Source organism: Paenibacillus rhizoplanae (assembly GCF_042684125.1).
GTDB lineage: Bacteria > Bacillota > Bacilli > Paenibacillales > Paenibacillaceae > Paenibacillus_AQ > Paenibacillus_AQ rhizoplanae.
Genome location: NZ_JBHUKY010000077.1, coordinates 57,672 through 173,014 on the forward strand (window position 1 = coordinate 57,672; position 115,343 = coordinate 173,014).

Consider the following 115,343-nt stretch of genomic DNA (forward strand, 5'->3'; position numbering starts at 1 on the left):
CGAAGCCGCCGTCCGCTGCCACCGGATTCGTTACGGAATCCAGCCAGCTGTAGCTGTCCCATATCCGCGTTACCGAGCCTGTGGCCACATTCCCGGACGTCCCGCCGCCATGCTTGTAGTCACACAGGAGGTTGTCTGTGCCCATAGGCGGAATCATGCCGCTCCGTCCATCCCCGAACATGATCATTCCGGTGCTTCTGTCCAGCATATAGTGCCTTGAATCTGAACCGGATACGGAGAATGTGTTGACTTCCTCCCACGGTATCCATGCCCCCTGACCGGTGGCTTCTCGGACCTTGAGAAGCTGACCGGGCAGCACGGGTATTTTGGACAACTGAACGATCTGATTCTCTTCACCGTTACTGGAGCCCAGAAGCTCTCCCGCAGCGGTATTGGAATTGCGGGCCCAGACCGCGTTAGCGAGAATGGCATCCACCTGCGGAACAATCTCGAACCGGCCTTCATCCAGCCGGGCACGTATCCAGTACTGCTCCGTGCCGAACAGCGGCCGCTTCGCAATATCTCCCGGCACGGCAAACTGTAGTATCTCCCTGCGGGTGAAGCCTCTGATCTCATCACTCACGCTGAGCGTCAGCCATCTTCTGCCGTCCCAATACTCCCACGCCACCACCGGACGTCCCAGCTGTTCACCGGTTAGCGGGAAGAAGAGCGACACGGGCAAATCGCTGATATCACGGTCAAAGCCCAGATAGAAGGTCGGCTCCGTCTCAGCGCACGGATAGAAGGGCTTGAAATACTCGCCTTCGTTCCGGCAGGCCGCCGACCTGTCGGCGAAGCTGAAGTTATTCTCTGTGAGTACGGTCTGCGGGTGCGCCTCCAGCGTGTAGCAGTAGGCAATACTGAGCTTACGGATGGAGGGCGGTGCGTAAGTCGCCTGGGTTACCTTGAGCTTGGCTACATTGATGCTTCCCTCTCCCAGCTTGACCTCTTCATCCTGATATTCGTATTTCGCATCCTCGCCGTAATTCCCGCCGGTGATGCGGGCCCGGACCCAGTACTGCTCTTCACCGCCCAGCGTCAGCTTCTGGATACCCGGACAGACGAAGCTCAGCGTTCCGCTGGCAGTAAGGCTGCTGACCGCACGGAGGGCAGCGCCACCATCAGCTGCACCGCCTTCGTCCGTTCTCTCCTCAAGACCGGTGATCGCAAGCCATTCCTGCCCGTTCCAATATTCCCAGCCAAGTCTCACATACGGTGTGTCCGGCAGCTTGCTGATCTCCGGCTCTGACAGCTCCACCCTCAGCGTAATCCGGGCACCCGGCTTCGAGAAGGCCTCGCCGCAGGCGATATAGAACGTATCGTTGATTCTGGGCTTGTCCCCCAGCGGATAATAATCCTTGCCCATATCCAGCAGGTTCCCGTTATTCACCGTCACATCCGGCGGGAGCGGCTGCGGACTCACCACGTTAAGCTCCAGGCGGATATCTTCGATATCTGGCATTAGCACTCCGGTGGTTATAGGCTTCTTCAGCTCGGCGAAGATCCATTTGCCCGGCCATTCCCGTAGCGTCCCGGACGATCCGTACCCCGCCAGCGTCTTCGTATGCACGCCAGTCAGCCGGTCAAACCGGACCACTGCCCTCCACAGAGCATTCTCTTCCTCTTCCGCTTCAGCTATCGAGGAAGGATACAGCTGCACAGAATTCCCTTCTTCATCGAAACAGAACCAGTCAATATGGTTCAGCAGATCCCCGGTTCTGTCCTGCCCCGGCGCGGCCTTGCTCAGAGCGGCTTCATCCGGTTTGTTGAAATAGACCGATAAGCTGCTGCCCGCTTCCTGGAATCCTAACAGCTCTGTATGTCCAAGATACAATCTGTGGACTACTGTCGAATCGCCCCTGAACAGCCGGGCAGGTCTGCCGGCAGGTCCCCCGGCAACCAGATCATCCTGATTGCTCCACTGGTCCTCCTCCGGCTCGAGACTCACCGCCCGGACGGGCTGCGCCATAATGACGGTCAAATCCTTGTCTGTCTCAAAAACCACCTCCGCCCCCTTCTCCGGCTGGGCGGATACCCGGGTTCCGGCCGGAACCGTGTTATAGCTGTCCGCATCCGGCTTCAGCCGGAAGAGCAGCGGAACTTTGGCAGCACGGGGCGGAGTAGGATGAATGCCGATCAGATTCAGGAAGGAGGTGAAGTTCTTCGCAGGCGCCTGATTCAGCCGGCTGATCACTTTGCCCATCATCCCGGTGAAGATATGGACCAGCGCATCTGCCTTCTTGTCTGCCTCAAGCTCCGGCACATCCGTCCATTCCCGGCTGCAGTATTGGTAGATTAAACGTCGTAGCTCGGGAACCAGCTGTTCCTGATCCCGTTTATCAATAATAGGCATTTGGTTTGGCATTATTTCCCCACGCTTTCAAGGAAGAATGGATAGACCAGATTATATTTGCTGTTGCTGGCCCTGATCGAATAGTCAATGGACACCTCAAGCTCGGAGCGGTCCGAACGCGGGGTGACCGTAATGTCGTCCACTTCAATGCGCGGCTCCCAGTTCTGCAAGGCTTCTTCAATGAAGCTTCGCAGCAAGGTTGCGGTGCTCATGGTATTGGGTGAGAACACCAGCTCGTTCAGTCTGCAGCCGAAATCCGGCCGCATGACCCGCTCGCCGCGGGCCGTTGACAGAATCAGAATGATCGATTCCCGGATGGAGTCTTCTCCACCGGAGGATCGGAGACTGCCCCGCTGGACAGCGAGCGGATACGTCCAGCCCCGTCCCAAAAAATCTACAACTTCCATCTCTCAGCCTCCTATTAAGACCGTCCCCGCCGCAGACACTTTCCCTGCCGGAAGGTCGGCCGGATCATTGCATGTCAGCGCCGGATCACCGTTTCTGGCAGCCTTTTTCCCGTTGATAAATACAGTTGTGCTTCCGGCGCTGATGGTCCCCTTATTGGTCGGAGGCTTCTGAAACGGGCCTCCCTGCGGAACATGGGCCGGCGTATTCGTAGCCGTAGAATCCATGGTGGCTGCCGGCTGCCCCATAATCTTGACATTCGTGCTCAGCGCACCGTCCAGAATCCCCGTGAAGGGATGCGGCAACGGGGTGGGAACCAGCCCCCCGCCGGCCGGAAGCATGACGATATGCGTATCGGTTGCCAGAATCCGGTCCCCTTGCTTCGCTGCTGGCTGTCCCATCGAGGCACCCCCTCTCTAATTAATGTTGACCGTAGCCCCTTTGATCGTCATACTGGCGGCGGCTTTGACCTCCATCCCGGCTGAGGCTTCGATGGCAGTGCCCGCCGATGATTTCATTTCAATGGATTTGGCGGACAGGGCCAGCTTGCCTCCCGCCGAGATTTCAATATCCGCACCGGCGGATACCGACACCTTATTCGCCTTGGTATCCAGGATGATCCGGTTCTTGCCTGATTTGTCGCTAATCCGGATCTGCTCCGCACCGCCCTTGTCATCCAGCTTGATTACGTGGCCCTTGGCGGAGGTAAGCGTGATGCTCTCTTCCCCCTTGGTGTCGGCGAACTGCAGAACATGCCCGCTGCGGGATTTGAACAGGCGGATATTATTCTTGCCGTCCTTGTTGGTCTCCGGCGGCAGGTCTTGTCCATTCCACAAGGAGCCAATGATATAAGGGCGGTTGACATCCCCGTTCTCAAAGGCTACCAGTACCTCATCCTCCACCTCCGGCAGGCAAAAGGCTCCCCGCTCCTTCCCGGCCATCCAGGACGCCATTCGCGCCCAGTTGGATTCCGGCATCCCCATCAGCGGGATCTTCACCTTCACCCGTCCGGGCCCAGGCTTATCCGCATGGTTCGCCGAGTCATTATTGATGACAATCCCCACCATTACACCGAAAATCCGTCCCTCATTCATGATGCTGTCCATAAAATTGCTAATTCCGGGTCCTTCACTCATAGGCCAGTCCTCTTCACCTTGAACGTCGTGGTATAGCCCTTGCTGTCGATCTTGTGAACTGTAGCTACAATGTAATAAATGCCGCTGAAGCGCTCGCCCAGACCCATCAGCTTCACAGTCTGCCCGGCCCGGAGCTTCGGGTTCCCCCAGCACATGCCTTCACCGGCAATGAACTCGCGCAGACGGCTGTTGTAAGCGGCGGCGGCCAGCACCTTGGCTTCGTTCATATCCAGCAGATTCTCGGCCATAATGACAATCGGTGATTCCCCGACCGCTGCGGTGCTGATGGAGAAGCCGCCTTCCTTCCCGCCCATCCTGGTCGTCTCTTCTCCGCTCTTAGCGATAGCCTCAAGCTCCTTCTTCTCCTTCACATCCCAGCCCTTAAGCGTCACCTTACTCCCCCGGGTAAGAGCCCTCAGCTCCAGATTCAGCCGTTCAAAATCCTTCTTGAAGCTCATCTCCGGCAGCACCGGGGCCTTCACGGACCGCGACTTGACGAAATGCAGCTTCTTGTCTGCCGCGAACAGCTCATAATCGAGCAGGGCTGCCCGCTCCAGCAGAAATTCGTAGTTGCTCTGATTATTCTGGAAGAGGTAGGGATAGACTGTTCCGGTATCCTCCACCACAGGGGTCAATCCATGCTCCTTGGCGATTTCCGCAGCAATATCACTGTCCTTCTTCTTCAAAAATGCCTTGCTCCTCGTCCCCATACGCAGCCTGTGCAGCAGATCATATCCGCGTATATCCAGCACCGAGTGCTCCGCAAAGTTCAGATCCAGCGCGGTAATCTCCCCGCTGATCATCGGCACCGGCTGGTCGAGTCCAAGGGAGAGCTTCAACTGGTCGCCCGGCTTGATGCTGCTCAGATCGGTTCCCCGCCACATGCCGCTTCCGGCATTCACCATATTCATCTGGATGGAAAATACCGCCGGCAGATTAAGCTCATCCTCCAGCGTGACGCCTTCCACCGCCGCTGTCAGTTCAGCGGACAGCTTGCTTCCGTTCAGCTCAATTTTGTAATTTGCTACACTGGTGCCCATGCAATCCCCGCCTTAATCCGGGATAACCAGAGTTCTCCCGATATCGTTTTTGCCAGGAAAGCCAACCGGATTGACAATCCTGTTCAGCTCGGCAATTCTGCGCCAGGCCAGCGGCTCCTTCAGCGCCTCATTCGCAATGAGGTCCAGCCGGTCCCCGCTTTTGACCACCCACAGCTTCCGGCAGGCATTCAGGCCCTGGCTGTCCTCCACCGACTTGTCCGGCTCATCCGTAATAAAGGTCACATCCAACAGCGAGCGGACAGGCGTGCCGTTATCCATGAACATCGTGAACTTCTGCTCAATCTTGCTCAGCAGGCCGCGGTACGTGAAGCCGCCCCAGACGAACATGCACACCGGCGGTTTTTTCGTGCTTTTGCCGCTGACCTTGGGATCAAGCAGCGAGGTCAGCTGCCGGGTCTTCTTGCGGACATCCTTGCGCTGCTCATAGGTATCGTAGAACAAGGAGACCTTGAACTCCGGTGTCTCTGTAATCTGGAACTGCTTGTTGTTCTTCTCCCCGGTATATTTGCCTTCAAAAGAAACGGTGTACTCATTGGGGTTGAACATCACCTCAATGGCACCCACGGGCAAATCCAGAGGAATGATCTTCGCTTTCTCCGCCATTATCTTAGCCCCCTCCGATCCTTGCGTATTGCCATTCTCTTCTCCAGCACCTGATAGACCCGCTCAGCCAGCTGATTCAGCTCCGCTGCATTTATGGCCGGCGGTGGAGCGGCCTTGGCGAAGGTCTGTGCATGAGGCTGGGCCGCGTGTTCCTGCAGCACCCGCTCCAGCTGCTGCTGCACGGGCTCCGGCAGAGCCGCGCGGGGCGCTTCAGGCTTCCGCAGCACCAGGCGGCTATGGCTGGCGGCAGGCTGAAGGTCCGCTTCATAACCAGGGCTTGTTCCCCTAAGCGGACTGCCCGGTCTTCTTCGCTGCGGGGCGGACGGAAGCTCTGCCCTGTCTGCAGCGTAGATCAGGCCATCCTCCACCGGAGCCGCAGGCCCCGGCCCTCTTAGAGCTGCCCGGCCTCCGGCTGCGGCCATTCGCGCGGAAGCCGCCTGCCTGGCCGCAGCTGGTGCACCTGACGCGCCCCCAAGCGGCAGCAAGATATGCGGCTGCGCCAGCTGCAATGACTTCATCGGCTGCCTCTGATGAACCGTACTAACGGCTGCGAGCAGCGGGCTCAGAAGCTCCTGCCTGCTCTCTAACTGCTCAAGGGTTGCCGTCAGCTGCTGACCTAAGCCGAGTTGAAGACTTGCATTTACGCTTGAATCGGGAAGCCGCGGGTTACCGGGCTTGAAGCTTAGGGTTAGAGTCTTAAGCTGTGCTTCCACAGCGGTCCCGGCTGAGCCTGAGACGGCCTCCCGTATATGCTTCAATGCTTGTGCCGGTAGCGGATGCCCGGACTTCTGCCTCAAGGGCTGCGCGTCCGCTCCGCTCTCCACTTCTTGCTTAAGGCCATAGGTCCGCAACAGCTGCATCACCTGCACCATCTGCTGCGGATGATGGACTGCATAGGCCAGTCTGCCTGTAATCCTGTCTTGCTTCCCTGGAAGGACAGATGCATCCAGCAGTTCGCCTCTGCTTTGCCGGTCTCCACCGCTTCTTTCGGCTGTAACGCCTAAAGGCTGCGGCTTCAGAATAGACGACCCGGACGGCGCAGATACTTGCACCGTTCTTGATACGGCAGGCTGAGCAGTTACAGGTTCAACCGTATAAACCGCTGCATTTTTGATACGATAATCCGTTGTTACCTGATGTTGATTACTTCTATGCTTCCAGACTCTCTCTTGCAGCACCTGTACCGAATCAAGTCTTCCGACTGCTGTATGAAGCCCGCTTGACATATCTGCTGCTTGTCCAGGGGGAGAGGACGGGGCGCTTAGTCCAGCCCTGCTCCCGCTTTGAGTAATCAGCAGGATGCGGCTTGCCGGTCCCGCCTGTACCTTCTCTGGTACTGCCGGATAATAGAATGTCTGATGGATATGGTTGGTCACCATGTCCGTACGCGGCAATGTTTCCGGTCCCGCAGCATATAGCGGATTGTGCCGCAGGATCAGGCTATTCAGCTTGCTCCGCCAACGGGTCAGGCCGTATTTTGCCAGAATCGACTGAATGAACTCGGTCTGCTTCTGATTCGCAGGAGCCGCCGTGCTCCGAATGCTCCGGCTCATTACCGGTACCTATGCAGACCGTTATGAGTTAGAACCAGACTCTCGACGGCTACCGCGCTGCTGCTGGCGTTGAACGCCGGCCCTTCCCATTTGATGGGGCAGGCTTCGATGAAGTTCCACCACACCTTGGGTGTGCCGGAATGATCCAAGAGACAGATGGACCCGCTGCGCCGCCGGATGACCCCATTCACCACATTCTGATACCAGTTCCACAGATATTCATCATTCGTAACCCCGTTTTTCAGCGTCAGATCCGAGTATTTGGTCGGTCCCAGGAACACAAACTCCTTATGATTCTCGCCGCCGAAGGTTTTGCGCTCCACCTGTGTCTCCACGCTAAGGCCTGAGACCTCAGAGAATCCGGCCACGGAGATCCCGTCAATTTCCACGATGAAGTTAAAAGCAAGAAAGGGATCTTCCCGGTACCCGGGCACCCAGCTACTTTTCGCGCCGATATTTAGCATATTTGCCTTCATGTTATCCTCTCCTAAGCCTCAAAGAAGTTCTTCTGCTCTTCCCCGCCACTCAGCTTCTGGTTGATCCGGCTGACTTCACTGCACCAGCGGTCCCGTTCAGCGTGCTCCAGGTTCAGCACCGCCGTATAGTCCCAGTGCAGATAGTAGGTCAGAAAGGCTACCTCCTCGTAGAGGCGGTCAAGGGGGTAGCCGACTATTCCCCCGGCGGTTCCAGTTCAAGCTCAAAGCGCTGCTCGCACTTGGGGCACTGCGCATGAACCGCATTACTTCCGTTCTGGTTAATCCGGTTATACAGATCCTGCAGATAAGCGAAATCCGAGGTATACAACTCTTCGATGACTCTCGGTGTAATCATGCCCAGTCCGCCCAGTCCGGTGACCACTCTGGAGAGCAGAATGACTGCCAGATACGCAGGGTTCTGCTGAACCCGGGAATCCCGTAGCGGTGTAATCTCATCGGCTGCGGTAGCCAGACGCATGATCCCCTGCTTATGCAGCGTGCCCGCTTCATCCACGTACCCTTTGGGCAGGGTGAAGCTGAATTCAGTTTGTAATAGTTCCATGATCTCCCTCACTTCCTCCTCTAGACCATCCTCATGTCTTCGCTTCCTTACGGCATCCCCGGCCATGAATATGATGTCCATACCGGCCATCTCATGTTTTGGCGTAACGCATCACATCCACAGTGACGATGACGAAGAACGGGAAGCTATTTCACTCTGCGAACCCCTTCATGCACCAGCTCCATCGACTCGACAGAGACCTCGTTGCCTTTGGCGCTAAGAGCACTGACATCATACTTGATCGGCCAGGCTTCGAGGATATCCCACTGCGCCTTGTCATTGCCTTCTTCATCCACCAGGATGATAGACAAGCTCTTGCGGTTCTTCAGCGCGCCTTTATCCTCAATCGACTTGCGCCAGTTGTAGAGCTCCAGGGAGTCAGTCAGACCTTTTTTCAAAGTGATATTCCCGAATTTGGTCAAGCCCGACAGCTTGCGTGCATGCGGAGCATCGATGCCCTCCCGGTAGTCCACAGCCTCTGTGGATGTATCCGGTATCGTTGCGTCTGCGAAGGCTGCGGTCTGAATGCCGTCAATTACAACGCGGAAGCGGTAATTGCGGTAAGGGTCTAATCTTTTGCCGGTTGCCATAGGATAAATCTCCTCTCATTCTCTTATTTGGATAAGGTCTTCTGGCTGACCCGGATGACTACGAATTCAGCAGGTTTGACCGGGGCTACACCCACTTCGATAATCAGCTGGCCGGCATCCCGCACGGCAGGCGGGTTGTTCTCCTCGTCCACTTTGACGAAGAAGGCCTCTTCCTGCGTAGTTCCGTAGAGCGCACCGTCTCTCCATACCCGGGTCAGGAAGGCAGTAAGATTGCGTTTGACCTTGCCCCACAGGCTCGGATCATTCGGTTCAAACACGACCCACTGGCTGCCCTCATCCAGCGATTCTTCAATGTACATCATCAGCCGCCGGACGTTGACGTAACTCCATTCCGAATCGGCGGACAGCGTTCTGGCTCCCCAGACACAGATGCCTTCCGGCAAGGAGCGGATCACGTTGATGCCGCCTGGATTCAGCAGCTCCTGCTCCGCCTTGGTAATGATCTTCTCAATCCCGACTACGGAATCCAGATAGCCGTCGGTGGTGCCTGCCGGTGCTTTGTGGACACCACGAACGGCATCGACATAGGCATACGTGCCGGCAATCGCCCCGGACGGCGGCACAAGCTTCTGCTTCCCGGTCAGCGGATCGTTGATATAGACCCAAGGATAGTACAGGGCGCCGTAGGACGTATTGAATGAATTGCCCGAATAATCGCCCGCCCCCTCCTTGAAATCCTTGACCTCCAGCGGGCTTAAGCCATGCGGAGGATCTACGATGAAGATGCAGTCTTTTCTCAGCTTGCAGTAGTTCAGCATATCCAGGATGGTGCCTCGGCTGTACGCCATATCTGCAAGGTCTGGAGCTGCTACAATGTTGATGCCGTCAATCGTATCGAACGCGTGGATACCGGCCCGCTTGACCGCATCCCCCAGGAAGTCAATCGGGGACATCCCGTTCACACCGCCGCTGAGAGACAGGGCTGTTTCATTGAACGCCGGCGTTTTCTCCATATTCTCCAGAATGGTCAGGTCCACCAGGGGCTTCACACTGACGAAGGCGGATACCTGATTCACCTTCTCTTCAAAATTGATCAGCAGCATGTTGTCGAAGATTTCTACGATCTTGCCCTCTTCGTCTTCTCCGCTGTATTCATCATTGAAATCACTGTCCAGCAAATACTGCACAATCATCTTGAAGCCAAATTGCTGCTTGTTGGAGGACGGGCTGATCTTGACCGAGATCCGGTTGCCCCACTCCCCTTCCGAACGTGCAACTACTTTGAATAAATCCAGATTATCGGTATCGCGAACCGCAAGTGAAGCCGGCCGGATATCGGTGGATGCCGCTCTCACTACGTAGCAGGAGGTGCCTCCTTCCGCAAAAAAGTTATACACGGCATAAGCCAGATAGCCATTCGGAATAAACTGGCCGAACTCATTGACGAACTGGCTCCAGTTGGTGACCAGTACCGCTTTGCCGATGACCCCTTTTTCTGCGATTCCGACGAAGGCCCCGACTGAGGTGCCCACACCGGCAATCGGCTTGACCCCGCTTGAGACTTCCTCCACATACACGCCTGGCGATAAATAATTTGCCATCTCTTACCCTCCTAAAAAAGTTTAATTAGCTTCTGCTTCTGAGAGAAACCTTCGGCAAAACTGGCTAAGGAAGCATAAACATAGGTTGGTCAGCTTACACAATCCGGTTAGGCACAGCTGCCTTTGTCTGCGGAATATCCGCTTGAACGGGTGCCTTGCATGTCATTCCCTCCATGAATCACTCCCTTCACAGAAGCAGTCTCTCCCAGCCTGACTACAGGGGATGAACGCCCAGCTCTTTCACCTCAACCCGCGGGATCAGGATCGTCTTATCCGCAGGCAGCCGTACCGGCGACACCAGATAGGACAGGCTCACCTTAGCCGGCTTCCCGGGGAACACTTCCCACAGCTGCTTAATATCCTGAATCGTCAGGTTGTTATAGGAGATTCGGATTTTCTCATTGCCGCATTCAGCCAGGTTGCCCCGCAGATCGCTGCCGCTAAGCACCGGATGCTCATGGAACAGCTGAAAGATCCGGCCCAGGATCAGCTGCTCGGTCTCCCTGTCTTTGGCATAAGGCGTGAGCAGATAGTACAGATCCAGATAAGCCGGCGGATACATGAACTCGTTCGTGCCGCCGATCCCTTCCTTCTCACTGTTGCGCATACTTGGGCTATGGCTCAAATAATACAAACACATTGAGAGCTTCATCGTTGAGCTGTCAATGTCACTCGGAGAGCCGAAGCTGATGAAGCTGTCATCGTTCAGCTCAGGCACATGCGCCTTCAGTAGCGCCTTCAGGCTGGTGCTGACATCTCTTATTACCGTACCTGTATCCACGGCCATGCTTATTTCACCTCGATCAGTGTGTGATAGGGCGCATAATCCGATTGCAAAAAGGTTCTGCCCAGCTTCAGATACTCCCGCTTGGCCGCCAGCATGATCTGCTTCATCCCGATGGAACAGCCCTCATGCGCCGCATAAAAGGCCGCATTCAAGGCAATGTTCTTGATGTTGCCTCCGGCAAGAATGAACTTCTCCGCCATGAAGCCATAATCCAGGCCAGGATCAAGGGGCGCTCCCGCCGGGAACATTCCCCGCCAGATCCGGCCGCGCTGCTGCTGCTCCGGGAACGGGAATTCCAGCTTGAAGTGCAGCCTGCGGGCAAAGGCATCGTCCAGATTCTGATTCAGGTTGGTCGCCAGAATCACAATTCCCGTGTACTCCTCCATCTTCTGCAGCAGGTAGCTGATCTCCACATTCGCATACCGGTCATGCGCATCCTTGACCTCGGAGCGCTTGCCGAACAAGGCATCCGCTTCGTCGAAGAAGAGAATGGCGTTCGAGGTCTCCGCTTCATCAAAAATCCGTGAAAGATTCTTCTCGGTCTCCCCGATATACTTGCTCACGATCTGCGAGACATCAATCTTGTAGATTTCCAGGCTCAGCTCTGTCGCAATCACCTCGGCCGCCATCGTCTTCCCGGAGCCTGGCGGCCCCGAGAAGAGGATGTTCAGCCCTCTTCCGAGTGACAGCCGCCCTGCAAATCCCCACTCTCCATACACGAGTGCACGGTATTTCACCTGACGGCAGATTTCCTTCAGCTGATTCAGCTGCTCTTCGGGAAGCACCAGCATGTCCCAGGTATACATGGCCTGGACCTTCGAGGCCAGTGCCTGAATTCTGCGGCTGGACTGGAAGTAACAGGCTTGGTAGAGATCCTTCATGCTGATCCCGCTCTCCCTGGAGCCATTCCAGACGGCGATGTTCTCACCGCCGTTCAGCGCGGCCCGGATCTGGCTTGCCGTAAAGCGGAAGCTGCCGCTGACTTCATCCAGTTCCATCTGCGGAGACAGCTTATACTCCTTACCGAAGGCAGTCCAAGCGGCCTTGCGGGCCGCCGCATCCGGAAAGAGCAAGTCCATCTGCATGAAATTCAGCGGAATTCCGGTTAAGCTGATCCCCCACTGCGCTTCTCCAAGGATGAATGTCAGCGGTGCGCAGGCGGCCAGCATCTCCATGAGGAGCCGGATCTGCAGGCTGTAACGGTCATCCTCTGTCACCAGGCTGTCGAAGCCGGTGAAGCAGAGGGCCGTCTTCATCAGCAGCGCATGCCGTCCAAGCAGCTTCAGCATTTCGCTGAAATCAGCCTCAGGGCGCAGCAGCTTCTCCAGGTCGGCAACCAGCACAGAGAGTCCCAGTGTGCCGCAGACCTCGCGGATACCTCCGAGCTTCACGGCCTCGTCCGGCCCGCTGACGTATAGCAGGCTGCGAGAGCTGCCGGAGCTGCCGGCCCCGCTGCTGCTGTAATGCTTCACGAACCGCAGCAGCTTCTGCTCCAGCTCAGCAGGGAAACGGGACTGCTGCGGAAGGGGCACCGTGCTAAGCTTCGCTGCCTTCGTCAGGCGCTCATCCAGCACCTCATAGCCGAGCAGCAGATTCACCGCCCAATCCTCCAGCTTCAGCGGCCGGGCGATTAGCGGAATGCGGCTGTCGCCGTACTCCCCTCTTCGCTCCAGCAGCAGCTTCATCAGCGGCGCATTCGCATCGAACAGCAGACGGGCCGCCTGCTGCTCCTCCTCTACCCCGGCGAATACTTCCAGGACCCAACCCACCGAAGGGCGCTTATCCGACATATCATTCTGCAGGTAGGCATAGATTCGCCCGTACTTGCCGTCCAGCTCAGGCGCCAGACAAGCCACCAGGATGCTTACCTCCAGCCCTGACAGGTTAAGTACAGAAGCCACCTCCGGCAGCATGAGCCTGGGAGCGGGACTGGATAGCTGCCCTGCGGATGGGTGGAAGCTTGCCTTCAGTCTGGCAGCGATCTGCCGTTCCAGATGAGCGATTTCCGCTGTTAAGAGATTGATGTAACGTTCATCTTCCGGCTGGACATCCAGCAGACTGCGGATCTCCTCGTCCACAAGCTCCAGCTCTGCGTGCGGCTGCGGTCCCTCAAGGTACCTGAGCTTAAGCCGGAGCTCCAGCAGTTGCAGCTCTTCTGTGAGATGCTCTTGGTTGGAGTTGTAGGGCGGAGCGGGTTCGCCGCTCTCCTGTCGGGGGGCTGCTGATCTGGAAATTGCTTCAGAAGCTGCTGCTTCGTGAGCGGAAGCGGAAGGAGTTGCAACGCCTGTGTCAATCTCGGCTGCTTCGACCCGTTCCACACTGTCAGCACCTTCCGCTGATTCCTTTCGATAGCTTCTAGCCAATTTTTTGAATTTCATCGGCAATTCTGTCCTCACTCTATATTTTCTTGTTCATATATAAAGTAAGTTTTGGGAGGGGGATTACAACTGGGGAGTGGGGGAAATGGTTGAGTTTTTTTATCAGCTTGGATTTTTCAGTTATATTAAAAAAGCTAAGAAAATGAAGATAACAAAAAACAGGTCAATCATGGTAGTATCTGACCATAATTGACCTGATTGATTTAACGGTTGAAAAAATGATGGGGTCATTCGGCACTTGGTAGCCCCTTCACGTTATTAATATACACTTAAAAAACATTACCACAAAAAGATTATATTATTAAACTTCATCGTCCTCTTTTAGCAATATTGCATCCAATCGTTCTCTCTCCTGTGCAATTTGGCGTGATAGTTCAAAGCTATTCATGAACATTTCAAGTGGTAACTCTTCTACCCCGTCTTCAGTTTGTTTAAGAATCCTAAATTTTGATTGATGTGTTGATAATACCTGGACTAAATTTTTCATTAACTCCAGTTCCTCTTTGTTTCTACGATTAACAATCATTATCGGTATATGATTCATGCTGTTAAATTTAATTTCATGAAGGGATAAGTTCACATGTTTTTTTGTTGTCATTAACAATTTACCGCTTATATTTGAATCCAGTAATAAAGAATATGTGGACAAAATACCTCACCTCAAATATATATTTTATTCTAAAATTCCTCTGGGAATTGCGGATTCATTGGTTTACCAGGTAAACTCTTACGATATGAATTTCCATGCCAACGTTTTAAATGTTCTTTAAACGTTGCCGGATATATAATCTCTCCTTTGTCTGCTAGATGGGGATTCTTAGAAACTGAATAAGCATGATGTCCTGTAATAGTTTTCCCATTAAAAGTGGGTGCTTTATCATTTAAAATATCATTTATTTGTTCTTGCGACCATTCACGAGTTGTTTGCTCACCATTCCTAATTCTTGCTCTTTCCTGATCCCAGAATTTTTGCACCCCTTCATCCCTTCTTGAATCGAGTCTTTTATTCCATTGAAGTCTTTTCCACTCTTCTTTAGTTATTGTTCTATTATCAACCTTTTTATTGAATTTTTTCTTTGTCCTATATCCCAATTGCTTATAAGGGCTAGACTTCGGTGATAAATCAAGTCCTGCTTTCTTCGCCCTTTGGTTAATAACTCAACTTTCGCAGAGTCAAAATTGAGTTGACCCCAAGCTAGTGTTAAGGTGAAGCTGGTTTAAGTAACGATCTTGCCAACATAGAAAAACACCGCTTCATTTGGTAAAGTGAGATTGTCGAGATCCACTAAACCACAGAAGAGGTGTCCCTTCCATGATAAAACAAAAGTCGTCCCTAGATCAACTCCCACCTGAAATGAGACCTGCTTTTCAGGAACTCGGTGTCTTGAAGCACCTGAGAAAAGCAGGATTCAAAAAGACGTTTGGTTATACCTGTTCCCATCTATTCATGCTCGTTTTTGTCTTGCTTTTTCATCAGAAGAACTGGTTTCGTCTGCTCGAAAGTTCCAAAGGTGAAGCGTTTCCTGGCAAAGATGCCGTCTACCGGTTTCTGAATCACAGCCAATTTGCTTGGCGGCGTTTCTTGACTTCACTCAGCAGCGACACCGTTCAGCGAGTCGAAACCTTGACCTCCGTCACGCGAACTTCCGTGTTCATCGTCGACGATTCCATGTTTGAACGAAATCGCAGCAAAGCCGTAGAACTTCTGGCTCGGTTCAAGGATCACGCCACCGGTGCTTATTATAAGGGATTTCGTATGCTGACTTTAGGCTGGTCGGACGGCCATACGTTTCTTCCTTTGGACTTCGCCCTGCTGAGTTCCGTGAAGGCTGGACTGACCGGTATTCATCCGGAAATCGATAAGCGATCCTCTGGGTACAAACGCCGGAAAGAAGCTCTACTTTCGGCCCCACATCTGGTTTCTGAACTGCTGGATCGGGCCATCGCCTCGGGTGTTTCTGCGACTTACGTACTCATGGATAGCTGGTTCACTCATGCGCCCTTAATCGGGCGAGTGGTGGAACGAGGTCTTCATGTCATTGGCATGGTGAAAAACGACAACAAGCGATATCTCGTTCATGGCAAGCGGGTCGACCTCAAAGGTCTATACCGATCCGCTACACAAGTGCAAGGGAAGCAGCGGAATATTTTGCCTCAGATTCATACGGAACTGGTTCCTGGTATTCCGGTCGTCGTGGTCTTTGTTCGCCATCGCTCCAAGAAAAACGAGTGGCTCGCGATTCTATCGACGGATCTCACACTGACGGCACCGGAAATCATTCAAATCTACGCTTTACGCTGGGACATCGAAGTCTTTTTTAAATGCACGAAATCCTTGCTACGCCTGCAAAAAGAGTTCCAAGGTCGTTCGTACGATCTGCTCATTAGCCATACCACCATTGTCTTTTCCCGTTATATACTGCTGGCTTGGCAGCATCGGCAAAGTACCGACCAACGGACGCTCGGTGGACTGTTTTATTTGCTTTGCGATGAAGTGGGTACCTTGGATTGGGCAGTAGCTTTACAACAACTGGTGGAATTGATGAACGAGATCGCCAATCAAGTCGGCAAAAAGCTATCCGCTATGATTAAAAGTCAACTCCAGCACTGGATCGCCGCTCTGCCCAATTACATCAAGGCGTACTTGCCGATTTCAGGCTGCGAAAGTTGAGTTAATAACATCACTCGGGTCCTCAAAGCTATTAAAATCAATCTTATCTTTATCCCCATCTGCATTCATAGAGATTTTTTTTAGCTCTGTATCTTCTAGCTTACTGAGTTTGCTATATTCCGCATCACTAAGCTTAACCGGCTTCTTACCCTCTTGCTTTAATTTCAGGATCTTTTGATTGAAATCCTGCTCCTCTATCTCCTGCATAGTTCCGTCAGCCAGCAACACCCAAGGATTAACCTCTCCATACAGACGAATATGCTTACCCTTGCGCACCAGCTTAAACTTCTTGAACTTGAACTTTTGCAGAATCCGGTCCAGCAGGCCCCGGAGATTTTTGGCCCCCTTCATAAGCCCTTTTTGCAGGCTCTTGATCACGACTTTACCATTACGTATAATCATGCTGCCGCTCCTGGAGGCCAGCTTGGCTCCGGATTTCAGCAGGCTCTTGATGCCTTTGGCTCCTGCGCCTACAACGTTCTTCACCCCGCTGGCTGCCGCTCCGACGCCCTTCTTGACAGCTTGTCCGGCTTTCTTGAGGTTGGCTCCGACAGCTTTGAAGCCACCCGCCATCGCCAGCTCAACCAGTCCCATCGCCAGTGCAGTAGCGAGCGCAATCGCGGCAGGTTCGATCATCTTCTGCCAGCCCTGGCTCAGGTAGGTGCCGATGTAGCCGGCGGCTTGGACAATGGTCTGTGCTACGGATTTAATGGCATCTGCCTGCAGGTATACGGTGATGATGTTGATAATCATCGGAAGTGCAGCCGTAATCGCTCCGCCTGTTACAATCTCTGCGACGACCAAACCGGCCAATATCACAATGACTGGCGAGGAATTTTCAAATTTCGAGATAAAGCAGAAGAATTTAATAGAAAAAAAAGAGTGCATTATGGATTATCCATCATAATGCACCATTTTTACATATTACGAGATATTTACTTCAGCTTAGTAATTTATTTCTTATGAAACAGAAAATAGGGTAGTTAAATTGCCACATCCTGATAACCGACTTTTAAAACTTGTTCATTAACTATACGAAGACCTAAACCATTCTCGTTATCCCAAGTGCAGTCAAACGTAATCCCTATATCTCTGCCTTCATTAATATCTGGAAACGGAATAGTTATTCCTGACAATGATATATGGTTTAATAATTGATCTGTCGTTGTAATTGACGGATAACTTTCATTAACTTCCACATCATAACCAAGCTCATGTCTCTTCTGAATATAATATTTCAAAATTGCATCTATGAAACTATGCTGCAACTCCCCCCAATGTTGCAGCAATGAAGTATATGATTCATGTTGCTCTTCATCAATTTCTTCATCTTCTTCACCATCAATCATTATTGATATCTCATATTCCTTTCCAAAAAAATTAATAGTGGTATCCTTTGTCCAACCAAATTCATAGTTTAGTTCACCAAAAATCTCATCGTTTATAATCATTTCACAGCCTCCTCTTTATTTTTGAGCAAATCCACCAAACTCAAACGCTCCTGCATTTATTTCTCCTACTCCACCTAGGTGTCCAAATGTATCATTGATCTCAGTGGGAACGAGCTGTAGAGTTTTTACATCATTTAGCTCATGCCAAGTTAAACCGTTTCTATTTCGATATTTTGCTACATCTGCTCTTTTAATTGATCCTGCTTTCATTCCAAACTGACGTGCCAATTCAGGGGAGGTATTAAGCTGATCAACTAATTTCAAATCTGCTTGGGCAAAATTAATTCGTCGAGCTTTTTTCCCCATATCCCCTAATCCCCCTAGCATATGATCGACTTCCACCTGAGCTTTAGCAACAGGTGAGAAGTCAGGAACTGAGTTCTTGTATTTGATTCCCTTGACTCCAGCATCATCTAGTATTTGTTTTAATTTTGGATCTGCGGGTTGCTTGAGAGTAGCCAGTGATTCACCTCTAGTTGCCTCAAAGCTAACCTTAACATTCTTTTTACCAGGTGTTTGATGTAATCTATCTTGATAAGAACTAGCAAAATCTGTCTGTTTGAATGCCGGAGGAACATTGGTATCAGGCAACTTAATATTATCAAAATCAATCTTACCATCTGGTTTGGTAACCGCATTATTATAAACATCAATTCTCTCAGATGGTTTCAGGCTCTTAATCTTATCGAGCTCTGCCTGAGTACTAATCCCTGCTTTTCTACCATCCAAGCTGTCAACTTCTTGAATCGTTCCATCAGCCAGCAACACCCAAGGATTAACCTCGCCGTACAGACGAATATGCTTACCCTTGCGCACCAGCTTAAACTTCTTGAACTTGAACTTTTGCAGAATCCGGTCCAGCAGGCCCCGGAGATTTTTGGCCCCCTTCATAAGCCCTTTTTGCAGGCTCTTGATCACGATTTTACCATTACGTATAATCATGCTGCCGCTCCTGGAGGCCAGCTTGGCTCCGGATTTCAGCAGGCCCTTGATGCCTTTGGCTCCTGCGCCTACAACGTTCTTCACCCCGCTGGCTGCCGCTCCGACGCCCTTCTTGACAGCTTGTCCGGCTTTCTTGAGGTTGGCTCCGACAGCTTTGAAGCCACCCGCCATCGCCAGCTCAACCAGTCCCATCGCCAGTGCAGTAGCGAGCGCAATCGCGGCAGGTTCGATCATCTTCTGCCAGCCCTGGCTCAGGTAGGTGCCGATGTAGCCGGCGGCTTGCGCTAAGGCTTGCGCAATAGAAACAATTGCCTGAGCCTGCATCGCAACAGTGATAATATTAATAATAGGGGGAATAAGAACAGTAATGGCACCGCCACTGATGGCAAAAGCAGCGCCCACAACAACTAATACTCCAGCTATGCCCGCAAGCAGCTGTAATCCATGGGCCTTCATCCATTTTATTACAAATGATTTAATTTGGTCAAACAACATTTTCGCATTGCCTGCGCGCAGCTTCGCACCGTCTGCGATTTTGCCGCCAAGGCTCTGATTGGCAGCTCCAGTGTCGAATTCCGCCATAATGCTGTCCATTGTAGCCGGGTCGCGGCTGCCAGACATCTCTTTAGTTTCTCCGTCCTTCAGGTTCGCCTCCTGCACCAGTGCAGGGTCCATTTCACCCTGCTCCACCGATTCCATCTCAATATCTTCGGCGGTCAGCTTCTCATCCGCTGCCGGACCCGCACCTTCCGTCTGCTCTACAGCTCCGCCTTCTGCTGCTCCAGCCCCCATTGGCTTGGAGATATCTACTCCAAGCAGGTACTCCCACATCTTCCCTTCCAGATGGCTGAATGAACGCTTCGCCGCCTTCCCGAGCGCTCCTATACGGACGAGCACATCCAGGAAAGTCGCAATCAGCAGATTGCCGAGCGTTGAGATCAGCTTGGAATAGAAGTTCTGTACTGCTGCCAGCGCCTGATCCACCTTAGCGGCCAGGAAGTCCATGACCTGAGTGACCTTCGTCTTGAGCTTCTGGGCCAGCTGGTTGACCGCTTTAATAGCCTTATTGACAACCCCGTCAATCTTGCTGCATAGCTTGGCTGCAATGCCGGGGAACTTGGCAAATACCACGGACACCAGCTTTTTAAGCAGCACACCCAGTCCTTTGATCAGGGTGGTGATCAGCTTGCGGCCCAGTTCAATGATGCCCAGCACGGCCTGCTTCGCTTTGTCAAAAATAAACTTAACCGCTTTGCGGAGACCCTCAAAGATGAAGTTGACCGCTTTCTTGACGAGTTCGACAACAGCTTCCAGCTTGCCCTTCACCCAGCCGAGGAAGCCGCCCTTCTTCTCTTCCTTGGCCTTCTCCTGTTCATGCTTGCCGTCTGCTTCCTTCTTGGCTTTACTGTAGGCCTGCGTCGCTTCCCGCTCTGCTTCAGACTGCTTCTTCTGAGCTTCCCGCTCTTTGTCTGTGCGGACGCTGTTGATCTCCTGCTTCTTCTGCTGGGCGGCTGACCCGGCCTGCTTGGTATAGTCCGTCTCGGCAGCATCCAGCTCCTTTTTCCACTCGCCCTGCAATTGGGTTACTTCTGCTTTGGCTCCAGTCTGCTGGCTGATCTGCTTGTTCTTCGCCTCAGTCTCGGCCTGCCGGATTTGCGCCTGGCTGTCGGCTTTGGAGCCCAGCACTTTACTATCGAATTTCGCTTGCTCCTTCTTATATTCCGCCTGCTTGGCACCAAGCTGCTTCTTCATCTCTGGAGCCAGACTGCGGTTCAGTCCGGCAGTCATATCTGCAGGCAGCGCCAGCGCAGGCAGTTTTTTGGCCCCGGGCGCCTGACCGCCTTTCAGCCCAGCAGCAGCCTTCACCACGGTGCCATCCGGCTCAGGATAGATCTCATTCTCCCCGAACGGCTGCTTGATCTGGCCCATCTCCGCCTGCTTGGCTACGCTCACCTGCTGGGAGGCCTCCTGATGAAAACCCTCCATCTGGGAGGGATCTGCCTCCCCGGTCATGCTGATTCCCGGCGGCTGGGCGGCTGCGGAGCGGATCTCGCTCAACATCGCCTCTGGGTTCCCCCCTGTACCGGAAGAACTAATGTTCATTTTATCCAGCTTTCCCGCACTAACAGCCCCGCCGGTACGCTCGCTTTTGAAGCCTTCCTTCACAGCGTGCTTCAGCGCTGCCGGTTTCTTCCGGGCCTGCAGGACCTTTCCTTTCAAGCCGGTCGGCACTGGAACAGCAGGCAGCCCTTGCTTGGTCTTCTGCGTCTGCTTCGAGAAGGCACCGGAGGATACATTCACAGCCTGGGCATAGGCATCCCCCAGCTCTGTGGGCTGAACCTGTGTTAGCTGATCCAGAATCTGCCCCGGATCTTCACCGCTGATCTTCACCGCCTTGCCCTTCGCCGGCTTCTCCTTCCCATCTCCCGCCAAGGCACCTAGTGCTGCTCCGAGCGATGGCTCCTTGGCTGCTTTCTTCGGTGCATCTGCTCCTTTGGAGGCGGCGGCCTTCTTAGCTGGCTCCGGCGCATCCCCTCCCTGAGCTGCTGCGGGCTCCTCAGCCTTTCCGGCATTCACCGCTTCCGCAGACGGCTCTTCCCTGGCCTCTTCTGCAGCCGGAGCGCCTTCCTCTGGTTCTGCCGCTTCAGCTTGCACCTCTACAGCGGCCTCCACTCTCCCCTTTGGCCGGGCAGGCGCTGACGTCTTTTTGACGGCTACGGGACCTGAAGAACTGCCCCCACTAGCAGGCTTAGTTTGTGTGACAGACGCAGCAGCGGCTGCTGCCTGCCCCTCCGGCTCCTCCTTACTCTGCATCTTGGCTTCAGCTGGAGCGCTGGCTTGCTCTGCTTCTGCTTGCACCGGTTCCGGTGAATCCGTATGCTCTTCCATCTGGGTTTCTGCGGCCACGCTCTTACTTGGTCCAGCCGCCTGGGTTCCATGATCTGCCTGCTCTTTTTTCTTCCCATCCTCCTTCAGACTCGATAACAATTGAACCACGGCCCGGTTGCCGAGTGTGCGCTGGAGCGCCAGCTTGTCTTCACGGCTTAAGGAAGCCGGATTCTGGCGGACACGCCGGATAATCTCTACCGGGTCCGGTTGTTTCGCGGCTGCCGGACGAATGAATACCTGTGGATTGCTGAATGGTTTATGGCCGCCGGATGCTTTATCTTTCTCCTTACTTACGGTTGCTTGGGTCTGCAATGGAGTCCCCCCTCTGTAAAAAATCGATCCTATAGATAAAGTAAAATCCATAGCGCTTTTTACAGCCGGAGTTATAAATAAATCCATTTATTCAATTATTTATGTATATCCACATGTCAAAAAGGCCGCCTGAAGGCAGCCTGTAAACTATGCAGCGGATTAACGATTATTCGGGTCTGCCGCTTGACCCGAGGCTTTGCGCAGCTCATTCGCCAGACGGTGAAATTCTTTTCCAGACTCTGCATTACCCGCTGCCATATAAGCCGCTTGAAGAAAAGCAATGATCTTGCCCGCATCCTCTTTCTTCATCATATAGTCTTTCCCCTCTCCGTTTGCACTGCCTGGTGCAGGAACCGCAGCAGACTGCGTGCTCCACCAGCCGGCTTCTCCGCTGGACTGGTTGAGGTCCACATTCACCCCGTGAACCGGTTGACCTAGTCCCTTGGGGCCGTTGTCGTATTGATAAAGATGGATACCTTCCGCTTTCCGGCCTTTACTCCAGGCATACGTCTGCCAAAAGCCGGTGCAGGCCTTAGCGGCCATTGCAGCTTCAATAACGGTCACGCTCCCGTAGACACCCGACTGGTAGTTCCGGGCGGCCTCTCCTGCTGCCGTAATATACCCGATCACCGTATCCATCTGTTTCGCAGAAGCGTCGAAATCAACGGCGAAGTAGATCCGGCTCCCGGCAGGTTGTCCAACCGCAAGGGCCGTCTGTGCGGCAATCGCCCCGTCTGTCAGACCGGCTGCACGGCCTCCCAGCGCACGGCTGGCGGTCGTTTCATACACAGAGACAATTTGCAGCCCCGCAGCGCTGATCGCAACCGCCTCCGCCTGGGTTAACCTTTTCCAGCCGGAGGGCACGAGGTAACGGCATACGAATTCGTAACCATCCTCCTTGAATTTCTTAGCCAGTGTACGTGTTAGCGGTGCTGCGCAATCAAAGCCTTTGGCCATTCCCCCATCTCCTTCTTCCTGTCTGCTACCCGATTAATATTTTCATCAAAAGTCCCGCTGCGGCAATACACATCCCCACGCTGCTAATGATCGTGCCCACCAGCCAGCGCTGATTCTCCCCTTGCCTGAGCTTCAATCTGGACAGCTCATCCCGCATCTCATCCATCCGTAAATGCGCCGATTTGCTGCTCTGCATGGCCTCAAGCGCAATATCCCTTGCACTGTTCATGATGTCGAGCTTGGTCTCTACCCGGGTCAACCGTTGAAGGATTTCATTCATGTCGTCTGGCATATCGTACCCCCGCTAATGGAGCTGGCTGATCTCCCGTTAATGAATAGCTCCAAGCTGCAGCCACTGATCCGGCAACAGCCTGGAAGCCGTGCATTGCTTACTTAGCCGCTTACGGTTCCATCCCAGCAATCAGATTGCCGGAGGAGTAGGCCGTAATTTTGTTGGTATCTGTAAAGCCTGTTGCCAGTCCATTGAAGGAATAATCATTGGTCTGATAATAATTAGAGAAATCCGATTTCCAGAATCTGCACTGAATTTCTACAGTTTCTCCCGGCTTCAGACTTCCGGCACCGCTAGTGAAGCCGATTTCCAGATAATAATCACTGCCGGTTTTGCCTGCTGTCTTCTGGAAGCTTCCCGTAACATAGGACTGAATCACCCTGGTATTCGAGCCTGCTACTCTGGCATAATCCGTATAGAAGCTCTGGAATCTCTCTCCATCGACGGTGTAATAATATCTGAGCTTGATGCTGGAGAGCTGCAAGGTAGACTTACTGGTATTCTCAAAGGATATTCGCGGAAAAATTGTATTCGTCACGCTGCTTCTGCTCGCATTAAACGATTGAACCTTGAACGTCTGAGTGACGGTTACATTCTGCACCGCCGTCGATACATTACCGTTAACATCCGTGGCCGTCCAGGTGACCACTGTTTTCCCTAACGGGAAGCCGTCAGCCGGAGCATCATTCTTCAGCACTACCCCGAAGATATCGCTCGCTGTAGCTTGGCCCAGGTTCACAAGCGTCTTGGTTCCGGTTGCCGGAGCAGCAACATCTGCCGGAGCTTTCAGCACAGGCTTCGTCGTATCTACCACCGTAATCTGCTGCACGCCAGTGCTAACATTCCCATTCGCATCCGTAGCGGTCCAAGTGAACTCAGTGGTTCCCAGCGCAAAGCTCTCAGGGGCGTTGCTGGTTATTGTTACCTTGAAAATATCCGTAGCCGTTGCCACACCGGTCTCCACCGGAGTTTTCAGCGCTGTTGCTTCTACCGTCTTGTCCGCTGGAAGCTTCAGCACCGGCTTCGTCGTATCTACCACCGTAATCTTCTGCACGCCAGTGCTAACATTCCCATTCGCATCCGTAGCGGTCCAAGTGAACTCAGTGGTTCCCAGCGCAAAGCTCTCAGGGGCGTTGCTGGTTATTGTTACCTTGAAAATATCCGTAGCCGTTGCCACACCGGTCTCCACCGGAGTTTTCAGCGCTGTTGCTTCTACCGTCTTGTCCGCTGGAAGCTTCAGCACCGGCTTCGTGGTATCCACCACTGTAATCTTCTGCACGCCTGTGCTGACATTGCCGTTCGCATCCGTAGCGGTCCAAGTGACCTCAGTGGTTCCCAGCGCATAGCTCTCAGGGGCGTTGCTGGTTATTGTTACTTTGAAAATATCCGTAGCCGTTGCCACGCCGATCTCCACCGGAGTTTTCAGTGCCGTTGCTTCCACCGTCTTGTCAGCCGGAAGCTTCAACACTGGCTTCGTGGTATCTACCACCGTAATCTTCTGCACGCCCGTGCTAACATTGCCGTTCGCATCCGTAGCGGTCCAAGTGACCTCAGTGGTTCCCAGCTCATAGCTCTCAGGCGCATTGCTGGTTATTATTACTTTGAAAATATCCGTTGCCGCTGCCACGCCGATCTCCACCGGAGTTGTCAGCGCCGTTGCTTCCACCGTCTTGTCGGCCGGAAGCTTCAGCACCGGCTTGCTGGTATCCACCACCGTAATCTTCTGCACGCCTCTGCTGACATTGCCGTTCGCATCTGTAGCGGTCCAAGTCACCTCAGTTGTTCCCAGCGCATAGCTCTCAGGCGCATTGCTGGTCACCGTGACTTTGAAAATATCCGTAGCCGTTGCCACGCCGATCTCTACTGGCGTCTTTAGGGCTGATGCTTCTACCGTCTTGTTCGCTGGAAGCTTCAACACCGGCTTCGTGGTATCCACCACCGTAATCTTCTGCACGCCTGTGCTGACATTGCCGTTCGCATCCGTAGCGGTCCAAGTCACCTCAGTGGTTCCCAGCGCATAACTCTCAGGCGCATTGCTGGTCACCGTGACTTTGAAAATATCTGTAGCCGTTGCTTCGCCGATCTCTACTGGCGTCTTTAGGGCGGATGCTTCTAGAGTAATATCAGCCGGAAGCTTAAGAGCAGGCTTGACAGTATCGACAATAGTCACCTTCACGATGCCCACTGCGGAATTTCCGCTGCTATCTATAGCTGTCCATTTTACAATCGTAGTACCGATAGGGAAATTTGCGGTTAGGATCTTCTCTGAAGTAATCGCTCCATGCTCTCCCGGAGCATCTGTCGTTAGAGTGACCGGGAAGAAATCCAGCGCCGCTGGCACTTCCAGTTCTACCGGCGTTTCCAGAGCCGTTGCTTCCTTGGTAAGCTGCAGCGGTCCATCAAATTTCAGTAAGGGCTGTGTCGTATCCACTACGGTAATCCGCTGTACCCCGGTTACCTCGTTACCATTGATATCTTTGGCCTTCCAGGTAACTGTCGTTGTTCCCAGCGGATAAGCAGCCGGAGCATCCGATGTCACCGTCACCTTGAAGATATCCGTGGCCGCTGCCACACCGATCTCCACCGGAGTCTCTACCGCTGTCGCTTCTACCGTCAGACCTTCCGGTACAGTAAGTGTCGGCTTCGTCGTGTCCACAACCTTGATCTTTTGCACCTTCGTAGTCTCGTTGCCGTTCGCATCAGTTGCCGTCCACACTACTTCTGTTACGCCCAGCGGATATGCTTCAGGGGCATTATTCTTCACTGTCACCTTGAAAATATCCTTGGCCGCTGCCACACCTATCTCCACCGGAGTCTCTACCGCTGTCGCTTCTACCGTCAGACCTTCCGGTACAGTAAGTGTCGGCTTCGTGGTGTCCACTACCTTAATCTTCTGTACCTTCGTAGTCACGTTACCGTTCGCATCGGTTGCCGTCCAGACCACTTCTGTTACGCCCAGCGGATACGCTTCCGGGGCATTGTTCTTCACCGTCACCTTGAAAATATCCGTAGCCGTTGCCACGCCAAACTCCACTGGAGTCTCAACAGCCGTTGCTTCCACTGTCTGATCCTCCGGCACGGTAAGCGCCGGCTTCGTGGTGTCCACAACCTTAATCTTCTGCACCTTCGTAGTCACGTTGCCGTTCCCATCGGTTGCTGTCCACATTACTTCCGTTATCCCAAGCGGATACGCTTCAGGGGCATTATTCTTCACTGTCACCTTGAAAATATCCGTGGCCGCTGCCACACCTATCTCCACCGGAGTCTCTACAGCTGTCGCTTCTACCGTCAGATCCTCTGGCACAGTAAGTGTCGGCTTCGTCGTGTCCACTACCTTGATCTTTTGCACCTTCGTAGTCACGTTGCCGTTCGCATCGGTTGCCGTCCACATTACTTCCGTTATCCCAAGCGGATACGCTTCAGGGGCATTGTTCTTCACCGTCACCTTGAAAATATCCGTAGCCGTTGCCACACCGATCTCCACTGGAGTCTCAACAGCCGTTGCTTCCACTGTCTGATCCTCCGGCACAGTAAGCGCCGGCTTCGTGGTATCCAAGATAATAACCTTTTGCGTACGTGTGGATACGTTGCCGTTCACATCCTTCGCTGTCCAGGTGACTTCAGTCACGCCCAGGGGATAGGAAGCCGGAGCATTGCTGCTCACTGCGGCAATCCCGAAGATATCGGTGACCGCGGGCACCGGCAGCTTAATCTGCATCGTCTGTCCGGTAGCTTCTGCAATATAGTCCGGAATGTCAGCGATTACCGGGGCCGTTGTATCTTTTACCGTAATCGTCTGTGTTCCTGTGCTGAAGTTGCCGTTCGCATCGGTCGCCTTCCAGGTGACAATGGTCTTGCCGAGCGGATAGCTGTCCGGAGCATTGCTGACCACTGTGACCGGGAACAGATCCGTAGCCGTAGCCTTGCCGGTTTGAACCGGAGTATTTACTGCGGTAGCCTCCACACTGATATCCCGCGGAACCGTGAGGATGGGCAGCGTGGTATCCACTACAGTTACCTTTTGCTTGCCGGTAGTTACCAGACCGTTAGCATCCTTCGCCGTCCAGATCACCTCGGTAACGCCCACGGCATAATTCTCGGGAGCATTGCTGGTTACAATAACCGGAAAAATATCCGTGGCCGTGGCCTCTCCAGTCATTACTGGAGTTCTAATCCCCGTAGCTTCTACCTTGACGTCTGCCGGGATGGACAGCTTAGGCGCAGTCGTATCCACTACCGTCACCTTCTGCTTCGCGATGGCCACATTTCCGCTTGGATCACTGGCCATCCAGGTAACCAGCGTAGTGCCGACCGGGAAATCAACCGGAGCATCGTTAATGATCCCGGTCTCGAACAGATCGAAGACCACCGGCTCGCCCAGAGCGACCTTGGATCTGACCGCCGTAGCCTCTACCGTAAGATCCTCCGGCGCTGTAATGACCGGTTTGGTTGTATCTACGATCTTGACCTCTTGCGTACCCTTAGTTGCATTGCCATGCTCATCCGTTATCGTCCATGTTACTTTGGTGGTTCCAAGCGGGAATTCCGCCGGAGCATCATTCTTGACCGTCACGGCAAAAATTTCTGTAACCACCGGCTGGCCGATGTCTACCTTTGTTTTTGCTCCAGTGGCTTCTGCCGTTATACCGCCTGGCAGCGTAACCAGCGGCTTCGTCGTGTCTATGATCTTCACGGTCTGTGTTGTCTTGGTTGTATTGCCGTTCTCATCTGTCGCCGTCCAGGTAACGACTGTTGTCCCGAAGATGAAGCGTTCCGGGGCATTGTTGGTCACAGTAACACCGAAAATATCCTTGGCAGACGCTTCACCCAGCGCAACCGGGGTCTTAATGCCGGTTGCCTCGGCGGTGATGTCTTCAGGTACGGTTAACTGTGGAGGCGTTGTGTCTGTAACTGTAATCGTCTGCACTTTCTCAGTGACATTGCCATGCTCGTCTGTGGCAGTCCAGGTAACCTTGGTTACGCCCACCGGATAATCTGCCGGGGCATCCTTGGTTAATAGCACATCGAACAGATCGCTGGCTTCGGCTTGTCCAATATTCACCTTTGTCCGCTTCGCGGTTGCTTCAACGGTAATATCTGCCGGAATCGTCAGTTTCGGCTTGGTGGTATCCGTAATACGGATCATCTGATCTGCTGTAGAGATATTGCCATTCTCATCCTTGGCCGTCCAGCTCACCTTGGTTACGCCCACCGGGTAATCCTCAGGAGCATTATTCGTAATATTCACCTTGAAAATATCTGTGGCGGCGGCCTTCCCCGGATCTACCACAGTTCTTCGGGCTACAGCTTCTTTTGTAATGTCGGCTGGAACCGTCAGTAACGGCTTTGTTCTGTCTACAATGGTGACCTTCTGTGTTGCTGTAGTTACATTGCTGTTAGCATCGGTTGCCGTCCAGGTGACGGTAGTCGGACCAATAGAGAATTCCTTCGGCGCGTCATTCACCACAATAACCGGGAAGATATCCGTAGCCGACGCTCCGGTGACCACAAGCGGTGTCTTAACCGCTGTAGCTTCCACAACCATATCTCCCTGCACGGTTAGTACCGGCTTTGTGGTGTCTTTTACAGTAATTCTCTGCACCTGTGAGGAGGTAAGTCCTACCGGGTCCACCGCTGTCCATTTGACGGTAGTAGTTCCGATGGGATAGTCTGCAGGTGCATCATTCGTCATGAGAACATCCGGGACCGAAATATCCTGAACGGAGGCTTGTCCAATATCGGCAGGGGTACGTACCGCCTTCGCTTCCATTGTAATATTCGCCGGAACAGTAATGACCGGGATCGTCTTGTCAATCTTCACTTCGGTCTTCTGTACAGCGGTCAGGTTACCTGCATGATCTTCAGCCCAGAACTCCAGAGGGATAATTCCCTCCACCGATACGTCAAAAGCAGCCGTGCTGCCTGCCAGAGTCTGTTCTTCGCCATCCGCTCCGAGTCTATAATGGATCTCCTTCACTCCGGAATGGACATCTGACGCGGTAATAGAGACCGTAACATCCGTGCTGTTCCAGCCCTTCTCATTCGCTTCCGGGCTTAGAATACTGGCGATCAGCGGACCGCTCTTGTCAATTTGCACCACTACCGTCCGGGGAGCTTCTGCATTCCCGGTTCTGTCCACCGCCCAGTAGCTGACAGTAGTCGCTCCTTCCTGCTCCAGCTCCAGCGCCGCGCTGGAGCCGGCAGTTCTCACTGCTGCATTCTCACCCAGCTTGTAATACACAGCGTCCACACCGGAATATGCATCTTCAGCGGTAAAATGCAGCGCAACCTTCCCCCGGCTCCAGCTTCCGGATTCAGCGCCTGTTACAGCTACTTCTGTAACCGGAGCGCTTTTATCAATATGGATAGGACCGAAGGTTGCGATGGAATAATGGTTCTTATCCTCATCACTGGTAGCGGCACTGTCAACAGCCTTGCCTGTTGCCGTCTGGCCTGCTCCTTCAGCGGTGAATTTCTGATCCGGGGTCAGGGATTTGATCGCTGACAACGTATCCTCTGCCGTATAATGTACCGTCACGGAATGACTGGTCCAGGTCCCGGCAATGTAAGGAGTACCGTTATCCGTTACCGCCGTTGCCTTGATGGAAGGCGGCGTCGTATCGATCAGGTTAGAGCCTACGGCACCGACCTCTACCTCGAAGGTAACCGGCTGAAGACCGGGAACGGTAGCTTTTACCTCCATGGTCTTAATGACCCCGGTTCCCTTCGAGTAGACCTGATAACCTTCGCCTATATACCCTGTATAGTTGTTAGCCGCAGATGCATATCCGTTCGCATCCGACACAACTGTAATTCCAGTACTATTAAGCCCGCGCATAACCGCAGTAATTGTACTGTCCTCCGAGACGGTGAAGGTGACGGGAATACCCGGCAGCGGATTACCCGCCAGATCCTTGACAGCCACCACCTGCGGAAGCATGAAGCCGCGCCCCCCTGGAATCACCCCTGAGGCCTGCGACAACCGGATCTGCTGCAGCAGCGGCGACACCGGGCTCATCGACCCCTCGACATTACTTACAGCCATCAGGTTCATCTGATAGACTCCGTGGTTCAGAATTACTCCCAGGGTAGGGTCTATCTCATACACCGATTGATAGACGGAGCCATAGACCGAATTCTTAACCGTTGCCGCCTGATGAAGCTGTGGTATTGGCGGCTCATCCTCGTACACTGCCGCGGTGACAGTGTCCGCCTCAGGGCCCGGAAGAATGTTGTGGACTATTTTCCCCGACCCGAATACAGCGCCTGGCGCCAGCATCAGAATGAGAAGCGAGAGACACAGCCATCTGCTGATTATGCCTAACCGTCCTTGCTGCACAAGCTTGCATTTCCTTTTTGAATGTTTCATCATACATCCCCTAACTTTTTAGTAATGAGCATAGTGATCATGGTGAAGCCTGGACCTCCTTTACTAATCAAAGGGAAACCCGGACGGGTTTTTACAACTGTTTATTCCGGTTCACACAAACTTCGATTTTCGTCTCGAGCCATGCTTCGAGGTCGCCGATCACAAGACCCAGCTCCTTCCGTGCGGTTTCTCCCAGGATCGCTATCGCCTTCTCTTTAGCCAGCAGAAAAGATTTCCTCATCGCCTCCGTGTCGAAACTGCCTTGTTGCTTGAGCGTCTCCACGAACGTCTGATTCACCGCAATCACAGCGGATTCAACAGCATCCCCCGCCCGCTGAAGCAGGCTGTTCACTGCCTCATTCTCGATTCTCTGCTCAAGCCCGGCAATTTCCCGCTTGATATAAGCAATCACAGACCTCGCCAGCAGCCCCAGCAGCGGAATAATCAGCACGGTCACCAGGGTGCTCATCATCTCAGGTGTTACATAGTCACTCACGCCATCGCCTCCTAAATGGAAAATTCGACAATCTATTGTTCTGTATTCTCGTAATACTAGGTAATCCGGAAATAATTTTTACAACTTTCGCAAGAAAAATAGTATTCTTGTAAATTTTTGTTTTTGTCAGTTGTGGAATCTATGGAATATTTTACTTGTTATATGAGAGGATCAGCGATTGATTAGGTCAGGCCTGGGGGAACAGGCTCCGCTGGACCCTGGAATGAAGGTATTACTGAACATGGGGAGGAAAATTCATGGTTACCTGTGATGACGAATTAGTTGAAACCTGCAGGAGATTGTTAAAACGCTCAGCATGGAGAATTCAGTACAAGACTCGCATTCAGCTGATACGGGAAAGTAATCCGCTCTACGATAATGAATGTTACGACAACAGCTTTGAAAGTATGGTCGTTTCTGAGCTGTTCGTCGATGAGCTTCTGGATATGCTGCCTTGGGAAAAATGCAGATATATCATCAAAAAAACAGTCATAGAAGGAATGGCCGAACAAGAAGTAGCAGACGAGCTGCACATGACTCAACAGGGGGTTAGCAAATGGAAGCGCAAGGGACTGGAAGTCCTGAAGGAAAATCTTATCCATTCATCGAGACCGTAAAAAAGGCGCAAAGCGGAGATAAAGCGTCCATGGAGGATATACTTAGCCTGTTCTCGGTGGACATCGATTATTTATCCCGGTTCATTATGCTGCCGCGGGAAGAAGCTATTCAGACTTTAAAGATTGAACTCATAAATATTGTTTATCAGGATTTGTAAATTCAGCAGGAGCACCGCTTGGACATACATATTTTTCAGCAATAGCTAATCCAAGTGATTATACAATGTATACAATGTAGATAGATTCCCTTACTTTTTATGTACAATGTCTAGTCAGCAATAGTCAGAGCTTCATATGATAAATAGAAGAGTATGACTAGCAGCTATTCAAGAGAGAGGAACGCGGCAGGCATGAACACATTCGATTCTTCGAGTGATTACCCTATAGTATTTTTGAACTCCGTCCCTAAGAGCGGAACTCATCTGATGAAGCAGATCTTAGAAGGCATTCCGGGGATGACGCAGAACCCTCATGAATTCTATGAAGGTAATCCGGAAGACTCCGGCCTTCACTATCAGCGGCTGCAGCTCGTCCGAAGCGGACATTTCACAGCAGGGCACGTGTACTATTCAACCCGGTGGTCGGGCATGCTTCGGGAGCTGAAGATCAAGCCGTTATTTCTTAACCGTGACCTAAGAGATATTGTTATCTCATATACGTACTTCATAACGGACAAATATCCTAATCATCCGCTGCGCCCTTATCTGCTCTCTCTACCAGACCGGAATCAGCAATTTCTGGCTTTAATCCGGGGAATACCAGAGCTTCATTACCCGAGTATAGCCGCTTGGTATGGACAATTCGCCGGATGGAGCGGGGAAGCTGACTGTTTGCAGATCGCTTTTGAACACTTGGTAGACAGCCACAGCTCACGCCGCCGGACGATGGAGCAGCTGATTCATTATCTCTGGGCTGGCAAGCCGCTGCCATTACCGATGGACACAATCCTTGACGCCATGGAGCAGAACATTAATCCTAAGGCCTCCTATACCTTCCGCACCGGCACAACCGGGAACTGGCGGACCGAGTTCAATGAAGAGGTGAAGACTTGCTTCAAAGAGGTGGCAGGCCACCTGCTCTTCCCGGCAGGCTATGAGACAGATTACAACTGGTAACCTAATCGTTTGAAATGGAAGGTGGTGCTGTACATTGCAGAACGGGGTAACACTGTGGTTCACCGGCCTGTCCGGCTCTGGCAAAACTACGCTCTGCCTCTGCCTGGACCAGAGATTGCAGCAAATGAACGTGAGGACCGAACTGCTCGACGGTGATGTTTTGAGGAGTCAATTGTTCCGGGGGTTAGGCTTCTCCAAAGAAGACCGTTCTCTGAATGTAAGAACCGCAGCCTATCTGGCGCAGCTACTGACCCGGAATGATATCGTCGTCCTGGCTTCCTTCATCTCCCCTTACCGGGACATGAGGGCGCAAATCCGGCAGAGCATCCAGCCTTTCGTAGAAATCTACGTCAAATGCTCCTTGGAGGAATGCGCAAGAAGGGATGTCAAAGGCTTATACCGCAAAGCGTTTTCTGGAGAGATTCCGCATTTTACCGGCCTGACTGCTCCCTATGAGGAACCGCTCCGGCCCGAGCTCATTGTCGATACCGAGCAGCACAACGAGGATCAATCCACGGAGCTCATTCTTGCCTACTTGATAGAGCATGGTTATATCTATTAATTCCATTGGTTGTTACATGAAGAAGCCCCAATCCTACACCTAGGACAGGGGCTCCTTTACGTACAGATGATTTAGACCTTGAACAGAATAACAATCTCAGTAAGCAGAATCAGTCCAGCCGCTGAGACGCCCAGTGAATTAATAATAGTCAGCGCATCCGGGTAGTTCTCCTTACGGAACTGGGAGCAGAGTGACACCGTCCATAACACGCTGAAAAAAAGTCCGGTGCTCCCACAGCCCCTCTCGTTCAGAGCCCGCTTTCTACACCGAAAGAATCTGCCGAGCCCGGCAAAGGTTAGCACCATATAAATGATAAGCTCAGCGGATGAAATCACAATCACCTCACCTGCAGATAAGAGATGCATCAATGCATACTGAAGACTAAAACCGGTAAAGACAAGCATGTTAAAGGAAACCTTGTGGGTACTCAAGCCGTCTTCCTCCCTTTGCGTATAAATGAACATAATCATTAGATAACGCTTACATTATAATTGTAATCGTTTTCCTTTTCTGTGATTTATGACGCTTTCGGCCTATAGGAAGATATGCTTTGCGGGTCTTCCCGCCCCCAATATGCACGCAAAAGAACCGGGCTGCTTCGAGAATAGCCCGGTTTCTTCACTGTATTACACCCATCCCTACTTCAGACTCATAAAGCATTCAGATAATCAATAACAGCCTGCGTGCGCTTATCACCATTCTTCTCTACAAGCAGCAGGAAATCATCCAGCTGGGTCAGCAGCTTGCTGCCCTCAATCTGCTCAGGCCCCGCCTCGGAAAGAGTATTCTCATACGCGATTGCCGCTTTTAGAAGAATGACCTGGGTCTTCTTGTCGAACAGCGGTGTGTTAGGACTTCCATTGAACACAAGTCTCTTCGAGACTTCAAAGGCTTGTTGCATGGCTACATTACGGTTAGAATTTTTGTACGTCTGCACAAAGGCTTCATATTGCACCGCCCGTTCCACAACCTCATACCAGTCCACCTGTAACGTTCTGTTGACTACAGCCGGTTGCTCCGACTCAGTGGCCATCAGGTCGATGTATACCTGCAGATCTTTGCTGACATAAGGTTTGAAGACTTTGAAGCTCTTATATGGAATGGCAGGCACGAATCCGCCATCCTCCACCAGCTTGTAGCCCATGCCCTCCAGGTCCTGGAGGACCATACGGACCTCGGCCTGTCTCACCTTGGAGCGTGCGAGCGCCATTGGCATCCCGGTCGTATATATGTTCTTGATATTCAGTTGCACGATAGGCGCATTCATACGTTTGGTTGCCGTAGGAAGGTATGCCTTCAGTGCATTCTCCAGATGCAGCACAGCGAGGTTCGCCTCTGTCTGCGTCATCTGGCCGATCCGGTTAACCAGCGTAGCTTGGGCCAGGCCAAGGGAAGACGGCTTTTGCAATCTCTGTTCAAATAAGCTGAAGGCCGTTGTAGGCTTCACCGCCGCTGCCTTGATCTTCTGCGGGAAAGCGCTAAGAATGGTAATTCCGGTGCTAGTCAATAACAGTGCGGAGGCAAGCGCGGCTGCCAGGCTTCGTGTAAATCTGGTTGGCCTCATAGGTATACCCCTTTCAATGGTTATAGCATTCTATATATTTCACCATACATTAACAACCCACTTAATGCAAAAAGCCCTGCATCTCTGCAAGGCGCTATATAATGTAGAACACAGAATAAGTAAAATTGATCAGTAATCCACACCGTGACCAAATGGAGTGACCACCCTACTACCGTTAATCAGAGTTGACCCTTTTAGCGGCTGATTATCTGCAAAAATCGTTGTTGTAACGCTAATCATTATTACCGCTGTGAATAGAAATGAGAGAAATGTCTTTTTCATCCATTAACACTCCTTCTAGAATATTTTTTAACTGCGTCTGGTACCGAATCACCTGTTCACTGCGAGCAAATTCTCTTAATGTCTCAAAAAGAGCTACTAGTTTTTTGAACGCTGTGTTATCACAAAGTATAACACTTGATGCTAAAGCTTCCAGATTCTTCTCAACAGCATCATAATATTCTTCTTGTTTTAATTTATATAGTGAAAATAAGCACAAGTATTCCGTGAAATATCTTGCGGTTGTTGTATTTTCTGGGTTAGTCTCTATAGTATTCAACTCGTCAGATAAATCTGTTAGAACCCACTCTATTGGTAAATTCTTTTTAATAGCACATTCAAAGATTGTGACCATTCCGGCAATTATTTCTCTCGGATACTGTTTTAAATACTGAACATACTCTTTCAGCACATACTCTTTGCCTTCCATCAAGTCAATGGTGTATGTATTTCCTAGTGCAAATATACTAAAATCTTTTATAATAAACTTGTCTTTCTCATCTACACCTTTGACCCATGAAAGATCTTTATATTTCAGGATGCAATCTCTTGATTCTGAATATCGTTTCAATTTCTGATAAGCTTCGCCCTTGCATAGCTGTGAAAATCCAAGGTAGTAGATTAAAGGCCTGTCGTGAGATGATTTACTGGAGGGTTGGTTCAGCTGATAATAATATAAAATACTAGACTCTTCGTAGAGCCTGTCAGCAATTAAAATCATATTGTGCCAATCTTCGTTGGAAAACGCTAGTTTCAACATATTAGTAAGCGAATCAATGTTATCTATGTTATCTAATCTCAATTTATCCACCCCAAATCCTCCTTAAATGCCATTTAAATACAGCATATACCATATCTATACACTGGTCAATTACGATACGAGTTTTTCATGAATAGGAGAGAACATAATGAATCTATCTGAACCCTTTAACACCAAACGTCTGCACTTTCGCCTACTGAATCAGTCCGACACCGATGCCGTCTATAAGCAATTCTCGGACCCAGACATGTGCAGATACTTCAGTGAGCCGCCCTGCGATTATAACGAAGCTGTGGAGATCATTGAGCATTACGCCCAGCCTGAGGGCAAGGGCCACCACCGTTACGGGATGTTCGATCGAGAGACGGATGCCTTCATCGGTACCTGCGGCTATCATTATTGGGATGCTGAGCGGAAGCAGGTGGAGATCGGTTATGACATCTGGAAGGATTATTGGGGACAGGGTTATATGTCGGAGGCCCTGCCCATTCTTCTCGATACGTGCTTCACACAGCTTGATGTGGATTGCATCTATATCCTGACTCATCCGCAGAACGCTGCTTCGATGGCAACGGTGCGAAAGTTTGGGTTTGAGCTGTGTGAGCCTTGCAGAGAAGTGGAGGAAGAGCCTCAGGTGTGTATGAAGCTGATGCGGAGTTAATTTTGCTTCACAATCATCAATCAGCATTGCATATTGCTCCCGCCGCCCTCAGCTTTTCCAGATAATCTGTCATTTGATAGGACATATACAGCCTCAGGACATGATCGATCTGGCGCAAATCAAGCTGAATCAGTTCGTCGATCTGGCGTAAGCGGTACCGCAGGGTGTTGCGGTGGACGAATAGTTCATCGGCGGTCTTTTGCAGCTGCTGGTTGTTCTTCAAATAGGAATAGAGGGTATGGTACAGGTCAGCATGATGCTTCTCATCGAATTCTCGCAGGACCGTTAGCGCCGGATGGCTGACATCCCGGGAATCATGCTGCGCATGCGGGGATAACAGGTCATACAGCTGCACATCAGCGTATAGCACACGTGGCTCCGCAGGCCAGACGATTCGCCCGATCTCCAGCGCCTTGAGCGCTTGCAGATAATATTTGCGGCAGTCCGTGAGGTCGGTGAATTCCCGGCTGATCCCCAGACGGATCTGATGGCTGACGAGAAATTCCCGCAAGCTTTGATCATACTCTCTTGACCTGGACGATACAGACTCACCTTCACTTACCCCCATCATATACTCATGGTAAAAGATCAGCCGCTCCTCCCCGAAATGCAGGTGCAGCTGATCCCTCAGATAACCGCTGGTTATGCCGGATGCGGAAGCCCCATACCCCGCAAGATCCAGCACCAGAACGGACAATCTGCCCTTGGGCAGATGCATACCGCTCCGCAGGCTCTTCTGAATAAGTACCGGTCCGTTCTCCTCATTCTCCAGCAATCCATAGATCAGCTCTTCGTATTCCGCCTGGCTCGAATTCCGGTAAAAGCTGTTCTTCGCCAGCTCCGCTGCCACTAGCCCAGCCGTAAAACCCGCCAGTTCATGATCCCTACTTTCAATCGGGCGTATGTCGCCCAACACAATCACATTCCCGACAGGCTTGCTGCCGATCCTAATCTTGGCGACCAGCTTGGTCACCTGGCTTCCGCTGCATTCCACTTCGTAAGCCTCCAGCGACTCTATGCTGTTCTGTACACTCTTCAGTTGGTGGACGGCAGCTATGAAATCATAGGAGCAATAGCCTTTGTGCAGATTATCGCTCCAGATGAGATCGGTAATCCCGCTACAATCCGAAGAAGCCAGAACCTTATAGCTTACATCAATGATAATGACCGGATTGCCCAGCAGCTCCGCCGCAGCACAGACGATTACATCCAGTCCTTTGCCGGCGACACAGGCCTCAAGCATTCTGCCCTTGGCCTGCTCCCGTTCAGCCTCTTCCAGAAACAGCTCCCGGGTCCGATTATAGAGCTCGAATACATCTTCCTCTGCCCCGAATTCCATACGGTTCTGTCTGCTATACATCTGCTGATGTTCGCCTGACGCTGGCTCCACAGTATCATTAATCAGCATCAGGCTGGCCTGCTCCAACCCTTCTGCGTGATCCGGTAATCCGGACCGGTAGCCCACATAGATATATTCAGGTGCAAAATGCGTCAGGTTCCTCGTAATCAGCATCGTATCTGAATACGCTGTCGTTAATGCTTTGTTCCACTGGATATGTACGGCTTGCTCCGTAAAATGTCTGCTAATCTGTTCAAAGGTAACACTCATCGCTCTCCCCCCTTGATTATTATAGTGCGCTGTGCACAAGATTCCCATTTATTTTTATATTTTCCATATATATAATCACTGGAATAGTCATGTTACATTATTCGTGACCCTATAACACAGGAGGAGATTCAGATGAGCAGCTTCGTAAAAGATGTGAATGAGATTACCAAAAGAATCAATACACCTACGACCTTCTATAATGCAGAGACACTAACCGTCTATTGGGAGACTTCGCCCGAAGTGATCCGCAGCATTCTGCCCGCCCCGCTTACGCCGGGTCCAAGACCGCTTGTGCACGCTTTTGTAGCCAACTATCCCCGCACCAGCTTCTGCGAGCCTTACCGTGAAGCCGCGGTTTTCGTCCTGGCAGCCTACAACGGGCAACCGGGCACCTACTGCCTGTCCATGCCGATCAGCGATGATATCGCGATGGGGCTGGGGCGTGAGATTTATGGCTTCCCGAAGAAGATGGCCGACATCAGTCTCCAGAAGGAGGATCAGCATATAGCAGGCAGCGTCTCACGGCGGGGCACTGAATTCTTCCACGTAGAGGCTGCGCTTAGCGGTAAAATGAATGCCGGAGACGGGCAGCGCATCATTTCTGAGCATTATGGTGACGGACTGCCTGTCTTCAATATGAAGTATTCTAAGTCTCCGGATGGCCGCGGCTTCGATCTTGGACCGCTGCTGATCCGGCAGACAGCCTCAATGGATATCAGTGTGCGCACAGCGGCAGAAGTTGAGATTCACCTGCATGACTCTCCGCATGATCCTTGGGCCGAGCTGGAAGTCGTTCGTATGCTGGGCGGCATCTACACAGTCAGCAATACCGTCCTTGAACGCGGTGAGGTCCTGACTGCTGTAGATCCTGTACAGTTCCTTCCTTACTCCAACTTACGCTGGGATTGGTGGAATTAATGGAGGTGTGCCAGTGAGAAATCCATTTGATTTAAACGGAAAAGTAGCGGTGGTGACAGGAGCAGCCGGGGGGATAGGCGCAGAATTGGCTCAAGCTCTGGCCGGGCAAGGCGCGGACGTTGCCCTGCTGGATGTAAGAGTGGACAAGCTGGAACCGGCGCGGCAACAGATTGAAACCCAGGGCCGCCGGGTGCTTCCGCTCCAATGTGACGTAACCCGCGGAATAGAGATTGAATCTGCGGTAGCAAGCATTCTGGAGCATTTCGGACGGCTAGATATCCTGGTGAATAATGCCGGTGTCGCCTCCGCAGGCTCTGTCGAGGAATTGGCGGAAGCGGAATGGGACCGGGTGATGGATACCAATGTGAAGAGTATTTATCTCATGTCCAAAGCAGTGATCCCGGCCATGAAGGAACGCAAGGCGGGCCGCATTATCAACCTTGCTTCCATCTGCGGTGTGAAGGGCAGCAAGCTTGCCGCCCTGCATGCCTATAATGCCTCCAAAGGCGCAGTCGTGAATCTGACCCGCGGCATGGGCGCGACCCTCGCTCCTTACGGAATCACGGTGAATGCGATCGGACCCAGCCTGTTCCCCAGCGGGATGACACGCGCACTCTATCAGGACCACTTCCTAGAGCAGTATAATACGCTATGCCCCATGGGCCGGCCCGGCAACCCCGATGAATTGAACGGCGCTGTCCTCTATTTCGCCTCGGATGCTTCCAGCTACACGACAGGCCAGACGCTGTATGTGGACGGGGGCTGGACAGCCGTCTGATCTAACCGTACCAACTGGTACGCTATCCCCTGCGTATCCGCCGCATTATCGCCGGAATTGAATAAGGAGTTGTCTTCATAGCCATGAAATGGCTGTAAGACAACTCCAGCTTTGCAGGAAGAGCTCCTCCTTTATCCAAGGGCCGCTTCAGAACAATTCCAGCAGCCCGTCCAGCCGGTCAATCACATAATCATGACTGCTGACTTCGCCGAATCCGTATCTCGCATATACAAAAGGAATTCCCGCGAACCTGGCCGCCTTCCTATCCCCTTCGATATCGCCCACATAGACAGGACTCATCAGATGATTGCGGTCCATGACCAGCCTGATGTTCTCTCCCTTAGATAGTCCGGTTCTCCCCGGATTCTCGTAGTCTGTGAAATACTTCTGCAACCCATGATACTCATAAAAAGCCTCGATGTACCCCGCCTGGCAGTTGCTTACGATGAACAGCTTATATTTAGCCGATAATGCCTGAAGCACCTCTTCCACCTGTTCGTATAATCTTCCACCTTGCTGCGACAGAACTTCACACTCCATCTCACAGCAATCATTCATTATTCTCTGCCGGGTATCCTCATCTGCATCAGGAAACAGCTTCCGGCCAACCTCCGGCACCGGCAGCCCCATAATGCCTTGTAAATTGTCTATCGTCACCTCTGTGGCTGCTCCCTTATAGCTGCTAATCACTTGATTCCATCCGCTCACTACGGTCTCCGTCGGGTCCCATAACGTGCCGTCCAGATCAAAAATAATACTATCCATTTCGCATTCCCCTCACATTTTACTCAGACTTAATAAAGCTCAGAATACTATCAATTGTACTCCGATCAAGTCCCGATAACCAAGCAATGGTATCATGCTAAAACAACGCCCCCTTTACAAAGTAGGGGCGTTGTTTTCTTGTCTAGTCCTCAAGGTTCGCAATTCCAGCATTCAAACTATATATAATATAAAAATGATTCCATTGCTGCGTAGTGACTATTTCTTCCCTACCGTCTTTCTTAAAAAAATAACCCGATCCCTCCTGTTGAGTATATCTCCACCCTTCTCGTTCCATGCGTGACTTTAACAGTTCCTGTGGATCACCCTCTTCTTTCGTAAGGTAGCGCTCTCGGCCAGGCATATCGCTATCTATCCGAATAACAGATTTACCGGTTGATTCTAAACGATACATGTGTTTCACATTATTATATCCAACGTTATTGACGTATAATGCTCCTAACACGACTAAAAGGACAATAGCCCCAATAAAGCTAAATAAAATGATCTTCCATTTCTTCTTCATCCGTTCCCCTTCCCCCTTGCGCCCAGCCCGAACCTCAAATATCTTACTAATGCCTACGGTCTTGCCCTCTTATCCAGGTACGTGATCTCTTACCCTTCAGATCATAGTTGTTGTTCCTCAGGTCCCGCCCAGATCAAATGTACCATATTCAGCGAATAGCTCTCTGCTCTGCGGATCTGCATCCCCGACTCGCGGACCAGTCCGAGAATATCCCGGGTCTGGTGGCACCCGTATATACGATAGAGCAGCGGATTCAGCGCCCGTTGCAGTGTAGTGACCAAGATGTTAGAACCAATTCCATGCTCCAGGAGCAGGATGGTGCCATCCGGCTTACACCAGCGGTTAAGCTTCTCTAGCAGGTTCAGCGGATTCTTATAACTGCATAAGGATAGCGTGGAGACAATCGTATCGAACGAATGCGCGGCAAAGCTCATGTCTTCGATATCTGCACATATACAATCGGCTTCCAGGCGGTACTGTCCGGCGGCCCGTCTGGCCTTCTCAACCATGGCTCCACTGAAGTCCACAGCCGTGATCTTGACACCTTGAGGATAGAACGGGAAGTTCGCCCCGGCTCCGACGGCAAGCTCCAGCACCTCACCCTTCGCAGAACCGATTAGCTTCTGGCGCCAGCGCCGCTGCTTCGGATCTTCTCTTTTACGGTCATAGTCCGTGGCTTGCCTGTCAAAAATCCGTATCAGCCTCTCTGCATTCATCCCCGCTATTCACTCCCTTCTTAATACAGCCGCTTCTCGTAGCTCTCCTCTATACCTCGCCGCACCACTTCTTCCGTGAACTCCGCTGCATTCACATGAGCGGCGATGATGGCCGGAGCAGACGGGAGCAAGGCTTCAGCAGGCCAGGTGCCGGAGTCCCAGACCTGCGATCTTTTGAAGGCCTTGGCACAATGCATATAACATTCCTCCACCTTCACCCCGATCCCCAGCGCAGGCCGCTTGCCTCTGGCTCGCATTCGATCCAGGATAGGCTCATCCTTAATGATATAGGCCTGCCCGTTAACCCGCAGGGTCTCTTCAAGCCCCGGGATAATAAAAATCAGACCGATATGCGGATTAGCCAGGATATTCAGCAAAGAGTCCAATCTGCGGTTCCCCGGACGTTCAGGAATGACCAAATGCCCTTCATCCAGCACCAGCACCGAACCGGGCGCATCCCCGCGCGGAGAGACATCGCATGAGCCGTGTTCATCTGCCGTAGACAGGAATAATAGAGGGGACATCGCTATATAATCACGGCAGTGATGATCCAGCCGATGAATCGATTTGCGCTTCACCACTTCACTCGGATAGCCCAGAAGCTCTCTAAGCTCATTTTCCGACGTCAGCATTTCATGATAAGGTTTGTTCATCCCACATCCCCGTTTCTGATTATTATGTTAACTGTACTCCGCCTAACGCCAGACCTGCATCCGTTCATCCAGAGTGGAAGTATGCAGCTCCAGTTGAATCCCATCCGGGTCCAGGAAATTCACCGACCAGCCGGTTCCCCGCTGAACAGGTCCTCTGACGATCTCAACGTGATGCTTCTGCAAGATGCCGACAGCTTCATTGAAATCATCCTCTGCGATATAAAAAGCTACATGATCCATCCCGGCGTATCCGCCTAAAGGCTCCTTGGCAACCGTTCGTTCAAGCAGACAGATCCAAGCGCTGCCCCACTCCAAATAGGCATCTATTCGGCCACGATGTCTAACGTTCATCCCCAGAATACCCTGATAGAATTCCAATGAAGCCTGAAGGTCGCGTACCTGGAGTGTGATGTGACTGAATCCGGAGACTTTCATTTGATTAGTTCCTCCTACTCTCCATCCCTTAGTTAACTACAGCCATCTCACAAACTTCTTATGTACCACTTCGATCTGATGCCGCTCTGCCCATTCCTTTAGCGCCCTTATCCCCTGATCTTCCTGCTCGGGGAATCGAAAACAGTATTTATAAGTAACCAGCAGATTGGCTCTGGGCTTTACTGCGATCACGGGCAGCAAGTAGCCTTTGATGTAAATCCGCTTAATAGTAGAGGCTTCAATCTCTATATTCTTGATCTGCAGAGCTTCCGGCCTTATTTCTATGTTGAACCCCCGGTTAAAGGTCAGTAGACGATAGATCATAACTCCTATATGGACGATTAAGATCCCTATGACGAGATAGACCAAGATATGCTTCAGCAGAGTAGGTGTGTCAAACCTAAGGATCAAGCGAATCCAAATTAACATCGCGACAACCAAGCCTATGGTCGCCAGCAATTCAGCAGGACGCTTACCTTTGAACACAATAATCTTCTCCATCCCTAACCCCCTTCTCATTTATCCTGAAGAACAACAAGCTTCTTCTATCATACAGGGAAATGCTGGAATGAGGAAGGGAATAGACTTTACCTATTTTTGGCCATTTCTAAGGGTATACTCTCCCTTCGACCGCTTGTATTGAAGAACATTGTTGCACTTCTTGCAAGATTTCTAGAAAAATGTTACTGGCTTCTGTAGATTGTTGCATCATTTGCAGGAATTTCGGTGTTTAGAGCAAGTTAGGGCTGACCTTGTTGCATATCGTGCAGGATTTCAGTATGGGCCGCTTATATTAGGCAGCATTGTTGCACTTCTTGCAGCAATTTTCTAAACACCCCTCCCATGGATGTATTATCAAATTTATTCATTAAAATTTTTGACTATCCTGCGGCTACAAGATATTATGGAGGGCATGAGGACTGACATAGATCAGGAGGACGAACCATGGATGTGTTTGCAGAGTATCTGGCGAAGATCGATAATCCGGTCCATCAGGCAACGGTGGAGGAAGTACTCGCCTGGGTGTTGCAGGAGTTCCCGCAGCTCGAACCGAGAATTGGCTGGAACCAGCCGATGTTCACCGATCACGGAACATACATTATCGGCTTCAGTGTAGCCAAAGGGCATATGGCTGTCGCCCCGGAAAAAGCAGGCATGGATCATTTCGAAGAGATCCTGAAGCAAGGCGGAATAGATCACACCAAGCTGCTGATCCGCATGAAATGGACGAATCCGGTGGATTACGGCCTGCTAAGACAGTTAATCGAGTACAACATTGCCGACAAGGCGGATTGCACAAGCTTTTGGCGGGTATAGCTGCGTCTAATCTTCCGCTCCCCACGCTCCCAGATGCAAAAAAGGACATGCCATATAGCATGTCCTTCTTTTTGTCACCAAATCACGCCACTGACAATCTTGCGGTGATCTGACACATACGCTCTGAATTTATGCTCCTGTGCAGCATCCTCGAACGATTGCTTCGCAACGAACCAATACTCCTGTGGCCCATTGAACAGCAGATAGTAGCTCTGGTTCTCCCACACCCGGGTGAAGGAGCCCCATGTCATGACGGACGCGTCCTTCTCCGGACTGAAATTGATCCCCTCTGCATCGAAAAGATATTCAAATTCCTTATTGTACCTTGTATCTGCCGACAATATCTTCGGTAAAAGCAAGGTTCGCATCACGATTGACATTCCCATGGTCAGAACCAGCGTAATCGATATGCCGAGCAGAATGACCGACTGGTTCTGAGTATAGAGAATCATGCACACCGCTATAAATACCGCTTGAACTCCAATGGACAGTATAGACTTCCACGAGTGGAAATATAAGGCCCGCGCCACCTTGGAAATATGCCGTCCATAATGAAAGCTGATTGTCTCCATCCTGCCACCCTCTATCTCTTCACTTCATCACTTATAGTAGTATAGCATCCAACGCGTAGAAAATCCTGCCCCGTTCACACTTCACGTGTCTGTTCAGGATGATACAGAATTCGCTGGTAATCCCAATCCTTCGTATCCATATCGCCCAGGTACATCCGTTCATGCTCCGGCACAAGCTCATATTTGATTCGAAGCTGCTCCCGGTAGTAATCACCCGGATTCTCCAGATAAGCGTAATAGGCAGCCCGGCACGCTTCGTGCGCCGTTTGCTCGCCATTTAACTGCTTGTGGAGGTTGTGCAGCTCTTTGAGCTTCTCTTCCGCATCAGCAGAGTATAGGGATTCGCCTAATGTAACCTCGCCCAAATGCAGAATCTGCACCTTAACAGGTGTATCCATTGTCGTGAAGAAGGTCTTATCTGCAAAAAGCGCGTCCAGTTCCTCCAACGTATATTCTGCTTCAGCAGGCAGGTTATAGACCGCTACCTTTCCGTCCTTGTATATCACAACATCGACCAGGTATACTGCGCCGCTATTGTTCATGAACAGATGGACACTTTTGCCCTCCGTCGTCTGGTAGAACATTTCGCTGTTTACATAGAATTCCGTAGAGGAAGGTGAATGCGCAATCCGGCGCGCTTCACTCTGCTCCTGCTCCCGGTCCGAAATCTCATAGATATTCGTATGGTCCGGATTCAGCAGGCTCACTGTTTCCTGAATATGCTGGTAATAGCTTGCAGCGTTGTAAGTCCACTTCGCCGACTCTACCGTATACGCACCCAGTCCATGAATGGACAGCTGCTTCCCGGAGGGGACTGCCGGCGTTAACCAGCCTGAATTTATTTTGCCGGATAAGCCCTTAAGATCTGTAAGCTCCCAGCAGTTGACCATGCCGTCTTCGTACACATCTACATTAATATAGAAGTAACTTCCTCCGTTATGGATGATTCCGGGAATGGAAGTCCCTTCCACCGTTTTGGTTCTTCTAATCGCTCTCATGTGTAATCCCCCTTAGCTAGGACTTGGCAAGTGGTTCGACGACTGGCTCCGGGCCAAGCTTCACGCACAGCGTCGCAATCAGGGCAATCAGGAACCCGGTGGTACATGCGATCAGGAAGCCGCCGAACCCGTCCCCCAGATAAGCAGGCAGCGTAGCCAGCCCCGGAAAAGCAAACGAGATCGCAGAGGAACCAAACGCTCCAACCATTCCCCCGCCGATAGAGCCAGCAATGCAGACGATGACCATCGGCTTACGCAAAGGCAGATTCACTCCGAACATGGCAGGCTCGGTGACCCCGAACAAGGCCGATATCGATGCAGACAGGCTTAGGGTACGGAACTGCTTGTCTTTGGCTTTGATGAATACTGCCAGCGCGGCTCCCGCCTGGGCAAAGGCAGCAGGACCCATCAGCGCGAGGATAGTATCAGAACCGCCTGTGCTGATGTTGTTGATCGCCAGCGGCACCAGACTCCAGTGCAACCCGAAAATAACCATCGGCTGAATAATCGCCCCAAGCACCATACCCGCCCCGACAGAACTGAGGTTATACACCGCACGATACCCGTCCGCAAGAGCATCCCCTGCCAGCGCTCCCATCGGTCCGAACACCAGCAGCGTCACCGACGATACCACGATCACGGAGATCAGTGGAGTGAAGAAGCCGCGGATGACCTCCGGCAATATTTTGACACAGAATCGCTCGACATAGACCAGCAGGCCTACCGCCAGGATGATGGGAATAGCGCTTGCAGGATAATTCACCGGCTTGATGCTCATGCCCATAAACTCAATGGTTTCGTTGTTCGCAAATAGTGTAGTCAGACTGGGATATAGCATAACCCCGCCTATAACGACCGCCGTAAAAGGATTGGCCCCGAATTTACGGGCTGCCGTAAACGCCAGCAGCAGCGGAAGGTAATGGAACAGGCTGTCCGCCATCGCATTCAGCACCGTATAGGTGCCTTCGGTCTTGCTGATGATCTCCAGCGCAACCGCACCTGCGAGCAGACCCTTCATGATTCCTGCCGCGCTCAATATATTAACTATGGGAAGAAAAATACCAGAAATGCCGTCAATAATGATATTGACCAGACTGCGTTTGGATGGCTTCACGACTGTCTCCTCATTCACTACGTTCATATGATCCCCCTGCATTCTTACTCACTCTTATGTAAATGACCCGTAAGAGTCACTTTTCGCAAAGTTCTCCTCCTACGGGTCAAACCTCAGACCGGCGTCCGTGCCAGCTGTCCTAGAATACTTTGGTTGTCCATGATTCGCAGTTCCAGGTATCGGTCACGATATCACGGTAGAATTCAGGCTCATGGGAGATCAGCAGAATGCTGCCCTTATAGGCTTTGAGCGCACGCTGCAATTCTTCCTTCGCATCGACGTCGAGATGGTTGGTAGGCTCATCGAGTACCAGCAGATTGCTCTCGCGGTTAATCAGCTTGCAGAGACGTACCTTGGCCTTCTCTCCGCCGCTGAGGACAGCAATTTTACTCTCAATGTGCTTGGTGGTCAGGCCGCATTTCGCCAGCGCTGCCCGAATCTCGAATTGGGAGTAGGACGGGAATTCGTTCCAGATCTCCTCAATACAGGTGTTGTAATTCGATTCCTTCATTTCCTGCTCGAAATACCCGATCTCCAGCAGATCGCCAAGTCTGGCTGTACCCGAAATCGGCTGAATCTGGCCGAGAATGCTGCGCAGCAGCGTGGTTTTACCGATACCGTTCGCACCGACGAGGGCGATCTTCTGCCCCCGTTCCATACTGAGATCCAGCGGACGCGACAATGGGGAATCATACCCGATGACCAGATCCTTGGTCTCAACAACCATTTTGCCGGAGGTACGCCCCTGCTTGAAGTTAAACTGTGGCTTCGGCTTCTCCTTGGCAATCTCGATGACTTCCATCTTATCCAGCTTCTTCTGCCGGGACATCGCCATATTGCGGGTTGCTACACTGGCCTTGTTGCGGGCCACGAAGTCCTTCAGTTCGGAAATCTCCTGCTGCTGGCGCTTGAACGCGGATTCCAGCTGCGACTTCTTCGCTTCGTACACCTGCTGGAAATACTCATAATCGCCCACGTAACGCGACAGCGACTGGTTCTCCATATGGTAGATCAGGTTGATCACACTATTCAGGAACGGAATGTCATGGGAGATCAGAATGAAGGCATTCTCATAATCCAGCAGATAACGCTTCAGCCAGTTGATATGCTGTTCATCCAGATAGTTCGTAGGCTCATCCAGCAGCAGAATATCCGGCTTCTCCAGCAGCAGCTTTGCCAGCAAGACCTTGGTCCGCTGACCGCCGCTGAGATCGTTAACATCCTTGTCCAGACCGATGTCGGTCAGACCGAGCCCGCGTGCAGTTTCGTCGATTTTGGCATCAATCATATAGAAGTCCTGGCTGGTCAGCATGTCCTGAATCGTTCCGACATCCTCCAGCAGCTGCTCCAGCTCCTCAGGGGTCACATCCCCCATCTTGCCGTACATGTCGTTCATCTCTTGTTCCATATCGAACAGATATTGGAAGGCCCCGCGCAGCACATCCCGGATAGATTGCCCTTGCTGAAGCACTGCATGCTGATCCAGATAACCGGCGCGCATCCGCTTCGCCCACTCCACCTTGCCTTCGTCCGGCTGCAGCTTACCGGTAATGATGTTCATGAAGGTCGATTTCCCCTCACCATTGGCGCCGATCAGGCCGATATGCTCGCCCTTCAGCAGACGGAAGGAGACATCCGTGAAGATGGCCCGGTCGCCGAAGCCGTGACTAAGCTTTTCTACATTTAATATGCTCATGAAGTTACACCTTTTCCTTTATTCTATATTCTCGTCATATTATAAAGGCTAACGCGCCACAACTCCAGAAGGTTTATGAAAAAAGTGCCTTCATTTACTCTTTCTCCTCATGTCCAGGTCATTTGGAGGGATATTGTGCTGCTTGGGTTCCTTTAGGTGTTTGTAGTTAATGAGCTTGATTTGTGATGTTGAAATTCTATACGTAAACAGATCCTCGCCCACGCTGTTATGCGGTCCCACTGTAGGGAAGGCTCTCAGTGTAATCTGAAAGTCAAAGCCTCGGAAGCCGTTCAACCGCTCTACCTGCTCTACTTGAACCAGATATGGATACAACTGAGGCGTTGTGGTCAAAAGACTGAAATAGGCTGCCTCCAACTGTTCATTCATATAGGGCAGCAATTGCAGCACAAGCATGTCTTGCAGCTGTAGCTCCCTGGAGTCAGTTTGCGGATTCTGTAACTGTGATGGCGGTTCTGCTGCGGTACATGGAGCCGTTGCAAGCCCGTTGATAATAAGCGCGATAATTAGCAGCGTAGTCATAACTTGAAGTTTTCTTTTCACCAGATTCTCCCCTTGGTCAATAGGTATAGTATTAATTTGCCTAAAGGGGGAGGAAGTATGTGATAGCATATATTATATTGATTAGAGGGTATTCAAATAATCTAGTTGGTATCAAAAAAGTGGCAATGAATAACGGGAGAGTAACCCAAGTTAGGGGAGGTAAGGATGGTAGAAATAAAGGGAATAGGAATAAGCTCAGTTAAATACGCACTCCTGAATTTCATTCTGGTCATAACAAACATATTATTATATGCTTCAGGACCGGATGGAGGCGGAACCGGGGACCGGGACGAAGGCCTGATATTTTATCAAATGTACTTGATCTGCCTGCTTGCCGGATTTGCCATCTATGGGGTATGGTCCATTACAGCAGGTAGATATGAGAAAAAGACAAGAAGTCTAACTGCTATTCCTTTGTTATTATCCTCAGCTTGTATCACCAGTGTATTAATTTATGCTAACAGAATGTACAAGAACCTGTACGATGGCGAGTTTGTGAATGACGCTGGCTCAAAGGTCCTGGCACTCTACGCCGATACTTCCCTGTACCTCGTATACTTCCTTCTGCTCTTCGCTGTTTGCATCAGCGTGCTTGGAATTGTTAAGCGGAACAAATTATCTATACTGGGGCTTTTGCTGAATCTATCGCTGCTAGTACTCTTAAGCCTAATACAATTTGTATAAAACAATACTCTCCATTCTCGCGGAAATCATGGCATGCTACGATGAAGCTACGCTCATTTGGAATCATGGAGGTGTAGAGAATGTATATGCAACAAGGTAACTTGGTCATCCGGAATGCAACTGCGGCCGATGCAGAGCTGTTATGCAACTGGTGGAACGACGGAGCAGTCATGGCGCATGCCGGATTTCCTAAGGGCTTAGGAATCACTGAACAAGAGGTGTTAACCCAATTGCAGACCGGGACAGACTCTGAACGGAAAGGACGTCTGATTCTTGAAATCGATGGTGCTCCCGCAGGTGAAATGAGCTACAGTGCGGTTTCTGGACATGTGGCGGAGATGGGGATTAAAATCTGTGATTTCAATCAACAAAACAAAGGGGCAGGCACAGAATGTTTAGGTATGCTGGTCCGTTATTTGTTTGAAACACAGGGGTTTCACAAGATCATACTGGATACGAATCTTAAAAACACCAGAGCACAGCATGTGTATGAGAAACTCGGCTTCCGTAAAATAGCGGTACGAAAGAATGCCTGGGCAGATCAGCATGGGGAATTACAGACTGTTGTTGACTATGAGCTATCCCTAACGGAATGGACTCAAAATTCCTGAACGTGACTGGTCACGTTGTGTTCTGTTTTTCGCATACAAAAAAAACGCCAACAGATGCATCCCTGCATTCGTTGACGTCTTACTAAACGAGACTTATGTCCGGCGCATATATGCACGCACGGTAATCGGAGCGAAGACCGCCACAATCACAGCGGCTCCGATCAGGGAGTAGACCAGATCACTGCCTACCGTTCCATGGTTCACCAGTTCACGGACAGCAGTGACCAGATGTGAGATCGGATTGTTATTCACGAACCACTGAAGCCATTTCGGCATCGTATCAACCGGCACGAAGGCATTCGAGAGGAAGGTTAGCGGGAATAACACGATCATTGAAATCCCCTGTACACTGGAAGCCGTGCGGGCGATCACACCGAAAAAGGCAAAGATCCAGCTGATGGCCCAGGAGCATCCGATGACCAGAACCGCTGCCAGGGCTACCCCTCCGATGCCGCCTTCCGGCCGCAAGCCCATAATGTAGCCCATTACGAAGGTGAGTACTGTAGCAATCGTGTAGCGTATCGTATCTGCTAACAATGCTCCTGCGAGAGGGGCAATCCGGGCAATCGGCAGCGATTTGAAGCGGTCGAACACCCCTTTCTCCATATCCTCCCGCAGCTGAACACCGGTGACGACAGAGGTCGTGATTACGGTCTGTACCAAGATTCCCGGAATGATTACCGGCAGATAACTTGCCACATCACCTGCAATCGCCCCGCCGAAAATATAAGTGAACATCAAGGTGAAAATAATCGGCTGAAACGTGACGTCAAACAATTGCTCCGGTGTACGCCGGATCTTGAGCAGTCCTCTGTAGGCCATCGTAAAGGAATTACGTACCACTTGGCCGAAGCTGGTATGGTTTTTTAATTTACGCTCCACACCCGGCTTAATTAAAGTACTCATGCTAATACTCCCTCCTTCTTCTGTGTACTATCCGGGACAAGCCCCGCATCTTCCTTGACGCCATGACCGGTTAGGGTCAGGAATACTTCATCCAGCGTTGGCTTCTGCACACTCATCTCAAGCAGCGGTATGCTTGCCTCACGAAGGGCGATCAGCAGATCGGTTACCTGGTCCACGTTTCCCATCGGTGCGATAATTTTGGCTGTTTCTGCCGACAGGTTAGAGCGTACCTGAAGCACCTGCTCCACAATCTGCCGCGCCTTCAGCAACTGCTGCGGATGGACCACCTTCAGGTGAAGCGAGGAGTTGCCAACCGAGCTCTTGAGTTCATCAACTGTTCCCTCTGCGACCACCTTACCGGTATCAATCACGGCAATCCGGTCCGCCAGTTGATCCGCTTCTTCAAGATATTGGGTCGTCAGCAGGACCGTTGATCCCGTATTCACCAGCTTGCGGATCGTCTCCCACATCTGATTGCGCGTCCGGGGATCAAGCCCCGTTGTCGGCTCATCCAGGAAAATGAGCGGAGGCTGCGCAATTAGACTGGCCGCCAGATCCAGCCGCCGGCGCATCCCGCCGGAGAAATTCTTCAAAGGGCGCTTCGCTGCTTCCGTCAAGCCGAATTCCTCCAGCAGGTCAGAGGCCTTGCTGCGAGACTCCGCACGCCCCAGGCCATGCAGCCTGGAGAAGATGATCAGATTCTCAGTCGCGCTAAGCGACTCATCCACTGACGCATATTGACCCGTCACTCCGATTAACTGACGCACGATCTGCGGTTCTTTTGCCACATCATGTCCGAAGATACGCGCCGAACCTGCGTCAGGCCGAAGTAGGGTCGCCAGCATGCGAATTACGGTTGTCTTCCCGGCACCATTGGGACCCAGCACCCCATAGATCATTCCTGTGCCTACTTTGAGATCTACACCATCCACGGCCCGGTTGCTCCCGTAGATTTTGACCAATCCTTGCGCCTCAATGGCATAGCTGCCGCCCTGCCCTGCTGATTGTGTCTGCTTCATGCTTTATTCCTCCTTGATTGCTGAATCTATAAGGATAGTAACCGACATATTTAAACTGAATTTAAACCTCCTTCTACTCTGTCCGGTTGCTGTTTCCCTATCCCATTAAACCAAAAATCCGATCCTTTGGGATCGGACTTGCGGAGTACGCTTGCAGGCGTACCTCAATATGCAGTTCTCCTTAATCATAGCCGCCTTCAGCTTCGGGCAATGCCTGGTACTCTTCTTTACCGGCTGCGATCTCCGCGATGTAGGTCCGCAGCTCCAGCAACTGCTTTGCATCTTCCGTAAGCTCACAATTCTCGCCAGACCAGGACCAATTACGTGTGAACCCGTTCACCGTGATCCTCCAGCTGTCTTCCTGGTAAGGGACCACTGCACAGCTTTGCTTAAGGGGCACAAGCTCCAGCTTCCCCATAATACGGATGCCTCTCATCCTATCATAGATGCTGCGCATTTCATCTTCGTTCAACGTAATATCCGCTGTGGCCGTTCCGTTCACGATCAGATCTTTTACCACGGTATCCTGATACGTATTGATCTCATTCTTGGTGACCTCCCCATACCCGTACCGGACGAGAAAATCGAAATCAGCAGGCATGTCTTCAGGCATCTCTCCCAATACCTCCGGCTGCTCCGGAACGGGTTGCGCATCCTTATTCGTGCTACAGCCAGCTATGAGCAGTACGGCCAGCAGCAAGTAATATATGTGCCTCAGATTGGTCACCTCCACAATGTGTATTTTCAAAAGGCTATGTTAAATTCTAGCCGCAACGAAATGATGCGCCTAATCCGACAGTGCCCGCATGATGTTGGATTTCGCCTCTGCCGCAATCGCTTCATTCCTGTCATCGACCGCTTGCATTAAGATCAGCATGGGGATGTATACCGCGATCAGCCGCGCCAGCAGCTTCGTTTCCTCGTCCGCTCCTCCGTACGTTTCGAAAAACACGCCGCGGGCGTAAGGTGGTAAAAAGCTATAAGCAACGCTCAAATCGCAAGCCGGATGGCCTACGCTCAGATCGCCCCAATCAATGATGCCAGAAACGATCCCGTTCTCATTCACAAGCATATTTTTGAAATGAAGATCGCCATGTAGCAGTGCATTCACCGCCTCGACACGGTCCTTTTGCAGCCTGCTAATATACGCTTCGATCACACCGGACTCCTCCGGCGACAAATGTTCAGCCACCTTCGATAGAAAGCCCTCCATTTTCACTTTGCGAGATGCTATGTCCGTCAAGCTTCGATGATCTTGCTGAACTCCGCACTTCAGCGCCTCCTGCACCGGAAACTCATGCAATCTCCGCAAGAATTTCGCCAGCGTCTCTGCCGATAAAGCCCGGCGTTCTTCCGTCAAACCAATTGGGAAATCTCCCGGCACGTGGGCATAGCCAAGAAATGGTGCCGGGTATTCGTCACTTGCTTCACCATAAAACAACGGTTTCGGATAGGGGATGGTCAAATATGCCGCAAGCTTCGGCAGCAGCTTCCCTTCCATACGAATCGCGTCAACTGCAAACGTTCTTCTTGGAAACCGGAACACGTACTCGTCACCGATAAGAAAAACCGTATTGTCCCAGCCCCAGCCCAATCGCTTCACTCGCTTCGATGACAGTTGAGGGAACTGTCTGCCGATCAGCGTCCGCGCCTGCTCTTCGTTAACCTCCCACTCCGCATCCCATACATTCGTTCCTCCCATGAGTTGTCTGCCTCCTCGTTCCTTACGTACTATAGTTGTAGGTGGCTAAATATTTCGCAATGACTTCCTTACTCTCATGCCACCACAGAATAGGGACTTCGCCTACCTTCTCCAGACCCAGCTTAGCGGCCAGATGATTGGAGCCAGTATTGCCGGTATCACAATCCCAATACGTTGTTAGCTGCCGCTGACGGCCAAGCGCTATGAATTCTTGACACAGTCTGAACGCCAACCCTTGATTGCGGTAATCCTTGTGTGTGATGATATCCGGTTCAATATAGCCGCCACCCACATAAAAAGTGTTGCACGCGCTTACAAATCCGCTCTCATTCAAATAACAATAACCAAAGGCCCTGTCCAGGTAGGTCTCAGCCGAAGTCCACAGTAATCGGTAACTATCGTCCATCTCCAGAATGTAGCGTCCAAACAACTGCTCATCAATTCTAGTTAAAATAAATTCTCCAGAGTCTTCCTGGATGTCAGCAGGAGCTTTAGCATTGCTGTCCATCTTATAATGTGTTCTACTGAGCTCCACTGTGTTGTCTTTCAACGGTTCTTTCAGCAGCGCAAGCCATTGACTGGAGGAGAAGTACAAATCATAGAAATTCGCGTGATTGGCCGGATTGGCTAAGAAATCAAGCAAGCTTCGATTGAACTGCTCATCATCTTCCTGCCCGAACAGATAATATTTCCCTCCTCGGCTTGTGACAAGCCCAGCCGTCGGCTGATCTAGCTTATTCACAAATATTCTGCCTGGCTGATTAAGATCTATCACCCCATGAACAAATACAAAGATGAACTCTCCTTCTCTATGCGGTAGAAGATGCTCGATCCTACTATACTCACTAGCCTGTAATTCAATCATTCTAATCCTTCCTCTCAGCTAATTACCTGTTATGTATAGCGAGAAACATATAAATTCTATATTTCAAAAAAAGCCGGGGCCACAGTCACCTGTGTCCGCCAGCCTAGTATATCATGCTCACCGCCAATTCTTCACCTCTACCCAATCGGCGTCCGGTCCGCTCCGTTCAAACGCTGTACCCACAACTCCTTTAAAAGGCTCCAGCAAGCTCGGGTCCCGGTCAATCAGATCATACACATTCATGATGGCCGTATTCTTCGGGTCGCTCAGATAAGCGTTATCTTCTTCTCCGGTGAACAGCCGCCAGCCGCTGTCTTCTTCACGGGTAGCGGCCTCCCGGTACATCCAGCGCACACCTCTGCCTGACGTCAGGCATTGCCTGGTGACCATAGCCGCCTTCTCTCCGGCTTCGACCCATGCAGGGTCTCCTTTTCGAAGGATGGTCTGCGCGATATGTCTGGGTTCGAATTCGACCGGATCTCCGAGCTGCAGCGACTGGATCACCCCGGGTGTATTGGTCAAAACGCCTGTGTACCGCCCTGTAACCGGATCTCTCCCGGTGATCTCCACCCACATCCGCTCCGCACGCGGCTGCCCTTCAGCCGGATGGGCCAGCATGAAGTGCAGCCGCACCATTCTCCCCGTGCCCTGCGCTTCCCGCTCCTGTCTTGCAGGAATAAAAAACGACTCAGGATGTAGCCTACTCGTCTCTTCCACATCTTCCAAAGTCCACTCCATGAAGTATGCCTCCTAGTTAGTTATACTAGACTACCATTACCCGATTGTAGGAGGCACTATTCATTCTGATTGGAGACCGTGCTACTCTGGATGGATACCTGCACCGTTAAGGGCGCCCTGCTTCACGCACCGGAATCCATATTTCACTTTTAAATGTTGGCGAACTGGTATCCTTGCTTTCATTCCACAGAAGCTCCGGCCCTTCGACCTGCTCGTAATTGGAAGAGGGGAACCATTCGGAGTAGATCCGGCCCCAGATATTCTGAAGTGTGTCCGGGAACGGCCCCACTGCTTCGAATACAGCCCACGTGGACGCAGGAACCTCAAGCTTGGCATAGGATAGCGGAGCTTCCAGCGTGGTGGCAACACCAATATAATGATCCAGCTCCCCGCGTTCATCCATCCGTCCTTCCGGGAAATTCACGGATGCGCTGATCATCCCGGCCGGAATGATATTCGACAGCCCCTTCAGCTCCCCTATCATCTCCATACTCAGACTCTGCCACATGGCAGCGATCTCCGGGTTCACCCCGCTGAACTGGATGGCTACCCTTTTCTTAAGTCCAACGATCCGAAAGGCCTCTTTCTCCTCAATGCGGTAATTCATTTCATTGCCTCCTCTAATGGTTAACTGAAAAGTCATTCGAGGAAAGGCCTTCAGGGGTGTCCCTGCCGTTCTTGCTTCTGAAGGCGTTACGCCATGAAGCTGCTGAAAGGCTTTTGTGAATGCATCCGGCGAAGTGTACCCGTACTCCAGGGCAACATCAATAATCCGGTGCTGGCTCCCCTGCAGCTTGAAGGCAGCCAGCGTGAGACGTCTGCGGCGGATATATTCCGAGAGCGGGATACCGGCCAGGAAGGAGAACATCCGTGTAAAATGATACTCCGAGCATAACGCGTAGCCCGCAGCCACTTTTATATCAATCTCGTCGTCCAGGTGCTCTTCAATGTAGAAGAGTGCAGCATTCATATCTTCCAGCAGGTTCATCGTGTCCTCCCTTTCCTCCCCATCAGATTAACAGCTACGCCGGGGCAGCATCCGACAGTTCCTGCACCATATTAACGGGTACTTTTTTATTCAAGACAATCCGTAAATTTAGAGCGATAATGAAGCATAGAATACATACGAATAAGCTAGGCAGGAAATCACCATTACTCGGTTAAAAGGAAGGTTGCCATGAAGCTTGTCCCCAACTGCATCACACTCAGCCGGATCGGGCTTGCCCTTCTGCTGCTATATATGGTGCCGCTGGGCACGGGCTTCACTGTAGTCTATCTTCTGTGCGGAATTACCGATATGCTGGATGGTCCTATTGCCCGAATGACCGGTACGGTTAGCAGCCTCGGTGCCAAGCTCGATTCTGTGGCCGACATGACACTGGCAGGCACTGCACTCTATACCTTATATCCGTTCCTCGGTCTGACTCTCGGCCTCATCCTGTGGGTCGTGCTGATTGCCGTCATCCGGGGAGCCTCCATCCTAACCGCGCTGCGCAAATTCAGAACCTACGGCAGCATTCATACCTACGGGAACAAGCTTGCCGGATTACTTCTATTCCTTACACCGTTGCTGCTTCCCTATGTGAATCAGGCGATCTGGACAATAGTTGTATGCTTAATAGCCACTCTATCTGCAATTGAGGAACTTATCCTGCTTCTGATCTCAAGTGAGCTGCAGCTGGACCGCAAGGGGCTGTATGTGCGGCGTTGATCAGCTCACTCCAGCCCCAAATATTCGCTGATTCCATCTACAACAGCGGAGGCCACGCTCTCCTGGAACCCGGAGGTCCACATCTTCGCCTCGTCGCCGGGATTCGTTAAATAGCCCAGCTCCAGCAGCACCGACGGCATTACCGTATCGCGCAGGACGAAGAAATTCCCTTTTTTCACGCCGCGGTCTTTGAGGCCGGTAGCTTGAATGACATGCTTATGTATAGTCTCGGCCCAAGCCAAGGATTCTTCATGATAATAAAAGGTTTCCGTACCCGATGCCGACGCATCCTCATAGGTGTTGCCATGAATGGAGATGAACAGGTCTGCGGGCAGGTTGTTGGCGTACTGGGGCCGGAACAGCTCTTGTGAGGAGATAAAAGCATCCCCGGTCCGGGTAAGCAGGATCTCAAGCTGCGGGTCCTGCTCGACCGTGGCTGCGATTTTCTCTGACAGGCTCAGATTGAAATCCTTCTCCAAGCGTCCGCTTACAGAGACTGCCCCGGGATCTTCCCCGCCGTGGCCCGGATCTACCACAACCTTATAGACCCTGCCCAGGTAGGGCTGGCTGCTGCTTTGCGGTTGACCCGTACTTCGGGGTACACGAATGGCCGAATCCTCAGCCGGGGCCGCACTTAGACCTGTATCGGCAATCTTCCCGCCTGAACCCTTCCCGGCGCCATCGCTACATGCCGCCAGCAGCAATAGGCTGAGCCATATGGCAGCTATCAGGTACATTTTCCTCATTCGGGCAACTCCTTCCCGCCCGCTTCAGGAGTACTCTCACGGCTGGTCTTATCCGGTGAATTCAGCAGCACCAGACCCCCGATAATGATCAGCAGACTGATGCCGGTGAGCAGATTGAACGGATCATTCCAGAGCAGGATGCCGATCAGTGCCGTCAGCGCTGTTCCCACGCCAGACCAGATGGCATAAGCCAGGCTCAAAGGTATGGTACGAAGACTGATCGATAAGCAGTAAAAAGCCAGGCCCATTCCAAGTACTACTCCGATCGATGGCAGCACAGTGCTGAATCCATCGGAGAGCTTGAGCATCGTCGTACCGAAGATTTCCGACATAATAGCGATGCTTAGCGCGAAGTAACCTCTCATCTCTACACCCCCGTTGACAGCTTCAGCAGAACCACACCGCCAATGATGAGAATTAAGCCTGCTATTTTTCGCACATTCAGGCGTTCCTTATAGACCAGTACACCAACCAATGCAGTTAATGCCGTTCCCACGCCAGACCAGATGGCATAAGCTGTCCCGAGAGGGATCTCCTTCAATGCCAGTGACAGATTGAAGAACGCCAGGCCCATACCAGCGACTACCGCAATGGAGGGAAGCAGCTTTTTGAACCCGTTCGATGCCTTAAGCATAGAGCTGCCGAAGACCTCACTCACAATGGCTAACGATAATAACACATAAGCATTCAATGGATTGCCTCCTAATTCATGACCCTGACAAAAGACCCCGGATATAGCCGCTTAACTCCCTTGCAGTCTGCTCGTGCGCAGGCAGGCCCGGATGGGTCCGTGCTCCCATCGTTTCATTCGTCACATTCGGCAACTGGAACACCGACACGTTCTTGTCGCCCGTAGACTTCATGTATTCATCCACTGCACGGTAGATCGCCGGCATCAGGGAGAGGCCCAGCATTCCATACACCCAGAGAAGATGCGCCCCGGGGTTATAGCTTCTCAGCTTCGCCAGGAACCTCGTGACTGCGGTCTCGAAGGCGGCCAGATCCTCCTCATGATAGCTTCCGTCTTCATTCAGCCGCTGCTTATAGATACGCCCGGTGTCCTCATCCAGCCACTCGGGGGAGTTGAACGCGCCGTCATCATTGGTGCCCAGGTTGACTACAACCACATCCGGCTGCCAGGCCGTAAAATCATTCATCGCATGCGCCCCAAGCGCTTCATTACGGGGACCGGTCAGCAGACCGCAGACCTTCTCATAGATGTCAGGGATATTGCCCTTGGGGTTATTATCCCAGCTGGAGAGCACGCCCCATCCGCTCTGTGAGATCACCCGGAATTCAGCCTGCACGGCCTCGGCTGTTATCGCTGTATAGTTATGCACGCCGCTGAACCAGGCGGGAATCCAGTCCTCTTCCATCTTGGCACCGATGACTCCTTCACCTGAGGTGATACTGTCACCGATGAACTCCAGCCGGTACGGCTTCGCTTCAACAGGCAGGAAGCTGCCGTCTGTGCGGACTGCATGGAACTGAAGATAAGAGCCGGGATCGCCGCTCATCGCCTGGACCTCTTTTACAATCCGGATATTCTTCACCTGCTCAGGGTTCATCCCTCTGAATACGCAGATCCAGTGCCTTCCGGCATTCACCATCTGTCTGCTGACGGGAACGGAGTTGATCAGTACACTGATCCAGGACTCGTGATGATCGTAATCGGACTCCACTTCAAGCCATAGCTCGGAGGCCTGGAGGTTCACCTCTATCGCACTGCCCGTCCAGAATAACGTCAGAGGGTTGAGCGCTCCGGTCGTTCTGCCATGAATCTTAAGATGCTTGATCTCTGTCAAAGGCTGTACCTGTAACTGCAAATGGGAATGGCTGCTCATTCTAATCCCTCCTGTTTGCCGGCAATCGAGAAGCTGCGGACCTTCATCCACTTGCCGCCTACCCATTCGTCAACGGTGCCCTTCCGCGTTCTAACACAGAATTTATGCGAGGTGCCGCGGTCAAAGCCTGTTGCTTCATATAACAGATCCTCGCCCTGCTGTCCCTTGAAATACACCTGCTTCAGGCCGAGTCTGTTCAATAGTTCCTGCTTCACACTGTCTGTATATTGGCGCGAGAATTCTTTTGTCATAATTGTTCCTCCTGCTTCGTTTATCAACGGCTCAACTTCCCGGATGCTTCTTAGAGAATAACGTATATGCGGCGAATTTTCACCTTTATTTTTCACCAAACCGCCCTTAAATCCGGTTGATTTTGAACTCGGCCCTGTAATAGAATTAATGGATTATATAGAAAAGGATGCGCATACGCAATGCCTTACAAGGAATCACGTTCGCTTCGAAAAAGGTCGATTCTGTTCTTCTCGCTGATCATGCTGGTGAAGAGTTATTTCGCCTGGTATTACTTATTCGAGGACGGGCCAACCTGGACCACCTGGCTTAAGGAAATCCCGTTCGTGCTGCTGCTGTTCTGCCTCATCGAATGGTTCGCCACCAAGCATAAGGTCGCCATCTATCTGATCGTCAATCTGCTCATTACCGTCCTGTTCTTCTCTCTCATCGTCTATCATAATCATTTTGGTATGATTGCTACATCACAAGTCTTCGGTCAGGTCAAGCAGGTAGGCGCCGTCAAAAAAAGTATATTCGCCGTCGTGCATCCGCAATATATGCTTATCTTCGTAGACATCATTATCATCAGCCTGATCATGCTCAGACGCAAGAAAGCGCTGGCCTGGAAGCATTCCATGTCCCGTCCCAGCAACCGCAAGGCAGTGGCTATCTTGTTCTGCCTCTCGCTTACGCTGTGCATGATGAATATTTTCCCCAATAAAGCCAGTATGAATGAGAATGTCAAGGCAGAGCAAATGGGCATTCTCAATTATGAAGCCTACGCATTGCTGCGTGAACCCGCAGAGGAGCCTATGGACCCTGCGCAGATCTCCCAGGCCGGTATCGACATGACGAAGGGCATTCAGCAGAAGGCTGATCCGCTCCTGTTTGGGGCTGCCAAGGGCAAGAATCTGATCATCCTGCAAATGGAGTCTCTGCAGTCCTTCCTGATCAATCTGTCGGTGGACGGAACCGAAATCACGCCTAACCTGAATAAGCTGGCTGGCGAGAGCTACTATTTCCCCCGGTTCTTTCAGCAGGTAGGCCAAGGCAATACCTCGGATGCCGAATTCACCGTCAACACTTCCTATTATGTACCGCCGGACGGTCCGGCCACAGATAAGTATGCTCCGAAGGATCTGCCCAGTCTGCCGAAGCTGCTGGAGGCCCAGGGCTACGATACCGCGACTTTTCATACCAATAATGTAGAGTTCTGGAACCGCGGGGAGCTGTATAAGGCGCTGGGCTTCAATCAATATTACGACAAAACCTACTTCGGCGAAGAGGATGCGGTCTTCTATGGCGCCTCGGATGAAGTCCTGTACCGAAAGACCTCTGCGGAGCTTGCGCGGATGGATCAGCGTGAACAGCCCTTCTACGCTCATGTAATCTCGATGTCGTCGCATAATCCGTTCTCGATCCCGGAGAGCAAATACAAGATGACCTTGCCGGAACGGTACGAAGGGACGCTAGTCGGTGACTATATCCGGGCTGAGAACTATGCGGATTATGCGCTGGGCCAATTTCTTGATGAGCTTAAGAGCAGCGGTGTGTGGGATAACAGCGTGGTGGTCCTCTACGGCGATCACCGCGGGCTTCCGATTTTCTCGCTCAAGGAAGGGGATAAAGTCCTGCTGCAGGAAATCCTGGAGCATGAGTATAATGAGCGTGATCTGATTAATATTCCGCTCATCATCTCAGCAACCAGCGTTACTACACCGGCACTGAAGGAGCAGTTAGGCGGCCAGGTGGATATTCTGCCGACCGTTGCCAATCTGCTCGGGGTTCCGCTGGACTATCATATCCACTTCGGACAGGATCTGCTTAATCAGACAGCGTATAACCTGCTGCCGCAGCGTTATTATCTGCCTACAGGATCATTCGTTAATAATGAAGAACTGTTCCTGTCAGGCAGCGGGTTCGAGGACGGCCAGCATTACACCCTGTCCGGTAACGGAACAGATCAGCTTCAATCGACGGAGGATGAATTCACCCGGGCGCTGGAGCTGCTCCGTATGTCCGACAGCTATGTTAATCAGCTGCGTGACCGCCCGGTGGAAAAAACAGATGTGAGCGAGTAAATGTGCAAAGCCCGGTTCGGATTCCTTTTCCTGAACCGGGCTTATTTATACTTGAGGTGCGGTTAGGGCTGCACCAATCCCGCCTTCTGATCATACACAGATAGAAAAGAAGGGCGGGATGCGGGATGACTAACCGGAGAGATGTAGAAGAGTGGGCAATTTTTCTGGCGGCTGTCTGCGGACAGACCTATACCCAATTTGCCAATGCGGAGGGTGTGTTTGTGGTACCGGCGGACTTCTCGGCTGTTCACAGCTTTCAAGCGAAATCCATGGGGAATGTCTGGGAGCTGTTCGGATTCATTCTGGAATCACCGCAGGAGATCGTTATTGCCTGGCGCGGAAGCATCTCCACCAATGATTGGCTCTCGAACATGAATGCCGCGCAAAAGAAATTCAAATACATTCAGGAGCCCTGCATGACCCACCGAGGGTTCACCGACATCTATGCATCCGCTCGGGATGCCATTCTCTCCGTACTTGGCACTCTGTCCCCGGAGAAGACGCTGTATGTAACAGGCCATAGCCTTGGCGGGGCACTGGCCACTCTGTGTGCGCTGGATGTTGCTGCCAACTCCGCCTTCACCGCCCCGCGGCTGTATACCTACGGGTCTCCGCGTGTCGGGGACCCGGATTTTGCCAAGGCCTTCAGCCGGTATGTGCGCAGCAGCTACCGCTATGCCAATCTTTTTGACGTCACAACGTATGTTCCGCCAACCGTCTACAAGCTGCCCAAGCAGAAGACCAAATACTATTACACCCATGTCCAGACCCTTAAATCCCTATCCTTCCAGAATGGCAGCCCCGAGCTGAACCATGTCATCCGTAGTTATTTCGCTGTACTGAGGGAGACCCGGCCGGAATTCACCGCAGCCTTGTGCGCCGCGAACCCCGGGTTCTGTCCGGTCCCGGAGCTGGTCACCTAGTTCGCCAGGATCTGATTAAGACTCTCCTCCAGCCGCTTAAGTCCTGCTTCGGGCTGTATCCGGTTGCGCACGATATGCTGCAGCTCCTCAGACATTGCAGTGAACAGAGCCGCATATTTATCCGTCTGCGGGGCGAACTTGACCTGATCTCTGGCTTGAATAAACCGCTCCCGGTAAGGCAGGTCCCGGTACATCCGGCTCTGTTCAACTGTAAGATTCGCCGGAACATGACCCGCCTCGCCCCAGATCATCCCGCCCACCTCCGAGAAATATTTCATGAAGTCCATGGCACCCGCCTGCTTCTCCTCGGTAGTGTAGGCAGGAATCACCAGGGTGTGGGAGCTTCCCCAATGGGCTGAGCTGCCGAAGATCGGCGGAAGAGGTATAATCCCGATATCCAGCGCCTTATTGTCCAGATGATGGCCCGCCTCCCATACCCCGCCGAACCACAGGCCTGCCTGTCCGTTATCAAAGGAATCCCAGGGCGTATTATCGCTCAAATCGCTTAATCCCTCGTCAAACAACCGCTGATAAAAAGTCAGAACCTCCAGTGACTGCTCATTATTGATTGCCGTCCGCTTCATATCCCGGCTGAGCAGCTCTCCACCCGCCTGATAATACAGATCGAGAAAAGACTCCTGAAAATACGGGGTGTTCACCGCCATAGGCTGTACACCCGGTACCCGCGCAGCAATCTGCCGCAGCAGGCGGGTGAATCCCTCTGGCGTATTCTCTTCCAGCAGCGGCGTTCCGGCGGGAGACAATACGCCAGCCTTGGCCAGGATCTTTTTGTTGTAATAGAGCATATGGAAATGTGTATCCAGAGGCACCGCATAATATTGCCCGGCATAGCTGACGCTCTGAAGGTTCTGTTCCCCGATCTGATTGAACTGGAATCCGCCCTGCTCTGCCAGAGCATTGAGCGGTATGATTTGCTGCGCTTTGATGAACGGTGACAGACGGTCGGCATGGATGACTGCCACATCCGGTCCCTTACCGAAGGACAGCGCGGTGCGGAGTCTCGCATAATATTCGTTCGATTCCAATCTGAGCTGCTTGACGAACACTGCACTCTGCGAGGCATTATAGTCATGAATGATCCGCTCTACGAACTCGCCCTCACCCCCTCCGAACGGATTCCAGAAGGAGATCGTCACAGGCGTGCTGCGCTCCGGCGGCTCCGTATTCCTGGAAGAGAAATCCGCACAGCCCGTGAGCAGCAGCAGACACAGCAGCAGAACAGGCAGGATCAGCTTCATCTTCCTCCTCCTCCTTGAAGCTTAAAATCAATCTAACAGGCGAATGATGCAAGAATTTCCGCGTCCGTGCAGCTTGCAGAGTACCCCCTTGATTCTCCTACCCTGTCCAAGCTACCTAAATATTGTAAGCGTTATCAATAAGTTCCGTCGAACGATTCCCTTACCACTCCTTCCGGACCAGCGCACGATACTCGGAGGGAGATACGCCTGTGATTTTCTTAAATACCTTGGAGAAATACTTAGGGTCTTGAATGCCGACCAGACTGCCTATGTCGCCAGCCTTCAATTCGCCGGTCAGCAAGGTCTTCGCCTTCTCAATGCGGATGCGGGTCAGATACTCCAGGAAGCTCTCCCCAACTTCTTTTCGGAACAGATTGGCGAAATAGTTCTTGCTCAGATGGACCAGCCCACTGATCGACTGCAGGGTAATCTCCTGGTGGTAATACTGCTGGATGTACTGAGTCGCCTTAATAATACTGTTACGGTCGCTATTATACATCTCTTTCATATGTGCAACAAGCGCCTGGAAGGCCTGCCGGAACCATCCCCGGCTCTCTTCCAGCGTCTCCAGCTTCGACAGTTCGTCGAAGTACTGCTTCTTCAGCTCAAGCACCTGCTCCGCATCCTTCGAGACATCCGGCCACAGAGTGGTCAGGATCATCAGCAGCTCCAGCGAGATAATCTGTACCAGCTCCGCATCCCTGCGCATGGCAAGCTGATCGAACAACCGCTCCAGATATTCCTCCAGCTCTCCCGACTGAAAAGCATAGACCATCGACTGAATCTGATGGCTGCTAATCTGAAGCGATGGCGCTAGTGTAGTCCCTGACTGTATCAATTGAAGCTGCGCTGCGTTAGACTGCGCCCCCTGCGCCAGCAGCTCATCGCTCCCGTGAACCAGCACACGGCCCGTTCCCATGAACAGCTTCATTCTTGCAGCGCCTGCGGCCTGGACATACGCATTTTTCAAATCCGCCCACTCCTTGACTTCTCCGCTAATGCCAATCGTTACAGTCCAGCAGTATTGGCGGGATAGCTGGAGAATCAGCTGTTCACTGGAGCTGCGCAAGCGGTCCCTAACCGCAGCCTTATCGGGCTGCACCATTACCTCTGAGGTTACAATTACATGCAGTACACCTTGTCTGTCACGAACCAGCTCATAGCCGAGAGCAGGATCATTTAGCCCAATCTCTTCGAACAGGCTGCGGATTACTGCGGCTCCCTGCCCATACTCCGGCTCTGCTCTGCCCCCCGGCAGAATTTGCAGCACATAGAGCGGCCGCTTATCCGCAAGCCCTGCCAGCGTAAGTGTATCGCGTTCGATCCTGCCTTGAACCGCCCCGCGTTCCAACAGCCCGATCAGGAAGTTCTCCTTATGCACCGGCACAATATGAGCAGGCGCGGACTTTTCCTCCCAGGGCTTCTGCGCCCCTTCGAGGCTCTCCTTCAACTTAAGCAGTACCTGCTCGAAATCACGCGGCATCATATCCGACTTGATCATATATTCAGATACGTTATGCTTAATCGCTTCCTTCGCATACTGGAAATCCTCCAGATTGCTGAGGATGATAATCTTCAGCTCCGCTGAGCGCTTCCGCACCTCGGCAATCAGTTCAATGCCGTCCATTACGGGCATCTTGATATCGGTAATCAGGATGTCGGGCAGTCCGGCTGCCATCAGCTCCAGCGCTTCCCGGCCGTTCGCGGCTTCCCCGGTCACCTCCAGTCCAATAGCCTCCCATTCGATCATCGACCGGATGCCATATCTCACGATAAATTCATCTTCTACGATAATGACCCGGTACATATCATCGGTTCCCCCTTATATCATCTGTCATGAGCGGCAGCTTGACCCGTATCGCCGTACCTGTGCCCGGCTCACTGTGAATTTCGATCCCGTACATTTTACCGCAAATCAGCTTCACCCGTTCATCCACATTCGCCAGCCCGATGCCCCCCGGCTTCTCCTCCTCCCGCGCTTGCCCGTCCAGCAGACTGCGCACCAGCGCAGGGTCCATGCCTTTGCCGTTATCCGTCACCTCGAACTCCACCTGATTGCCCGGCACCTTGCTGCAGGTGATGCGGATGATACCACCCGACTCCATCTCTCCAAAAGCATGGATGATCGCATTCTCCACAATCGGCTGGAGGATCAGCTTCGGTGTATGCAAGCGGCGTACCTCTTCATCCAGCTCAATCACAGTCTCAATATTGAAGTTGAACCGGAACTTCTGTATGCCGAGATAACATTGCACATGCTCAATCTCTTCCTCCACCGTCACCGTCTCTTCCCCCCGGCCCAGACTGATCCTGAGCAGACGCGACAACAAGCTGACCATCTCTGCCGCGTTGTTGGCCTTCTGAATGAGCGCCGTCCATTTAATAATATCCAGTGTGTTGTATAAAAAATGCGGGTTAATCTGCGCCTGCAACGCCTTCAGCTCCGCCATCCGTTTCTGCTCCTGCTCCACATATACCGCTTTCAGCAGTCCGTCGATCTGTACCACCATCGCGTTGAAATTGTCACCAAGGATATCGATCTCATCATGTCTGCTTTTCGCTTTATAGCGGACGCTGAGCTCGCCGGACATGACTTGGCGCATCAGCCGGATCATTTTCAGAATCGGGTTCGTAATCGAGTTCGCCAGCACCAGCGCCGCAATGACTGAGAAGATGATGCAGAGCAGCCCGACGAAAATAAAAATCTGCAGAAGACGGTTCGAATCCTGATACAGCGCGGCCTTGGAGATTACATTCACAACCACCCAGTCATTCGTATGCAGCTTCTTGGCATTCACGATTAGACTGTCTCCCTTGTAAGCGAGCGGGAACCTCGTTTCCTCCTGTCCGGTACGCACGAGCTGCTCATAGCCGGCCTGTCCCAGCACCTCGCTCACGCTCCGGCCGATCAGCCCGCTGTCCGGGTACGAGACGAGCCCGCCTCCGCCGTCCATCACGAAGCTTTGCAGATCACGGTTGTTGCTGGACGCCTTCGAGACCAGCTCCTTAATCACATCCTCACGGATATCCAGCACCGCTACAATCTTTAGGGGACTGTCATCCGATATTTTATAGAGCTGCTTGGCGACTGAGAAGACATGGGTGCTCTGCGAATTGAGGCTGTCCACATAAGTTCCGTAGCGGGTCGGATACCAGCGGAAATTACTGCCGCCCTTAAGGGTCGCAAGGAACGGCTCCACCTCGGCGGGCGTTCGCGTGCTCCAGCGGTAGATCCCTTTGATATAATGCTTATCCGACACGAAGGAGATGGACTGCACATCCTGATTAATCGCCACAATCGTGGACAGCTTCGTCGTCAGAGACAGACTATCCACATCATAGCTGGCCGGACCGGTCCCATCAAGGGCCCGCAGCATCCCCACAATCTCATGATTGTTCAGCACCTGCATCAGCATATCCTTGTAGATGCCCAGGCGCGTATCGAGATTATCGGCGGTCTGATCCAGCAGATGCTCCGAATACTCGGTGGCCTTGTCGTTAATGGTTGATTTTGAGATGGAAAAAGAAATAATCCCCATGACCACCAGCGGTGTCAAGGAGAAGAGAACAAGCAGCAGCATCCACTTATAGCGCATGCTGCTCTTCATTTGTATGATCCAGGATATCAAGCGGAGCCGCAAGGACCTGGCAGAACTCTCAGGAGATGTACGCATGCTCTATATCCTTTCCCGTTATATGATCTGGTTCAGGCTAACCCTTGACCCCTGACATGGCTACGCCCTGGACAATCTGACGCTGGAGCAGGATAAAGACAACAATCGTCGGAATCGCCGCAATGGCGCTGGCTGTCATAATGAGATTGAGCGACATATTATTATTCGACAAAAAGGTGGGCAGCCCTGCCGACAGAATCATATTCTCCTCCGAGGTAATCGCCAGATAAGGCCACAGGAAGTTGTTCCACGAGAGGATGAAAAAGAAGATTCCCACCGACACCATCGCGGAGCGGGTCAGCGGCAGGCAGATACTCCACCAGAGCCGGAAGCTGCGGCTGCCGTCGATTTGAGCGGCTTCAATATAATCCTTAGGCACACCGTCCATGAACTGCTTCAGCAGCAGAATACCGATCGGGTTGGTCAATCCCGGCAGGATAATCGCCCAGATATTATCTATTAGCTCCAGATGCAGCGCGGTCTCATAGAGCGGAATCAGAATGGCTTCTGTCGGAATCAGCAGGCCCGAGACAATCAGCACATAGAAGATGCCCCGTGTGCGGAATGGCAGCTTGGAGAACGAGAAGGCGGCCAGCGAGCTAAGCAGAATGGAGATCAGGGTAGTAAGCACGCCGATCACCAGACTGTTCCAGCTCCAGAGCAGAATCTGCGAATCTCTAATGACTTTTACATAATTACCGGTATTCAGATCCGACCAATCCACCCAATCGGCCAGCGTATAGACGTTCACGCCATCGGGCTTCAGGGAGGTGAGAAACATCCAGATCAGCGGAAAAACAAACAGCAGGGCAAGCACCATAGCCACAGCATTTAAACCAAGCTTCTTCATGAATCTTCTCCTCTCCTATCCGTCCTTGCGGTCTGTAATTTTGAATTGAATCACGGCGATCAGCAGCATGATGAAGCAGAACACCATGGACTGCGCTGCAGCCATGCCGAACATATCCTTTTTGAACCCCGTGACATAGATATAGCGGATCATCGTATTCGTGGAATCGCCCGGCCCGCCGCCGGTCATAATCTGTACCTGCCCGAACAGCTTGAGACAGTTGATAATCTGATAAAAAATCTGGATCTTCATCACGCTTGACAGCCCCGGCAGGGTAATGCTCCAGAATCGCTGCCAGGCATTCGCGCCGTCGATCTTCGCCGCTTCATAATGATCGGTCGGGATCTCCTGCAGCCCGGCCAGGAACAGAACCATGACGAACCCGACGCTCCACCAGTCGGTTGCAATCGTAATTGCCCACCACACGAACCGATGATCCGTAAGCCAGTTGATGTCCGCATTAATGCCAAGCATATGTAAGGCTGCATTCACCGGGCCGTTCTTCGCATCCAGCAGCCGCAGCCAGATGAAGCTGACTACAGAGACCGACAGGACATACGGCAGGAAGAACACCGAGCGGATCAGGGTCCGCAGCCAGATTCGCTGATTAATAATAAGGGCAAGCAGCAGCCCCAGAATGATCACCGTAGGCGCGCACAGCAGCACGAAATAGAACGAGTTCCAGAGGTACGCGTAGAAATCTGAATTCGTCAGAATTTTCGCATAGTTCGTTAGAGCCACATACTTCTGCATCCCTTGAATGCCCCACACATGCAGGCTCATCCAGGCTCCGCGGATCACCGGCCACAGATAGAACACCGTGAACGGAATCAGGAACGGGATCAGATACAGAATAGCCTTCAGTTCAGTCAGCAGGTGTATAGGCTCTGCTCTGCGAAGAGCCGCAGCCGGCCTTTTCTCACTCAAGCTCCGCTCCATTGTTGTCTCTCTCCTTCAAATGAAATAATACATAAGCCGGAGCGGGACCCCCGCCTTCAGGCAGGAGCTCATCCCAATCCGGCCAGATAAGGCTAGTTCTCCAGTACCTCATTAATCTGCTTCTCCAGCTTAGCCAAGCCGTCCTCCGGCGTCTCGCTGCCGAAGATAATGTTCTGTAGCCCTTCAGAAACCGTAGTGATAATCGTCGTATATTTATCGGTCGGCGGCGCGAACTTCACTGTCTTCTGCCCCTCGATGAATTCGCTGCGGTAAGGCAGGCTCTTGTAGGCCTCGCTCTCCGTGATCTTACTGTTCGCCGGCACATGGCCCGCCTGTCCCCAGACCTCCCCGCCCACTTCAGAGAAATACTTCATGAACTTGGCTGCGGCCTCTTGCTTCTCAGGAGTGACATATGACGGGATGACCAGCGTATGAGAGCTGCCCCAGTGCGTCTGGCTGCCGAAGATCGGTGGCAGTGGCATAGCGCCGATATGGAGTGATTCATCCCCCAGCAGCAGCCCTGCTTCCCAGACCCCGCCGAACCAGAAGGCGGCTTTCCCGTTATGGAAGGTATCCCATGGCGTCTTGTCATTGAGGTCGGCATATTTTTTATTGAAGACATCCTTATAGAAGTTCAGCACATCCAGTGCCTGCGGGTTGTTGATGCTCGCCTTGGTCATCTCCGGGTTCAGCAGCTCGCCGCCGGATTCATAATACAGATTGAGGAACGGCTCCTGGAAATACGGCGTGTTCACCGCCATCGCCTGGACATCCGGCACCTTGGCTTGAATCTCAGAGAGCGTCTTCTCGAAGCCTGCCGGGGTCATATCGTCCAGTTTGGGCGTACCGTCTTCATTAAGCAGGTTAGCCTGTTTCAGAATATCCTTATTGTAGTAGAACATATGGAAGTGGGTATCCAGCGGAACTGCATAGGGCTTGCCGTCATAAGATACGCTTTTGATATTCGAGTCCGAAATTTGCTTCAGGTCGAACCCTACCTTGGAGGCCAGCTCATCCACCGGCACAATCTGCTGGGCTTTCACGAACGGCGAGATGCGCTCCACGTGAGCTACCGCGACATCCGGGCCTTTGGAGGACGACAGCGCCGTGCCGAGCTTCGCATAATACTCATTGGATTCCAGGCGGAGCGGCTTAACGGTCACCTCTTGCTGCGAGTCGTTGAAGCCCTTGATAATCTGATCTACGAACTCCCCTTCCCCGCCGCCGAACATATTCCAGAAGGAGATTTCCACCGGACTGTTCTCTGTGCTCCCCGTTGCCGCCGGTTCATCCGATGCCTTGGCCGCTCCGTTCTCTGTATTTCCGGAGGAGCATCCCTGCAGGACCAGAGCCAGCGCCAGCCCAGCCGTAACCACACTTGTTAAGCTTTTGTTCATCCTCATCTGTACAACCCTCTTCTCCGTAAAGTTTGTGCAAGGAAAGCCTTCACCGCTTGATGTAAGGGCTTTCTTATCTCTAACTCTACAGCGAACACCGCTGTGCTTGAACCGACAAACCGCCGCTCCTTGGTGAACAAACGACAGATGTTAACCGGGCTAAATTCGCAGGCAGGTAGACGATCTTACGGAGGGTAGAGAATCGACAGATAGAGAACAGGCTGCGCACGCAAAAAGGGACCTCTTGAGAGGCCCCCGTGAAATTCCAGTCAATTCACTGTAAAATTGTCAAAGCTGACGCTGTTGCCGAAGCCGCCGCGTACCCCTACCGTACCTGAAGTGTATACAGCTTCATTGCGGTCAATCTTAGGCACCGTCATATCTCCGACATATACCTTGATGTTACCGTTATTGACCACAACCTTCATGTGATACCAGGTGTTCACGGCAATAGGGGTATTTACGCTCTGGAGCGAAGTCCAGTTATTATTGAACCGTCCAAGCCAGACCTCACCAGCAGAGTCAATACCTGCTGCGTAACCCTTTTGCAGATCAGCCCCGGTTCCCGGACCGGTTACATTGAAGAGAAGACTGCCCTGGCCCGCATTATTCAACCGGATGTCGCCCTCCAGTGTGTAGTTCATTCTGGAAGGATACGGGGTGAGCAGCGATTTGTCGGCATTCACTGAATTCAGGTTATAGGCGCCCCCGCTCACCGCCCACGATCCGCCATAACGGGCCCAGCCGTTGTCATTCGCCGAGAAATCATTGCTGTACGCGCCGCTGAGCGTCCCGAACCGAACCTGAACATTATGCCCGCCGACGCTCCGGTCGACCGAATCCACGAAGGCGATCTCATTCCCGCCCGTCTGATACATCGCCGTCCACCATGAATTTCCGAAGGCCGGAATATCATTGTCCACCCAGGTGTTCCCGTAATCGTTGCTTAGGGACAGCACATTGGAGTTGGAGCTGAGCAGCAGACGCCCATCCGCCAGAGACAGGATATAAGGCCCGCCCTGCTGGTTAGTGGAGACCTGGGTGCCGATGCCGCTGGACCAGGTTTTGCCGTCAGGACTTTTTTTGGTGAAAATTCTGCAGTTCTGCGTCCCGCACACCTCAAAAGTCACAATATACTGCCCGTTTGCCATCTTGGTCCAGACCGGCATCCCCGGACGCGCGCCTGAATTGGACGGGTCCCAAGCAACATAGATTTCATTCCCCCAGCTGGCCCCCCCGTTAGTGGAGATCTTCTGGGAAATGATCTGGCTGTACGACGGATTCTCCGTCACATGCTTCTCGCTTGCATACATCACGGCGACCGAGCCGTCATTCAGGAGCTGCATATGCGGCTCGTACACGCCTTTGTCGGGATTCCCAAGCGCGCCGGGAGCGCCATTGTTCTCGTCGATGGTGCTGAGGAAGCTCCAGTTCGCGCCTCCGTTCACGCTTTTATACACTCTGAGCTTGTACGATTCCTGCCAGCGGACAGACCGCATCGCCAGCAAAATATCACCGTTCGTGAGCTGCACGAACTGCCCGTTGTCCAGGTCACGGCCATCCTCCCACAGCGTAGACATCAGCGACCAGGTGCGGCAATTGTCGGTGCTGCGGAAGACCTGGAGCCGGGTACCGCCCCAAGACACCTTGGTATAGCCGTTGTTGTCGTAGATGGCGGTGACCGCCAGCCAGTCCCCGTTCGCCAGCTTGATCATCCGCGCATATTCGGCGCCGAAGGTTCCGGGCCTGATTCCGCGGGCATCGGGACCCGCATCGGTGAACGTGTTAATGTCAGTGATGGTGGACGAAGTCCCCCACACCACGGGACCATTTGCGGCCATGGCCGGAACAGCGGCAAAAATCAGCAGCAGACACAGGGAAGCGGACAGCGAGATGAACCATTTTTTGAACACGTAAGCCCTCCTCTTAATCGTCATTGGTGAAGCCTGTTGAACGCACCCGAATGGATGTAAGTGCTTTCACCAAAGATTCTAAAGGGCATTTCATTGTCATTGAACCGATAATTCACCGCTATTTAGGCTACAATGTTACGATTATTCGCTCGGCTACCGGTTGATCTTACGAATCTCTTCCAGTGGAATCTTCGGTGTCCGGTCCGCCGCCAATAGTCCATTCACTTCCTGCTGTACATCCGTAACTTGGGTATAGCAATAACCGCAGATGTACGGGGTATCCTTAATCGCCTGAGTGATGTTGCGGAAACGTTCAATGAACGCCTCGGTACTGCCCACCTGCTCCCCATAGCCCCATCCCTCGCCAGTGTTGAAGGCAATGCCCCCGAATTCACTGACCATGACAGGCTGACCCCGGTATTCGTAGCCCTTAGCCATCGCGTATTTCCAGTTATTGAATGATGAGCTGCCGCCAAGCACACTATCGGCGTCTGCATAACGCTCCAGCAACGCAGCGCCGCTCTCTTCATAGTCATGCAGGGTAATAATATCGCTGATGGTATGCTCCCAGCCGTCGTTGACGATTACCGGACGATCCGGGTCCATCGCTTTGGTCAGGTGATAGATGCCCTCAGTGAACTGCTGCTGGCGCTTATTCGTATAGACCTGCGGGATACCCCAGGATTCATTAAAAGGCACCCAGGTAATCACCGAGGGATGATTATATTGCTGCCGGACAATCTCTGTCCACTCCTTCGTGAACTGCTCCACTGCCTCATCATTGAACTCATAGGTGGCCGCCATCTCCGACCAGACCAGCAGCCCCTTCACATCACACCAGTACAGGAAGCGAGCATCCTCAATCTTCATATGCTTGCGGACCCCGTTGTAGCCCATTGCGAGAATTGCGTCAATGTCAGCAATCAGCGCCTCCTCCGAAGGCGGGGTCAGATGGCTGTCCGGCCAATAGCCCTGATCCAGAATCAGCTTCTGATACACTGGCGTGTTGTTGAGCAGCACCTTGCCCTGTTCGATGGAGATTTTGCGGAGTCCGAAGTAAGAGTACACCCGGTCTATCACCTGCTCTGCCTGGTACAGAATGAACTCCACCTCGTACAGTACCGGTGCGGCAGGCGACCAGGACTGGAGCTTCCACGGCCCGTTCGCTTCATGCGTCAGCTCTACATCCAGCTGTAACGAGGCCCGGTCCGCCTGCAGCGAGACCTGCTTGAAGGTCTTCTCCCCGGTGCCGATCCGCGTCTCCAGCCGGAGATCAGGGCTCGCCCCATGGGTATTGTATTCAAAATGGACCGAGCGGTTATCGAGATCCGGGGTGATTTTGACAGACCTCAGGTACGAAGGGGATACATACTCCAGCCACACACTCTGCCAGATTCCCGTGGTCTGCACATAGAAGCACTCGAAATTCTCATCCACCCAGCGCTGCTTGCCCCGTGGCTGTGTACAGCTCTGGCTATCCTCAGCCTTGACGGTCAGACGGTTCACTGCTCCGGCTCCCGTGTTGAGATAATCGGTAATATCCAGTGTAAAAGCCGCGTACCCGCCTTGATGCCCCCCGGCATAGCTTCCGTTCACCCACACCTTCGCGATGTAATCCACCGCCTGGAAATTCAGCAGCACCCGCTTGTTGCCCAAGCAATCAGGTAGTTGTACCTCCCGCTCATACCATACATACGGATGGAACGTGGTCTCGCCAATTCCGCTCGCCTCTGTCTCATACGTGAACGGAACCTGAATCTTCAGATCGCCGTGCAGCTCCTCATGCCATCTCTCCCGCTCTCCCGTATTGTCATCGTCATACCGGAAATCCCATTCCCCGTTCAGGCTCTGCCAGTCGTCACGGACGAACTGCGGCCGCGGATAATCCTTGATATAATGCCGGGTTGTCATGGTAATACGCACACTCCTTATAAACAATAATTTTGTTTTAATACAATAAATATGTACTAATTATTGCAGAATCTGCTGAAATGTCAATGATGACGCAAAAAAGAACCTTCGCCGTAAGCAGCAGGTTCTTCTCCGCAAATAAAATACTTAGTTCAGTTTAATTATCGTCTAAGGCTCAACACTATAAAAAATCTTCATCACCAGATCCTGCTCATAATCACCGAACTTTTTGCCGAACAGGTTCATGCCGCCCTTGTATCTGGCATCCTCCTTGACGCCCAGCCGCAGATCCACGTGGTTCTGCCGAGTAAGCTTTAATTGCTCCAGCTTAACAGCGGATAGCTCCTGATGATCAATGGTGCTGCGTATATTGTCTACGCTCCAGGTCTTGAGTGCGCCGAACTGGGTTACCGTATCGATCCACCACGAGGGATTCAGCTTCCCGCGTCTGCCGCCGAAGTCACCGGGCGAGGTCCAAGTCCCTACCTCTACCTGGTTAATCCACAGTGTGATATCCGAAGGCCAGTCATTCTCATAATTCGGTGCCTCAGAGCAGATCTCCATGGAGAACTGAATCCGGTGAAGCACCGCTCCTTGCGGAATCTCAAGCGGATAGCGGTATTCGAGGTAGCCCTTGCGCAGCCAGAGCAGCTGGGCTTGTACCCTGTCCGGATGAAAAAATCCCGCCGGTGAATCCTCCGTAATAATCGGACCGTACTCACTGACCATCCCGCAGGTAGGTGCCACTTCACAGGCTGTGAAATTGCCGATCGGCATAGATATCTCATAGCAATATTCACCTTGATCGGCTTGGAGGCGGCGCTGCGGAGCATTGATCGTGATCTTGATATCATCATAAATCCGGCTGCATACCTTCATCGCCCCGCGTGAAGCGGGCAGCAGCTCCGTCTCAATCAACCCTGCCTGCTCCAGCACCTTCACATTGGAAGCTGCCGTGGATACCGGAATCTCCAGCGCCTCCGCCAGCTCCGCCACATTCATTCTCCGGCTGTTAAGCAGCGCCAGCATTCGGAGTCTTAGCTCCGTAGAGAGCGCATGTGTCACCTTCACCAGCTCATCCGCATGTTCCATGGACAACTCCAGCATTTCGTTCACCTCAGTCCAACTTAGTTATCCTGCATCACTACCTGATCACCCAGCCGGACCTCTCCCGGAGTGATAACTGAAGCGTAGACACCGAACTGCTGCTTCAGCTCTTTGTAGACTTGCTTCAACAGGGAGCTGTCCCGTTCGAGGGTATCCGGGTTCGTGGTAATCATCACACAGCGCTCACAATAGCTATCCACTTGCAGTACCGTACTGCCAATCGACAGACGGCGGCCGAGCCACTCTTCCTCCCCGGGCGAGTCCTCACTCACTTCCACGAGGAAGTTGCCCCGGAAGCGGCGCTGATCGACCGGCTTGCCCCATAGGGCTTCCAGCTTCTTCAGGCTTTTATCAGTCACCAGCAGAATACTGGCCCCATCTACCGATAACAGCTCCGGGTGCTTCTCCTCCGGGTGTGGTGCCTTGAATGCAGACATCGTAATTTCGGTGGAGGTCAGACTTTGAATTTCATCCAGCAGCTCCTGATCCCAGCCGAACACCCGGCCATCCGCAGCCGTCACACGGATATCTTCCCCCGCATATTCCGCCTTATAGGACATCATCTTGGGAATCTTACGGGCAGTGATATACTGGGACCAGTCTTTTTTGGTCATATCATAAAAGGAACAATACCGGTCCCCCTCCACTCCGTAAGATACAACCTTACAGGCCTCCAGCGCCTCCCCCGCAAAGGATTTCACCGGATAACGGTTAATCGACCTAATCTGCCCAACTGTAACCGACACGCCCCCACCTCTTCTGTCTATAATCTGTTAGCTCTGCCACTTTTACTGTAACGGCTTTAACTTCTGAATCTCTTCTACCGATAGACCCGTTGCCTCAGCAATAACAGATAGCTCTATACCTAGAGCAAGCAGCTTATGAGCGGTTTCTTTTTGAGCGTCTGCCTTCCCCTCCGCTTTACCATTAGCCTCGCCTTCAGCCCATCCCTTGGCCTCGGCCACCTTTGCCGCTTCATACATCGATGCCTCGTCATGTAAATAGCGCTGACGCGCTTCGTACTGTCTGCGGGCTTCCTCGTTCTGACTCAGAAACTCCAACGTGTTCCTGGCCTTCTTAAGCACAGGTTCATTCGTCGTCAGCACCTCCCATTTGGATTGGTCTGCTACGGTTCAGTCTTATACCATTATCGCTGCCTGTTTTGCGTAAGGCAAGAACTGAACACTTTTGGATGAAAACAGCAGTAGTATTATAATCCTCAAAAAAAGAAAAGGACAGCCCCAAGGCTATCCTTTTAGTTAAACATATTTACAGCGATTCCCGAATCACCCGCTTGTAATACAGGACCGACAGGAGGCCGAAGATTGAATACAGCACGGTGTACAGCCCCATCACTACGAACATCGGGGTCAACATTTCGGTCCCGAAGAAGAACCAACCGGATTTTACCGCAAAATAACTGTGGCAGAGGCCGACAATCAGCGGAATACCGAAATTGAACAGCTGCTTGAACCGGATGCCGCTCAGGAGATCCCCTTGGGTGAAGCCCAGCTTGCGCAGGATCGTATATCCCTCCCGCTCCTCCTCGCTCTCATCCATCTGCTTGAAGTAGAGAATACAGCCAGAGGTAATCAGGAACGTCAGGCCCAGGAAGCCGACAATGAACATAATGAGGCCCATATTGGTCCGCTGGTTGAACTCAAATTCATATTGCGAGAAGCTTTGCAGCTCCGGCTTTTGCTGCTTATAAATTTCGTACGCCTGCTTAGCCTGTGAGGATGAGCTAAGATTTATACCGTAATAGATTCCTGCACCACTCACTCTTTTCTGCTCATCCGGGTCTTTATGCTGGAGCAATTCCTGGAAGACAGAATCATCCACCACGAACACCCCCAGAATCCCTCCGCCAAAATAGTACGGCAGCACCGCTTCCTCTGATAAACCCGCAAGTTGCTGCTTAATAACACCATTCTTGGTAGAGAAGTCGAGTTCCCCCTTATCCTTCAGCTTAAGCATGGTTTGTTTCGTAGTCGTGTACCCCATAATCCGTACCTCGCCCCGCTGCAAATCCATGTTTTCCAGACTGCTCTCACTGATCACGGTAGCCAATAGACTGGTGTCATTGTTGGGGAAATTTTTAGTATCCATGACCTCCTTAAGATCCACCTCTACCTGCACCGTTGGAATCTCCAGAGTGGTATAACCTATGCCGGCCTGATCCAGCCCCTCCCGGACTCCTGCCTCATCGGCCTTCTGAAGGAAGCCGTAATCATGCGGCGAGCTCTCTCGCGCGGAGGACTCCACCGAATAATAAGAGATATAGCTCAGAGAGAGCAGACCGATCGCCAGCGCGGATACCGTGGTGATGACCGTCAGCAGCAGGGCATTCGATTTCATCCGGAACATAATGGAAGAGAGCGATAATACCTCCCGAATGGACAGGTAACCCTTTTTGCTGCGGCGGATGAGATTGAAGAGGAAGCTGACTGAGCCTTTGTAGAACAGATAGGTTCCGACAATCACCAGGGCGAGGATGGCGATCATCGCAAACATCAGTGCGTTCATTCCAACGAATTTGCCGCTGAACAACTCCCCGGAGATATAGTAACCTCCGCAGATACTGATGATCCCGAGCAGGCCGATCACAACCTCCCACAGGGACATTCTCTGAATACGAGTCTGGGAAGTGGCCGTAGCCTTGAACAGCGACAGAATGCTCTGGGCCCGGATGAAGGTGTAATTCATAATCATAATCAGCATATACACGGCGGCAAAAACCAGCACTGTCCGCTGCAGGGCCTCGGGGGAGAAGCGCAGCGCAGCGACCTGATCGACCTCCAGGATTTTGAACAGAATCATCAGGATCAGCCGTGACATCACGAACCCTGCACCGATCCCCGCGAACATCGATCCGAAATATAGAATCAGATTCTCGGCGCTCAGCAGCACGAAGATTCTGCTCTTGGTCAGCCCGATCAGCTGAAACAGCCCGATCTCCTTGCTGCGGCGCTTGATGAAGATGGTGTTCGCATAGAGCAGGAAGATGGCCACAATCGCAACCAGCAGGACAGAGGATGCGCCGATGGCAGCCCCGCCTTTGATCGAACCGCTGACCTCCTGCATGGCCGGGTCGAACTGCAGCGTCACGAAGGAGAAGTACAGGGCCACACTGAAAATAAGCGCGAACACGTAGAGATAATAGTTCTTAATGTTCTTTTTGAGATTCCGCAGGATAATATAATTCAGACTCATTGCGTGACACCACCAAGTACGCCCTGGGTGCTGATAATATCATTAAAGAAGGATTGCCGCGACTCCTCCCCCTTGTTCAGCTGGGTATAGATTTGCCCGTCCCGGATGAAGACCACGCGGCTGCAGTAGCTTGCGGCAACGGCATCATGCGTAACCATGACAATGGTAGCTTCACGCTTGCTGTTCATGGCGGCCAGCTTGTTCAGCAGATCAGACGCAGATTTGGAATCCAAGGCTCCCGTAGGCTCATCGGCAAAAATAATGCTCGGATCATGCACGAACGCCCGCGCCGCAGACGTACGCTGCTTCTGCCCGCCGGAGATCTCCGCCGGATATTTGTCCTTCAGCTCATAGATTCCCAGCTCGCCTGCTACCTGGTCGAATTTCTGATGCGCCTCCTTCTTGGACATGCCTGTAATCGACAGCGGCAGCATGATATTCTCCTTGACCGTCAAGGTATCGAGCAGATTATAATCCTGAAAAATGAACCCGAGATGATGCTTGCGGAACTCGGCGAGCTGCTTCTCCTTCATCCCGGTGAATTCCTTGCCCTCAATTTCTATCGTGCCCTTGCTTACCCGGTCAATCGAGGAGAGAACGTTCAGCAGCGTCGTTTTGCCGGACCCGGACGGACCCATGATTCCTACGAACTCGCCCTTGTCGACCTGAAGATCAATGCCCCTCAGAACTTCCTGTTTATTGAATTTGTTGCCATAGGTTTTATAGATTTTGTTAGCCTGCATGATAAGCATCTGTTCCCCACTCCTTTTCTATAGCTCTATCATAAGCTCGTGGAGGATCATTTTCCTGCGCTTCGCCGAACAAATGGAACAGGCATGTGACACTATTGTCACATACCTGTTAGGCGCTGAAAGTCATTTTCCCTTGGAAAAGTCAGCGTAAATACACTCCCCTGCCCAAGCACGGAAGCAGCGTGAAGTCTGATCTGCAGCGGTTCCGCAACCTGCCGGGTCAGGTACAGCCCCATGCCGGTAGCTGCCCCCTCCTGGCGGAAGCGCGATGAGGTGAAGCCCTTATCGTAGATGCGCGGCAGATCCCTGGGGTCCATCCCCTGGCCGCTGTCCTCAATGACAAGCACAACATGGCCGCCCTCTTCACGGCTCCGAATGACGATATCGGAGGCTTCGCTGTATTTCACAGCATTGGTCAGGAGCTGCCGAAGCATGAAGGCCAGCCATTTGCCGTCTGTAAGTACCGTTTCAGCTTCAAGCTCCACATCGAAGCCGATGCGTTTGGAGATACACCAGGATTTCAGTGCCCGGATCTCCTTATTAAGAATAGGAGCAAGACCGACCTTCTCAATGAACAGATCATTGCGGATGAAGGGAATCCGCTTCTGATGCAGCTGCTGGTCAAGCAGATGGTGGATGCGCAGCCATTCGTACATCATCTGTCTTTGCAGCGTCTCATCCGGCAGGCGTTCTATCATGAGCTGCATGGCTGTCAGCGGGGTCTTGACCTCATGTATCCAGGCCAGCAGTTCGTCCTTCTCCGATTCCAGCAGCCCGACATTCACGGAGGATTCGCGCTTGTAACGGTCCGTCTGGGCGCTGACCGCCTCATGGACCAGCCGCTCCATCGGACTACCCGGATCGAGGACCGCCTGCAGCTCATAGATCTGATCCCAGGAGGCAAGGCTCCTGTAGAACCGGGTCTCCCGGGAATACCGCAGGTAGACGAAGGCCAGACAGAGCATCGTATTCAACAGCACAATGTACAGGACCGGCAGCAGCGGGATTGCAGAATCAATATAGGCCACGAATATAATAATCAGCTGGAGGACGGCCAGCAGGAGCAGCCAGCTCCGCTTCTCGGTGATGTATTTCCTTATCATTCTTCCGCCTCTTCAGTCGCCATATACCCTTGCCCCACCTTAGTCTCTATGTAGGCATCCAGACCGAGCGGCTCCAGCTTCTTGCGCAGCCGGTTCACGTTCACAGTCAGCGTATTATCGCTGACAAAATGCTCGTTGTCCCACAGGCTGGTGATAATCTCCTCACGCTCCACAATGCTGTTTTTGCGCTCCAGCAGGATTTTGAGAATCAGCATCTCATTCTTCGTGAGCAGCGCCGCTCCCCCGCTCCCCGTAACCGTATTCTTCACGAACTCAATCGCCGCTCCGCGCCAGGTCTTCAGCTCCGTGCCTTCCTTGCTGTAATTATAGACCCGGCGGAGGATGGCCTGAATCTTGGCAATCAGCACCTCGAAGTGGAACGGCTTCTGAATGAAATCATCGGCCCCCAGCTGCATCGACATCACCATATCGCTCGGATGGTCCCGGGAGGAGAGGAAAATAATCGGCACCTTGGAGTGGCTGCGCAGAATCCGGCACCAGTGGAACCCGTCGAACTGCGGCAGCTGGATATCAATCACCACCAGGTCGGGCTTCACCTCCGAGAACTCCTGCAGTACCTTACCGAAATTTGTAATCCCGTAAACCTCATAGGACCATTGGGCAAGCCTCTCCTTAATCTCCCCGAACAGAGTGATATCATCTTCGATTAGCATTATTTTGAACACAAAGGACTCTCCTTCAGAAGAAATACTATCCGACTATTATACTTCACGTTTATTATATTTGTGAAACCTCCCCTAAGCCAAGTAACGTATTAGATACTAACGGCTAAACATTTGAAACTTACTAAGGAGCTGATTATCATCGGAACTTTTGCAGGAATCTTCTTCTTGCTATTTGGAATTGCAATCAACTTATTTGCCTTATATGTGCGCAGACACCCTACCTTCACCTGGCAGATGAGTGAGGGCTGGAAAACGAAAGGAGATAGTGAACCCAGTGACGCCTATATCAGCTCCATGCGCTTCAGAGGGGCAGTGGCCTTATGGATGGGATCATTCGTCATGGTGATGGGGATATTGACAATATGGAGTGCTCTCGGCTACTGGAATAGCGAGCTGCAATAATGTACTATAGCCATTCCCGGTACCGGTGTATATTCATGGAACTACTTACACCGGAGGTCATCATGAATATCCTTTCTTTTATCATCTATTGTATCGTGGTTACTTTCACACCCGGCCCGACCAATATTGTGATCCTCTCCTCTGTGCAGCACTATGGGGCCAGGAAAACAATGGGATACGTCGGCGGAGCCACACTCGCGTTCGGACTGCTTCTTGCCGCATCCGCGCTGCTGAACCGCCTGCTGGCAGGCATTCTCCCGCAACTTCTTGGCATCATGCAGATCATCGGCAGCCTGTATATGCTTTACCTTGCTTATCAGGTGTATAGGAAGGGCCGTTCTGAAGCCGCGGGTCAGCAGGCCTCCGGCTTCCTCTCCGGGCTGCTGATGCAATTCGCCAATCCGAAGGTGCTGCTGTTCACGCTGACCGTGATCCCAAGTTATGTTATGCCCTATTATCGCTCGCCCGCAGCAACCTTCCTTTTCGTCATAGTTATTACTGTGATCGGTTTCCTGGCCTTTACCGCCTGGGTTGTATTCGGCTCCATATTCAAGAGCTTTCTGCAGCGGCATCAGCGGGTGATGAATAGTATGATGGCTCTGTTTCTAGTATACTCTGCGGTAATGGTATCCGGTATTATATAGAGCGGCGGTGATTCAAGTGGAGCAATTCAATTATAAAAAGTCAGCAGAGATCCTCGCCTTATCGGCCAGCATGACGGATTTCACCTACAAAAAGCATTGCCACGAAGAATACGCCGTCGGCGTTACCCTGCGCGGCATTCAGCAATATACACTGGACGGCAGCTTCCAGGCTTCGCATAGGAATGGGGTTATGCTGTTCAACCCGGAGCAGATTCATGACGGCAGCTCTTATGACCGGGAGGGCATCGACTACGTTATGCTGTATATCAAGCCTGACCTGATAGCAGAGCTTCTGGGCCAACAGGAACTGCGCTTCACCACTCCGATCGTCTATGACAGTGAGCTGGCACATTGCATCTGTAACCTCAGTCACGCTGTCCAGAGCGGGGCCGACGAGTCACTTAGCAGCGAGCTGCTTATCCGGCTGGTCAACCGCTTGTCCCATACGGAAATACAGACGCCGCGGCGGATTAACAATGCTTTTGTCAACAAAGCCAAAGAAATGATGTACTGCAGCCTGGACCAGGTACTGAAGCTCGACGACCTCGCGCGGGAGTTCAATCTATCCAAATACCAGTTCATCCGCGAGTTCAAAGCCCATACCGGAACCTCTCCCTATCAATTCTTCCTGAACTGCAAGGTCGAACACGCCAAGCAATTCATCGAGAAGAACAGGGACATCTATTCCGCAGTGGCTGAATTCGGCTTCACGGACCTGACCCATCTGAACCGGCATTTCAAAAGTGTGTATGGCATCACGGCTTATAAGTATAGGCGGCATTTGCAAAATTAAGCGGGGGCCCGTTAAAAAGATCTCCTGTTGAAGCATTCCAATAAAGAAGGGCTGCCCTCGTCATTTTCATGACTTGGACAGCCCTTCTTTATTATCCTACACTTGAATGGTTCACCTGCTTGAACCCATTGTCCCGCTCCCCCGGACATCTGTAATAACCTTGGTTGCAATAATCTTCCCGGCCTGATCCAGTCCTTCAATCTCGAACGGAACGCCCGCAGTTGCCGGCTGAAAAGCAAACCAGATCGTCCGGCCGGATGCCGCCGTAATCAGCTTCGCTTCGGATTTGTCCGTCCCGGCTTCCTTCTGCTTAACAATAATTTTCTCAATGGCCGGGTCCAGCAACTCTCCGAATACCATGGGAAACGGCGTGGAGACCTGCTCTATTTCAGGTACCCTCATATAATTCATAGCCGCAAGGGAAGGCTCTTCTCCGGGTCCATACCCTGCTCCCCAGACCCACTTCCATCCAAGCCAAGTTTTGCGGACATACTCTACCTGAAGATCGCCGCCTTCCTGCTGGCCTGACTGGGTAAGGAACACAAGCGCTCCCCTGCCGACAGTCTCCTCATGCACCACCGTCATGGAGTCAGACTCTCGGAACAACCGTACGGCTTCCTCCGGGCTGCCGCCAAGCGGAATCTGGAGGGTCTGCTCCAGTCCTAAGGCTTGCGACATCCGCCGGTCAGACCAGCCGCCTGGTTTTTCATACATATATAATAAGATATAGAGTACCACTACTGAAGCAAGAATCACTCCGGCCGTTATCCCCCATCTACGGGTAGTTTTCATCTCTGTATACATCCCCAATCCAAAGTGTTTACGCTTACAATGGCTTCCATCTAACTATAGAATATTTCCGGTCAGATTACAAAAGTACCCCTTCAGCAAGCTGTAAACATTTATTTATTTCATGCAAAAAGCCAGCAGACTAGGCTCCAAGTGGGCCTTCATCTGCTGGCTTATGTCATTCACATCTATGCTATGAATTATATTATTTAACTTCAGTAGCTCCGGTTACTTTACCTTCAAGCACAGCCGTTGCCTTCACATCTTCGCTGGAGAAGTACAGGTTGCCGTCGATTGTAGCATCCTTGTACACGTTGAAGCCGTTAGCTTCTACATATACATCACCTTTGATCGTACCGCCTTGAACGCGGAAGTTCTCGCTCTGTACAGTTACCTTCGGTGCTGTAAGGGTGTAAGAAGCTGTAACTTTGTGGTCTGCATCCTGTGCGTACAGGGCCAACTTACGGTAGATTGGCTTAGCTGTATCGTTCTTGTCGTGGAATTCACCTGCCACCACTACATCCTTGTCCACGGTCAGATCGTTCAGCACTGCAACAATCCAGGTTCCCTTGTCGCTTACTGCACTAATGAAAGCATCTGCCTGATTTACGATTGAAGCGGATGTTACTGCATCTGCCTTTTCTGTAGCTGCTGGTGCAGTTGTCGCTGCTGCCCCTTTGTCTGCATTGTTTTTATCCGATCCACAACCCGACAACAATGCTACCGATACCCCTGCTACTACTAATACTTTGAATAATTTCATTTTAATTCCCCCTGTTTCTTTAAGTTAACTTTATTATATATTAAAATTTTATGAATACAACGTGATAATTTTCACGAAATTGTGTCTTTTTTCACAAACATTCATATTTACTCTCTCAACGTATCCTCCCACTCCTCTCTAAGTAGCCCCATTCGGATAGAATCATAGAATATTCCGTTATAATAGCGGCATTTTCTCAGCCTGGCCTCCATCGTCATGCCCAGCTTCATTCCTGCTTTCATCATGCGCTCATTGCCGGACCAGGTGGTGTAGCCGACACGGACTAGCGGAAGGCTAGTAAATAAATGACCGATCCACAGCTTGAGAGCTCTGGTCCCGTAACCGCTGCTCCAATAGACAGGCTCATAGATGACAATCCCCATCTCCAGCCAGTATGACGGCTCATGCTCCCAGTAGTAGCTGACATCGCCTATAACAACGCCCTCTACTTCTATTACCCAATTGTTCACACAGCCAATAATTTCGGCTCGCTTCCCGCAATACTCTTCCCAGGAGATACGCTTATGTTCATAATAAGGCGCATCCCATTTCTTCCATTCCGGCGCTTCCTCTTTATACACAAGCTCCCACAGCCTGGGCAGATCGCCTTCAGCTATTGGCCGAATCAGCAATTCATGATCCTGAACCATTGATACCCTCCGTCCAGCTAATATTTCACATACTGATATTATATTAACTGAAGTGCTGGAGCGGTTGCCGGTATTGAACAATTTTAATTAAGGAATACAGAATGTACAGGCTACTGTAAACTTTTCACGGAGCTTAGCGTTGTATAGGGGAAGGGGGCAAGACATGGCCAAAGAAACCATTCATCACTTTCTGCAGCAAGCGGGAACTTTGCTATACCGGTACTTGAGGAAACGCGGACTTGCCCGCGAGGACGCTGAAGATATCGTTCAGGACACTTGTTACAAATATCTGGTCTATCAGGACGGGATCGGCTCCAAGCAGGTTATGGGCTGGATGTTCCGTGTCGCGACGAATCAGTTCTATGACCTTAAGCGAAAAGACAAACGCCATCCTACGGTTGATGCTGACGATATTCAGCTTCTTTCCTTGACCCATCTGCCGGAGATCCAGCTGCTGAGGAGGGAAACCGCACAGACGATCCGCGACACACTGGCTCTGCTCTCTGAGCAGCATCAGGAGCTGCTAATCCTCAAATATGAGTTGAATCTGACCTACAAGGAGCTCTCCTCCCTCTACGGTATGAATGAGAATACGCTCAAGACACATGTCACACGCGCCAAAAACAAATTCATCAAACATTATAAGGAGGGCATTTAAATGGAACAGAATCAGGAGCAGGACCCGTTTATTCTCGGAGGGAAAAAGACTCAGCAGCTCATCAGAAAAGCCAGACTCCGTTCCACCCTGAAAACCATTGGAATCATTGTAGTTGTGACCCCGGTTATACTTGCCGTTATCTGGTATGGCCTCTACCACTTGAGACTGAACCAGGGAGACAAGGTACAATCTGAAATTCTCTGGAAAAACGAGATCAGCGCCCCTAATGTTCATCTCAGCAACCAGTCGTTGAAATTGGATAGCTTTGGAGGCGAAACCTACAACCAGACTTACAAATGGCTAGGAAATAAACCTTATATTTGGGAGACCATCGAGGAATCCTATAATTTATGGGGCCGCTCCACCGGAAGATACGGCGCATCTGGAGCAATTTCGCCGCCGGAAAAGCTGCGCCCTTCCTCCTCATATCCCCGTTACAACTCTGCTACTGGTGACCGGGAAATGGTCTTTTATCATCCTGAGATCCAGTATGATTCGTATGAGGACAGCATCCGTCTGCTGAAGCAGCTCGGAGACGATACTTTGGTGGAGCTGGCCTTGTCTTTTGACCATGCCTACACGCTGGATGAGACGCAGAAGCTTCTGCCTGCCGGGGTACAGCCTGTCTGGTTCTGGGCGGATGCCTATACTCCCTCGTATAAAAAATACCTGAAAGAAACGCGCCAGACCATCGCAGCCGATTCGATGATCATCTACGGATTCCATGGAGAGCAGTTTGCTCCCTACGGCGGTGTAGACTCCTTCATTAACAGTGTCGAACAGCTGCGGAAGCAGGGTAAGAACTTCACCTGGGAAGCAGATCAGGTTCATGAGAGCCTGGCCGGGGATAATGATATTCTGGAACCGGGCGATATTACAGTTATTGGTGTAGTCGTAACCGGTACTGCTAAACAGCTGGAAGCTCTGCAGAATCAGGCTTATATTAAAGGCTCCACCTTCGGTGTCGTCTCTAATGCAATAGCGCTTCCTAACTAAGCTGCGGCTATTAGAGATCTCTCGTCAAGGCGAAGCATGAATTGGACATCCTTGCATTAGATTGAGATAATACAGGGAAATCCATCAAAGGTGGTGTATGCAGATGCCGGCAACCTGGACATTTCATGCTAACAGAATCAGAGTATCCCCTTACTGCTAACTAATCATTTACAGGGGGAATGAACAGTGAGAATTTCTGAGCGGTTATTGAAGCAATATCTGAAGCATGTGTACTGGATCTGTGGAGGACCCTGCGGGGGTAAAAGCACTATGGCAGAGCTGATATCAACCAAGCGGGGAATGAATTTCTATTCTTCCGATGAGCATGCGTTTGAATATAAACAGCTCGCTAATCCGCAGGACCATCCGGCTATTCTAAGGTATTTCGTAGACTGGGAATGGTATTTCCTCGGTCAAGGCAACGACAGGAATCAGTGGCTGGTCTCTGCGGCGGAGGAAAGCATTGAATTCATCCTGCTGGAGCTGCTGCAGATGGGTAACAGCAAGCCGATAATAGTCGATACGGATATAGCCCCGGAGTTCCTGAAGAGTATAGCCGATACTAGGCAGATCGTGTACTTATATGCGGAGGATGAATTGATTCGCCGGGATTACTTCAACCGGGATCATCTGCGGGGAATGCTGGATCTCTTCCCTACCCTGTCAGACCCGGAACGCGCCAAGCGCGAGACACTGGACGGAATCATTGCGAATACCCGCAAATCTCTACAGCAAGCAAGACAGCAGCATGTCCAGTATTATATAAGAAATGCCCGGACCACCAAAGAAGAGATGCTCACCAAGATTGAGGCGCATTTCGGATTAGCATAATTGCTGGTTCCCCCCCTTCAAGAGCCTTTCCCAGATGATGAGGGGAGTTGTTCATTCGGGCGTTTGGCAAGGCGTAACGGACTGAGGAGCACGTAATCCGGGTAAAAGTAACCTCTCGGGCAAAGGAACGGACCCCATGGAGCTTATTCTTGGAATTTCTACTCTTAAACCTCTCGTAGAGAGACGATAAGGTCCACTCTGTCCGTTAAACCGCAAAACGTGGTGTTTCCGGGGAATAAGGTCTCTCAGGTCCGTTAGGAGCAAACTCGGCCGGGCGGCGTAGTTCCGTGGTGGCCGTATATATTACCGAAAGGATAATTCCTCTATGAACTTGTCCACACTATCGGCTTCGCTTGCGCCGCTGAAGCTGCGAAGCTGTCTGATTCAGCAGCAAGGCAAGCTGATCTTCGAGCATTACCGGGATCAGCAGACGGCATCCGAGCTGGCGAAGATCAATTCCTGTACCAAAAGCATACTCTCCGCGCTAATCTGCATCGCCATGGACCAAGGTCTGCTTCCCGGCCCTGCGGCGCCGCTCCGCGATTTCTTCCCGCAGATCCGGCGCGATGCAGATCCGCGCAAGCAGGACATTACGCTCGAACAGTTGCTAACGATGTCCGCTGGCTTTCGCTGGAAGGAGTTCGGCGGGGCCAACTCCTTCCCGAAGATGACCCGCACCCCACACTGGGTGAATTATGTGCTGGAGCAACCGCTGGCGGATGAGCCGGGCACCCGGATGGAATACAATTCAGGAATCTCGCAATTGCTGTCTTCCATTCTGGTACAAGCCACAGGACAGAGCACAGCCAGCTATGCCGAACAAGTTCTCTTCGGGCCGCTCGGCATCCGGGACTATGACTGGGAATCGGACCCCCAGGGTATCCATACCGGCGGCTTCGGGCTGAAGCTGCGGCCAGTGGACCTGCTGAATTTCGGACAGCTCTATTTGCAGCAGGGAGTATGGAAGGATTCGCAGATCATCTCCGGCAGATGGACTGCACGTTCGGTACAGCCAGTCATGCACACGGAGCCTCCCCGCCACGGCGGCTACGGCTGGCACTGGTGGACAGATGCCCTGTCCTGCAGCTCAGCAGCCGGAGAATCCAGTTTGGTAGACTACTATTACGCCCGCGGGTATGCCGGACAATTCATATATGTAGTGCCGGAGCTTCAGCTTGTCACTGTGCTGACCCAGGATAACAAGCGCGGGAAGAATAATCCTCCGGCAGATGTGTTCCGTGACTATATCGTACCTTTACTGGGATCTATTTAAGCTTGCGCCTGATTGATGTGGGACTCCCGGGCAAGTCCCGGGGGTCCATTATGTACATACGCACAAATCCCCGCTGCCTAATTGCTTAAGGCCCGGGGATTCATGTGTTGATTACGCTATTCAATTCAATCATTTCCTCCAAGTAACAAAAGCCATATCCCTGACATGGTGATTGTTCTCAATTTCATGTTTCCTTCATGCTTCCGTGTTGCCCGTTCGCTCCATTTCGGAGTGTTGCTCCATGTCATGCATATGGGGTGGATTCCCGCGTACACGATTTCACGAAAAACGTTTTCACGGACGTTTTCCCTACTGTGATGAATCGCAGTTGTACGCTTCGCTAACCTTTTTCATTGGAATCACGCTCTTTCTTCCGCAAGAACCTTCTCTTGCTTCAATAATTAGCTTCGTTCTTCTTCCAATTTAAAGATTTGCTTCTTGGGTTCCCGCATACCCACGATCTGCCAGAAGATGTTATCATCCACCTTCTTCATCAGCAGCCGATTCCGGCATGCTTCGCTAACGCTAGTACATCGGGGCTCTCTCCTTTCCTTCATTCATTGCTAAATTTAGGAATGAGACCATCACCTGCGGTACCACTTGTAATGCTTGGGGCTCTTGTTGCTGTGGTTCCTGCTGTGGTTCCTGTGGTGATGTCTACATTATACCTGAGATATACTTAAATTTAAACTTTCAAAAACCTGCATATCCCCGCAGAATCTGCGATATTTCAGGAGGATTGTAAATAAAGTGCCTATCTCTAAAAATTGCTTCGTTTACGGATTATTTACTCCCGTTAGCTGCTTAATATCTTGTATGCGCTATCATTTTGCCGGAAAAATATCGGCCAGACTGAAGATTTCTCCCCCAGACTGGCCGGTGTGTCTATAGGTTGAGACGATTATTTCTGTGCTTACGGATTAATACCATGAGCAGATAAATTCCATAGACGAGATACAGAATATTAAGAATAGAGACGATTAGTACCTCACGCTCCAGATTCTCAATGCTGACCATGGCCAGTGCATCGTAAATAAAGTGGAACGCGATCAGCGGAACAATATTCCGGCCTGTCTCTATCAGCAAAGCGAGCACACAGCCCAGCAGCAGCGCATTGATAACCTGGAGAAGCGTATGTATAAGATCATTTCCGCCAAAGGCGTTAGCCATATGCAGAACCCCGAAGAAGATGGACGAGAATATAATATAGAAGAACGGTCCTTTGAATCTCAGATAATTCCAGATCACTCCTCTAAAAATAGCCTCCTCGGTGTAGCCTACCAGCAGCGTCATAACGATGATGCTGATCACTTCAGGCGCCCCAAGCTCTACATTGATTCCATTCATCAGCGGCTGGGCAACCGCAATAAGGAGGAGTGGGATGTAGAACAGCACCGCTCTGGACGGCTTGCTCTCCAGCTTGCGGAAGCCAAAGCTGACGAGCGAGGAATCCTTTCTTTTCATATAGAGGGTTACAATAATACCCATAACCAGGAAGGCGCAGGCTTGGGCATTCCGTATCCCCATGTCGCCGAACTCCATAATCGTGGCTACAGCGGAAGCAACGGATACAACCAGGGTCAGGACCACTCCCCATACCAGCGAGTAAACGAGCGGGCGTCCTTGTGCAGCAGTGTTTTTCATTTCAGATCTCCTTTATAGTAGGCTAACGTATTGCCGCTTCAGGACAATAATGGATTAATTGTATGTTATGATGCCAAATTATACGATATCTATATAATCTTCCAGTGGGCAATGTGGTCTGTACATGCTATAATCTCTGAATCCCGCAATGAGAATGGAACAACAACATGAACAGTCCTATCAAAATCTTCAAAGTGACCGTGCAGCTGGAAAAGGATACCTATGGCCTTGAGGTTAATCATTGGCGTCTGCTGGTGGAAACGAACCGCTATTACGAGATAAAGCCGGAGAGCGGACCGGTAAAACGGATCTACAAAGAAAAACTGAATACGGTAGTGGATGACACCAAATCTTATACAGACGGCTATCTGGCTTGTTCAGCGTTCTGTAACGAGGACCGTATAGATGATATGCATACCGAAATGCTGCATACGCTTCAGGTTAAGATCAAGGCGTATATGGCCGAGCTTCATTTGAACCAGCAGGCCATTGAGCTGCAGTTCAAGAGCCCAAGGTCTTTGAGAAACTGGAAGTAGACCTCTCTCTCTCTCCTTCGACTAAAACCCAAAAAACCGGAAGGGCCGCAGGCTGCTGCGACTTTTCCGGTTTTTTGGCCTAGCCTGCGGCAATGGGATGTAATCAATGGCTAACAAGATAAGAGGCATCCAGAATCAGAGCGACCCGGCCATTGCCCAGGATCGTTGCCCCGGACAGATGGTTCATCGTTCCCAGATACGCGCCTAGGGACTTGATGACCACCTCCTGATTGCCGATGATCTCATCGACAGCGAACGCAGCGATCCGGTCAACAGACCTTACAATCACAAGCGGTATTGTCTTAGAGCGGCGCTCTGTACGCGGATAATGCAGCTTGTCTCTGAGCCAGGAGAGCGGAACAATCCGCCCGTGGTTGATGATCGCCTGCTCCCCTTGAACGACCTGAATCTCTTCGGGGGAGATCCGCACAATCTCGGCCACATTATACATCGGGAGGATCAGCACACACCCGGATACATTAACCAGCAGCCCCTTGATAATAGCGAGTGTAAGCGGCAGGCGGATCGTGAACAGAGTGCCTGCCCCCGGCTCGGTCTGGATATCTATGATTCCGTTGAGACGTCCGATCTGACTGCGGACGATGTCCATTCCCACACCCCGCCCTGACACTTCGCTGACTTCGGAGGCCGTGGAGAAGCCCGGCTCGAAGATCAGGCTGACGGCTTCCTGCGCGGATAAGTACCCTGCCTGCTCTTCTGTGATGATGCCTTTACTGAGCGCAGAGGCTGTAATTCGGGCGGCATCGATGCCCTGTCCATCATCCTCCAGACGAATTACCACCTGATTCTCCTCATGAAAAGAAGTAAGCGTAATCCTGCCCTTCGGAGCTTTGCCCTGCTGCACCCGTACCTCCGGGCTCTCAATGCCGTGATCGGCGCTGTTGCGGATCAGATGGATTAGCGGATCACTCAGCTCTTCTATGATCATCCGGTCCAGCTCGGTCTCGCCTCCCTGAATCTGCAGTTCAATATCCTTGCCCAGCTTCTGGGCCAAATCCCTGACCAGCCGCGGAAAACGGTTAAACAGCTGATCCATCGGCAGCATCCGGGTCTTCATGACCCCTTCCTGAAGCTCTTTGATAATCCCGCCCATATGATCTGATATGGAGCCGATATCAGGCAGAACCTTTGCAGGATCATTCCGTTGTCCCGCAGTGCTCAGATCGGCCAGAGAGGTCTGCTCGATCAGCAGCTCTCCCACCAGGTTCATTAAATGGTCCAGCCGCTCTACACTCACCCGGACCGTTGACTGTACCTCATGGGACTTGCCCTTGCCCGTAGTAGAGGACGAAGATTCTGTCAGCACCGGTACTGACGTGGTCTGGATGTCAGTACCGGCAGCAGGTTCGGGCACGAACGGTGTAATGACAATACTCTCGACATCTGTCTCCCCTGCCAGCTGCTCGGACACCTGCCGGATCTCGCGTGGAGACGCTGCCACTACAGCAAACTGGCTGTAGCGTACATCTTCATCGGCTCCAGGCGCTGGCGGCGGTGCTAATGCAGTAGCGATCACTGGCCCGCAGACCTCTTCTATACGCTGCAAAAGGATATAATGCCGGGCCGCCTTCATCTGGCAGTCCTCTCTCAGGGTAACTACAAGGGCCAGCAGCGAATAGCCCGCTGCCACGGCCTCTTCCGCCTGTAGCCGCTCCGCTGCATCTAAGACCGGAAGCCGGACCGGCTGCGCTTCGGCCGGCTTATTAATCAATGCCTTGATCTCCGCAACCACTGCGCTGCAATCTGTGAATTCCCCGCCGCTGACATATTGGCTGCGCAGCAGCTTCATGGCGTCCAGCGCCCGGAAAAGCGTGTCGATCAGAATGCCGGTAATCTCCGGCTTCTTCTCCCTCACCCATTCCAGCGCATATTCCACCTCATGCGTGAGATCGCTCATCTCGCGGAAGCCCATCGTCGATGCCGAGCCTTTGATCGTATGGGCTGCCCGGAATATCGTCTGGATCAGCTCTGCGGTCGGAGCATGCTCCAGTGCGAGCAGCGACTGGTCGATCCGCTCCAATTGCTCATTCAGCTCTTCTATAAATATATCGCGGTAGGCAGACAGTTCCATCATCATTGCTTGTTCCCCTTTTCACCCGCCCAATATTTCTTCGAGCTTCAAAATGCCAACCAGCTGATCATCCCGTTGACCCACTCCGTGGAACACCGCATCACGTCCCCGGCTATGTCCGCCTGTGGGGGGATGAATTTCGGTATACGTAGTCACTTTGTTCACCTTGTCCACAATGAGTCCGACGAATTCCTGCCGGTAGTTGACAACAATAATTCTTGTATTCCGGGTGTATGGCTCATCAGCCATACCGAGCAGATTGCGCAGGCTCATTACACAGACCACTTTCCCGCGCAGATTGACTACGCCCTTCACTTCATTCCGGCTGAAGGGGATATCTGTAATGCTGAGCATTTTGATAATCTCATGAATTTCTTCTATACGTATGGCACAGGTCTCGGCTCCTACAGCAAGCTCGATATATTGTTCCTTCTGTAAGGATGACATAACTTCACCTCGGTCTGTAGGATTAATGAGTTTTGAAGGCGGCAGCCGACTGGGCTAAGTCCTCAGATAACAGAGCCAGAGCCTGGCAGGTAGCTGCCGTCTCCTCAGAAGCCGCTGCAGACTCCTCGCTGGAGGCGGCAATGGATTGAACCGAGCTCATCACCTCAGCAGCCTGGGCGGATTCCTCTTCGCAGGCCGCAGCAATCTCATTAACCTTAAGCGAAGAATTGTTCACCATACTTATAATTTGTTCAAAAGCCTGGCTGGTCATCGAAGACTGCTCCACACTCTCCGCTACCGCCCGGACGCTCTGCTTCGTATTCTCCTGCATCACCTTGATGATCTTCGTAATCTCCTTCGTGGCATCGCTGCTGCGTTCGGCAAGCTTGCGGACCTCGTCCGCCACCACGGCGAAGCCGCGCCCCTGTTCTCCGGCACGCGCCGCTTCAATCGCAGCATTCAGGGCCAGGAGATTGGTCTGCTCGGCGATATCGTCGATCACTTCGATGATATCCCCGATTTTGCTGGAGTCGTCTTCAAGCTGCTTCATCTGGTGATTAACGGTCTGCATCCCCTGCAGCGAAGTCTCCACCACATATCCGCCTTCCCGGGCGGTGCGGACGGTATCATTGGAGAGCTCTGCTGCTTCCTCGGCACTGGAGGCAACTGAATCAATAGCCAGCGACAGCTCCTTGAACAGCTCGGTAATATTGGTAGCGGCTGCCGACTGGTTCGTACTGGTCCCGGCAATCTCCTGGGTGCTTGCTGAGATCTGTTCGGAAGAGGCGGCTACGCTCTGCGAGTTCATCACAATTCCGTTGATCAATTCCTTCAGGTTATCCACCATCCGGTTGAGTGCCGCCGCCAGCTGTCCTACCTCATCCTTGGTGGTAATATCCGATTGTATCGTCAGGTTGCCATTAGCCACCTCGGTGGTCACATATAGCATCTTCATCAGAGGTCTGGAGATCGACCTTGCGATCAGATAACCAATGATAATACTGAGGATGACAGCCGCTATGACCACTGATATCGTAAGGGTGAACGCTGAAGAATAGGCTGACTGTGAATGGTTGTTCGCTTCCTCCGCCAGTTCAACATTCGCCTTGATCAGACCATCCATATTACTGAGCACCTTCTCCCCCTGTACGCCCAGCTTTGTGGTCAGAAAGGTATTAAATGCCGCTACATTGTCCTGACCCGCCAGAACCAGCGCCTCATCAAACAGCTTTTCATAGATTTCATATTCTTTGTCAAAAGCAGCCAGCAGCTCTTGCTCCCGTACTGTAGTCGCAAGCGGCCGGTAGTTTTCCATCTTCTGTACAATATCCTGACGGCCAGACGCAATCTTGTCCCCATAATCGGCAATCTTGACGGCATCCGTGGTGTTGCTCATATCCCGCGTATAGACCTGGTTAAGCTGATAGCTGATCTCGGCGGCAGACAGATCTCTGACGGAAATCAGGTTATTGCTGTACATCTCTTTCATATTCAGGTTGTTGCTGCGCAGGGATAAGACCGAATAGACTCCAAGTCCTGCCAGGATTAAAGAGACGATCAGAAAAGCAGAGACAATTTTTGTGGCTGTTTTCAAGTTTCCGAACCATTTCATGTGGCTTCCCCCTGTAGTTAACATCTTAGCGTCCTTCTGGTCGGCGTTATTCTTACACTCCCCCATCAGCCGACGGGACATCTTTAGCTATATTTCGACATTTTATACTAAAAAATTAATATCATAAATTTGAAATTGCATATTTTTTTCGTTGACTAAAAAGGATTTTACCCCTTTAGAAATACACTCATTAGCCGCTTTACAGCAGCAGCCAGATTCTGCTTGACAGAACATAGAATTAAGTTATAAATAAACATAATTAGCAATGGATTCAATCCATCTATTATTATCCTTAGCGAAAAGAGGCCTGCCATGTCAACAAAAGTACCTGTGGCCGAAAAACTGGTGTTCACAGGCGGTCTGCTGGGCCAGAATATGCTGTACAGTTTTATGTCGATGTACATATTGTTCTTCTATACGGATCTGCTGGGGATTCCGGCTACTACAGCCAGTGTCATTCTGGTGGTGGCGAGCATTGTGGATGCTTGTCTTGACCCGCTTATGGGCATGATTACCGACAAAACACGCTCCAGATGGGGCAAATTTCGGCCTTATCTGCTGTTTGCCCCGTTCCTTATCGCGCTGGCGACTATCGTCTGCTTCTGGGACTTCGGCGGATCTCCCATCCTGACACTGGTGATTGCCACCGTATCCTATCTGCTCTGGGGAATGCTGTACACGGTCTGTGACACACCACTCTGGGCCTTGTCGTCCGTAGTCTCCACCGATCCGGGTGAACGTACCTTATTTGTCACTTTAGGCAAAATCGGCGGAACGCTCGGCGCGGTCGTCATCACCGTTGGCGGAATCCAGCTTCTGCTCGCCTTCGGCGGTGAACGGACTACTGAGGCTTATCTGTATTCAGCAATCATTATCGGGGTCATTGCGGCGCTGTCGATCTTCCTGACCGGAGTGCTCACCAAGGAACGGGTGGTTCCTTCCGCTGAGACCATTTCGTTCCGCCACAACCTGCAGACGGTGTACAAAAACAAGCCGCTGCTTACCCTGCTCGCCTCGCTGTTGATTATCAATCTGGTGAACGGCATCAGGCAGAGCATTCAGCTCTATTATGTGGTCTATGTCTGGGGGGATGCGGGGTATGCCACACAGGTCGGAATCGCCCTGGTGGTCGGTATGCTGCTGGGGATGATCGCTACTCCGCCGCTGTTGCGCCGCTTTTCCAAGAAGAAGGTGTTCATTGTCTCCTGCATCCTGGGAAGCATCGCCTGTATCCTGCCTTACCTGCTGGGTGACCATAACGTAATGAACACCCTAGTGTTCTTCGCGGTCAGCTTCTTCTTCTCCGGCATGACTACCATTGTAAGTACTTCGATGCTGCTCGATACGATTGATTATTCGGAATGGAAGCTGGGCTTCCGGGGCGAGGGCATTGTGTTCTCCACGAACACCTTCATTACCAAGTTCAGCGGAGCAGTGTCGCGGATGATTATCGGAGCCAGTCTCGGCCTGCTCAGCTACGTGGAGAATCAGCCGGCTACGCCGAGACTCCAGCACGGCCTTAGCTTCGTGATGTTCCTGCTGCCCGCACTCTGCTTCCTGGCCGCTATTCTGCCGATTCTCTTCTATAATATAACGGAGAAGCAGCGGGTGCAGATCCTGAGCGATCTGAATCATGGCCGGTCAATGTAGTGGGGCTGGCGGGAGGATGCTAGCGGATGGAGGAGAGATGATGGCGGGGAGATGCTTTTCCCTGATTGAATCGTTCATGGTCAGGGGGGCGGCTGGGTGTAACGGACTCAGTTGCGCTTATTTCTGCCAAAAGCTACGATTGGAGCAAGTTACGGACTCCACGGCCATTATTGCCGGATTTTCCGCGCCGTAACATTGATTATGTAGCAAATAAGGGCCAAACTGTACCCTTACCACAGATTAATAAGGAGGTATTTGGAATATGGATATATCCACACTAGCGGCGTTGATGTCCCCTCCAGATCTTAGCGGGTGCCGGACGGTATTATGTATACAACCGCACCCGGACGATAATGAGGTGGGCATGGGTGGCACGATCGCCGCATTCGCTGAGAGGGGCTGCGAGATTCACTATCTGACGATCACGAACGGAGATTTGGGCGCGGTGAACGAGCATGTGTCTTCCGCCGAGATCGCAGCGATCCGTGCACGTGAACTGGAAGCTGCCGGACGGTCGCTGGGAGCCACGGTGTTCCACCAACTGGACCATGGAGACGGTACACTGGAGCATATTCCGGCGCTGGCGGGAGAGATTGCTGAGGTCATCCGTACTGTGCGGCCGGATGTGATCTTCTGCCCTGATCCGTGGCTGAGCTATGAGGCGCATTATGATCATATCGTCACAGGCAGAGCCGCCGCCCAGGCGCTTCTGTCGTCCGGTCTCCCCCTCTATCCGAGGGGGACAAGCACCCGCCCCTGGCAGCCACAGGCGATTGGGTTCTACTTCACCTCCGAGCCGAACACGGTAATAGACATTACCGCCCACTTCGAGCAGAAGTTCGACGCTATGGCTCTGCACCGCAGCCAATTCAGCGAGGAGATTCTGGCCATGTACCGGATCTATTTCCGCGAGCAAGGCCGTCAGCTTGCCGAAGGCAGGGGCTTCGGGCTGGGGGAAGGCCTGAAGGTGTTGTCACCGCTGCACCTGCACTGCTTTGTGGATGCACGGCGGATTTGAGGCTTTCCCATGTAACGCAAAAGAGCAGCAATCCCCCATAGGGAGATGTGCTGCTCTTTGTTAAACGGGAAGCTCGGACAAACGGTAGTAAGGGATGTTCAATCGCGGCTTGAAACCCAGCTTCTGCGCCAGTCTGTAAGAGCCCACATTCTCCAGACGGCAGCCCCATACCGGCTCCAGTCCCTGCTCCAGACAGTAATCGATTAACCTACAGCACACTGAGAAGGCAAAATGCTTTCCCCGGTGACCCGGTGCCGATTCAATTCCAATCTCCAGCTGATCCGTTGTCCGGTAAGCCGAGAATGCACTGGAGGCCTGCTCTCCCTCCCACAATAAAGTGTATCCTTTGCCTGAAGCCAGGAAGTGCTCCGCGTCACGCCAGAAATACCGGGGAATGACCGCACCCTCCTGCTCGCCGAATCCTTCACCGTTCATCTGGACAATCTCCGCATCCTGCCGGAACCCTTGCGCCTTCGCACGGTTATAGACCTCCGGGTCGAACGTGAAATTCACCCGGGTCTGTATGTACATTCTGCGTGAATCCTCCGCATCAAGCTGTGCATTATGCTCAGTAAGCATAGCTTCAATCAGCGGGTCCCAGCCCCCTGCGGGATCAGCCTGCAGCCATTCTGCTGAATGCCGGTGCCCCGTCTTGTTCGTAATATAGTCAGATAAGCTGCGGTTAAACTCCTCATTGCCCGAATCCCCATAGACCAGCGACATCCCGTATTCATGAGCCACATAGAAGCTGCGGGGGTTATCTACAGAATCCACATACACACTGCCTGTCGTCTGCCCGCTCAGAACTCCTTCAGCGAACAGCGTGTTGATCTTGACTTCCTTTAACAGCGGCCAGGCAAGGGCGTAATCCCGGCTGTCTAGCTTCAGCATGTTTATCTCCTCTCCTCCCATTATATATTTTCTACTTATTATACCTTACTATGTCACCCATAGAGGAATGAATGTTATAATACACTCATTGTCATGCGAATGACTTGAATCCTGGCTCAACCTGAAAGGAAACGACCTATGATTAATACTATTCCCGAAGTGAATTTCAGTGCTTCCCCTTACTATAATCCCGGCCTCAAAAATGTAGTCATCCTCGCCACCGGCGGTACCATTGCCGGCAGCGGCGAAGCTCATAAAACCTTGAATTACGAGCCCGGCGCCCTGCCCGTGCAGGATCTGCTGGATAGTGTACCGCACCTGGAACGGCTGGCGAATTGCGCCGGGGTACAGGTCAGTAATCTGTGCAGCGCCGATATTACCAGCGAACACTGGCTTACCCTGGCAACGTACATTAACACGCTTGCCCTACGGGAGGATGTGCACGGATTCGTCATCACCCACGGCACCGACACCCTCGATGAGACGTCTTACTTCCTGAACCTGGTGATTAAGACCGACAAGCCGGTAATCATTACCGGATCTATGCGCCCGGCTACCGCAATCAGTGCCGATGGACCCCTGAATCTGTATCAGTCCGTAGCACTGGCGGCGAATGCCGAGGCTTCCGGCCAAGGCGTGATGGTTGTGTTTGCTGAGGGCATCTATAGCGGGCGGGATGTACAAAAGGTGAACACCTTCAAGGCCAACGCCTTCGATGAGCGCGATTTCGGCTGCCTGGGATATATGCGTGACAGCCATGCCTTCTTCTATACGCGCACCTTGAAGCGGCATACCACCGCAACCCAGTTCGATGTATCTGTTATGCAGGAGCTGCCGGAAGTATCCGTAGCTTATTTCCATGTGGATGCCAATCCCGGGATTCTGGATTATCTGGCCACGATCTCCAAGGGGATTGTGATTGCCGGTGCAGGCGGAGGCATCTACAGCAAGCCGTGGATTGATAAAGTCGGCGAGCTGAAGAATAATAATATCCCTGTTGTCCGCTGCTCGCGGATTTCCAGCGGAATTACACTCAAGGATTCCTACATTGATTTGTCCGCCAATTCCATTCCGTGCAACAGCCTGGTCCCGCAAAAAGCCAGAATCCTGCTCTCCCTAGCTCTGACGCAAACCACCGGCTACGATGAAATAGCCGCAATGTTCAACGAGTATTAGACGCTGCCGGTTTTAACCACAAGCTGGATGAAGCAAATTAAGCCAGGCACTCCCTGTATTTCACAAAAGCAGGCCAAGGAATCTCTCCCTGGCCTGCTTTTTCTTTTCAGATCTATTTAGTACAGCGTAGCTGCCGATTCCGGTGTAAATGCCTGAAGCTCGCTCTCCCGTCCGTCCCGGCACTCCGTCAGGGGAGAAGGCATGGGCCATTGGCGATAAGCTGCAACTGGAGCAATTGCTGCATCAGCTCCTGAGCCGGAGCAATAATACTTCCGGTAACGCTGCTCTTCAGACAGCTTCTACTCTATTAAGCTGGTCCATCTACGGGGTAACCTACCGCTGGAATAAGGAGGGAAGGCAAGAGACCCCTGCCGTACTGGCTGGGAGACTGGTGCCCTTAATAAGCAGCGGAGTATCCATGTTAACCGCCCCTAGCACAGAATGAGGATTGACAGATCCGAATAGGTAAGGCCCATAGGTATGTCAAAAAGGGATTTCAAGAACCAGCGGAAGCTTCCGCTGTCTTTTGAAATCCCTAAGTCTGTAGCCACCGCCTAGCGGCGCGGATACATCGGATAAGGGTAGAATGCCGCCGCTGGCTGCTGGGCTGCGTAGGCGGGCATGCTTTTGGCGGGCGGGCCTATGTTCATTCCCCCGGCAGACCCTGCCACGGCGCAGCCCGGAGGCGGTCCGAGAATAATCGACTCCTTAAGCGGAGCCACGGCCTTGGCATACTCCTCTTCATTGATACAATACGCGCGCTGGATTACCTCTGCGGGAACAGCCCGCAGGAAGTCTGAACCATACACAATATCCGGTGTCGGCGCATCGAAGATCGTCAGGAAATGGGCTTGTTCGCTCTCAGCCAGAATCCAGTGGAACCAGCCCTTCGGGAAGACAGCGATTTGTCCGGCCTGCAGATGATAGGTCATCAGCTTCTGGGTGAACGGATCGAACACGGAGGTAATCAGCTCACCGCTAATCACGAAGACCATCTCTGTCACGTTCGTGTGCCAGTGCGGCTGGACGATGAAGCCTTTGCTCATATGGGCATTGAAGAACCCGTTACGTATCGCCGGAAGCTGCTCTCCAAAAAGCTGCGTAATATAATTGTTCGCATCCCGCTTATAATTAAGCACCTGGTTAGAATCGGCGGCAAGCTTCAGGTCCGGTGCCTGCAATACTGGATCAAGCATGATTTGTTCCTCCTCAGACTGGATTATAGCCTTAATTAACACTGGGCATTCGTCCAGACACTATATGCAGGGGAAGAACCGATTGACACTAAAGACAGGTGCGGACTAGATCAGACGGGCGATACTCTCAATCTCCACGGCGGAAGCTGCGAGCTGCTGCATCGAGGCGGTGATCTCCTCTGTGGCTGCGGCCTGACGTTCGCTTTGGGCCAGACAATCTGTAAGCACGGCATCCATCTGGTTAATCTTCTGCTTGATCATCTGCAGAATGCCGGCAATATCCTTCGCCGATGAAGCACTGGATACGGACATTTTGCGGATCTCCTGGGCCACGATGCCGAAGCCCCGTCCATGCTCAGCAGCATGAGCCGCTTCAATCGCTGCATTCAGCCCCAGCAGATTGGAATTGTCTGCCACCTTGCGGATGAAATCCAGAATCTCATCCGTCTGCTGCAGATCCTCGACCACCTTCTGACCCAGCTCTTTCAGATCCCCTACAGTATTCGCCAGATCCGAGGCCGTTCCCGCAATCTCTACCGAAGTCGAGCTGATCTCGTCAGAGGTCACCGCCAGCGCATTCGCTGCATCGCTAAGCGTTACCTGATTGCTGAGGCTGATTCCGATCGTGAACACACCTGTCACCACCCCGCTGCGGTCCCGGATAGGCATGGATGACGATTTAAAAGGAATCCCGTAGATCTCTCTTGGAATCGTAGTGCTGACTTCCTCCCCGCTCTCCAGAGCAGCCCGGATTCCTCCGCTGGGCGGTACTGGAGAACCCAATTCAATCTTGGCTTTCAATTCCTTCCCTTGCAGATAATAAATGAACTTGTCCCGATCCGCCAAAGCAAACATTACATCCAGCGGGAAAAGCCGCTGCACCAGGGGCAAAGATACTTCAAGTGCCTTCCGCAGCTGGTCCATTTCTGATTCTTTTTCTAATTCGTGATCGGTACTCATTGCTTCAACAGCTCCCTAATCCTATTTATTTATGTACATCTCTTATCGCTTGAATCTTATCGCTCGAACAATGTAACACAGTTGCGGCCTTCCGCCTTGGACTGATACAGCGCATCGTCGCCCAGCTTGTAGATATCCTCCTCGCGCAGTCCGTCCACAAGTACGGCGGCTACGCCAATAGAGACGGTAATTCTGCCGTATTCGGGACTGAGATCATGCTGTATCCCCAGTTCCGCGATGCTTCGTCTGATCAATTCGGCGAACACACGGGACTCTGGAGGGGTCAGTCCGGCGGCCACAATCCCGAATTCCTCCCCGCCCAGCCGGAACGCGGTTCCTTCCGCCTGTTCAGCCAACTCCTTCAGTACCCCGCCTATTCTGCGCAGTACCGTATCGCCTTCATAATGCCCGTAGGTGTCATTGAATTTTTTGAAATAATCAATATCCAGCATCAGGTAGGTTAAATACCGTTTGCTGGCAGCAGCCTTGTCCACCTCATCCAGGAACAGCTTATTGAAGTATCTGCGGTTGTACAGCCCGGTTAATTCATCGGTGATCGAGATCTTTTCAATCAGCCCGATATATTTGCTCAGCTCCCCGTTGTTGAACTCCAGCTCCTTCGTCCGCTCCGCCACCAGTTCCTCCAGATGCTCCTTGTGGCGCCGCAGCTCCTCCTCCGCCTTCTTGCGCTCAGTTATATCCTTGATCGTTCCCTGAATCGCCGGCTTATTCTGATACATAATTCTGACGACCTTGTGAATGGCGATGACTTCAGGGGACTTATCCTTATGCAAAAGCCTTGTCTCGTACTCTTCCGGTGCCTGCTTGCCCTCGACTCGTCTGGCATAATAATGCATCACCTTCTCCCGCTCCGGGGGGGTAATGAAATTCCCGAAGGGCTGCTCCAGCATCTCGCCCGGCTGATAACCGAGCATCTGCTCCAGCGCCTCATTAACATAGACACACCGCATATCCTGGACCACGAACACCCCGTCCTGCAGGTTGTTGACCAGTTGGCGGTACTTCTCCTCAGAGCGCTCAAGCTCATTATACAGACTTGCATTCTCAAGCGAGAAGACCATCTCTCTGGACAGCAGATTGATAATCTTCATCCGTTCCTCGGTGAATACGCCGGTCACCAGATTATTCTCCAGATAGATAATGGCAATCGTCTTATTCTGGTTAATCAGCGGCATGCAGACCATCGATTTCGGCTGCTGCCTCACAATATAGGGATCATTCACGAATGAAGTCTCGGAATAGGCATCATTGTAGATCAGGCTCTCCCGGCTCTTCTCCACTTGTCTGATGATGGCGACAGGCAGATTGTCCAGCTGATGCGACTCATGAATCGCCACGGAGATCCGGTCTGTGTCCACTTTATATTCCCCTTCGACCAGAAGATTGGCCTTGGAGGTCATCAGGATACAGCCCCGCTGCGCCCCGGCATTCATGATTACAATCTCCATCAGCGCTTCCAGCAGGTGGTTCAGCTCAATTTCTTTGGAGATGGCCTGCGAAGCCAGAATGATGGAATTCAGATCAATGCTCTCGGTATAATCGGTCACCGTCCTGCCGTGCATGAACTCCTTGGTGCTGATTTTCTGGGCAAGGGCGGGGTATCGCTCCTTGATGAACGCGATCTTCTCCTTGGCTCCCCAGACCGAATAATAGTATTCGGATTGTCTGAGCAAATAGGCGGCGAACTCGTTGAAGCCCTTGTCCATATAGAACCGGGCCGCCAGCTCGTTGCAGAGTGCCTTATAGCGGACGAAGCTGCCCTGCTCGCTGGCCTCGATCGCCAGATCATAATAATAGCCTGCGCGGGTGCTGTTCCCGGAGATCCGGGCCCATTCGGCCCTCATCAGATATTCATGCTGCCGGAAGGTTCCCGGTGCATTTCTGGCCCATTTGCGTACCCGGCCGAGCTCCTTGCGCATTTTGGACCTGGCCTTCCGCTTGCCGTTCACACCCAAATCCCTGTAAGCATAAGCCAGATTCAGGAAGGTATACAGCGCGAACTCCTCCATAAAAGCCGATCCGGCCAGCGTCCCGATAATCGGATACGCCCGCTCGATGTACTCCAGCGCTTCATCATGCTTCTCGTAGAGAAACAGCAGCTTCATTTTGTAAATATAATAGATCGCAATTCCCGAATAATATCTTGCTTCCTGCAATTCGTGCAGATAGACCTCTTCGCTGAAGGCTTCATTGTTGAATGAGGTACGCTCCGGCAGCTCTCCGGCAAGACTGAGATAATACTGGCGGGCCAGCTGTGCTGTGGCAAGCGACTCCTTGTACTTCGTGTTCTCAATCATAGAGATCGTACGGTCACTTTCCTGAAGCAAAGCCGGGATGTCCATCGACGGATTCCAGAGATTCACATAGAAGGCGGAATGGGCCAGGTAGAGCAGATCGCCTGTCCGCAGACTGGCTTCAATGGAGGTGCCGAACCAGTCCTGCAGCGTATCCCAAGGCTCGGTCCAGGCGTGGCTGAACAGCGTATACAGGACATGCGCCGCGCCTTTCCACTGCAGATCATTGAATTTGTCGTTAATTCTGATCCCGAGACGTCCATAAGCGAAGGCCCCCCGGGTATCCCCGAAGCCGGACAAGAGCATGGCATAGCCGATAAAAGCAAGCGCCGACTCCGGCGAATTCCCGTATTTCAGCGTCAAGCCCACCTTCTTCAGCACCACCAGACCAAACAGCGAGGTCTCCCCGGAGATAAATGCAGGCGGTATAAAGTTAATCAGCAGCCGCATCACCAGCTTCATCTCCGGGTCCTGCATCTCCGGCAGTGCAAAAATCGTCTCCGGTGTTCTCCCCCGCAGCGCGGCCTTAACGACCAGCAGCTCCTTAAGGACGGCGGGCATTCCAACCTTGGACGGAATCTTAATGCCGAGCGCCTTCAGCCCCCGCCTCCCCGAAGCAATCGACTCGGGCATCATGCCCAGATACATATAGTGATTGGTCTGCATCTCATAGATTTCCGCAATAGCCATCCGCTCCGTAGTTTGCTCCAGCAGCAGACGGCAAGCCTGATCCCCCTGATCGATGTGATGGGTGAGATAGCTGCATTCCGCATACAGCCTGTAGATCTCCGCCGCCTGCCCCGGGTCTGTACTCCAGATCTGCTCCGGGAGCAACTCCATTGCCGCTTCAAGCAGTAGGAAGGCCGAATCATACCCGTATCCTGCTTTGGCCTTGTAGGCTGCCCGCAGATTCAGAGCGACGATCTCACGCGCCTCCGAGCTGTCAGTGATTAATTCCAGCCCTTTATTAATATGGGTTGCAATATCGACCAGCTTGTCCGCGATTTCCTCCTCTCCAAGATTCCGCAGCAACAGCCGGCCGATACTAAGATGAAGCCTCTTCCCCCGTTCAGGATCAAGCAGCTGGTAGAAGGCCTGCTGAATCCGGTCATGGGCAAATTTCAGCCGGATGCCAATCTGCGCAGCCTCGCAGCCAGATTCGGCCAGCGTAGCGGAGAATATGGCGTACTTATGGTCGGCAGGGACAATATACTCTTCCTGAACCGCCCGGGTAATCGCGGCGGCAATCACCTCCGGCGCTTCCTCGCCGATTAGTGTCAGCATCCCGTAGTCGAATACGCTGCCGGCCGCCGAGCTAAGCATCAGGATATGACGGACCTCCCCCGGCAGATGCTGCAGCTGTCCTACCAGGAAATCCACCACACTGTCATGGACCGGCAGTGCCTCCAGCTGCTCCAGGCACCAGCTCCATTCCCCGTTCTGCTTGTCGAAAAAGATAATCCCGCGCCGGTGAAGATCCTTCAGCATTTCTGTCAGGAAAAAGGAATTCCCCTTCGACCGCTTGTATAAATGTCCGGTTATCCCTTCGACCCGTTCCATGCTGCTGTATAGCGTGTCAGCCACAAGGCTTTGCACATCCGTCTCTTGCAGCGGCTGAAGGTGAATACGTCCAACTTCACGATTTTTGCCGATCTTAACCATCGCGGAGAACAGCGGATGACCTTCGTGGATCTCATTCTGCCGGAAGGAGCAAATCACAAACATCCGCTGCAGATGGTTATCCAGCACCAGCTTCTCCACGAGCTGCAGGCTGGAGTAATCCGCCCACTGGACATCATCCAGGAAGAGGACGAGCGGCCGGTCCGGATGCGTCATGGCCTGCACGAACTTGGCAAAGGTCAGGAAGAACCGGTTCATCTCCTCGGCCGGACTCAGCGGTTCCGGCTCAGGCTGGGTCCCGGTCCAGACAGCAAGCTCAGGGATTAATCCCGTAATCACACCGCCGTTGCCGTCAAGCAGCCGGGTCAGCGAGCGGCTGACCTCACTCTTGTAATCCTCATCCGGACTCTCCAGCAGCTGGCTGACCAACCTGCGAAAGGCCTGTATGAGCGCACTGTAAGGAATATTCTTATTGTACTGGTCGAACTTCCCTTCCGCGAACAGCCCCTTCTCCCGGCTGATTGTCCGGTGCAGCTCATGAACCAGTGCCGTTTTGCCTGCACCTGCATCACCGGAGACCAGCATGACCTGTGAATTCCCGTTGACACTGCTGCGGAAGGCCGTCTCCAGGGTGGACAGCTCCTGCTGTCTGCCGACTACTTTTTGCGGAATGCGGAAGGTGTTCAGGAGATCCTCCGTTCCAATCACGAAATCCTCCTGCCCGGCCAGGCATTTCTTCAGATCGGCCTTGATGCCGTGCGCGCTGCGGTACCGGTCCTCCGACGACTTCTCCATCAGCTTCATAATGACCGCCGACAAGCCGCTGCTAACCCTGCCTCCGGTTGCATGGTAAGGGGAGACGGCTTCCTTTGCAATAATGGAATAGATCTGCTCCATCATCTCGGACGATGGATACGGCATGATGCCGGTCATCATCTCGTACAGGACCACACCTAGTGAATAGTAGTCACTCCGGTAATCTATATTCCGGTTCATCCGGCCGGTCTGTTCCGGTGAGATGTACAGCAGACTGCCCTCCAGCACGCCGCTGTTCTGGAAATCCCGCCTCTCCTTGGACAGCTTCACCGCAAGATCGAAATCAATCACCTGGACAATATCCCGCTCCCGGTTCCAGATGATATTCGACGGCTTGATATCCTTATGGATCACGTTCTGCTCATGTATGGAGCCCAGAATATCCACAACCTTGACCGCCAGCTTCAGTAAGGCCTCCTCTTCCGGCTGCTCTTCCGCCAGGATCCGCTTGAGCGAACGTCCGGCAATATCCTCAAGGACCATGACGTACAGACCGTTCTGCTCTTCGAGCCTCAGGGGACGGATAACCCCTTCTGTGCTGGTGCTGAGCTCTGTAAGCAGCTTATATTCCTGTTTGAAGCGCATTACGGCTTCGGTGCCGGCAAACTCCGATTTTAACACCTTGAGAATGACCGTTTCTGCGGAGGAAGCCTCTGTACACCGGTACACGGCTTTTATAGGATTATCTGAAATGGTCTCCAGGACCTGATAATGGTCATTAGCAATCATTGTACTCCACCTTTAGCCTTGTTCTCCCGTAACTTCAATATCGGCATCGAATTTAAATACATAGGCAGCGATCAGCCAGATAATCCAGCAATTCAGCCCAAAGAACAGATAACCGAAATAGCCCAGAACCGGCATCTCGGAGAAAATATGGAATTTGTCCAGATAAGGCACCGAGTATTTCCAGTAATTCGGATTGGTAGGAGCATCGTCATGGAACCACTCACTGCCAAAGTTCCAGAACTCCCAGAAGAAGCCGTTGAACACCGTAGCCAGCCCCACCAGAATGACCTTGGACCAGTCTCCGTTCTTCACCGGGGTGAAGGGGGTCCAGTAACCGGCAAGCGCCATCGCTGCGGACAGCATCGGAACCAGCGCAACCCACAGCACCCAGAACAGCAGATACGGATAATAGCCCATGCCGAAGGCCAGGATCAGCCCGAGAATATAATAGACGATCAGCCACATGCGTGACACCTTCAGCCTAGGCCCATGGCTATAACGGTTGCGGAACAGACGGAAGGTCTTGAGGAGTAAGTACCATTCGAAGATGGCCGGAAGAACCGTTGTATAGGATAAGGAGAACCAGAACACATTGCCGAAGTTAGAGAACACTTCATTATTGGGGTAATACCAATTCTCCAGGACGAAGAAATTCAGGTATTCAAAAGCAAACCAGCTGAAGCAGGACACCACCGCCAGCAGCTGCATCACATGGGGCTTGCGCGAGATGATCGAAGCTCCGTGATTTCTCCGGTAGACCAAACCGTCCAGGATCAGAATAAAGGACCACCAGAGGGGAACAAACGTGTAATGCTCCAGCGAGACAAACAGCTTCACCCGGGCCCACATCAGGAACCAGCTAAGCGCAAGCACCGGCAGGCTCCACCAGAACCAGATAGGGAAAGGGGTGGCCGCCCCCGATTTCCGGGGTGCCTCCTCCGTCTTCTTGAAGCCGAACCATCCGGGGAATACCAGGAGCAGTGTGATGATCAGGGCCACAACGCAGGCGAGCGAGAAATACAGCAGGCTGAACCCGGGGTCAGCTTCGACCTTCTGGGCCGGGAAATCCCCGTAACCCGGGGGCATCCCCTTCCATTTCGCCAGACTTCCTAGTAACGGGAGCAGAAAGATCAGTCCGAAGGTAACGATCAAGAATACTGTCTTTTTCCATGTTTTCATTGCGCAAACCCCCGCGTATGTATGTAGTTGAAAGTCGAATTTTGTTGATAATCGCTAATATTCGATAACACTCCAGTTTATTCCTGCTGACTGCACACAAAAAAATGCCCCACCGTCCATTTCCATGACGTATGGAGCAACTGTGCGGGGCATAATGCAGGTGAAAACGGGCTTCTGGCGAATTCTATTACACCAATTATTAAATCCATAAAGTCTACTTAAATGAATGATATGCCTAACACTGCAACTAATACACCTGAATAGAGTGATGTATCTTATATAAAAGGAGGGGTTATATTGTCACAGCCTAATCTGCCCAATATCACGCCAACGATCACTTTATCTCGAGATGATGTGCTTAACCTATTATTTTCTTCCATTGCAATGGAAGAGTTGGGCTTAGCGCATGTTATTAATGCCCAAGGGGAAAACATCCAATTTGCCTTGGGCACACTTCCGGGGAGCACACCTGCTACGTTGGGTGAGGTTCTTCAGATAAACAGCAGTGCTCAATCGATGCTCGATTCCGTATTCCGCACCGAAATGATGTTGGATTCAAAACTCACCTCCGCTTCCGATATTCCATCATTAGTCGGACCCACAGGAGCCACGGGGGTAACCGGCGCTGCCGGTGCAGTAAACAGCGTCAATGGATTGACGGGCAATGTTGTGTTGAGTACAGAGGCTGGTGTCTTTCCAATCAGTAACGATGAACCATCAACCCAAGATTTGAACGGATTAATCAATGCCGGGGTGTATAGCTCGGGAAATCCAAATGGTGTAGGTCCGGAACATGGTCCACTGGGAGTTGACAATCCTCCGTCATGGACGATTTACGTATCCCAGGTAGGGCCTTATATCCAGCAGTTGTATATTTCCAACCTAGCATTATATTACCGCAGTAGTACAAACAGTGGCCAGAACTGGTCAGATTGGCAAGAAATCGGTGCTCGCGGGCCAACCGGAACCACCGGTGACACTGGAGCCACCGGAGCCACCGGAGCCACCAGTGTCACCGGAGCTACCGGGGGGACGGGGGCTACTGGTGTGACGGGGGCTACTGGCGTCACCGGGGCTGCTGGATTGACAGGAGCTACCGGCGTTACCGGGGCTACCGGCGTTACCGGGGCTACCGGCGTTACCGGAGCCACGGGCGTCACCGGAGCCACCGGACTCACTGGAGCGACCGGTGACACCGGGGCTACTGGTTTAACCGGGGCTACCGGCGTCACTGGGGAGACCGGGGTGACGGGGGCTACCGGACTCACCGGAGCCACTGGACTCACCGGGGCTACTGGGGTCACTGGGGAGACCGGGCTCACTGGCGCTACTGGTTTGACAGGGGCTACCGGACTCACCGGGGAGACCGGGGTGACGGGGGCTACCGGACTCACCGGAGCCACTGGACTCACCGGGGCTACTGGCATCACTGGGGAGACCGGGCTCACTGGCGCTACTGGTTTGACAGGGGCCACTGGACTCACCGGAGCTACCGGCGTTACGGGGGCTACCGGCGTCACCGGGCCTATTATTGTAACTAACAATGCGATGTTTGAGCCCGCAACGGCTGCAGTACCTTCGACCTTAACACCTATTGTATTTCAAGAAATTTTTATTAATGGCAGCGGAATTGAACTTGGAACGCCCCCAAGCAATATCACGGTGCTCCCAAACAGCTTATATTATGTTTCGTTTACCATAACTATTGAGCTCTCTGCTGAAACAAACAATGTAACCAGTTCTGAAATGATAGTTAGATTGAACGGTAATGTCCAGCCTATAACGGTTACCGGACAAAAAAATGGCGGGATTGGAGCTACCGTGTATTTCTCTCTAGAAGGAAATGGTTTTCTTCAGACCGGCGCCACTGACAATACCATGACTCTCGATGCTACTTATAACCTAAGCGCCGGTACGGGAACTTATGTTACGGATCGGTCTAACCTGAGTATTATCCGGTTCCGTTAAACGAACAGATTCCGCTTTTTGAGGAGGATTAAGGGATGAGCAAGGGGGCAAGAGCCCCCTGCCCATTTTGTAGATAAGGAGGGAATCACTTGTCAAAACCGAACCTGCCCAATATCACCCCAACGATATCCATATCGCGGGACGATGTAATTAATCTATTATTTTCCTCTATTGCCATGGAGGAATTAGGACTGGCGCATATCCTCAATGCTGAAGGAGAGAAGATTCAGTATGCGGTCGGCACCCTTCCAGGAACCACTCCCGTTACACTTGCCGAATTAGGTCAGGTCAGCAGCAGTACTCAAGCTATGTTGAAAAAAATTATCCGCCATGAAATGATGCTGCAATCCAAGCTCCAGACAGCTGCAGATATTCGACCGGTTGTTGGTCCTGCTGGACCTATCGGAGCTCCGGGAGCAGAGGGTGGAGCACTTAGTGTCAATGGGTTAACCGGAGATGTGGCGCTCGGTGTAACAGCCGGTGTCTTTCCAATCAGCAATGATGAAGCTTCAACCAACGACCTGAATGAATTTAGAACTGCTGGTGTATACAGCAGCTCGGGAATCCCCGCTGATCCGGCTGGCCCAGTGAATGGTCCTCCGGGAGTCGCAGACCCGTCGGTATGGACGATTTATGTATCACGTGTTGGAGATTATGTACAACAGCTTTATTTTTCCGATTCGGCTTTATACTATCGCAGCAGTCAGAATGGCGGGGTGACTTATCCCGACGGGTGGCTCCCGGTTGGAGTGCAAGGTGCAACCGGGGTGACTGGGCCTGGTGTAACCGGAGCAACCGGCGTTACTGGCATGACCGGAGCGACGGGTGCCACGGGCATAACGGGCGCAACCTTGGACACAGGTGCCACGGGGATCACCGGCGCCACAGGCGTGACCGGTGCTACCGGAGTGACGGGTGCCACAGGAATCACTGGCGCTACCGGCGTCACTGGCGCTACCGGCGTAACCGGCGCTACCGGACTTACCGGTGACGTTACTGGCATGACGGGCTTGACGGGCTTGACGGGTGCCACAGGTCTAACGGGTGCTACCGGGGGTACCGGTGAGGTCACGGGCATGACAGGCGCGACCGGGCTTACCGGTGAGGTGACAGGCATGACGGGCTTGACGGGGGTGACGGGTGCCACGGGTCTAACGGGCGCAACCGGGCTTACCGGTGAGGTCACGGGCATGACTGGCTTAACCGGGGTAACAGGTGCGACAGGGGTTACCGGCGCGACAGGTTCAACCGGTGATGTAACGGGTATGACTGGCTTAACCGGGGTTACCGGCGCATCGGGCGTTACCGGCGCGACGGGCGTAACTGGTGAGACGGGCCCGACCGGCCCCGTAGCCAACAATGCCAATTTTCACCCAACGGGTTCAGTAGCAAGTGCGGCAACGAATATCACATTTATAACAAATTTTATTAATGGCTCAGGTATCTCTCTTGTGAACGGCGGCCAAGGTATTCAATTGCAACCCAATAGCTTCTACTTTGTTTCTTTTAATTTTAGAATTCGAATATCAAATGGGAGTATTCCCGTCGTTGCTTCACAAATATTGGTTTTCCTCGACGGCGTTCAACAAAATATAAGCACTGGCACGCAGAGAAATGCAGCTGGTTCTGGTTTAGCCGCCTTCACCCAGGAATCCAGCGGTTTAATCCAGACTGGTGCCGGCCCTAATCCAACGTTAACCTTGACGGCTTCTATCACTCTTGCTTCGGGCACTGCCGAGTTTAATCCCCCTACTTGGTCGAATTTGAGCATTTATCAGGTCCTGTAATTCAAAGGTAATAAGGCAAGAGCTATAAAAGCTGATGTCCTTAGGTAACTCTCCTTTTCAAAAGCGGCTTAGGATATGTCGTTTCTTCCCCTGGAAGGACGGCGTATCCTTTTTTGCATGGCCTCGTAACCGCAGCATAAAAGCAACATCTCAAAGTTGTAACCTGATTTTTAATGCGCTTTCATCCTGTTCTATGTTTTAATTGTAATAACGTTATGTACTTCATGTAATTATATGCGGGGTGTATAGATGCAGCGATTTATGATAGGTCAATATGGGGGATTTGATCCTGGCAAGTTCCACAAGGATTTCAAAGCCGAATTCTATGGTATAGAGGCTTGTTCTTTCCCGTCCGATGAAGATTGTCAGACGCTGATTGAAGCAGCACAGAAGTACGGATTCCGCACAGGAGTCCATTATCCGCTCCGCGCCAATCCTGCCAGACTAAGAGATGCCCTATTTCTCTCGCCGGATGATTACGTGCGTTCTGAAGCATTCCAGCAGATCCAGGAAGAGCTGGATTATATGGTGAGTCTACAACCAGATTACGTATTATTTCATTATCCCAAGCCGGTTATCCTAGATCCTCAGGTAGACTGGAGCTCCTGGAGATTTGCTGACAGGAAGGAATATATTTATGAGAATGAACTCTCTCTGAATGAACTGATACAGCACAGTAAAGTTCTCTTCGACTGGCTTAGCCGAAAGGGCCGGGAGTACCGGTTCCAGCCCATTCTGGAGTTCGATGGACTGAACAGTTATGTCTACCAGCATGATTTTCTGGAACAGCTCTTGCTTGCCTATCCGGATATTAAGTTGTGTCTGGATACCGGCCGATTGTATCAGCAGGATAAGCTCGACCCTAATTTCGATGCCCGTACCCTTCTGAGAAAATACACCAGGTATGCGGCATTGATCCATCTGTCGAATGTTCAGATTAACGAAGCCATCCAGCACGGCCATTACCCGGTCCTGCCGGAACTAAGCACCGAGGAGGGCTGGGCCCCGATCGAAGACTATCTGGGCATCATCCGTGAGGAGAACAGCGGAGTGAAAATCATGTTCGAGCACCGCTCAGACCTCATCTCCGCGCAAGATCTGAACCGGTGTTATGCTTGGGTAGATCATATCCTTAACGGAGTCCCTGAGAATCCACCGTCTTCACCAGCACGGTGAAGGCACAGCCGCCCCGAATATTTGTGAATGCACAGGCACATGATACAATGGGACCGTAACGACCTTGCCTTAATTTAACACAAAAGGAGTGACAATTGTGGCAATCAATGTGTACCTGAATTTCAATGGTAATACCCGAGAGGCTGTAGAATATTACGCTGAAGTATTCGGAACCGAACCTCCGCATATCATGACCTTCGGCGAGGCTCCGCCTGATCCGTCCCATCCTGTACCGGAAGAAGCCAAACACCTCGTCATGCACGCCAATCTGATGATTGCCGGCAGCCCGGTCATGTTCTCTGACGTATTCCCCGGCATGCCGTTCACGGAAGGGAATAATATCAGTCTAACGGTGACAGATTCCGATGAAGAGAAGATTCGTCTCTGGTTCAACAAGCTGAAGGAAAGCGGAACTGTACACATGGAGCTGCAGGAGACCTTCTGGAGCAAGGCCTACGGGAACCTGAAGGACAAATTCGGCATCCACTGGCAGCTCAGCCACGACAACGGACAGAACGGCTGACTCTCTCAAGAAGTTTTCTTTTCACAAAAACGGCTCAGGATATGACGGTTCTTCCCTTGGAAGGACGGCATATCCTTTTTCTGTATGGCCTCGTATCCGTAGTATCCGTTGCATAACCGCAACATCTCAAAGTTGTAACCTGATTTTTAATGCGCTTTCATCCTGTTCTATGTTTTAATTGTAATAACGTTATGTACTTCAGAGACAATTTCATAATTAAAAACCCTTGCTATACCTGGTTTTTTTGAGCATAGAAAAAGGAGTACCTCCCCAAATTCTCGAAGTT

The 115,343-nt window shown here is 52.1% G+C and carries 106 protein-coding genes and 1 pseudogene (1 of these 107 only partly in view); 30 read left to right on the top strand and 77 right to left on the bottom strand.

The features are described from left to right. The 16 genes from ACFSX3_RS28070 to ACFSX3_RS28145 all read right to left on the bottom strand — a co-directional run. Positions 1-2,365 carry the 5' portion of a putative baseplate assembly protein gene (locus tag ACFSX3_RS28070; protein WP_209992561.1) on the bottom strand. 1,289 nt of this gene lie to the left of the window's left edge, so 2,365 of the gene's 3,654 nt are visible here — the first part of the coding sequence; the start codon lies at positions 2,363-2,365; its stop codon lies beyond the left edge, outside the window. Continuing rightward, positions 2,365-2,760, bottom strand: coding sequence for a GPW/gp25 family protein (locus ACFSX3_RS28075; protein ID WP_036733369.1), 396 nt, complete (start codon positions 2,758-2,760; stop codon positions 2,365-2,367). Before ACFSX3_RS28075 ends, ACFSX3_RS28070 begins: the two co-directional genes overlap by 1 nt. A 3-nt stretch (positions 2,761-2,763) precedes the next feature. Next, positions 2,764-3,159, bottom strand: a complete 396-nt coding sequence (locus tag ACFSX3_RS28080) for a PAAR domain-containing protein (RefSeq protein ID WP_209992562.1) — start codon at positions 3,157-3,159, stop codon at positions 2,764-2,766. 15 nt (positions 3,160-3,174) lie between these two features. Beyond that, complete coding sequence (locus ACFSX3_RS28085) at positions 3,175-3,894, bottom strand: phage baseplate assembly protein V (protein ID WP_209992563.1); 720 nt, start codon at positions 3,892-3,894, stop codon at positions 3,175-3,177. After that, a complete protein-coding gene (locus ACFSX3_RS28090; protein WP_209992564.1) occupies positions 3,891-4,934 on the bottom strand; it encodes a phage late control D family protein in 1,044 nt (347 codons plus the stop codon). Before ACFSX3_RS28090 ends, ACFSX3_RS28085 begins: the two co-directional genes overlap by 4 nt. 12 nt (positions 4,935-4,946) lie before the next feature. Beyond that, the gene (locus ACFSX3_RS28095; RefSeq protein WP_036733360.1) at positions 4,947-5,558 is read right to left on the bottom strand and encodes a CIS tube protein; all 612 of its coding nucleotides are present in this window, start codon (positions 5,556-5,558) and stop codon (positions 4,947-4,949) included. Then, a complete protein-coding gene (locus tag ACFSX3_RS28100; protein WP_209992565.1) occupies positions 5,558-7,111 on the bottom strand; it encodes a hypothetical protein in 1,554 nt (517 codons plus the stop codon). Before ACFSX3_RS28100 ends, ACFSX3_RS28095 begins: the two co-directional genes overlap by 1 nt. Next, positions 7,111-7,587, bottom strand: coding sequence for a phage tail protein (locus ACFSX3_RS28105; RefSeq protein ID WP_209992566.1), 477 nt, complete (start codon positions 7,585-7,587; stop codon positions 7,111-7,113). The genes ACFSX3_RS28100 and ACFSX3_RS28105 overlap by 1 nt, the downstream gene beginning before the upstream one ends. 11 nt (positions 7,588-7,598) lie before the next feature. Further along, a complete protein-coding gene (locus ACFSX3_RS28110) occupies positions 7,599-7,784 on the bottom strand; it encodes a DUF6760 family protein (RefSeq protein ID WP_209992655.1) in 186 nt (61 codons plus the stop codon). Further along, positions 7,781-8,149, bottom strand: coding sequence for a hypothetical protein (locus ACFSX3_RS28115; protein ID WP_209992567.1), 369 nt, complete (start codon positions 8,147-8,149; stop codon positions 7,781-7,783). Before ACFSX3_RS28115 ends, ACFSX3_RS28110 begins: the two co-directional genes overlap by 4 nt. 146 nt (positions 8,150-8,295) lie before the next feature. Then, complete coding sequence (locus tag ACFSX3_RS28120; RefSeq protein WP_019910188.1) at positions 8,296-8,739, bottom strand: phage tail protein; 444 nt, start codon at positions 8,737-8,739, stop codon at positions 8,296-8,298. A 23-nt stretch (positions 8,740-8,762) separates the two neighbouring features. After that, a complete protein-coding gene (locus tag ACFSX3_RS28125) occupies positions 8,763-10,301 on the bottom strand; it encodes a phage tail sheath family protein (RefSeq protein ID WP_076083186.1) in 1,539 nt (512 codons plus the stop codon). 214 nt (positions 10,302-10,515) lie between these two features. Further along, positions 10,516-11,088 (bottom strand): DUF4255 domain-containing protein, encoded by a 573-nt coding sequence (locus tag ACFSX3_RS28130; RefSeq protein ID WP_209992568.1) that lies wholly within the window; start codon positions 11,086-11,088, stop codon positions 10,516-10,518. 2 nt (positions 11,089-11,090) lie between these two features. Then, positions 11,091-13,466, bottom strand: a complete 2,376-nt coding sequence (locus ACFSX3_RS28135; RefSeq protein WP_209992569.1) for an ATP-binding protein — start codon at positions 13,464-13,466, stop codon at positions 11,091-11,093. A gap of 301 nt (positions 13,467-13,767) precedes the next feature. Continuing rightward, positions 13,768-14,064, bottom strand: a complete 297-nt coding sequence (locus tag ACFSX3_RS28140; RefSeq protein WP_076086847.1) for a hypothetical protein — start codon at positions 14,062-14,064, stop codon at positions 13,768-13,770. Positions 14,065-14,144: 80 nt separating this feature from the next. Then, entirely contained in the window at positions 14,145-14,558 is a 414-nt protein-coding gene (locus ACFSX3_RS28145) for a hypothetical protein (protein ID WP_209992570.1), read from the bottom strand. Positions 14,559-14,778: 220 nt separating this feature from the next. Between ACFSX3_RS28145 and ACFSX3_RS28150 the strand changes: the two genes are divergently transcribed. Further along, positions 14,779-16,137 carry an IS4 family transposase gene (locus ACFSX3_RS28150; RefSeq protein WP_209992571.1) on the top strand — a complete coding sequence of 453 codons (1,359 nt, stop codon included), beginning with the start codon at positions 14,779-14,781 and terminating at the stop codon, positions 16,135-16,137. On the opposite strand, the gene ACFSX3_RS28155 is transcribed toward ACFSX3_RS28150, so the two are convergent. From ACFSX3_RS28155 to ACFSX3_RS28185, 7 genes are all read right to left on the bottom strand, one after another. Beyond that, the gene (locus tag ACFSX3_RS28155) at positions 16,120-17,025 is read right to left on the bottom strand and encodes a hypothetical protein (protein WP_379313554.1); all 906 of its coding nucleotides are present in this window, start codon (positions 17,023-17,025) and stop codon (positions 16,120-16,122) included. The genes ACFSX3_RS28150 and ACFSX3_RS28155 overlap by 18 nt on opposite strands. 95 nt (positions 17,026-17,120) lie before the next feature. Then, the gene (locus ACFSX3_RS28160) at positions 17,121-17,588 is read right to left on the bottom strand and encodes a DUF6985 domain-containing protein (RefSeq protein ID WP_209992572.1); all 468 of its coding nucleotides are present in this window, start codon (positions 17,586-17,588) and stop codon (positions 17,121-17,123) included. A 15-nt stretch (positions 17,589-17,603) separates the two neighbouring features. Continuing rightward, positions 17,604-21,731 carry an HNH endonuclease gene (locus ACFSX3_RS28165; RefSeq protein ID WP_379313555.1) on the bottom strand — a complete coding sequence of 1,376 codons (4,128 nt, stop codon included), beginning with the start codon at positions 21,729-21,731 and terminating at the stop codon, positions 17,604-17,606. Positions 21,732-21,890: 159 nt separating this feature from the next. Beyond that, on the bottom strand, positions 21,891-22,688 hold the full coding sequence (locus ACFSX3_RS28170) for a DUF1906 domain-containing protein (RefSeq protein ID WP_209992573.1): 798 nt from the start codon (positions 22,686-22,688) through the stop codon (positions 21,891-21,893). Positions 22,689-22,713: 25 nt separating this feature from the next. Then, complete coding sequence (locus tag ACFSX3_RS28175; protein ID WP_036700963.1) at positions 22,714-22,980, bottom strand: hypothetical protein; 267 nt, start codon at positions 22,978-22,980, stop codon at positions 22,714-22,716. Positions 22,981-23,089: 109 nt separating this feature from the next. Then, positions 23,090-30,349, bottom strand: a complete 7,260-nt coding sequence (locus ACFSX3_RS28180; protein WP_209992574.1) for an HYR domain-containing protein — start codon at positions 30,347-30,349, stop codon at positions 23,090-23,092. Between the two features lie 91 nt (positions 30,350-30,440). Beyond that, entirely contained in the window at positions 30,441-30,845 is a 405-nt protein-coding gene (locus ACFSX3_RS28185) for a hypothetical protein (protein WP_209992575.1), read from the bottom strand. Between the two features lie 257 nt (positions 30,846-31,102). On the opposite strand from ACFSX3_RS28185, the gene ACFSX3_RS28190 reads away from it, so the two are divergent. The 4 genes from ACFSX3_RS28190 to cysC all read left to right on the top strand — a co-directional run bounded on the left by ACFSX3_RS28190 (position 31,103) and on the right by cysC (position 33,139). Then, entirely contained in the window at positions 31,103-31,462 is a 360-nt protein-coding gene (locus tag ACFSX3_RS28190; protein WP_209992576.1) for a sigma-70 family RNA polymerase sigma factor, read from the top strand. 29 nt (positions 31,463-31,491) lie between these two features. Then, positions 31,492-31,620: a hypothetical protein gene (locus ACFSX3_RS28195; RefSeq protein ID WP_339218462.1), complete on the top strand. Its 129-nt coding sequence runs from the start codon at positions 31,492-31,494 to the stop codon at positions 31,618-31,620. A gap of 267 nt (positions 31,621-31,887) precedes the next feature. Further along, positions 31,888-32,577 (top strand): hypothetical protein, encoded by a 690-nt coding sequence (locus tag ACFSX3_RS28200; protein WP_209992578.1) that lies wholly within the window; start codon positions 31,888-31,890, stop codon positions 32,575-32,577. Between the two features lie 34 nt (positions 32,578-32,611). Continuing rightward, complete coding sequence (gene cysC / locus ACFSX3_RS28205) at positions 32,612-33,139, top strand: adenylyl-sulfate kinase (protein WP_209992579.1); 528 nt, start codon at positions 32,612-32,614, stop codon at positions 33,137-33,139. Positions 33,140-33,210: 71 nt separating this feature from the next. Here cysC and ACFSX3_RS28210 read toward each other — a convergent pair whose 3' ends face one another. The 3 genes from ACFSX3_RS28210 to ACFSX3_RS28220 all read right to left on the bottom strand — a co-directional run bounded on the left by ACFSX3_RS28210 (position 33,211) and on the right by ACFSX3_RS28220 (position 35,793). After that, positions 33,211-33,570, bottom strand: a complete 360-nt coding sequence (locus ACFSX3_RS28210; protein ID WP_379313558.1) for a hypothetical protein — start codon at positions 33,568-33,570, stop codon at positions 33,211-33,213. Positions 33,571-33,788: 218 nt separating this feature from the next. Then, positions 33,789-34,703 carry a hypothetical protein gene (locus ACFSX3_RS28215; RefSeq protein WP_209992581.1) on the bottom strand — a complete coding sequence of 305 codons (915 nt, stop codon included), beginning with the start codon at positions 34,701-34,703 and terminating at the stop codon, positions 33,789-33,791. Positions 34,704-34,935: 232 nt separating this feature from the next. After that, entirely contained in the window at positions 34,936-35,793 is an 858-nt protein-coding gene (locus ACFSX3_RS28220; protein WP_209992582.1) for a hypothetical protein, read from the bottom strand. A gap of 97 nt (positions 35,794-35,890) precedes the next feature. On the opposite strand from ACFSX3_RS28220, the gene ACFSX3_RS28225 reads away from it, so the two are divergent. After that, the gene (locus tag ACFSX3_RS28225; RefSeq protein WP_209992583.1) at positions 35,891-36,403 is read left to right on the top strand and encodes a GNAT family N-acetyltransferase; all 513 of its coding nucleotides are present in this window, start codon (positions 35,891-35,893) and stop codon (positions 36,401-36,403) included. Positions 36,404-36,419: 16 nt separating this feature from the next. Here the strand turns inward: ACFSX3_RS28225 and ACFSX3_RS28230 are convergent, their stop codons facing one another. Continuing rightward, complete coding sequence (locus tag ACFSX3_RS28230) at positions 36,420-38,012, bottom strand: PucR family transcriptional regulator (RefSeq protein ID WP_209992584.1); 1,593 nt, start codon at positions 38,010-38,012, stop codon at positions 36,420-36,422. Between the two features lie 132 nt (positions 38,013-38,144). Between ACFSX3_RS28230 and ACFSX3_RS28235 the strand changes: the two genes are divergently transcribed. Both ACFSX3_RS28235 and ACFSX3_RS28240 read left to right on the top strand, forming a co-directional pair. Further along, the gene (locus tag ACFSX3_RS28235) at positions 38,145-38,930 is read left to right on the top strand and encodes an acetoacetate decarboxylase family protein (protein ID WP_209992585.1); all 786 of its coding nucleotides are present in this window, start codon (positions 38,145-38,147) and stop codon (positions 38,928-38,930) included. 13 nt (positions 38,931-38,943) lie between these two features. Next, positions 38,944-39,708 (top strand): SDR family NAD(P)-dependent oxidoreductase, encoded by a 765-nt coding sequence (locus tag ACFSX3_RS28240; protein ID WP_209992586.1) that lies wholly within the window; start codon positions 38,944-38,946, stop codon positions 39,706-39,708. Positions 39,709-39,855: 147 nt separating this feature from the next. Here ACFSX3_RS28240 and ACFSX3_RS28245 read toward each other — a convergent pair whose 3' ends face one another. The 6 genes from ACFSX3_RS28245 to ACFSX3_RS28270 form a co-directional block, all read right to left on the bottom strand. Beyond that, positions 39,856-40,473, bottom strand: a complete 618-nt coding sequence (locus ACFSX3_RS28245; protein ID WP_209992587.1) for an HAD family hydrolase — start codon at positions 40,471-40,473, stop codon at positions 39,856-39,858. Positions 40,474-40,615: 142 nt separating this feature from the next. Further along, entirely contained in the window at positions 40,616-40,996 is a 381-nt protein-coding gene (locus ACFSX3_RS28250; protein ID WP_209992588.1) for a hypothetical protein, read from the bottom strand. Between the two features lie 101 nt (positions 40,997-41,097). Then, positions 41,098-41,712 (bottom strand): class I SAM-dependent methyltransferase, encoded by a 615-nt coding sequence (locus ACFSX3_RS28255; RefSeq protein WP_209992589.1) that lies wholly within the window; start codon positions 41,710-41,712, stop codon positions 41,098-41,100. 20 nt (positions 41,713-41,732) lie between these two features. Next, entirely contained in the window at positions 41,733-42,365 is a 633-nt protein-coding gene (locus ACFSX3_RS28260; protein WP_209992590.1) for a pyridoxamine 5'-phosphate oxidase family protein, read from the bottom strand. Between the two features lie 42 nt (positions 42,366-42,407). Next, positions 42,408-42,800: a VOC family protein gene (locus tag ACFSX3_RS28265; protein WP_036733230.1), complete on the bottom strand. Its 393-nt coding sequence runs from the start codon at positions 42,798-42,800 to the stop codon at positions 42,408-42,410. A gap of 36 nt (positions 42,801-42,836) precedes the next feature. After that, complete coding sequence (locus ACFSX3_RS28270; protein ID WP_209992591.1) at positions 42,837-43,301, bottom strand: hypothetical protein; 465 nt, start codon at positions 43,299-43,301, stop codon at positions 42,837-42,839. Positions 43,302-43,745: 444 nt separating this feature from the next. Here ACFSX3_RS28270 and ACFSX3_RS28275 point away from each other — a divergent pair, with 444 nt between their 5' ends. After that, complete coding sequence (locus tag ACFSX3_RS28275) at positions 43,746-44,117, top strand: iron chaperone (RefSeq protein ID WP_076086065.1); 372 nt, start codon at positions 43,746-43,748, stop codon at positions 44,115-44,117. Positions 44,118-44,191: 74 nt separating this feature from the next. On the opposite strand, the gene ACFSX3_RS28280 is transcribed toward ACFSX3_RS28275, so the two are convergent. The 5 genes from ACFSX3_RS28280 to ACFSX3_RS28300 all read right to left on the bottom strand — a co-directional run bounded on the left by ACFSX3_RS28280 (position 44,192) and on the right by ACFSX3_RS28300 (position 49,058). Then, the gene (locus ACFSX3_RS28280; RefSeq protein WP_209992592.1) at positions 44,192-44,689 is read right to left on the bottom strand and encodes a YcxB family protein; all 498 of its coding nucleotides are present in this window, start codon (positions 44,687-44,689) and stop codon (positions 44,192-44,194) included. Between the two features lie 74 nt (positions 44,690-44,763). After that, positions 44,764-45,687, bottom strand: a complete 924-nt coding sequence (locus ACFSX3_RS28285) for a DUF7638 domain-containing protein (RefSeq protein WP_209992593.1) — start codon at positions 45,685-45,687, stop codon at positions 44,764-44,766. A 16-nt stretch (positions 45,688-45,703) separates the two neighbouring features. Continuing rightward, on the bottom strand, positions 45,704-46,828 hold the full coding sequence (locus ACFSX3_RS28290; RefSeq protein WP_209992594.1) for a PTS transporter subunit EIIC: 1,125 nt from the start codon (positions 46,826-46,828) through the stop codon (positions 45,704-45,706). Positions 46,829-46,940: 112 nt separating this feature from the next. After that, a complete protein-coding gene (locus ACFSX3_RS28295; RefSeq protein WP_209992595.1) occupies positions 46,941-48,497 on the bottom strand; it encodes an ABC-F family ATP-binding cassette domain-containing protein in 1,557 nt (518 codons plus the stop codon). Between the two features lie 90 nt (positions 48,498-48,587). Beyond that, a complete protein-coding gene (locus tag ACFSX3_RS28300; protein WP_379256292.1) occupies positions 48,588-49,058 on the bottom strand; it encodes a DUF3888 domain-containing protein in 471 nt (156 codons plus the stop codon). Positions 49,059-49,223: 165 nt separating this feature from the next. On the opposite strand from ACFSX3_RS28300, the gene ACFSX3_RS28305 reads away from it, so the two are divergent. Both ACFSX3_RS28305 and ACFSX3_RS28310 read left to right on the top strand, forming a co-directional pair. After that, positions 49,224-49,742, top strand: a complete 519-nt coding sequence (locus ACFSX3_RS28305) for a hypothetical protein (protein WP_209992596.1) — start codon at positions 49,224-49,226, stop codon at positions 49,740-49,742. 80 nt (positions 49,743-49,822) lie between these two features. Then, positions 49,823-50,353, top strand: coding sequence for a GNAT family N-acetyltransferase (locus ACFSX3_RS28310; RefSeq protein WP_209992597.1), 531 nt, complete (start codon positions 49,823-49,825; stop codon positions 50,351-50,353). 93 nt (positions 50,354-50,446) lie between these two features. Here ACFSX3_RS28310 and ACFSX3_RS28315 read toward each other — a convergent pair whose 3' ends face one another. The 7 genes from ACFSX3_RS28315 to ACFSX3_RS28345 form a co-directional block, all read right to left on the bottom strand. Next, on the bottom strand, positions 50,447-51,259 hold the full coding sequence (locus tag ACFSX3_RS28315) for an ABC transporter permease (protein WP_209992598.1): 813 nt from the start codon (positions 51,257-51,259) through the stop codon (positions 50,447-50,449). Then, positions 51,256-52,278, bottom strand: coding sequence for an ATP-binding cassette domain-containing protein (locus ACFSX3_RS28320; RefSeq protein ID WP_209992599.1), 1,023 nt, complete (start codon positions 52,276-52,278; stop codon positions 51,256-51,258). Before ACFSX3_RS28320 ends, ACFSX3_RS28315 begins: the two co-directional genes overlap by 4 nt. A gap of 181 nt (positions 52,279-52,459) precedes the next feature. Beyond that, on the bottom strand, positions 52,460-52,891 hold the full coding sequence (locus ACFSX3_RS28325) for a hypothetical protein (RefSeq protein ID WP_379256289.1): 432 nt from the start codon (positions 52,889-52,891) through the stop codon (positions 52,460-52,462). 174 nt (positions 52,892-53,065) lie between these two features. Then, complete coding sequence (locus ACFSX3_RS28330) at positions 53,066-53,980, bottom strand: phosphotransferase (protein WP_209992601.1); 915 nt, start codon at positions 53,978-53,980, stop codon at positions 53,066-53,068. 22 nt (positions 53,981-54,002) lie between these two features. Continuing rightward, positions 54,003-54,845, bottom strand: coding sequence for a GNAT family N-acetyltransferase (locus ACFSX3_RS28335; RefSeq protein ID WP_209992602.1), 843 nt, complete (start codon positions 54,843-54,845; stop codon positions 54,003-54,005). Between the two features lie 117 nt (positions 54,846-54,962). Further along, a complete protein-coding gene (locus tag ACFSX3_RS28340; protein ID WP_209992603.1) occupies positions 54,963-55,583 on the bottom strand; it encodes an immunity protein Imm33 domain-containing protein in 621 nt (206 codons plus the stop codon). Between the two features lie 106 nt (positions 55,584-55,689). Further along, positions 55,690-56,571: an AraC family transcriptional regulator gene (locus ACFSX3_RS28345; RefSeq protein ID WP_209992604.1), complete on the bottom strand. Its 882-nt coding sequence runs from the start codon at positions 56,569-56,571 to the stop codon at positions 55,690-55,692. Between the two features lie 189 nt (positions 56,572-56,760). Here ACFSX3_RS28345 and ACFSX3_RS28350 point away from each other — a divergent pair, with 189 nt between their 5' ends. Beyond that, positions 56,761-57,294, top strand: a complete 534-nt coding sequence (locus ACFSX3_RS28350; RefSeq protein WP_209992605.1) for a CDP-alcohol phosphatidyltransferase family protein — start codon at positions 56,761-56,763, stop codon at positions 57,292-57,294. A gap of 5 nt (positions 57,295-57,299) precedes the next feature. Here the strand turns inward: ACFSX3_RS28350 and ACFSX3_RS28355 are convergent, their stop codons facing one another. From ACFSX3_RS28355 to ACFSX3_RS28375, 5 genes are read right to left on the bottom strand one after another with little or no spacing between them, the layout of a single operon-like run. Further along, positions 57,300-58,040 carry an N-acetylmuramoyl-L-alanine amidase family protein gene (locus tag ACFSX3_RS28355; RefSeq protein ID WP_209992606.1) on the bottom strand — a complete coding sequence of 247 codons (741 nt, stop codon included), beginning with the start codon at positions 58,038-58,040 and terminating at the stop codon, positions 57,300-57,302. Further along, complete coding sequence (locus ACFSX3_RS28360) at positions 58,037-58,405, bottom strand: DMT family transporter (protein ID WP_209992607.1); 369 nt, start codon at positions 58,403-58,405, stop codon at positions 58,037-58,039. Before ACFSX3_RS28360 ends, ACFSX3_RS28355 begins: the two co-directional genes overlap by 4 nt. Before the next feature lie 2 nt (positions 58,406-58,407). After that, on the bottom strand, positions 58,408-58,731 hold the full coding sequence (locus ACFSX3_RS28365; RefSeq protein WP_036733186.1) for a DMT family transporter: 324 nt from the start codon (positions 58,729-58,731) through the stop codon (positions 58,408-58,410). A gap of 16 nt (positions 58,732-58,747) precedes the next feature. After that, positions 58,748-59,884, bottom strand: a complete 1,137-nt coding sequence (locus ACFSX3_RS28370) for an SGNH/GDSL hydrolase family protein (RefSeq protein ID WP_209992608.1) — start codon at positions 59,882-59,884, stop codon at positions 58,748-58,750. Beyond that, positions 59,881-60,135, bottom strand: a complete 255-nt coding sequence (locus ACFSX3_RS28375; RefSeq protein ID WP_209992609.1) for a hypothetical protein — start codon at positions 60,133-60,135, stop codon at positions 59,881-59,883. Before ACFSX3_RS28375 ends, ACFSX3_RS28370 begins: the two co-directional genes overlap by 4 nt. Positions 60,136-60,315: 180 nt before the next feature. Here ACFSX3_RS28375 and ACFSX3_RS28380 point away from each other — a divergent pair, with 180 nt between their 5' ends. Next, positions 60,316-62,196, top strand: coding sequence for an LTA synthase family protein (locus ACFSX3_RS28380; protein WP_209992610.1), 1,881 nt, complete (start codon positions 60,316-60,318; stop codon positions 62,194-62,196). Positions 62,197-62,321: 125 nt separating this feature from the next. Further along, complete coding sequence (locus ACFSX3_RS28385; protein ID WP_209992611.1) at positions 62,322-63,119, top strand: lipase family protein; 798 nt, start codon at positions 62,322-62,324, stop codon at positions 63,117-63,119. On the opposite strand, the gene ACFSX3_RS28390 is transcribed toward ACFSX3_RS28385, so the two are convergent. The 15 genes and pseudogenes from ACFSX3_RS28390 to ACFSX3_RS28460 all read right to left on the bottom strand — a co-directional run bounded on the left by ACFSX3_RS28390 (position 63,116) and on the right by ACFSX3_RS28460 (position 81,923). Continuing rightward, the gene (locus tag ACFSX3_RS28390) at positions 63,116-64,378 is read right to left on the bottom strand and encodes an ABC transporter substrate-binding protein (protein WP_209992612.1); all 1,263 of its coding nucleotides are present in this window, start codon (positions 64,376-64,378) and stop codon (positions 63,116-63,118) included. The genes ACFSX3_RS28385 and ACFSX3_RS28390 overlap by 4 nt on opposite strands. A 160-nt stretch (positions 64,379-64,538) precedes the next feature. Further along, positions 64,539-66,185 (bottom strand): response regulator, encoded by a 1,647-nt coding sequence (locus ACFSX3_RS28395; RefSeq protein WP_209992613.1) that lies wholly within the window; start codon positions 66,183-66,185, stop codon positions 64,539-64,541. Position 66,186: 1 nt separating this feature from the next. Then, positions 66,187-67,986, bottom strand: a complete 1,800-nt coding sequence (locus ACFSX3_RS28400) for a cache domain-containing sensor histidine kinase (RefSeq protein ID WP_209992614.1) — start codon at positions 67,984-67,986, stop codon at positions 66,187-66,189. 103 nt (positions 67,987-68,089) lie between these two features. Continuing rightward, positions 68,090-68,902, bottom strand: a complete 813-nt coding sequence (locus ACFSX3_RS28405; RefSeq protein ID WP_209992615.1) for a carbohydrate ABC transporter permease — start codon at positions 68,900-68,902, stop codon at positions 68,090-68,092. A gap of 15 nt (positions 68,903-68,917) precedes the next feature. Further along, positions 68,918-69,841 (bottom strand): carbohydrate ABC transporter permease, encoded by a 924-nt coding sequence (locus ACFSX3_RS28410; protein ID WP_209992616.1) that lies wholly within the window; start codon positions 69,839-69,841, stop codon positions 68,918-68,920. A gap of 92 nt (positions 69,842-69,933) precedes the next feature. After that, positions 69,934-71,244, bottom strand: a complete 1,311-nt coding sequence (locus tag ACFSX3_RS28415; RefSeq protein ID WP_209992617.1) for an ABC transporter substrate-binding protein — start codon at positions 71,242-71,244, stop codon at positions 69,934-69,936. A gap of 263 nt (positions 71,245-71,507) precedes the next feature. Further along, positions 71,508-73,151, bottom strand: a complete 1,644-nt coding sequence (locus ACFSX3_RS28420; protein WP_379313567.1) for a family 16 glycoside hydrolase — start codon at positions 73,149-73,151, stop codon at positions 71,508-71,510. A gap of 153 nt (positions 73,152-73,304) precedes the next feature. Beyond that, the gene (locus tag ACFSX3_RS28425; protein ID WP_209992619.1) at positions 73,305-75,062 is read right to left on the bottom strand and encodes a glycoside hydrolase family 2 protein; all 1,758 of its coding nucleotides are present in this window, start codon (positions 75,060-75,062) and stop codon (positions 73,305-73,307) included. 168 nt (positions 75,063-75,230) lie between these two features. Continuing rightward, complete coding sequence (locus tag ACFSX3_RS28430) at positions 75,231-76,169, bottom strand: ArsR/SmtB family transcription factor (RefSeq protein WP_209992658.1); 939 nt, start codon at positions 76,167-76,169, stop codon at positions 75,231-75,233. A gap of 20 nt (positions 76,170-76,189) precedes the next feature. Beyond that, positions 76,190-76,915, bottom strand: a complete 726-nt coding sequence (locus ACFSX3_RS28435) for an MOSC domain-containing protein (protein ID WP_209992620.1) — start codon at positions 76,913-76,915, stop codon at positions 76,190-76,192. 42 nt (positions 76,916-76,957) lie between these two features. Further along, positions 76,958-77,296, bottom strand: a pseudogene (locus ACFSX3_RS28440) (Rpn family recombination-promoting nuclease/putative transposase); the annotation flags it as partial. A gap of 142 nt (positions 77,297-77,438) precedes the next feature. After that, positions 77,439-79,382 carry an FtsX-like permease family protein gene (locus ACFSX3_RS28445; RefSeq protein WP_209992622.1) on the bottom strand — a complete coding sequence of 648 codons (1,944 nt, stop codon included), beginning with the start codon at positions 79,380-79,382 and terminating at the stop codon, positions 77,439-77,441. Continuing rightward, a complete protein-coding gene (locus ACFSX3_RS28450) occupies positions 79,379-80,134 on the bottom strand; it encodes an ABC transporter ATP-binding protein (protein ID WP_209992623.1) in 756 nt (251 codons plus the stop codon). Before ACFSX3_RS28450 ends, ACFSX3_RS28445 begins: the two co-directional genes overlap by 4 nt. Before the next feature lie 98 nt (positions 80,135-80,232). Continuing rightward, positions 80,233-81,237: a sensor histidine kinase gene (locus ACFSX3_RS28455; RefSeq protein WP_209992624.1), complete on the bottom strand. Its 1,005-nt coding sequence runs from the start codon at positions 81,235-81,237 to the stop codon at positions 80,233-80,235. Then, complete coding sequence (locus tag ACFSX3_RS28460) at positions 81,234-81,923, bottom strand: response regulator (RefSeq protein ID WP_209992625.1); 690 nt, start codon at positions 81,921-81,923, stop codon at positions 81,234-81,236. Before ACFSX3_RS28460 ends, ACFSX3_RS28455 begins: the two co-directional genes overlap by 4 nt. Positions 81,924-82,034: 111 nt before the next feature. Between ACFSX3_RS28460 and ACFSX3_RS28465 the strand changes: the two genes are divergently transcribed. The 3 genes from ACFSX3_RS28465 to ACFSX3_RS28475 all read left to right on the top strand — a co-directional run bounded on the left by ACFSX3_RS28465 (position 82,035) and on the right by ACFSX3_RS28475 (position 83,762). After that, positions 82,035-82,325 carry a DUF6199 family natural product biosynthesis protein gene (locus ACFSX3_RS28465; protein WP_379256264.1) on the top strand — a complete coding sequence of 97 codons (291 nt, stop codon included), beginning with the start codon at positions 82,035-82,037 and terminating at the stop codon, positions 82,323-82,325. A gap of 62 nt (positions 82,326-82,387) precedes the next feature. After that, positions 82,388-82,969 carry a LysE family translocator gene (locus ACFSX3_RS28470; RefSeq protein ID WP_209992660.1) on the top strand — a complete coding sequence of 194 codons (582 nt, stop codon included), beginning with the start codon at positions 82,388-82,390 and terminating at the stop codon, positions 82,967-82,969. A gap of 16 nt (positions 82,970-82,985) precedes the next feature. After that, the gene (locus ACFSX3_RS28475) at positions 82,986-83,762 is read left to right on the top strand and encodes a helix-turn-helix domain-containing protein (protein WP_209992626.1); all 777 of its coding nucleotides are present in this window, start codon (positions 82,986-82,988) and stop codon (positions 83,760-83,762) included. A 111-nt stretch (positions 83,763-83,873) separates the two neighbouring features. On the opposite strand, the gene ACFSX3_RS28480 is transcribed toward ACFSX3_RS28475, so the two are convergent. The 3 genes from ACFSX3_RS28480 to ACFSX3_RS28490 form a co-directional block, all read right to left on the bottom strand. Continuing rightward, positions 83,874-84,554 (bottom strand): hypothetical protein, encoded by a 681-nt coding sequence (locus ACFSX3_RS28480; RefSeq protein WP_209992627.1) that lies wholly within the window; start codon positions 84,552-84,554, stop codon positions 83,874-83,876. Positions 84,555-84,756: 202 nt separating this feature from the next. Then, positions 84,757-85,314 (bottom strand): hypothetical protein, encoded by a 558-nt coding sequence (locus ACFSX3_RS28485; RefSeq protein WP_209992628.1) that lies wholly within the window; start codon positions 85,312-85,314, stop codon positions 84,757-84,759. Positions 85,315-85,421: 107 nt separating this feature from the next. Beyond that, a complete protein-coding gene (locus ACFSX3_RS28490) occupies positions 85,422-85,964 on the bottom strand; it encodes a GNAT family N-acetyltransferase (RefSeq protein ID WP_209992629.1) in 543 nt (180 codons plus the stop codon). 163 nt (positions 85,965-86,127) lie between these two features. Here ACFSX3_RS28490 and ACFSX3_RS28495 point away from each other — a divergent pair, with 163 nt between their 5' ends. The 4 genes from ACFSX3_RS28495 (at position 86,128) to ACFSX3_RS28510 (ending at position 89,722) form a co-directional block, all read left to right on the top strand. Beyond that, complete coding sequence (locus ACFSX3_RS28495; protein WP_209992630.1) at positions 86,128-86,622, top strand: RNA polymerase sigma factor; 495 nt, start codon at positions 86,128-86,130, stop codon at positions 86,620-86,622. After that, positions 86,623-87,618, top strand: a complete 996-nt coding sequence (locus ACFSX3_RS28500) for an anti sigma factor C-terminal domain-containing protein (protein ID WP_209992631.1) — start codon at positions 86,623-86,625, stop codon at positions 87,616-87,618. Positions 87,619-87,804: 186 nt separating this feature from the next. Next, a complete protein-coding gene (locus ACFSX3_RS28505) occupies positions 87,805-88,449 on the top strand; it encodes a hypothetical protein (RefSeq protein WP_209992632.1) in 645 nt (214 codons plus the stop codon). 325 nt (positions 88,450-88,774) lie between these two features. Beyond that, the gene (locus ACFSX3_RS28510) at positions 88,775-89,722 is read left to right on the top strand and encodes a serine hydrolase domain-containing protein (RefSeq protein ID WP_209992633.1); all 948 of its coding nucleotides are present in this window, start codon (positions 88,775-88,777) and stop codon (positions 89,720-89,722) included. Positions 89,723-90,607: 885 nt separating this feature from the next. Here the strand turns inward: ACFSX3_RS28510 and ACFSX3_RS28515 are convergent. Next, positions 90,608-91,366: a CPBP family intramembrane glutamic endopeptidase gene (locus ACFSX3_RS28515; RefSeq protein WP_209992634.1), complete on the bottom strand. Its 759-nt coding sequence runs from the start codon at positions 91,364-91,366 to the stop codon at positions 90,608-90,610. Positions 91,367-91,533: 167 nt separating this feature from the next. On the opposite strand from ACFSX3_RS28515, the gene ACFSX3_RS28520 reads away from it, so the two are divergent. Then, a complete protein-coding gene (locus ACFSX3_RS28520) occupies positions 91,534-91,902 on the top strand; it encodes a hypothetical protein (protein ID WP_209992635.1) in 369 nt (122 codons plus the stop codon). A 103-nt stretch (positions 91,903-92,005) separates the two neighbouring features. Here ACFSX3_RS28520 and ACFSX3_RS28525 read toward each other — a convergent pair whose 3' ends face one another. Genes ACFSX3_RS28525 through ACFSX3_RS28535 form a run of 3 tightly spaced genes read right to left on the bottom strand, consistent with a single transcriptional unit; the run spans position 92,006 to position 96,053 of the window. Further along, positions 92,006-94,000, bottom strand: a complete 1,995-nt coding sequence (locus ACFSX3_RS28525) for a chemotaxis protein CheW (protein ID WP_379256256.1) — start codon at positions 93,998-94,000, stop codon at positions 92,006-92,008. A gap of 15 nt (positions 94,001-94,015) precedes the next feature. Beyond that, positions 94,016-94,441 carry a chemotaxis protein CheW gene (locus ACFSX3_RS28530; protein WP_209992636.1) on the bottom strand — a complete coding sequence of 142 codons (426 nt, stop codon included), beginning with the start codon at positions 94,439-94,441 and terminating at the stop codon, positions 94,016-94,018. A 22-nt stretch (positions 94,442-94,463) separates the two neighbouring features. Continuing rightward, entirely contained in the window at positions 94,464-96,053 is a 1,590-nt protein-coding gene (locus ACFSX3_RS28535) for a methyl-accepting chemotaxis protein (RefSeq protein WP_209992637.1), read from the bottom strand. Positions 96,054-96,365: 312 nt separating this feature from the next. Here ACFSX3_RS28535 and ACFSX3_RS28540 point away from each other — a divergent pair, with 312 nt between their 5' ends. Then, a complete protein-coding gene (locus ACFSX3_RS28540; RefSeq protein ID WP_209992638.1) occupies positions 96,366-97,703 on the top strand; it encodes an MFS transporter in 1,338 nt (445 codons plus the stop codon). A 262-nt stretch (positions 97,704-97,965) separates the two neighbouring features. Beyond that, on the top strand, positions 97,966-98,721 hold the full coding sequence (locus ACFSX3_RS28545; protein WP_209992639.1) for a PIG-L deacetylase family protein: 756 nt from the start codon (positions 97,966-97,968) through the stop codon (positions 98,719-98,721). Between the two features lie 60 nt (positions 98,722-98,781). On the opposite strand, the gene ACFSX3_RS28550 is transcribed toward ACFSX3_RS28545, so the two are convergent. Then, on the bottom strand, positions 98,782-99,612 hold the full coding sequence (locus tag ACFSX3_RS28550; protein ID WP_209992640.1) for a GNAT family N-acetyltransferase: 831 nt from the start codon (positions 99,610-99,612) through the stop codon (positions 98,782-98,784). A 138-nt stretch (positions 99,613-99,750) separates the two neighbouring features. Between ACFSX3_RS28550 and ACFSX3_RS28555 the strand changes: the two genes are divergently transcribed. Then, complete coding sequence (locus ACFSX3_RS28555) at positions 99,751-100,788, top strand: asparaginase (RefSeq protein WP_209992641.1); 1,038 nt, start codon at positions 99,751-99,753, stop codon at positions 100,786-100,788. 148 nt (positions 100,789-100,936) lie between these two features. Beyond that, positions 100,937-101,233: a hypothetical protein gene (locus tag ACFSX3_RS28560; protein WP_209992642.1), complete on the top strand. Its 297-nt coding sequence runs from the start codon at positions 100,937-100,939 to the stop codon at positions 101,231-101,233. A gap of 109 nt (positions 101,234-101,342) precedes the next feature. Here ACFSX3_RS28560 and ACFSX3_RS28565 read toward each other — a convergent pair whose 3' ends face one another. From ACFSX3_RS28565 to ACFSX3_RS28580, 4 genes are all read right to left on the bottom strand, one after another. Continuing rightward, complete coding sequence (locus ACFSX3_RS28565; RefSeq protein WP_209992643.1) at positions 101,343-101,984, bottom strand: cupin domain-containing protein; 642 nt, start codon at positions 101,982-101,984, stop codon at positions 101,343-101,345. A 105-nt stretch (positions 101,985-102,089) separates the two neighbouring features. Next, the gene (locus ACFSX3_RS28570) at positions 102,090-102,944 is read right to left on the bottom strand and encodes a methyl-accepting chemotaxis protein (RefSeq protein WP_209992644.1); all 855 of its coding nucleotides are present in this window, start codon (positions 102,942-102,944) and stop codon (positions 102,090-102,092) included. Positions 102,945-103,000: 56 nt separating this feature from the next. Then, positions 103,001-108,424: a diguanylate cyclase gene (locus ACFSX3_RS28575; protein ID WP_209992645.1), complete on the bottom strand. Its 5,424-nt coding sequence runs from the start codon at positions 108,422-108,424 to the stop codon at positions 103,001-103,003. A 12-nt stretch (positions 108,425-108,436) separates the two neighbouring features. Continuing rightward, the gene (locus ACFSX3_RS28580; RefSeq protein WP_209992646.1) at positions 108,437-109,603 is read right to left on the bottom strand and encodes a small-conductance mechanosensitive channel; all 1,167 of its coding nucleotides are present in this window, start codon (positions 109,601-109,603) and stop codon (positions 108,437-108,439) included. Between the two features lie 516 nt (positions 109,604-110,119). Here ACFSX3_RS28580 and ACFSX3_RS28585 point away from each other — a divergent pair. The 4 genes from ACFSX3_RS28585 (at position 110,120) to ACFSX3_RS28600 (ending at position 115,057) form a co-directional block, all read left to right on the top strand. Further along, positions 110,120-111,571 carry a hypothetical protein gene (locus ACFSX3_RS28585; protein WP_417629284.1) on the top strand — a complete coding sequence of 484 codons (1,452 nt, stop codon included), beginning with the start codon at positions 110,120-110,122 and terminating at the stop codon, positions 111,569-111,571. Between the two features lie 89 nt (positions 111,572-111,660). Next, positions 111,661-113,358 carry a hypothetical protein gene (locus ACFSX3_RS28590; protein ID WP_379256242.1) on the top strand — a complete coding sequence of 566 codons (1,698 nt, stop codon included), beginning with the start codon at positions 111,661-111,663 and terminating at the stop codon, positions 113,356-113,358. 249 nt (positions 113,359-113,607) lie between these two features. Continuing rightward, entirely contained in the window at positions 113,608-114,534 is a 927-nt protein-coding gene (locus ACFSX3_RS28595) for a TIM barrel protein (RefSeq protein WP_209992648.1), read from the top strand. A gap of 97 nt (positions 114,535-114,631) precedes the next feature. Further along, on the top strand, positions 114,632-115,057 hold the full coding sequence (locus tag ACFSX3_RS28600) for a VOC family protein (protein WP_209992649.1): 426 nt from the start codon (positions 114,632-114,634) through the stop codon (positions 115,055-115,057). Positions 115,058-115,343 lie beyond the last annotated feature (286 nt).

Excerpts from the sequence above, each read along its gene's own strand:
- ACFSX3_RS28075 (WP_036733369.1), bottom strand. The coding sequence starts at position 2,760 with ATGGAAGTTGTAGATTTTTTGGGACGGGGCTGGACGTATCCGCTCGCT.
- ACFSX3_RS28080 (WP_209992562.1), bottom strand. The coding sequence starts at position 3,159 with ATGGGACAGCCAGCAGCGAAGCAAGGGGACCGGATTCTGGCAACCGAT.
- ACFSX3_RS28085 (WP_209992563.1), bottom strand. The coding sequence starts at position 3,894 with ATGAGTGAAGGACCCGGAATTAGCAATTTTATGGACAGCATCATGAAT.
- ACFSX3_RS28090 (WP_209992564.1), bottom strand. The coding sequence starts at position 4,934 with ATGGGCACCAGTGTAGCAAATTACAAAATTGAGCTGAACGGAAGCAAG.
- ACFSX3_RS28095 (WP_036733360.1), bottom strand. The coding sequence starts at position 5,558 with ATGGCGGAGAAAGCGAAGATCATTCCTCTGGATTTGCCCGTGGGTGCC.
- ACFSX3_RS28100 (WP_209992565.1), bottom strand. The coding sequence starts at position 7,111 with ATGAGCCGGAGCATTCGGAGCACGGCGGCTCCTGCGAATCAGAAGCAG.
- ACFSX3_RS28105 (WP_209992566.1), bottom strand. The coding sequence starts at position 7,587 with ATGAAGGCAAATATGCTAAATATCGGCGCGAAAAGTAGCTGGGTGCCC.
- ACFSX3_RS28115 (WP_209992567.1), bottom strand. The coding sequence starts at position 8,149 with ATGGAACTATTACAAACTGAATTCAGCTTCACCCTGCCCAAAGGGTAC.
- ACFSX3_RS28120 (WP_019910188.1), bottom strand. The coding sequence starts at position 8,739 with ATGGCAACCGGCAAAAGATTAGACCCTTACCGCAATTACCGCTTCCGC.
- ACFSX3_RS28125 (WP_076083186.1), bottom strand. The coding sequence starts at position 10,301 with ATGGCAAATTATTTATCGCCAGGCGTGTATGTGGAGGAAGTCTCAAGC.
- ACFSX3_RS28130 (WP_209992568.1), bottom strand. The coding sequence starts at position 11,088 with ATGGCCGTGGATACAGGTACGGTAATAAGAGATGTCAGCACCAGCCTG.
- ACFSX3_RS28135 (WP_209992569.1), bottom strand. The coding sequence starts at position 13,466 with ATGAAATTCAAAAAATTGGCTAGAAGCTATCGAAAGGAATCAGCGGAA.
- ACFSX3_RS28140 (WP_076086847.1), bottom strand. The coding sequence starts at position 14,064 with ATGACAACAAAAAAACATGTGAACTTATCCCTTCATGAAATTAAATTT.
- ACFSX3_RS28150 (WP_209992571.1), top strand. The coding sequence starts at position 14,779 with ATGATAAAACAAAAGTCGTCCCTAGATCAACTCCCACCTGAAATGAGA.
- ACFSX3_RS28155 (WP_379313554.1), bottom strand. The coding sequence starts at position 17,025 with ATGCACTCTTTTTTTTCTATTAAATTCTTCTGCTTTATCTCGAAATTT.
- ACFSX3_RS28160 (WP_209992572.1), bottom strand. The coding sequence starts at position 17,588 with ATGATTATAAACGATGAGATTTTTGGTGAACTAAACTATGAATTTGGT.
- ACFSX3_RS28170 (WP_209992573.1), bottom strand. The coding sequence starts at position 22,688 with ATGGCCAAAGGCTTTGATTGCGCAGCACCGCTAACACGTACACTGGCT.
- ACFSX3_RS28175 (WP_036700963.1), bottom strand. The coding sequence starts at position 22,980 with ATGCCAGACGACATGAATGAAATCCTTCAACGGTTGACCCGGGTAGAG.
- ACFSX3_RS28180 (WP_209992574.1), bottom strand. The coding sequence starts at position 30,349 with ATGAAACATTCAAAAAGGAAATGCAAGCTTGTGCAGCAAGGACGGTTA.
- ACFSX3_RS28190 (WP_209992576.1), top strand. The coding sequence starts at position 31,103 with ATGGTTACCTGTGATGACGAATTAGTTGAAACCTGCAGGAGATTGTTA.
- ACFSX3_RS28195 (WP_339218462.1), top strand. The coding sequence starts at position 31,492 with ATGGAGGATATACTTAGCCTGTTCTCGGTGGACATCGATTATTTATCC.
- ACFSX3_RS28200 (WP_209992578.1), top strand. The coding sequence starts at position 31,888 with ATGAAGCAGATCTTAGAAGGCATTCCGGGGATGACGCAGAACCCTCAT.
- ACFSX3_RS28215 (WP_209992581.1), bottom strand. The coding sequence starts at position 34,703 with ATGAGGCCAACCAGATTTACACGAAGCCTGGCAGCCGCGCTTGCCTCC.
- ACFSX3_RS28225 (WP_209992583.1), top strand. The coding sequence starts at position 35,891 with ATGAATCTATCTGAACCCTTTAACACCAAACGTCTGCACTTTCGCCTA.
- ACFSX3_RS28230 (WP_209992584.1), bottom strand. The coding sequence starts at position 38,012 with ATGAGTGTTACCTTTGAACAGATTAGCAGACATTTTACGGAGCAAGCC.
- ACFSX3_RS28235 (WP_209992585.1), top strand. The coding sequence starts at position 38,145 with ATGAGCAGCTTCGTAAAAGATGTGAATGAGATTACCAAAAGAATCAAT.
- ACFSX3_RS28245 (WP_209992587.1), bottom strand. The coding sequence starts at position 40,473 with ATGGATAGTATTATTTTTGATCTGGACGGCACGTTATGGGACCCGACG.
- ACFSX3_RS28250 (WP_209992588.1), bottom strand. The coding sequence starts at position 40,996 with ATGAAGAAGAAATGGAAGATCATTTTATTTAGCTTTATTGGGGCTATT.
- ACFSX3_RS28255 (WP_209992589.1), bottom strand. The coding sequence starts at position 41,712 with ATGAATGCAGAGAGGCTGATACGGATTTTTGACAGGCAAGCCACGGAC.
- ACFSX3_RS28260 (WP_209992590.1), bottom strand. The coding sequence starts at position 42,365 with ATGAACAAACCTTATCATGAAATGCTGACGTCGGAAAATGAGCTTAGA.
- ACFSX3_RS28265 (WP_036733230.1), bottom strand. The coding sequence starts at position 42,800 with ATGAAAGTCTCCGGATTCAGTCACATCACACTCCAGGTACGCGACCTT.
- ACFSX3_RS28270 (WP_209992591.1), bottom strand. The coding sequence starts at position 43,301 with ATGGAGAAGATTATTGTGTTCAAAGGTAAGCGTCCTGCTGAATTGCTG.
- ACFSX3_RS28275 (WP_076086065.1), top strand. The coding sequence starts at position 43,746 with ATGGATGTGTTTGCAGAGTATCTGGCGAAGATCGATAATCCGGTCCAT.
- ACFSX3_RS28280 (WP_209992592.1), bottom strand. The coding sequence starts at position 44,689 with ATGGAGACAATCAGCTTTCATTATGGACGGCATATTTCCAAGGTGGCG.
- ACFSX3_RS28285 (WP_209992593.1), bottom strand. The coding sequence starts at position 45,687 with ATGAGAGCGATTAGAAGAACCAAAACGGTGGAAGGGACTTCCATTCCC.
- ACFSX3_RS28290 (WP_209992594.1), bottom strand. The coding sequence starts at position 46,828 with ATGAACGTAGTGAATGAGGAGACAGTCGTGAAGCCATCCAAACGCAGT.
- ACFSX3_RS28295 (WP_209992595.1), bottom strand. The coding sequence starts at position 48,497 with ATGAGCATATTAAATGTAGAAAAGCTTAGTCACGGCTTCGGCGACCGG.
- ACFSX3_RS28305 (WP_209992596.1), top strand. The coding sequence starts at position 49,224 with ATGGTAGAAATAAAGGGAATAGGAATAAGCTCAGTTAAATACGCACTC.
- ACFSX3_RS28310 (WP_209992597.1), top strand. The coding sequence starts at position 49,823 with ATGTATATGCAACAAGGTAACTTGGTCATCCGGAATGCAACTGCGGCC.
- ACFSX3_RS28315 (WP_209992598.1), bottom strand. The coding sequence starts at position 51,259 with ATGAGTACTTTAATTAAGCCGGGTGTGGAGCGTAAATTAAAAAACCAT.
- ACFSX3_RS28320 (WP_209992599.1), bottom strand. The coding sequence starts at position 52,278 with ATGAAGCAGACACAATCAGCAGGGCAGGGCGGCAGCTATGCCATTGAG.
- ACFSX3_RS28325 (WP_379256289.1), bottom strand. The coding sequence starts at position 52,891 with ATGCCTGAAGACATGCCTGCTGATTTCGATTTTCTCGTCCGGTACGGG.
- ACFSX3_RS28330 (WP_209992601.1), bottom strand. The coding sequence starts at position 53,980 with ATGGGAGGAACGAATGTATGGGATGCGGAGTGGGAGGTTAACGAAGAG.
- ACFSX3_RS28335 (WP_209992602.1), bottom strand. The coding sequence starts at position 54,845 with ATGATTGAATTACAGGCTAGTGAGTATAGTAGGATCGAGCATCTTCTA.
- ACFSX3_RS28340 (WP_209992603.1), bottom strand. The coding sequence starts at position 55,583 with ATGGAGTGGACTTTGGAAGATGTGGAAGAGACGAGTAGGCTACATCCT.
- ACFSX3_RS28345 (WP_209992604.1), bottom strand. The coding sequence starts at position 56,571 with ATGAACCTGCTGGAAGATATGAATGCTGCACTCTTCTACATTGAAGAG.
- ACFSX3_RS28350 (WP_209992605.1), top strand. The coding sequence starts at position 56,761 with ATGAAGCTTGTCCCCAACTGCATCACACTCAGCCGGATCGGGCTTGCC.
- ACFSX3_RS28355 (WP_209992606.1), bottom strand. The coding sequence starts at position 58,040 with ATGAGGAAAATGTACCTGATAGCTGCCATATGGCTCAGCCTATTGCTG.
- ACFSX3_RS28360 (WP_209992607.1), bottom strand. The coding sequence starts at position 58,405 with ATGAGAGGTTACTTCGCGCTAAGCATCGCTATTATGTCGGAAATCTTC.
- ACFSX3_RS28370 (WP_209992608.1), bottom strand. The coding sequence starts at position 59,884 with ATGAGCAGCCATTCCCATTTGCAGTTACAGGTACAGCCTTTGACAGAG.
- ACFSX3_RS28375 (WP_209992609.1), bottom strand. The coding sequence starts at position 60,135 with ATGACAAAAGAATTCTCGCGCCAATATACAGACAGTGTGAAGCAGGAA.
- ACFSX3_RS28380 (WP_209992610.1), top strand. The coding sequence starts at position 60,316 with ATGCCTTACAAGGAATCACGTTCGCTTCGAAAAAGGTCGATTCTGTTC.
- ACFSX3_RS28385 (WP_209992611.1), top strand. The coding sequence starts at position 62,322 with ATGACTAACCGGAGAGATGTAGAAGAGTGGGCAATTTTTCTGGCGGCT.
- ACFSX3_RS28390 (WP_209992612.1), bottom strand. The coding sequence starts at position 64,378 with ATGAAGCTGATCCTGCCTGTTCTGCTGCTGTGTCTGCTGCTGCTCACG.
- ACFSX3_RS28395 (WP_209992613.1), bottom strand. The coding sequence starts at position 66,185 with ATGTACCGGGTCATTATCGTAGAAGATGAATTTATCGTGAGATATGGC.
- ACFSX3_RS28400 (WP_209992614.1), bottom strand. The coding sequence starts at position 67,986 with ATGAAGAGCAGCATGCGCTATAAGTGGATGCTGCTGCTTGTTCTCTTC.
- ACFSX3_RS28405 (WP_209992615.1), bottom strand. The coding sequence starts at position 68,902 with ATGAAGAAGCTTGGTTTAAATGCTGTGGCTATGGTGCTTGCCCTGCTG.
- ACFSX3_RS28410 (WP_209992616.1), bottom strand. The coding sequence starts at position 69,841 with ATGGAGCGGAGCTTGAGTGAGAAAAGGCCGGCTGCGGCTCTTCGCAGA.
- ACFSX3_RS28415 (WP_209992617.1), bottom strand. The coding sequence starts at position 71,244 with ATGAGGATGAACAAAAGCTTAACAAGTGTGGTTACGGCTGGGCTGGCG.
- ACFSX3_RS28425 (WP_209992619.1), bottom strand. The coding sequence starts at position 75,062 with ATGACAACCCGGCATTATATCAAGGATTATCCGCGGCCGCAGTTCGTC.
- ACFSX3_RS28430 (WP_209992658.1), bottom strand. The coding sequence starts at position 76,169 with ATGCTGGAGTTGTCCATGGAACATGCGGATGAGCTGGTGAAGGTGACA.
- ACFSX3_RS28445 (WP_209992622.1), bottom strand. The coding sequence starts at position 79,382 with ATGAGTCTGAATTATATTATCCTGCGGAATCTCAAAAAGAACATTAAG.
- ACFSX3_RS28450 (WP_209992623.1), bottom strand. The coding sequence starts at position 80,134 with ATGCTTATCATGCAGGCTAACAAAATCTATAAAACCTATGGCAACAAA.
- ACFSX3_RS28455 (WP_209992624.1), bottom strand. The coding sequence starts at position 81,237 with ATGATAAGGAAATACATCACCGAGAAGCGGAGCTGGCTGCTCCTGCTG.
- ACFSX3_RS28470 (WP_209992660.1), top strand. The coding sequence starts at position 82,388 with ATGAATATCCTTTCTTTTATCATCTATTGTATCGTGGTTACTTTCACA.
- ACFSX3_RS28480 (WP_209992627.1), bottom strand. The coding sequence starts at position 84,554 with ATGAAAACTACCCGTAGATGGGGGATAACGGCCGGAGTGATTCTTGCT.
- ACFSX3_RS28485 (WP_209992628.1), bottom strand. The coding sequence starts at position 85,314 with ATGAAATTATTCAAAGTATTAGTAGTAGCAGGGGTATCGGTAGCATTG.
- ACFSX3_RS28490 (WP_209992629.1), bottom strand. The coding sequence starts at position 85,964 with ATGGTTCAGGATCATGAATTGCTGATTCGGCCAATAGCTGAAGGCGAT.
- ACFSX3_RS28495 (WP_209992630.1), top strand. The coding sequence starts at position 86,128 with ATGGCCAAAGAAACCATTCATCACTTTCTGCAGCAAGCGGGAACTTTG.
- ACFSX3_RS28500 (WP_209992631.1), top strand. The coding sequence starts at position 86,623 with ATGGAACAGAATCAGGAGCAGGACCCGTTTATTCTCGGAGGGAAAAAG.
- ACFSX3_RS28510 (WP_209992633.1), top strand. The coding sequence starts at position 88,775 with ATGAACTTGTCCACACTATCGGCTTCGCTTGCGCCGCTGAAGCTGCGA.
- ACFSX3_RS28515 (WP_209992634.1), bottom strand. The coding sequence starts at position 91,366 with ATGAAAAACACTGCTGCACAAGGACGCCCGCTCGTTTACTCGCTGGTA.
- ACFSX3_RS28520 (WP_209992635.1), top strand. The coding sequence starts at position 91,534 with ATGAACAGTCCTATCAAAATCTTCAAAGTGACCGTGCAGCTGGAAAAG.
- ACFSX3_RS28525 (WP_379256256.1), bottom strand. The coding sequence starts at position 94,000 with ATGATGATGGAACTGTCTGCCTACCGCGATATATTTATAGAAGAGCTG.
- ACFSX3_RS28530 (WP_209992636.1), bottom strand. The coding sequence starts at position 94,441 with ATGTCATCCTTACAGAAGGAACAATATATCGAGCTTGCTGTAGGAGCC.
- ACFSX3_RS28535 (WP_209992637.1), bottom strand. The coding sequence starts at position 96,053 with ATGAAATGGTTCGGAAACTTGAAAACAGCCACAAAAATTGTCTCTGCT.
- ACFSX3_RS28540 (WP_209992638.1), top strand. The coding sequence starts at position 96,366 with ATGTCAACAAAAGTACCTGTGGCCGAAAAACTGGTGTTCACAGGCGGT.
- ACFSX3_RS28545 (WP_209992639.1), top strand. The coding sequence starts at position 97,966 with ATGGATATATCCACACTAGCGGCGTTGATGTCCCCTCCAGATCTTAGC.
- ACFSX3_RS28550 (WP_209992640.1), bottom strand. The coding sequence starts at position 99,612 with ATGCTGAAGCTAGACAGCCGGGATTACGCCCTTGCCTGGCCGCTGTTA.
- ACFSX3_RS28555 (WP_209992641.1), top strand. The coding sequence starts at position 99,751 with ATGATTAATACTATTCCCGAAGTGAATTTCAGTGCTTCCCCTTACTAT.
- ACFSX3_RS28560 (WP_209992642.1), top strand. The coding sequence starts at position 100,937 with ATGCCTGAAGCTCGCTCTCCCGTCCGTCCCGGCACTCCGTCAGGGGAG.
- ACFSX3_RS28565 (WP_209992643.1), bottom strand. The coding sequence starts at position 101,984 with ATGCTTGATCCAGTATTGCAGGCACCGGACCTGAAGCTTGCCGCCGAT.
- ACFSX3_RS28570 (WP_209992644.1), bottom strand. The coding sequence starts at position 102,944 with ATGAGTACCGATCACGAATTAGAAAAAGAATCAGAAATGGACCAGCTG.
- ACFSX3_RS28575 (WP_209992645.1), bottom strand. The coding sequence starts at position 108,424 with ATGATTGCTAATGACCATTATCAGGTCCTGGAGACCATTTCAGATAAT.
- ACFSX3_RS28580 (WP_209992646.1), bottom strand. The coding sequence starts at position 109,603 with ATGAAAACATGGAAAAAGACAGTATTCTTGATCGTTACCTTCGGACTG.
- ACFSX3_RS28585 (WP_417629284.1), top strand. The coding sequence starts at position 110,120 with ATGCTCGATTCCGTATTCCGCACCGAAATGATGTTGGATTCAAAACTC.
- ACFSX3_RS28595 (WP_209992648.1), top strand. The coding sequence starts at position 113,608 with ATGCAGCGATTTATGATAGGTCAATATGGGGGATTTGATCCTGGCAAG.